This window comes from Bradyrhizobium sp. UFLA03-84 (genome assembly GCF_002289535.1).
Lineage (GTDB): Bacteria > Pseudomonadota > Alphaproteobacteria > Rhizobiales > Xanthobacteraceae > Bradyrhizobium > Bradyrhizobium viridifuturi.
On sequence record NZ_NSJY01000015.1, the window covers coordinates 114103 to 225953 of the forward strand.

The following is a 111851-nucleotide window of genomic DNA, read 5'->3' on the forward strand; positions in this document are numbered from 1 at the left end:
CGCTGATGACCGATTATCTCAGCGCGGTGCTTCTGCACATAGCGCTCGAATTCTCGTACTGCTGCGCTTGTCTGCATCACGCGGCTGGCTTCCCGACGAATTCGATCACGACGTCGCCGGCCACCTTAAGATTCCAGTTCTGGGCCTCGGTTACAGCCAGCGGCTCGCGTGGCATCTCGTCGTGAGCGGCGCCGGGATAAAGCTTCTCGACCCATCGCGGCATCGCAGCCCTGACGCGTCGTAAACCGACCGCGGCTTCGCGGTCCGCCATGCCCATGATGTTCGTCGGCAAGGCGCCGAGGGCGATCACATCGCCGCCGAGTTGTTCGTATTCCTTGAACAAGCGATCCACCTCGGCGATGGCGGCGTCGAGCTGGCCGGCCACATCAACGCGCTTACGCTTGACCAAGGCGGCCTGATGCTGTGCGAGGTTTAAGCGGGCCTGTTTCTCGACCACGACAGCTTGCTCTAACTTTAGCTGCGAGTCGCCCGCTGCAATGTCCAGATCAACAAGCGAGTTTTCAGCACCCGCTTGGTTGGTCTGTGCCTCCGCGATAGCGGCTTTCGCCTGCGCATCGCCCTGCATCGCCGCGAGAGCGTTTTCTGCCCGCCGCTTCTTCGCGCTGGAAACCATCGCGTTGGCATCGAGCTTCATCTGCGCAATCGTCGCGCACGTGTTGCGCCATCGCGATACTTCGGCAACGGCGTCGTCGACGGTGGTCTGCAGTTTGGCGGCGTCATTCATTGATGTGGTCCCTTACGCTGAAAGAATTGTGTCCCACTGCCCCGGCGCGCAGCAGAAGAATTTCACCGCTTTGCCGGCGGCAAGGGCGAACGGGGTCGTGTTTGAGTTGCCGTTGATCGAGTCCAGAATTCCGGACATCGGGGCGCTCGCCGTGGGGTTGGCGAATACGTTCATCGAATTGGAGCCGGCGTTCTTGATTGTATATTGCAGGCTGCCGCCCGCGTTCGGCAGCACGGCCGAGTCTCCGGCGGTCGCGACGGTGGTGAAGCGCGAAAATGTCCGAGTGATTGGCGTCGCGGTGGCCTGGGCACCGCCAGGATTTGCGGTCAAACCAGATTGGTAAGAACTGTCCATGTCTATCCTTCTTCGTTTGCGAGTTCGCGTTGCGCCGCCGCGAGCTGATCGCGGGCTTCGGCGACGATCCTCATTTCATCGGGATTGCCGAGTTCGGCGCGGAACGAGTGCCTCGCTATGACGGCTTCGAGGTCGGCGATGCGGGGGCGGATGGTTTCAGAAGTCATTGAATCGCCTGCGGTGGGCCGCGAGCCATTCCCGCTGCTCGCCTGCGGTCATCTCGGCGGCCTTCCGATCTGTCGGTGTCGGGCCGGGCCGCGCGCCGCGCTTCAAATCGGCGAGCAGTGCCTCTGCGGCCTCCGGTGGAAGATCCTTCGCCTGCTTCGTTAGGTGCACAGAATCGATAAAGGCTTGCACGTCTTGGGGTTTCATCGGACTACCTTCCCATGTAGTTGACTTTAATGAATCTCGCCGGCTCGGGAGCACCAACCATCAATTCCGTCAACGCCCAGACGAGCGCATCGAGGCGGTCGGGTGAAAAGCCGGCGCTGCTGCGGTCGAAGTCGCTGGTAAACGACGTGAGTTGATCTTCAAGCGCAGTGAAGGTCCCGACGTGGTGCACCTTGCGCTGCTCGTAGAGAGCGCTGACGGGCTCGGCCCTGGTGACTTTGCCGCGCGAGGCGTGCACTTTCTTGATCGATGCGTTGCGATCCTGCACCCGCAGCGTCTCTTCGGCCATCGCGCCGCCCTGGTTTGCCTCGATCACGATGCGATCGGCCTTGAATTGCCGATACGCGGTGACGGCCTTGGCCGCCCATTCGTGGGGAGCGCATCGTCCGGACAGGTCTGCAAGGACGTAGCCGTCGCCGTTCTGGCCAAGGGCCGCGACGACGATGCCGGTCTCGTCAGAGCCTTCGTTGTTCGAAACGGCGGGATCGACGGCGACGACAATGCGGCACAGATCCTCTGGCGCCTTGCTCACACGGTCACGGTCGAGCCACTCGAGCTGCCAGAGCGCGCCGGGCACATCGTTCAGTAGCTCGGCATTGAGCTCCTGACGCCCGAGGCGCGTTCCTTCATACCTCTTACGGATCGCCTCGAGGAACGGGCCAGCCAGATTCGCGGAGTTGTCGAACGTTGAACCACGAACGGTCACCACGTCCTGCCGGGCCAGCAGCTCACGTAACAGCTTGATCGGCTTCGGCGTGGTCGTGACGAGCCATCTCGGATGGCGACCGAGGCGTAGGCCGAACATAAGCATATCCCAGGCAGCGCTCGCGGAGTTCCAGGCGCCGAGTTCGTCGCACCAAGCAAGATCATGCTGCGGACCACGCAGGCGATCAGCCTCCTCGCTCGAGAATGTCGAGGCAATCGCACCATTGGGCCACGTCAAACGGCGCTTGGAGGGCTCATAGGTTGGTCTGCACCATGGAGAGGATACCGCGAGCAGGCCCGCCGGGCCCTCGACCATAACGTCGCGGGCATCGGCCGCTGTCGGAGCGACAAGCGCGATGTGCCGGGCCAGTTTGGCCTCGACGCACTCTCGCACCCACTCAGCGCCTGTGCGCGTCTTGCCAAAGCCGCGGCCGGCCATGAGCAGCCAGCCGTTCCAATCGCCGGGCGGCGGCAACTGCTCGGGCCTCGCCGTGAGGCGCCAGTTGTTCTGCAATGCGGCGGCGAGCTGCCCATAGATTGTGGGCGAATTAGGCTGCATCGACGTGCGCCTCCAGCGGCTTGGCATCGATCAGGGGCGCGCCATTTGAAACGGGCGCCGCCTTGGCTTCGAGTTGCTGCAGGCCCTCCACGACACGCGCGAGGGCCTCTGGATAGGGCTGGAGCGTCCGGATGAGCATTCCTTGAAGGTCGGCGAAGATCGGGCTGTTGACGAAGTTCGTGGTGTTGTTGATCGTGATGTTTCGGGCGGCCAACGCGCCCATTTCGCCGGTGATGCCGGCGATCTGCCGCAAGGTCTCATTCAGAGTCCGAGCGATGTTGGCTGTGCCGTTCCGGTCGTTGACCGAGGCGGCGAGCTGGAGCTGCTGGATCAACGTCGACCGGATCAGGGACAGGTAGTCGAGGACGTTCAGCCCCTCAGCGGCGGCCTTCTGGGCCAACTCCTTTAGGGGAACTTGCGCGAGATAGTCGGCCCGCTGATCATCGCTGAGATGCCCGCCGGCCTCGACGGGCCGGCAGTGCCTGTGGACGGCATCACGCGAGACGCCGTACTTGGCGGCGATGCTGTCGAGGGTCGCGCCGGCAATCCGCGTCGCTTCGATCAGAGAGCGGTGCTCATGCACACAAACGGTGCACGGCGTTCCTTTTCGCTTGGATAGGTGATGTCGACGCGCAGTCAAAGGGCAGCTCCAGAGGTACTGGATGCCGTGCCCTGACCGTCAAGATCCGATAGCGCGGATGGATGAAAAGTTCGCCCTGGGCGCCGTGGCCCCGATGACGACGCGCACAGTATGCGCAAAAACCCGTTGCGAGTCAATAACTATTCTACAAACCGATATTTCTCGCATGGATCATGCATAGATCTAGCATTCGACGCACGTTTCCCGGTCTCCGGAAGGCCCTAGGGAGGGCCAGGAAGGCGCGCTGAACGGCAATGGGGTTGCAGCGACCGGCCCGGCGAGCGCGCCTGGTGGCCTCCCCAGCTGGGTTACGGATAAGCCCGCAATCGCGCTGGCGAGGCCGCCTATGCGCTGCTATTCGGCTTCGGCCGGCTCGATCGCGGCCAACGCTACGCTGGGGCTGGCGCTCAAGGGCCATCAGATGTTTGTCGATTTTGTCCTGGGACTGGGCGCCGCGGCCTCTCTCTTTCTCGCCACAGCGGTCGTCGCCGTTGATCGCGACGCCGTGAAGCGTCACGTTGACGAGCACGACGCGACCTGATCGCATCAGATCAGGATCGAGGCGGTTGGCTGGCCTTGTCGCCAGCCGGCGCTTCGTTTGCCGCCATTGACTCAACGATCTCTAGAACACGGCGCGTGTGGCAGGATCGAGCGAACGGAATAGCCGCAGAAGGCGGAACAGCTCCGCGGCGTCGTGGGCGTGGCGCGCCTTCGTCATCAGGCGGCCTTGGGCGCGCGCTTGGCGATCTTCGCGATGGTGGCACGACTGCAGCCGGTGGCTTGTTGTATCGCGCTGTAGGACGTGCCTGCGGCCAGCATGGTGGCAATGCGCGTGTTGCGGCGCTTGTTCTCAGGGCGGCCAACATACTTGCCCTCGGCCTTCGCCTTGGCTTGGCCCTGCATCTGGCGACGGCGGCGATCTTCGTAATCCTTGCGGGCGATCGCGGCGAGCATGTCCAGCAGCATGCCGTTGATGGCATCGAACATGCGCTGAGTGAAGTCGTCGACCTTGCCCGTAGCCATGGTCCAACTTGTCGGAAGATCCAACGCGACGACTCGGACCTTACGGGTCGCTAGCTCGGCCTTGAGGCGTTCCCAGTCCACAGCGCCGAGGCGGGACAAGCGGTCGACCTGTTCGATCAGAAGCACGTCACCCGGGTGTGCATCGGCCAGCAGCCGAAACAGTTCCGGCCTCGCCAACTTGGCGCCGGACTCGTTTTCGATGTACCACGCGGCAATCTGCATGCCGCGATCGGCCGCAAATGCCTCAACCTGGGCTCGGGCACGGCTGGCATCTTGTTCGTCGGTGCTGGCGCGGAGATAAGCTCGAATGAAGCACATTGGAAACCTCGTCAGTTCACTAAGTTGGTTCCTATATTATCGGTTCACTTAGGGCTGTCAATGGATTTTGTGAACCAGTCTGAGGGCTGGTTTCGATAGAGCATACCCTATCTGAACTAGTAGGTGACGGGTCCGGCATGCATTGTTAGTACGCCAGCGTGCGCGGAGGGGGACCCATGAATCCCATAAAGCAAGTACCGACCGAGGCAGTCGTCGCGGTCGCACTGTTAGTGTTGTTCACGCTCGCGGTCGTGTACGGCGCCGTGCCGTAAAGGCTTGGGAAGAGATCCGACGGCGCGGTGAGCGAGGTCGGGCCGAAAAAGTCCAGACGCGCGCGACCCGTGCAGCGGTAGCGGGCAGCTCGCGCGACAGGCATGGACACGGCGTCGCGCACACAGGAGCGCCGGCCAAGGCGGCGAGGCCTTGATGAGTTCGTCGTGCTGTATAGGCCGCCCCTTAGGCAGGCCCGATTTTCTCTTTCAGCTTGCGCTTAATCCGCCGATTAATCAGCATTTCGGCACGACGCCTTGCCAGCTCAGGCAAGCGCGTGCGCGCGGTGTGGTTAGCTACCTCTCCGTCCATCTCAATAGTGATCTCGAAGCGATCGTCATGCCGGCGCTTCAAGGTGAATGGGACGTCCCTGTGAGTGAAGGTTGTCATAGGCGTGCTTTACGGCATTGGGCTGTACCAAACTACGAGCGCGAATATCACCAACAAGGCGACGAGAATGATCGCTTCGCTTGTGGGGATTTGCCTCATGGGCCGCCCCGTCGTCGGCAACCGGCGTCCCGCCCAAAATGGCATGTCGGCAATCGAGCCGTCACCTACCAGAAATCGCGCCGTGGGGGCCACACCGGAGTCGCCCGGAATCGCCTTCCCAGCAGTTTTGGATTACTCACCGCGCATCGAATGGGCCAGGATTTTGCTCTCCCTCCTGGTGCACGGTGCCAGCGCCGTCCGCGTGTATTTTAAGCGGGCGGCGTTGTGCTATCCGGCTGGCTCGATCCCCTTCCCTACATCGTAAAAATGAGCCTCTCGCCACATGCTGGCTGCGCGGCGGGTGAGCGCTTGCGCGAACCTCATGCGCCGACAGGCGCCCCGCCGGGGCTAGCGGTGTGAGGGGGCGACTGAGGGGTGGGTCATGCGGTGCTGCACCTGCGCTTGTCGGAGCGGCTGCGCCGGCCTTCGGCGTGCGCGCCTTCGTCGCGCAATCCTCGCGATAGATCTGGATCAATTTCTTCTTTGAAATCAATACCCGCGTCACGCTTAATTCCGTCACTTCCTATATATATTTATGTCCGGTGACGCATTTTTCCGTGACGCGCGGTATCGCCTTGAGCGCTCGGCGTCCTGAGCCTTGATGCGCGTCGTCCTTTCCTCGGGCGACAGTCCCAAGTGCGGTCGCCCACGCTTTTTGCCGGTGCTGCTCCCGGCCCGGCGCTTACGTTGGCACTCAGCGTTCTTCTCGCGTCGCAACGCCCCCCGGATCTCGTAGTTGATATCGTCGCAGGCGCCAATGAAGCGCAGCTTGAGGTTCGTGCGGTCGCGCACTGTGACATTCAGCACCGTCGCGCTCTGATCGTCGGACCAGCGTTTGTTGGAAGTGCGCGTTCCAGCGACGATCGCGTCGAGTTCGGTCGGCTTCAGCCATGGCGCCCATTTGCGACACCAGTTCCGAACCGAGCGCTCCTGATTGGTCATCGCCGCCATGAATGCATGATCGGCTCCCCATCGAAGTATTTTCAGGCCTCTGGCGCTCCTCGGCAGTGTGTCCCAGCCGCGATTGGCAAACAGCCGTTTCGCATCTTTAAGCCTGCCGCGGGCTCGCAGGATGCCGATGTTGAGGTCCGCTTGCGGCTCGGCCTCGATGATGCCAGGCCGATGCATCAGCTCGAGGTCATAGGCGGACACCGGTACCTGTTCGGCGATGTGCGTCGGCAAGTCTACGGCCAGGGGCCACGAAACTTTTTCGTTGCGCTTCAGCGCCGGTTCGCGCATAAATGATGCGTCCATGGTTCGATCTCTCTCGTAGTGTGGATGCGCCGGGTGGTGCCGGCGTGGTGATGCAGAAAAGAATTCAGCGCCCTCGGCTTCGCGGCCGGGGGCGTTGCTCGTTAGGGCCCGGAGATCCGTTCGGGGAAGTATTCAGTTGGAGGGCCGCGGCGGGGCATCGTCTCTTGTCGGGCGGTTCGGCCTCAAGATCCCTCACCGCCTCCGCAAATCGTCGGGTCGGAAATGGCCCCCTTGCCTCAACCAGTCCAATCTCAAAAAGCCCGTCATCACGTTGGACGATTTGGCCGAAAGCCGGTGAGCCACACCCGATAATAGCCTTTACCAACCAATCCCAACCATTGGTCTGGTGAGCCTGCCTAAGTCGTTGCTTCGATAGTAGGTACCCGTCCTGCCGGGATCGCCAGTTCATTTTCCCACTCCAAACTTCCCAGCAGGTTGCGATGGGTTTTGGCTCACCGGGCCACGTGAGCCAGTGGCTGTTCCCGAAACGGGCTTCGCGCCATCAACACCGTAGTCCCGTAAAATCACGACCGGGACAGGACCAAGGCAGCTGGGCCTTGGCTGGTTAGGTTAAGAACAGAACATCGTTGCTGCATCGCCGATTGCCGGGATAAACCCTAGCGTGGCGTTTGAATATTTTTGAACATTGCCTGATGGCGACACCGATTTTAGCCGCGCGAACTATTTTTCAGAAGCATCCTTGGTCATGACCGGTCCGTTGAAAAAGACTCTGAACTGGGATGTTTCAGCGGGGGACGACCCGGCGCTGGCAGTTGCCTGCGCTATCCTGTTGGCCCTCACACTCCTTGCCGCAGCACTGTTCGTCAGTGGCAGCAGCCGCCCCGGAATTGACTTTTCGTGTTTCTGGGGCGCGGGCACGATGGCGCTCGAGGGGCACGCGGCGACCGCCTATGATTGGCAGCAACTGCGTCAGCTGCTCATCCAGCTGCAGCCGATCACTCACGCCCCCTATTCTTACGATCAGACGCCGGTGCCGTATTTCTATCCGCCGGTCTTCTTCCTGGTTCTGGCGCCCCTCGCGCTGCTGCCATTCTGGATCGCGTTCGGGGTTTGGAGCGCGGCAAAGCTGCTGTGCTGGCTGCTTGTTGTTCATGCAATCCGGCCGCGTTCCGCCGCAATGCTGCTTGCGCTCGCCGCGCCGCCGGTCTTCTTTGATTTCATTGCCGGCCAAAGTGCGCTGCTCGCGGCCTCGCTGCTGGGTGGCATCCTGCTGACATTGGACAGGCGCCCGCTCCTGAGCGGCTTCCTGCTCGCGCTGCTCATCTTCAAGCCGCAATACGGCGTTCTGCTTCCTTTCGTGCTGATCGCAACGAAGCGGTGGAGCGTTTTCTTCACAGCCAGCCTCGTGGCGCCGGCCCTCATCCTGGTCACGGGCGTCATCTTCGGCTGGGATACTTTCAAGGGATTTCATGAGGCAGCAACCTTCGCGGCAACGCAGTTTCACCTCAGCGGTGCGCTGCCCTGGTATAAATTGCAAAGCAACTACGGCCTGTTTCGGTCTGCGGGCCTCGGTTACGGACCGGCGATGTCGTTGCACATCGCCATCGCGTGGGCCTGTGCGATCTGGGTGCTGATCATGTGGCGCCGCCGCGTCAGCTCCGCAGTGCAGGCCGCAAGCCTGCTTGCCGCAACGCCGCTCATTTCTCCTTATTTCGCGATCTACGACATGCCGATCCTGGCGATCGCGTTGGCCTTTCTCATGAACGCCAACATGGACGAGGGGATCGCGCCAGGCTCCAATCGTGGTGTGTTCCGGATCGGCGTCGGCATTGTATTCATCTTGGGATACGCATTCCCGCTGGTGTTGTGGCCGGTTGGCCCGTTCATGTGCGCGAGCGTGATCGCAATCATCCTGATGAGATACCGGTATCGCGCGGCGAGCGCGGCCAGCCCAGCCGCACCGCTTCGAAAGCCGGCGAGCGTTTGAGGCGCGCATCCGGGCCGCGCAGAAAACGCCATGTCGCGCGATGACGCCCTGAATCGATTCGTTCCTGCCCGTAGCGCCGCCGCCCCTCGATGAAGCCATTTTCCGGACGCCACGAAGCCGGCCGGAAACAAACCCGGCGTAGCGTCCCAATATTGGACCAAAGGGGATTCGGTCATGTGGGATTTCATCAACGAATTGTATCGGGATTTTTGCCTGGCTCGCCTGCAGGAGATGCGGAAGCTCGAGCATCACATCTGAGCGGGCGCAGAACATGGACAACGATCGGCCGCTGGCCGGAGCCATCGTCACTGCGATGGTGATCGCGGCGGTGGTCTGGGCCACTATCGGACCTCCGCCCGTGCACAAGAAGGTCAATGGCCAGCCCCAGACGGTCGCCAGACGTTAGTCCCCGTAAGACTCCGGGGCATTCGAACCTTGGCGCTGGTCGTGCAGACAGATCATGACTGGGATTGCGGGCCCAGATTGGAACAGGGCGCCGTCGGGACACGATATTTCGAGCCCGGCGGCGTAGTTTTTCAGACAGGGCAAACCTGCGCGCAGCACTCTGCGGCCGGGTGGTCGGCTGCGCTTGTGCGCGGGATGTAGTCCGCAGCTCCGCCGGATCGCGCGTGAGGGCCCGTCGCGCCGGCGCCAAGCAAGCCCCGCTTCTAAAACTCTCTTAACCACAAGCGAGGACCGCGGGCGCAATCGTGGACCGATTGCGCATCGATCGGCGTTGTACAGCACCATGCGTACAACGCGTCATTGGGTCGTGCTTGCGATCTGTGGTGCGGCAGCTCTCGCCGCGTCCATCGCATCCGCCGAGGCACAACAGGTGCAGGCCGGAACGCTCGCGTGCCGCGGCGGCCCCGATACCGGTTTCATCCTGGGCCCCGTGACCAATCTCGACTGTGTACTGCACGTCGACAGCGCGCCGGACCGCCGCTATGTCGCGGCCATTCGCGACCTCGGTGTTTTCATCGGCGATCAGGAGGTCACGCTGACCTGGAAGGTGATGGCGCCGGTGCCGTGGCTCGGCCCCGATGATCTCGCCGGCAGCTATACGCATGCCAGCGGCGCCGGCGACAATGTTCTTGCCGGCGGCACGAACGCCACGCTCGCGTTGCATCCGCTGGATGACAAGGATCCCGCTACCCTTCCGCTGAAAATCGAGAACCTGGAGATCCGTCCGACGGATCACTGATCGTGGCTCGAGCCGCGTGCCGGCGGCCAAAATGCACAACGCCGTCCGCTTGAAATATACGCGGACGGCGCTGCTCCTAGCCCCAGGAAGGTGATGCAAAATCCTGACGCCCTAAGTCTGCACGTTCTGTGCCAGGCATCATGGCCCATATGGGCTATTTAGCTGCAGAGAAACGAAGGTAGGGTAAGTGTCGAGGCGCTGGTGACGGTGCCTCACGACCAAAGTGTCAACTTGGCCTCGGCGTGGCCCACGCGCTGAGGCCTTTTCTTTTGATGTTCACGGTCTGCTCTGAAGTCGCGTCCTGTTCTTTATCATTCAGCGCACGAGTGCTTCCGTAGTTCTCCGTGCGTGAACAAAGTTCCGGCAGCGCTTGCGCGACCCGACGCATTCGGTTCGTGACATTCCGCGATGATTTGCGGCGCGCTTCGTCTCGTGATTTCCTGATCCGGAATTGCCTTCTGCAAAGTATTGTAAGCGTGCGCCGATCGCCGATACTTCAGGACCGCTATGGAAGATTCCGTCCAGATCCGTTGCACCCGCTGCAAGAATGTCTTCCGCGATCGCGCCAAGCGGCTGCAGAACGGTTACTCGCGTCAATGTCCGAGCTGCGAGATCGTCCTGTTCTTCGACGAGGACTCACACGATGCAAACATCAAGCGAGCGATGCGAACCGCGCGCCGCGCACGCAAGGAACTGCGTGAAAGCGAAGGCGTGAGCACGAGAAGGGCGGCGGGCGTTCCCCGACAATACAGCGGGCGCTCGGCATCGAACTCGCGGGGAATTGAAGACGACAGCGACGATTGAATCTGCGCGGCGGGCTATCGAACTATCCTCCGCCGCGGCCGGCATTCTCCGAGGCACGGTCGAGCCATTGGCGGGTCGCCTCGTCGCTCCAGCCAGGAACCGCGAAGCGCGCCGACGGCGTCACATCCGCAGGCGCGCGAACGGTTGCGGGTTGCCGTGGATGAGCGTGACGCCGTGGCGCCGCGTCCGCGGACGCGGTCAGCATGACCAACAGACCAAGTGGCAAAACAAAGCGCATCGCATTTGCTCCTGATCATCATCCCGATCGCGCCGAGACGGCTACCCTCCAGTGGTCGGATCAGGACCGCCGCTTTGCCTCGACGTAGCGCTTGAAATTATCCAGGATCGCCTGCCAGCCGCCGCGCTGCTGTTCGACCGAATGGGTATCCTCGCTATCGAAGCTGACCTGCACCTTGACGCTGCCGGCCTCGGGCGTGAATGCAACCTGCGCAGTGCGATCGCCGAACGAATATTCGAGCAGCTGCGGCGCCTCGACCCTGGTGTAGGTGCCGGCGAAATCGAACCCCATGCTGCCGTCCTTGGCTTCCATCCGCGACGAGAACGCGCCACCGGCGCGCAGGTCCACGGTCGCAGCAGTGGTGTGCCAATCGTCGGAAGCCGCGTTCCACTGCTTGATGTCGTCGGGCGTCGTGTAGGCACGCCAGACATCGCCGATCGGCGCGGCGACGATTGTTTCAACGGCAATCCTCATAAGCGTTCCTCGTCGTCATTGCATGAAGTGGATGCGCCCCTGGCGCCCGGCCGGGACGGCCGATTGCGGCCACTTTACTAGGGCCATCCGCGATGTTCCACAAATGCTCCGCCACTGGATAGCGCCGGCCCGGGCCGCCGGGAGCAGGATACGGCGCGGATACCGTTCAGCGAACCGGACGGTTTGTGGCCGGCACAAGAATTTCGTCAGGAATGACCGTGTATGGAGGACGGGTCCAACGCCCGGAGAGGACGTCATGCGGAACCTGAATACTGTGCTGAGCAAGCTGAACGACCGCCTGCTGCGGCTGGAGGGTGAGCTGTTCGTGCTGCGATCGATCGCGCGCGCCGCCCTCACCGCCGGCGACGAATCCGCCGTCCGCACCCGCAAACTGCTCGAGGGCGCCAAGCTCGCGCTGTCGGACGAAGCCGCGCGGCCACTGGACGCCGCGACCGAGAAATACGTCGCGGCCGCGATCGCGATGGTTGAAGAGCTGCTCGAAAATCCGCGCGAGGCGGCGCCGCTGTTCAGGGTGATCGATGGCGGCAAGCGCGACGAATAGCCCGCCATCGAGAGCTAGTTCGCGCCCTGCACGGCCCTGTCATACGCCTCGATCGTCAGCCTTGCTCTGGCGGCAACGTCGGCAGCCGTCATGCCCGGCTTGTAGAGGCTGCCGCCCAGACCGAACGCGCGAATGCCGGCCTTCACATACTCCGCGAAATTCTGGTCCGAGACGCCACCGACGGCGGCGATCATCGCATTCGCCGGCAGCACGGCGCGGATCGCCGAGATGCCGGAGGCGCCGAGCACGCTCGCCGGGAAGAATTTCAAGCCCGAAGCGCCGGCGCGCGCGGCGAGCAGCGCTTCGGTCGGCGAGAACACACCGGGCATCGTGACCATCGCATAATCGTGGGCCCGCCTCAGCACGTCGACATCGACGTTCGGCGACACCATGAGGCGCCCGCCGGCGTCATGGAGACGATCGACGTCCGAGGCTGACAGCACCGTGCCGGCGCCGATCAGGACATCGGCGGGCGCGCGCTTCGCCGCGATCTCGATCGAGCGGAACGGCTCGGGCGAGTTCAGCGGAATCTCGATCGCGGTCATGTCAGCCTCGATCAGCGCGCTCACGATGCCCAGGGCCTCGTCCGGCTTGACGCCGCGCAGGATCGCGACCAGCGGACGCTTCATCGGCGGAAACGGAATGCTCATGCCTTGATCCCTCAGTTCTTCCAGATCGCCGCCGCTGCGCCGGCGAGGCCGCGGCGAACCGCCTCCTCCGCATCCATGACGTTGAGCGGAATCGAAAGGCGTTGCAGCGCGATCTGGTAGAGACGTTGCAGGCGGCCCGATGCGATCAGCGTCACCGGCGTTGCCCGCTCCCGCTCCGCGAGGCCGGCCGCGAGCTCGGCACCGATCAACGTGCCCGAGATCGTCTCGCGCGCGGCCTGCGCGCTGCCGCCGAACAGCAGTTGCCGCGATCGCACGCGAAACAGCAGGTTGGCCGAAAATGCCGGCACAGCGAACGCCTCCATGACGGCCGAGCCGAACGCCTCGGTATCGACAGCCTCGTCCGCGCCCGCGATGGCGTGTGACAGGATGGTTTCACGCGCGATCGCGCTGAACAACTCACCGGTCATGAAGGTCGCAAAACGCTCGACCGTTCCAGCGCGCATTTGCACCCATTTGGAATGGGTGCCCGGCAGGCAAACGAGAGCCGCGCCCGGCGCGTCCAGACCGAGTGCGCCGAGCAATTGGGTTTCCTCGCCACGCATCACGTCGGGGGCCGCGGTGTTGCGCTGCGCAATCCCCGGCAGGATGCGAATGTCATGCGACTGCCCGCTCACCATAACGGCGCCCTTGAGGATGGCGGAGAGATGCGCCGGCGTGTCGACATAGCCGGCTTCGACCCAGCCCTGCCGTGCACCCGCCATGCCGCAAATTACGACAGGCAAATTGGCCGCCGCGCCCAGCGCGTCCAGATGCGATTGCAGCACGGAGGTAAAGCCGGTCCTGGCGGCCACCGTCATGCCCTCGCCGCTGCGGCGTTCACCGAACACCTGGCCGCCAGCGTTCATCAGCCAGAGCCGGAAGCTGCTGGTGCCCCAATCGACCGCGACATAGGAAGGCCCGCTCACCGCGCTCTGTTCCACGCTTTCAGTTTCCGGCACGGCAACGGCGCCGCGACTGAGACGCGATAAAGCCCTTCCTCGCGCGGCGCAAGGCGGCCCGGTGGCGTGATGTCACGAGGCTCCGTTCGCGTCGGATGCACGCGCGGCTCGGTTACCGCGCGCCCTTCAGCGTACAGGAGGTCGTGCAGGTGGTGACGTTGCCACGGTCACACTTGATGCAGGCGTTGACGCACTGATCCATGACCTTGGGATTGTACTGACTATAAAGATTGGCCGCACAGCTGTTGGTCGAGCCCGTGACCTCCGGGTCGTTCCAGCAACCGGACAGTAAAAATGCTGCGGCACTCAAAATGGCGACCTTGCGCATAAGGCCTCCTGCCACGCTCCATCCAAGTAACCTTGATGGGTTAGGTTAAAATCCGGTTTCAATTGCGACCTTACCCGGAAGCAGTATTGCTTATCCACCGGACATTTCCCCAAGGTCCGGGCCCACACCGGCAAGGCCGTCAGGCGACCCCGCCTGGCGGCTTTGTTGCCCAGCAATGCACAAGGATACCAACAAGATGGCCAGAAAGCCGCGGTGGTCGTTCAAGGAGGACCGACGACTGATGGAATTGGCGCGCTCCTCCAAGACGCTGGAGGAGGTCGTGAAGGCGACCGGCCGTTCGCCGGAGCGAATCAAGAAGATGGCGATGCGCCTCGGCCTCTCCATCAAGCCGCGTGGCGCCACCAAGAAATGATTTGAAATTCCGCTGCCGCGCGGACTCGGACGCGAGCCCCTCCGGGTCCAATCGGCGCCGCTTCGTGTGCACCGACGCGTCAGACACGAAGACTAGGGTTCCGGCGGACAATCGTCCTTGGCCCGCACCGGGATCGCCCTGACCTCCCCGTCAACCCTGGCCTCGCGCTCCGGCTCGTCCGCCCTGGTGCAGGTGGTCAGCACGAACGCCACCCTGCTGCATTGCCATCCAGGGCCCAGCCCCGCGCTGGACACCTGTTCGGGCGATGCCAGCGTGAGGGACCCATACGCTATCAAAACGGCACCCGCCGCGCCTGCGGCAGCCAGCGCCGCGCCCTTTCCGGACCACAGCTTGGATATCATGGCCTTGGTTCCCGCCGATCTCTGGGACTAGATGAGCAACCCGCCTGTCCGCGTGTGACCGGAATCACAACCGGGACCAAGCAGTTCAGCCCGAGTCTTTGGGTCGATGTGGGAGCGATATTGCACTGCCGCAAGGCAGTCAGCGCGCCGGCTCGATCACATTACAGTTGGATCGGCCCGACATCACGCAGTCCTGCATCTTGCTCGCCGCCGTCAGGTTGTGCGCAAGCCAGAGACCGACCGCGAGCATGACCGCCGCGACCAGCAGTCCGATCAACGCGCCGCGGCGGTTGCCTCCGTCTTCGGATTCGCTCATGCCGGCTCGGGTTCCCAATTGCCATCGCCCGCATCATGACCGTTTGCACGGTTGCGTGCGATCAATTCTGCAACAGTCGCACCACGAAATGCGCGCGGGCAGCCGTCGGCCCTGCAATTCCATTGCGAGCGCGCGCGACTCACGAAAAACTGCTCGTGGAAGTGGAGCGCGTGTGCGGGGCGTGCCGGTGAGCGAACAGGAAACGAACTACGATTTTCAGCGTTACAGGCAGCTCCTCTCGGAGGCTGTCGACGAGGCCAGCAGGCTGCAGCTGATCAGCCTTTTGATCGCAGAAAAAGCGCGCGACCGGCTGGAGGCCCAGCGCGCCTCGGACCGGGACGCGATGACTGCCGAGACGGTCGCCAAGGTGCTGGGTACCAAGGGTTTGGGTACCAAAGCCTTGGGCGGCGGGCGGCGCGAGCAGTTTTAGCGCGGCTGGGGTTTCGGCACCTTCTGAGAGCAAGCGGGCTCGGTGACCAACCACTCACCAAGTCGGTGGCGAAGCGGGTGCCATCGGCCGTTTGCCATCCGCTCATATCTCCCTTGCTCCACAGCCCTCCGTTCGCCACTGGCAATTTCTGCGCCGTTCACTTATTGAAGCGCCGAACCCAAACCCATCCATCACCCGAACAGAAAGCAGCAAGGCTTCCTCTATGAGTGGCTTCAAGGAACCGGGTTTTGCCGACCGCCAAAAGGCGGCCCTGCAGGCGCGGCAAAACCTCCTCAACAAGTTTCGCGCCCAGCCCGGCGCTGACGATCCCGCTGTGAAGGCACGTGCCGACGAGCGCGCGGCGATCGCCGAACGACGCACCAAGGCCAAGGAGGTCCGTGAGGCCGAGAAGGCCGAGCAGAAGCGACTGGCGGAAGAAGCTGCCGCAGCCGAGGCCGCCCGCATCGCGCGCGAGAAGGAAGAGGAAGCCGCCCGCGAGGAGGCGCTGCTCGCCGAGCAGAAGGCCAAGCGCGACGCCCGCTATGCGGCGCGCAAGGAGCGCGGCAAGAAGAAGCGCTAAAGCCTAACCAGGCCCGCCACCACGGCAGGCCTGTGAAGGATGAGCGATGCCGGCGATCAGTTCTTCTTCATGCCGTCGTCTTTCTTCATCATCGCTCCGCCATCCTTCTTCATGCCGTCGTCCTTCTTCATCATACCACTGTCCTTCTTCATGGCATCCTTGGACATCGTGTCTTCCTTCTTCATCGCGTCGTCCTTGCCCATCTTGTCCTGAGCGAAGGCGGCGGGCGCGAGCGCGAGGCTGAACGAGAGCAGCGCGGCGGAAAGGCCGAGGCGGGTCTTGGTGGTCATGATGATGATCCCTTGTGTGGTCGAATGTGAGCGCGACGACTTGCCGCTCTCTACTCGACGCGCGTGCGCCGCCCGTTGTTACCTCCAATAACAAATTCTTGAGCTGCCGCGGCGCGTACCCGCGAGGGTTGCGTGGCTGGCGCGCGGTGTGCGCCGCAACATCGGCGAGCTCCTCACCGCCAGGACTTGTCGCCACGCGTCCGCCCGCACTATCAGGGCGCCTCGAACTATCAGACTAGAGAAGTTTCACGCGAAGACCGGCTAAGCTAAAACTCCGCGCCGGCCTAACAGCCACTCAAGAAGCTCTTCAGGGGAAGAACCATGCTCACACGCCGCCACGTCCTCGCTTCCGCCCTCGCCGCACCCGCGATCCTGCGGTTGGGCATCGGGACCGCGCATGCCGCGACCACGCTGAAGATCTCGCACCAATTCCCCGGCGGCACGATCGACAAGGGCGACTTCCGCGACAGGCTGTGCCGGATGTTCGCGGCCGAGGTCGCCAAGCGCTCGGGCGGCGACCTCACCGCCGAGGTCTATCCGAACTCCTCGCTGATCAAGACCAACGCGCAGTTCTCGGCGATGCGCAAGGGCGCGCTCGACCTCAGCCTTTACCCGATGCCCTATGCTGGCGGCGAGCTGCCGGAAACCAATATCGGCCTGATGCCGGGCCTCGTCACCACCTACGACCAGGGCCTGCGGTGGAAGAAGGAGCCGGTCGGCAAGGCGCTCTCCGACTTCCTCGCCGACAAGGGCATTCTCCTGATCTCCTGGGTCTGGCAAGCCGGCGGCGTCGCCAGCCGTTCCAAGGCGATCGTGGCGCCCGAGGACGCCAAGGGCCTCAAGGTGCGCGGCGGCTCGCGCGAGATGGACATGGTGCTGCAGACCGCCGGCGCCGCGGTGCTGTCGGTACCCTCGAACGAGATTTACGCCGCGATGCAGACCGGCGCCTGCGATGCCGGCATCACCTCCTCCACCAGCCTGATCTCGTTCCGCCTCGAGGAGGTCGCGAAGTCGCTGACCTCCGGCGCCGGCGCGTCCTACTGGTTCATGCTGGAGCCGCTGATGATGTCGAAGGCGATCTTCGACAAGCTGCCGAAGAACCAGCAGGACATCATCCTCGCCGTCGGCGCCGAGCTCGAAGCGTTCGGCCGCAAAGGCGCGCAAGACGACGATGCCGAGGTGGCCAAGGTCTATGAGAAGGCCGGCGCCAAGGTCAGTGCGCTCGATGCCGCCACCGTCGGTAAGTGGCGCGACATCGCGCGCGACACCGCCTGGAAGGACTACGGCGCCAAGACCGCGATGGCAGCCAACCTGCTGAAGCTCGCAAGCGACGTCGCCGCATGATGCATGGTCCGGTCGCGGATCAGGCCGAAGCCTCGAGCCTGGCCACGGGCAATTCGCCTGTGGCTCTGCTCGGGCGCGCGCTGTCCATGTGCAACAACATCATCGTGGTGTTCGCCGCGCTCGCCTTGATCGCGGCCTGCGCGATCCTGAGCTACAGCGTGCTCGGCCGCGCCTTGTTCCACAGCCCGAACTACTGGCAGGACGAGGCCGCCGTGTTCCTTTTGGTCGGCGCCACCTTCATGACGTCGGCTTATGTGCAGAGCCAGCGCGGCCACGTCAGCATTGAGGCGTTCGTCGGCCTGCTTTCGCCGCGCGCCAACAGCATCAGGCTTTGGCTGGTCGATGTCGCGAGCTTCGCGTTCTGCACGTTCTTTGCCTGGAAGTCCTGGACGCTGGCGCACGAGGCCTATGTCGACGGCCAGGTCTCCAACTCGATGTGGTCGCCGCCGCTCGCGATCCCCTACGGACTGATGGCGCTCGGCATGACGCTGCTATGCGTGCAGCTTCTCCTGCAAATCCTGATTCCGCTGACGGGTGGCGCGCGCCGATGACCGTGTTTGGTATTGGCATCTCCTACGGGCTTGCCACCCTGTTTGCGATGTTCTCCGGCATGCCGATCGCGTTCGCGCTCGGCGCCGTCGCGGTCGTGTTCATGGCGATCTACATGCCGGCGGCCTCGCTCGATACGGTGACGCAGAACGTCTACGAGGAGATGGCCTCGATCACGCTGCTGTCGATCCCGCTGTTCATCCTGAAGGGCGCGGCGATCGGCAAATCGCGCGCCGGCCAGGATCTCTACTCGGCGCTGCACGCCTGGCTGCACCGCGTACCCGGCGGCCTCGGCGTCGCCAACGTGTTCGCCTGCGCGCTGTTCGCGGCGATGGCCGGCTCCTCGCCCGCCACCTGCTCGGCGATCGGCTCGGCCGGCATTCCGGAGATGCGCAAGCGCGGCTATTCCGGCGGCTTTGCCGCGGGGATCATCGCCGCCGGCGGCACGCTCGGCATCCTGCTGCCGCCCTCGATCACGATGATCCTGTTCGCGGTCGCCGCCGAGAAATCGCTCGGCCGGCTGTTCCTCGCCGGCATCGGCCCGGGACTGCTGCTGGTGTCGTTGTTCGGCCTCTACGCCGTGTTCCGCTTCCGCAAGGAATACGCCATGGCCAAAGCCGCCTATGACGCGACCGGCAAGGACGCCGCGATCCTGCAGCGCGACGAATTCACCATGGCCGAACGCTTCAGTGCGCTGCCGCGGGTGATCCCGTTCGTGCTGCTGCTGACCGGTGTGATGATCGCGCTGTACGGCGGCTATGCCACGCCGTCGGAAACCGCCGGCCTCGGCGGCCTGTTGGCGCTCGGGCTGATCGCCGTGATCTACAGCGTCTGGAAACCCAGCGACCTGTCGCCGATCCTGAAATCGACCATCCGCGAATCCACCATGCTGATGCTGATCATCGGCATGTCGCTGCTCTATTCCTACGTGATGAGCTATCTGCACATCTCGCAGTCGGCGGCCGAGGCGATCGTTGCGATGCACCTGCCGCGCTGGGAGCTGCTGTTTGCGATCCTCGTGATGGTGATCGTGCTCGGCTTCTTCCTGCCGCCGGTCTCGATCATCCTGATGACCGCGCCGATCATCCTGCCGCCGCTGCGCGCGGCCGAGTTCGACATCATCTGGTTCGGCGTCGTCATGACCATCGTGATGGAGATGGGCCTGATTCACCCGCCGGTCGGCCTCAACATCTTCGTCATCCGCAACGTCGCGCCCGACATCCCCTTAAGCGAGGTGATCTGGGGCACGCTGCCGTTCGTGCTGCTGATGATGTTCGCGGTGCTGATGCTCTGCTTCTTCCCGGAGATCTCGACCTGGCTGCCGAACCTGGTGATGGGGCCGGACGGCGGGCGCTAGGCACGCCCGTCAGGCCGCCTCCTGCTCCCGTACGGCCAGCGCCTGCTCGATCCGGCGCACCATCGACGCGGTCGGGCGACCCTCGCGTTGCAGCCGGCGGAGCTCGTTCCAGAGCCTGATGATTTCGCGGTCTCGCTCGGCGTCCATGGCGGCACTCTCCCGAATGCCCAATATGAACGAAACGGGAACGCACTTCAAGCCCGGGACGTCCCTCGCCGACAGCCGCTAGGGATAGCCGTCGCCCGGCGTTGCGACCTCGACCACGTCAATCTGCGACGCCGATTTGCCCCTCCGGAGCTCCTCGTAGGAGGTCTCCGCGCTCAAGCAGAACAATGTCCTGCGATCGGCGCCGCCCAGCGCACAGGCGAGTGCGCGGCGGCCCGGGACCTCGATGCGCTCAAGCTCCACGCCATTGCGATCGATGCGGACAAAGGCGTCTTCCGTGAACGAGGCGACCCAGACCGCCCCATCGCGATCGAGGCAGATGCCATCGGGATCGTTGACCCGGCCGAACCGCCCGCGGAGGCTCAACCCGCCGTCCGCCGCGATATCGTAGTCCGCGAGAGCAGCGCCATCCATTTCCGCGACGACGAGCCGGCGCTGATCGGAGGAAACGGCGATGCCGTTCGGAAACCGCAAGCCGTCGGCGACGACGCGGGCGCTGCCGTCGGGCGTGACCAGGATGATCCGGCCGACGGCGCCGCGCCCCTCCGGCGGCGGCAGATTGAAGCCGAGATCGCCGACATAGGCGCGCCCCAGCCCGTCAATGATCATGTCGTCGATCGTGCCGGTGGCAACCTCGGAGAGGTCGGCATACAGCGACAGTGCCCCACCCGAGAACCGCAGCAGCCGCTTCCTGAACATCGTCAGCACGACGATGTCGCCATCAGGCAGCACGCCGAGACCGCAGGGCGTGTCGTCCGCCACCGCAGCGTGCTCCTGCCGTTCGCCCGACGGACTGATGCTGAGCAATGTGCGCGCCATGCAGTCGACGAACCACAATCGTCCATCGTGCCAGCGCGGGCCCTCGAAATAGCGGCCGCCGTCGAGGATGGTTCTGAGGTGCACTGCCATGGCGTCCCGCTCGGTGAAATCTGATCTGTCAGCCCCCAACGGCGCGACGTGGCGATCAGGATACATCTCGGCGGAAACCGGTCAAAGGGGCGGCCCTTATGCCACATTTTACCCGCAAAACCCCGGTTCCCGCGGGTTCCACACGCCATGTTCCATATTTCGCCGCGTTTTCCCTGTTGAGTTGCGGCAGCATTAACACTCGAGAATCGAGGGTAGTGATAATCTGCGGCGGTTGTGCCGCCGTATGAAGCGTTCTGTTTGTGCCTCGTGGTTTCTCAGGGGGGACCAGGGAATGAACCGGTGCCTACGTCCGCTGGCGTGTTTCGCCACAGCCGCCGCGCTCGCGCTGCTTCCAGTCCAGGCGACCGCCAAGCCGCATCACCAGCATCAGGCCAAAAGCGGCCACGGCGACAAGAAGGCGCACGGCGCCAAGTCGAGCGGCAAGACCGCACACGAGAGCGGCTCCGGCAAGCGCCGGCATGCCAGGCACGGCTCCGACAAACGCAAATCGGCTAAGGCCAAATCGGTCCCATCCAAATCGGCTGAGTCCACCAAGGCGGCGGAGCCGGAGAAGCCCGCCGGGCCGCAATTGTCTGGCGATCTCGCCAACGTCAGGGACGCGATCCTCGCTGCGCGCCGGGGCAAGACCAACGACGCGACCGATATCCAGGCCAAGATCACCGACCCGGTCGGGCGCAAGCTCGTCGAGTGGTACCTGCTGCGCCATTCGGAGTCGAATGCGCCGTTCAGCCGCTATGCGGCATTCGTCGCGGCGAACCCGGATTGGCCAAGCGTCACGCTGCTCCGCAAACGGGCTGAAGCGCGGATGTGGCAGGAGCGCAGCGATCCGGCCACGGTGCACGGCTTCACGCTCGATCAACCGATCAGCGCCAAGGGCAAGTTCGCACTCGCCCGCACGCTGCTCACTGAGGGCGACCGCGACGGCGCCGCCCGGCTGGTGCGCGAGGCCTGGCGTTCGGAAGAATTGCTCGAACGGACCGAGAGCGACGCCTATGACGCATTCAAGGACCTGCTGACATCAGACGATCATCGCGCGCGTATGGACAAGCGGATCGGCGCCAAGGATCTCGCCGGCGCGAGGCGCGCGGCACAGCACCTCGGCAGCGACGCGTTGGCCATCGTGAAGGCTTGCGGCGCGGTCCGCGGCCAATCCAGCAAGGCCGAGGACACGCTCAACGACGTGCCGGCTGATGCCCGCGGCGACCTCGGCTACACGCTGTGCCGCATCCAATGGCTGCTCGCGAAGAACAGGATCGACGATGCGGCGCGCGTGACGATCGCGGCGGCGCCCGAGACGATGGCGCAGCAGGACACCGACCAATGGTGGCGCGAGCGCCGCATCCTCTCCCGCAAGCTGCTGGACCAGGGTGAGTACCAGGCGGCCTATGACGTGATCCGGGGCGCGGCGGCGCCGGACAATCCGTACTATCGCTCCGACATGCACTTCATGCGCGGCTGGATCGCGCTGCGCTATCTCGACGATGCCAAGACCGCGGCGGCGCATTTCGCCCACATCGACGAGGGCCAGACCAACCCGACGGTGCTGGCGCGCGCCACCTATTGGCGCGGCCGCGCCGCCGAGGCACTCGGCAACTCCGCGGCGATGCGCGCCGACTACCAGGCCGCCGCGCGCTACCCGACTGCGTATTATGGCCAACTCGCGCTGACCAAGCTCGGCCGTGACGGCGTCGAGTTGCATGCACCCTCGCCCGCTGCAAGCGCCGACAGCATGGCCGCGGACGAGCGGGTTCGTGCCGCCGACATGCTCTACGCGATCGGCGAGCCCGATATCGTGCTCTACTTCGCAGCCGACCTTGCCGAGGAGAGCGCTGACGTCGGGATGCTCGAGGCACTCGGCGAGCTCACCGGCCGCCACAACGATGCCCGCGCCATGCTGCAGATCGGCAAGATCGCGCTCGCGCGGGGCTTTGCCTTCGACCATTACGCCTTCCCGGTCATCGGCATTCCCCAGCACACCCCGATCGCGCCCGACATCGGACGCAGCATGACCTACTCGATCGCGCGTACTGAAAGCGCGTTCGATCAGCGCGACAAGTCGGCGGCCAACGCCGTCGGCCTGATGCAGGTGACGCCCGAAGCCGGCCGCGACACCGCGAAGCGTTTCGGCGTCAGCTATGACTGGAGCAGGATGGTGTCCGATCCGGTCTACAACACCCAGATGGGCGCGGCCGAATTGAGTGCGCTGCTGGCGGAGTATCGCGGCTGCCACATCATGACATTTGCCGGCTACAACGCCGGCCGCGGCCGCGTCCGCGACTGGATCAAGGCCTATGGCGACCCGCGCGATCCCAAGGTCGATCCGGTCGATTGGGTGGAGCGGATCCCGATCTCGGAGACGCGCAACTACGTGCAGCGCGTGATGGAGAATTTCGCGGTCTATCGGGCGCGTTTCGAGGACGCCGGCACGGCGATGGCGGCAAAGAGCGGCGAGCGCGTCGTGACGCAGGAGACCAACGCCGCGCCGGCGCAGTGAGCCTCGCCGGCGTGATCAGATCAGGTTGATCTTTTCGGACAGCTGATTCGTTCGGATCGCGCTAGGGGATATCCGCCGTCCTGCGAACCTCTCTCCGCGCGAAGAACCATGAGACACCTGCGATCAGACAGGCAAATCCGAGCCAGGCGATCATCGCGCGAGCTTCGCGGGGCGTGTCGATTCCGTAGCGATCGATGATGAAAACGGGCAACAGATACGCGAACGCGACCGTCCAGATGCTCCAGAGCCCAGAGCGGCCCAGAATGACGTAGACGAGACCGTCGTAAACCAACTGGAACGCTAGTGCTGCGCCCAGCATCATGAGGAACAAGCGAAGATAATCGCTCCAGTACAAGATGTGCACGCCTTCCGGGGTCGCCCAGGGCACCATCCAGCCGAGAAAGGCGACCGCAAACGCGGCGCTGGACGCAAGCCACGCAAGAACAAGGTTCCTCATGAGAAGCTTGCCTCCTGCTTCTCACTCCACCTTCACATTGGCGGCCTTGATCATCGGCCACCACTTTGCGATTTCCGCCTTCTGCCAGGCGCCGAGTGCCTCCGGCTTCAACTGGTCTTGCGGCGGCATCTGCAAGCCGAGATTTTCGAGCTGCTTCTTCACCGCGGGATCGCGCAGCGCCTGGATCGCAGCCATGTTGAGCTTGGCCACGATCTCCTTCGGCGTGCCCTTCGGCACCCAGAGGCCGGACCACAGCGTCATGTAGAAGCCGGGCAAGCCGGCCTCGTCGACCGTCGGAACTTCAGGCGCATTCGCGACGCGCTTGGAATCGGTGACGGCATAGGCGCGGATGTTGCCGGCGCGGACCTGGTTGATCGAATTCGAGGTCTGATCGACGATGATGTCGATCTGGCCGGCGACGAGGTCGTTCAGCGCCGGCCCGGTTCCGCGATACGGCACGTATTGCAGCTTGATGCCGGAGACGTTCTCGAAATAGAGCCCTGCGATATGGCTGCCGCTGCCGGCGCCGGCGGTGCCTGCGGTCGGCGGCTGAGGCCGCGACTTCAACCACTCCAAGAGCTCCTTCAGCGATTTCGCCGGCACGGCGTTCTTGCTGACGATGATCATCGGATTGCTCGGCAGCAGCACAACCGGCTCGAGATCCTCGACGAGATCGTAGCCGAGCTTGTAGATCGCGCCGTTTGCGACGTGGGTGCCGAGATGGCCGAACGAGACGGTGTAGCCGTCAGGCGCCGCGCGCACCGCGCGGCCGACGCCGATCGAACCGCCCGCCCCGGTCACGTTCTCGATCAGGACCACCTCGCCGAGCGACTGCTTCATCCGCTCGGCGAGGATGCGCGCCATGGCATCCGACGGACCGCCGGCAGCGAACGGCACGACGATGGTGATCGGGTGCGCGGGCCAGGTTTCCGCCGTAGCGCTTCCTGTGAACGCCAACATCGCCAGCACGGCCAGAACGAGCTTCCGCATCACGCTCTCCCTCAATCTTTCTTGTCGCATCATTTTTGAAGGGCCACCTTTCGACAAGATGGCCCTTCGGATGAGGCTTCAGAACTGCGAGAAGTCGATCGGCTTGTGCCGGTCGAGCGCGCGGGTCACCGGCGGCAGCGGGTATTTCAGGCCGCTGGCGCAATTGAACAGCATCACGCGGTCGGTCCTGCTGACCCGGCCGTCGGCAAGGCTCTGCTTGTAGGCAGCATAGGTCGCAGCGCCCTCGGGGCACAGCAAGAGGCCCTCCTCGCGCGCGACCTCATTGAGCGCAGCGCTGATCTTGTCGTCATCGACGGCGATTGCAAACCCCTTGCTCTCGCGCACCGCACGCAGGATGAGGAAGTCGCCGATCGCCTGCGGCACGCGGATGCCCGAGGCGATGGTGTGGGCATCCTCCCAGCGCGCCGCGTGCTCGGTGCCGGCCTCGTAGGCGCGCACCATCGGCGCGCAGCCGGAGGCCTGCACCGCGACCATCCGCGGACGCTTGGAGCCGATGAAGCCGATCTTCTCGAGCTCGTCGAACGCCTTCCACATGCCGATCAGGCCGGTGCCGCCACCGGTCGGATAGAAGATCACGTCGGGCACGTCCCAGCCGAGCTGCTCGGCGAGCTCGAGGCCCATCGTCTTCTTGCCCTCGATCCGGTACGGCTCCTTCAGGGTCGATGTATCGAACCAGCCGACCTTTGCTTTGCCCTCGCCGACGATCTTGCCGCAATCGTCGATATAGCCGTTGACGCGATAGACGGTGGCGCCCTGCAACTCGATCTCGCTGACATTCACCTCCGGCGTATCCGCCGGGCAGAAGATCGTGGTCTTGATGCCGCAGGAGGTCGCGTAGGCGGCGAGCGCCGCGCCGGCATTGCCGTTGGTCGGCATCGCCATGTGCTTGATGCCGAGCGCCTTGCCCATCGACACCGCCATCACGAGGCCCCGCGCCTTGAACGAGCCGGTCGGCAGCCGCCCCTCGTCCTTGACGATGATCTCGCCGCCGCCAAGTCGCGCCGAAAGCTTCGGCAGCCGGATCAGCGGCGTCGTGACTTCGCCGAGGCTGACGATGTCTTTGCATTTGCGCACCGGCAGCAGCTCGCGGTAGCGCCACAAATCGGCCGGACGCTCGGCCAGCGCGTCCTTCGTAAGGGCCTTCTTCACTCCGGCCAGATCGTAGCGCACCAGGAGCGGCTTGCCGGCCTTGGACAGATTGTGCACCTGGTCCGCTGCATAATGATCGCCCTCCATCGCGCATTCGAGATGGGTCACGAAGGTCGGGCGTTCGATGGTAAGGTTGTCGTTGTCTTTCACGAGGTGCTCTTTCTTTTTCTTAGGTTTTGCGAATCTGAGACCCGTCACCCCCGCGCAGAGGCTCCGCCTTTGTCGCTGGAGGTGGCCGCTTCTTCAGCGGCCCTCGAAGGGCGACAGGCCCCACTGTTCGATCCGGGCCGTGCATCCTTCGAGGCTCGCTCCGCTCGCACCTCAGGATGACAGGATTTGCCAATGCTTTGCAGCTCCTCCCGCCCGGTCTCTCAGATATTCAGCACGCGCCCGTAGGCGTCCAGCACCGCCTCCTTCATCATTTCCGACAAGGTCGGATGCGGGAACACGGTGTGCATCAACTCCTCTTCGGTGGTCTCCAGATTCATCGCCACCACATAGCCCTGGATCAGTTCGGTGACCTCGGCGCCGATCATGTGCGCGCCGAGCAGCTGCCCGGTCTTCTTGTCGAACACCACCTTGACGAGGCCCTGGTCCTCGCCGAGCGCGATCGCCTTGCCGTTGCCGACGAACGGGAAGCGGCCGACGCGGATCTCGCGGCCGCCTTCCTTGGCCTTGGCTTCGGTGAGGCCGACGGAAGCGACCTGCGGATTGCAATAGGTGCAGCCCGGGATCATCAGCTTGTCCATCGGATGCGGATGCAGGCCCTTGATCGCCTCGATGCAGATCACGCCCTCGTGCTCGGCCTTGTGTGCGAGCATCGGGGGACCTGCCACGTCGCCGATCGCGTAGATGCCGGGGATGTTGGTCTTGCCGAGGCCGTCGATCACGATGCAGCCGCGGTCGGTTTTGACGCCGAGCTTCTCCAGCCCGAGATTCTCGATGTTGCCGACCACGCCGACCGCCGAGATCACGCGCTCGAATTCCTTGGTCTGCGGCGAGCCCTTGCCGTCGTCGATGGTCGCGACCACGCTGTCGGCCTTCTTCTCCAGCTTGGTCACCTTGGTCGAGGACATGATCTTGATGCCCATCTTCTCGAACCGCTTGCGTGCCAGCCCTGCGATCTCGGCGTCCTCCACGGGAAGGATTTGCGGCAGCACCTCGACCACGGTGACGTCGGCGCCCATGGTGTGGAAGAACGAGGCGAACTCGATGCCGATCGCGCCGGAGCCGACCACCAGCAGCGATTTCGGCATCCGCTCCGGCACCATCGCCTCGAAATAGGTCCAGATCAGCTTCTTGTCGGGCTCGAGCCCAGGCAGCACGCGCGGCCGCGCGCCGGTCGCGACGATGATGTGCTTGGCCTGATAGCTGCCCTCGCCGCTGGCACCCTTCGGAGCCTCGACCGTGGACTTCTTCACCGTGATCTTGCCGGGCGCGTCGATCGTGGCATCGCCCCAGATCACCGTGACCTTGTTCTTCTTCATCAGGAAGCCGACGCCGTCATTGAGGCGCTTCGAGACGCCGCGCGAACGCTGCACCACGGCCTTCGGATCGAAACTGACATTGTCGGCCGACAGTCCGTAATCCTTGGCGTGCTGCATGTAGTGATAGATCTCCGCCGAGCGCAGCAGCGCCTTGGTCGGGATGCAACCCCAGTTCAGGCAGATGCCGCCGAGATAGGATTTCTCGACGATCGCGGTCTTGAAGCCGAGCTGCGCGGCGCGGATCGCGGTCACGTAGCCGCCGGGGCCGGAGCCGATGATGATGACGTCAAAGGATGTGTCGGCCATGGCGGCTCCCGTTCAACTCAATTTGTGACGCCGCGGGCGCGGCTTCTTGCGATCAATGACCTGACCAGCCATTCGAGCCCGATCACCACGGCCATGATGGCCAGGGCCGTCAGCACGATCGGCTGGGCAATGTTCCGCGCCAACTGTTCGCCGGCGAAGAACGCGGAGTGCAGGAAATCCAGCGCGACCGGGTTGAGCACCAGCACGGCCGACAGCAGCAGCGAGATCCAGGGCCAGCGCGTACGGGCCAAGCCGGCCATTCATCGGTACTCCTGCCATACCGCACCGAGAAATATGGTCCACACCAGCGCCAGCACACCGGCGCCGATCATCATCATCCGGAACTGGAACGTCGATATCAGGTCGCGGTTGACCGCGACGAGCAGCGCAACGGCGATGGCGGCGAGCAGAACGTACGGACCTGACATCGCGTACATGGCTGATGCCCGTCACACCATCATCATCACGGGGTTTTCGATCAGCTGCTTGAAGGCGCCGATCAACTCGGCACCGAGCGCGCCGTCGATCGCGCGGTGATCGCACGACAAGGTGACGCTCATGATGTTCGCGATCTCGATCTTGCCGCCGCGCACGACCGGGCGCTCCTCCGAGGTGCCGACCGCGAGGATCGAGGCGTGCGGCGGGTTGATCACGGCAGTGAAGTGGTTGATGCCGTACATGCCGAGGTTGGAGACCGCGGTGGTGCCGCCCTGGTATTCTTCCGGCTTCAGCTTTCGGGCGCGGGCGCGGGCGGCAAAATCCTTCATCTCGTTCGAGATGGTCGAGAGCGTCTTGGTCTCGGCCTTGCGGATGATCGGCGTGATCAGGCCGCCCGGCATCGCCACCGCGACGCCGACGTCGGAATGCTTGTGCTTGAGCATGCCGCCTTCGGTCCAGCTGACGTTGCAGTTCGGGATCTTCTGCAGCGCCACCGCCATCGCCTTGATGACGAAATCGTTGACCGAGATCTTGTAGAGCGGCTTCTTCTCCTTGTCCTTCGGCGCGGCGGCGTTGATCTCCTCGCGCGCGGCGAGCAGCTTGCCGATGTCGCAGTCGATGGTGAGATAGAAGTGCGGGACGTTCTGCACCGAAGCGGTGAGACGCTGCGCGATGGTGCGGCGCATGCCGTCATGCGGCACGATTTCGTAAGAGCCCGGCTCGAACAGCGCCAGGATCTGCTTGTCCGACATCGACGGCGCGATGCTCGGCCCCGCCGCGGCAGGTGCAGCCGCCGGCGCCTTCAGGCCCTTGCCGGACTTGGCGTCGTCGACGTCGCGCGCGATGACGCGGCCGTGCGGGCCGGTGCCGGTGATGCGGGAGAGATCGATGCCGGCTTCCTTTGCCAATCGGCGCGCCAGCGGCGACGAGAACACACGGGCGTGGCCGTTGGCTTGCGCGGCGGGCGCCGCAGCAGGCTGAGGCGCTGGCGCCGGTGCAGCGGCCGGCTGCGGCGCGGGCGCTGCTGACGGTGCGGGAGCCGCGGCAGGCGCAGCCTGCGCAGCCGGCTTCGGGGCTTCGGCGGGTTTGGCTGCCGGTGCGGCTCCGGCGCTGGCTGCCGCCTTCACGTCCTCGCCGTCGCCGGCCATGACTGCGATGACGTCGTTGACCGGCACGTCCTGCGTGCCCTCGGGCACCAATATCTTGGCGATCGTGCCTTCATCGACCGCCTCGACTTCCATCGTCGCCTTGTCGGTCTCGATCTCCGCGATCACGTCGCCGGACTTGACCTTGTCGCCCTCTTTCTTGAGCCACTTGGCGAGATTGCCCTTTTCCATCGTCGGCGACAGCGCGGGCATGAGAATATTGATCGGCATTGTCAGTGACCTTGTTGCGACCGCGGTTTGGTTTGGCCCATGTCGGTCGGCCGGGCGATTTCGGCTTCGAACATCTCGACGATGCGCGCGAGCGCTTCGTCCTCGGTGTATTCGCTCTCGCGCGAATAGGCGCGTGCGGCGTGACGGGCGATGTCGACGAGCATCAGCCCCCACATATCCGGCTCCTCGAAGGCGCGCTGGAACGCGATCGACAGGCCGCCGTCGACGACAAAGGCGCGCAGCACCTCGACGGCGTCGTCGCGGCCCATCACGTCAGGCGGCAGCGGCTGCTCCTTGGGACCGGCCATCGGCGTTACCGGTAGGACACGGCCTTGGCGGCCGCGACCACCTCGGCGACGGAGGGCAGAGCAAGCTTTTCGAGGTTCGCCGCGTAAGGCATCGGCACGTCCTTGCCGGAGACGCGCGCGACCGGCGCATCGAGATAGTCGAAAGCATGCTCCATGATGCGCGCAGCGACCTCGGAGCCGACGCCGCTCTGCTGCCAGCCCTCTTCCACCGTGACCGCGCGGCCGGTCTTCTTCACCGAGTTGATGACCGTCTCGGTGTCCATCGGACGGATGGTGCGCAGATCGATGACTTCGGCCTCGATGCCTTCCTTGGCGAGCTCGTCCGCGGCCTTCAGCGCATAGGACATGCCCATCGCCCAGGAGACGATGGTGACGTCCTTGCCGGCGCGCGCAATGCGCGCCTTGCCGATCGGCACCACGAAGTCGGGCAGCTTCGGCACCTCGCCGGTGTGGCCGTACAGCATTTCGTTCTCGAGGAAGACCACCGGGTTGGGATCGCGGATCGCGGCCTTGAGCAGGCCCTTGTAGTCAGCGGCCGAATACGGCGCGACCACCTTGAGGCCCGGGATCTGCGAGTACCAGGCGGCGTAGTCCTGGCTGTGCTGGGCCGCGACGCGCGCGGCGGCGCCGTTCGGTCCGCGGAACACGATCGAACAGCCCATCTGGCCGCCGGACATGTACAGCGTCTTGGCGGCGGAGTTGATGATCTGGTCGATCGCCTGCATGGCGAAATTCCAGGTCATGAACTCGACGATCGGCTTCAGCCCGGCCATCGCCGCGCCGACGCCGACGCCGGCAAAGCCGTGCTCGGTGATCGGCGTGTCGATCACGCGCCGCGCGCCGAACTCCTGCAACAGGCCCTGCGTCACCTTGTAGGCGCCCTGATATTCGGCGACCTCCTCGCCCATGATGAAGACGTCGCCGTCGCGGCGCATCTCCTCGGCCATCGCATCGCGCAGCGCCTCGCGGATGGTCTGCGTGACCATCTCGGTGCCGGCCGGAATTTCCGGATCGGGCAGCGCCTCGCTGACCGGCGCTGCCGGCGCCTTTGCCGCGGGCTGCGGCGCTTCCGCCTTTGCATCTCCCTTGGCTTCAGCAGCAGGCGCCTCCGAGGCCTTCGGCGCAGGAGCCGCGGGCACCTTGGCGAGGTCGGCGGCGCTTTCGCCGTCAGCCAGGATGGTCGCGATCGGCGTGTTCACCGCGACATCGGCGGTGCCTTCCGGAATCAGGATCTTGCCGAGCGTGCCCTCGTCGGTTGCCTCGACCTCCATCGTCGCCTTGTCGGTCTCGATCTCGGCGATGACGTCACCGGACTTGATGGTCTCGCCTTCCTTTTTCAGCCATTTGGCGAGGTTGCCCTTCTCCATGGTGGGCGACAGCGCAGGCATCAGCACTTGAATGGGCATATCGGCTCCCGAAATCGGTCTTGAAATTCTTCTGCGCGGGTGGGGTCAGCGGTAGATGTCGGTGTAGAGCTCGGATGCATCCGGCTCCGGATCGTGCTGCGCGAAGTCGGCGGCCTCGTTGACGATCTCGCGCACCTCGGCGTCGATCGCCTTGAGATCCTGCTCGCTCACGCCCGACGCCAGCAAGCGGTTGCGCACCTGCTCGATCGGGTCCTGGTCGTGACGAACCTTTTCGACCTCCTCACGCGTGCGGTACTTCGCGGGGTCGGACATCGAGTGGCCGCGGTAACGGTAGGTCTGCATCTCCAGGATGATCGGACCGTTGCCGCCGCGGCACCATGCGGTGGCTTCATCGGCGGCGGCCTTGACCGCGCGCACGTCCATGCCGTCGACCTGCTTGCCGGGAATGTTGAAGGAGACGCCGCGCTTCGAGAAGTCCTGCTGGGCCGAGGCGCGCGACACCGCGGTGCCCATCGCATAGCGGTTGTTCTCGATCACATAGATCACCGGCAGCTTCCACAGCTCCGCCATGTTGAAGCTTTCGTAGACCTGGCCCTGGTTGGCCGCGCCGTCGCCGAAATAGGTCACGCTGACGTTATCGTTGCCGCGATAGCGGTTGGCGAACGCAAGGCCGGTGCCGAGCGACACCTGCGCGCCCACGATTCCGTGACCGCCGTAGAAATGCTTCTCCTTGCTGAACATGTGCATGGAGCCGCCCTTGCCGCGGGAATAGCCGCCGCGGCGTCCGGTCAGTTCGGCCATCACGCCCCTGGCTTCCATGTCGCAGGCCAGCATGTGGCCGTGGTCGCGGTAGCCCGTTATGACCTCGTCGCCCTGCTTCAGCGCCATCTGCATGCCGACCACGACCGCTTCCTGGCCGATATAGAGATGGCAGAAGCCGCCGATCGCACCCATGCCGTAGAGCTGACCGGCCTTCTCCTCGAAGCGCCGGATCAGGAGCATGTCCCGCAGTGCCTTGAGCTCCTGCTCCCTGGTGAATTCCGGGGGAGAACCAGCCTTCTCCTGACCTGATTCCTTCGCGACGCTTTTCTTGGGTGCGGCCATGGCAATTCCGGGTGAGAGAAGTCGAAGAACCCTCTCTAACCCAACTCAAATCACCTTGGAAGGATTGCGTTCGCCCGATGGAATTTTGCTATGCCGCACTGCAGCGCGGCGCGACACTTTTGTGATAGCACGCGATTGTTTTTGAAATTTGAGAACGCGTCAGTTCGACTTGTTGATCCGAACCAGATCACGCGGGTTGGCGTAGTCGAGCTGGAAGCGCGCACGCTCGTCCAGCATGTCAGGATCGACCCGGTCCGACCGCAACAGCGACACCCGCTGCTCGCCCTCGGCCCGCTCCTTCTTCAGGCGCGCCAGCTCCGAGGTCAGCGCGATGATTTCCTGATCGAGTTCCTGCCGCGCGTTCAGGCCGTATTTACCGGTGTAGGCGTTGACGCCGAAATAGCCAACCATCAGCGCCGCCAGCGTATAGAGCGCTAGTCCGGTCAGAATCGATTTGAGGCGCGTGCGGGAGACCATGGCCGCGAAGATGCGGCCATGGGGTTAACGGAGTGCTAAGGCGCGACCATTTGACCGGCAAAGCGCTGCGCACTTTCCGGATCATGCGCTCAGCGGTTCTGCTTTTCGATGAAGGCCGCGAAGGCGTCGAGATACTGCTGCAGCACGCCCTTGAGCGACTCCTTGGTCAGCTCGCCCTTGTCGTCGAAAGCATCGCCGACGCCGTTGAGATAGGTTTCCGGCTGGCCGAGGATCGGACCGGAAATGCCCGGCAGAATGTTCTGCAGATGCTTCACCGCGCTGACGCCGCCGAGCGGTCCCGGCGAATTGCCGATGATGCCGATCGGCTTGCCGATGAACGAGCTCTTGCCGTAGGGCCGAGAGGCGACGTCGATCGCGTTCTTCAGCACACCCGGGATCGAGCGGTTGTACTCGGGGGTCACGAACAGCACGCCGTTCGACTTCTGCAGCTTCTCGCGGAAGGCGAGCCAGTCTGCCGGCGGCGCCGCCTCGAGGTCCTGGTTGAAGAAGGAAATGCCCTGAAGCGTCGTGACGTCGAGCTTCAGCGAAGCGGGCGCGAGCTTGGCCAGCGCATTGGCGATCTTGAGCGAGAAGCTCTCCTTGCGGATGCTGCCGACGATGGTGACGATGTTATAGGCCATAGCAAAAATTCCCTCGGGTTCGCGTGAAACTCGCCGACCTCACCTACCGGCGCCCTGAAAAAGATGCAAGTGCATGGATTGTGCAATTCCGGAAACGCATCGTTCACGAAATTGGACCGAACGGCCGGGCGCCAACCGGCCGCACGCCGTGGCGGGCGCGGCCGGAGGCCAAATCTCGACACGTTCCTCTAAACATAATGTGCGCAGATTCCACACAGCGTGCGGTCGACCGAAGGGCAGGCAATGGCAGAGCGGAGGATACGGGTTGCAATCTTGTTCGGCGGGCGATCGGCCGAGCATGACGTCTCACGGGCATCGGCGGCCAACGTGGTTCGCTCGCTCGACCCGGATCGCTATGAGGCCACGGCGATCGGCATCACGCGCGAAGGTCGCTGGATCGCGGTGGACGCAGGCAACGGCATCGGCACCGGCGGCAACTCATTGACCATTCCCCTCGACGGGCCGCAACTCGCGCTGCTGCCGGGCGGCCAGGGCCGCACGCTTGCGCTGGGCGGCGGCGCCACAGCCGTTCAGGAACTACCCGCATTCGATGTCGTCTTCCCGGTCCTGCATGGCCCCAATGGCGAGGATGGCACCGTGCAGGGCGCGCTGGAATTGTCCGACGTGGCCTATGTCGGCTCGCGCGTGATGGGCTCGGCGGCCGGAATGGACAAGGATATCGCCAAGCGCCTGTTGCGCGAGGCTGGATTGCCGATCGTTCCCTTTGCCGTGATGTCGGCCGCGGCCCCCGTCGGCTATGACGACGCGGCCAGCGCCCTCGGCTCACAGGAACTGTTCGTCAAGCCTGCCAACATGGGATCATCGGTCGGCGTGTCGAAGGCGCGCAACGCGGCGGAGTTCGAGGCGGCCTGCAGACTCGCGTTCCGCTTCGATACCAAGATCCTGATCGAGCGCTGCATCGCGCCGATCCGGGAGGTCGAGTGCTCCGTGCTGGAGGATGCCGAGGGCCGCGTGCGCGCCTCGCAGCTCGGCGAGATCGTGCCGTCCGACAAGCACGGCTTCTACTCCTACGACGCGAAATATCTCGATGCGGAGGGCGCCCTGCTGCAGGTGCCTGCCGACGTTCCGCCTGCCGTCGCCGATCGCATCAGGGAGCTCGCGATCAGGACGTTCGGCGTGCTGGGTTGCGAAGGCATGGCGCGCATCGACTTCTTCCTCCACGGCGAGCAGGCCTTCGTGAACGAGGCGAACACCCTGCCCGGCTTCACCAACATCAGCATGTATCCGCGGCTGTGGGAGGCCAGCGGCCTGCCGCAAACCGAGCTGATGGATGTCCTGATCGGCCATGCCCTGGAGCGTCACAAGCGCTCCAGGAGCCTGGCATTCGAGCGCGAGTAAAACATGATCCGGAAAAGTGCAAAGCGGTTTTCCGGAAAGATCATGCTCAAACAAGAATCCAAAGCGCGATGACGATTCAACCTAATCTCATCGCGCTTTAGTCTCCGATCGGTTACGCGCCCTTGTTCGGATTGATCAGGAATTTCTCGCCGGTCGCGCGCTTGCCGTAGACGGCGATGTTGTCGAGCTGCAGGGTTTCCTGCAACGACACCACCTTGGTGTAGTGACTGGCGAAGGTGGTCTTCAACTCGGCGACCACGCGCTGACGCAGCTTGTTGCCCGCCTCCGGACCGATCTTCATCAGGAACGGGAACAAGAGCCAGCCGCCGACGCCCCAGGCCATGCCGAAGCCGCGCGGCAGCTCGATCGAACGGTTGTCGAGGCTGCCATAAACGTAGACCTGCTTGTGCACATTCGAGCCGTAGCGGCTGTAGGCCTTGGCGGTCTTGTTGATCGCGGTCTCCATCGCGACCAGGATCTGGCCCGCGAGCTTGCCGCCGCCGATCGCATCGAAGGCGATGGTCGCACCGGTCTCGACCAGCGCGGCAGTGAGCTTGTCCATGAAATCGGGCGCGCTGGAATCGACGATGTGTTTTGCGCCGATCTTGTGCAGGATGTCGGCCTGCTCCTTGTTGCGCACGATGTTGACGAGGCCGATGCCGTCCTTGAGGCAGATCCTGTTCAGCATCTGGCCGAGGTTCGACGCCGCCGCCGTGTGCACCAGCGCCTTGTGACCCTCGCGCCGCATCGTCTCGGTCATGCCGAGCGCGGTCAGCGGATTGACGAAGCAGGATGCGCCTTCCGCCGGCGTGGTGCCCTCGGGAAGCGGCAGGCATTCGGTGACGCGCAGCGTGCGGTATTGCGCATACATTGCACCGCCGATCATCGCGACCGTCCGGCCCATCAACGCTTTCGCCGCGTCCGACGAGCCGGTCTTGATTACGACGCCGGCGCCTTCATTGCCGACCGGCATCGACTCGTCGAGCCGGGCGGCAAGACCGACCAATGCCGCTTCCGGCACGCGCGCGGTCACCACGGGCAATTCCTTGCTGCCGGAGACCTTGGCGGCGGCCATGTCGGCCGGGCCGATCAAGAGCCCGAGGTCGGACGGATTGATCGGGGTCGCCTCGACCCGGACCACGACCTCGTCGGGGCCGGGCTCGGGGGTCGGGACATTGACCAACGACAATTCCAGTTCGCCATCCTTCTTGAGCAGCGAACGCAGTTGCAGACCGCTCTTGCCGTCACTCATCCCGACCTCCCCTTTTTGCGTTTTGTTCAGTCCCGATCAGTTGGGGCGCTAGGCCAGCGCCTTCAAGGCCGCCCGGCCGGCGTATTTCGCCTGGGTACCGAGTTGCTGCTCGATGCGCAGCAGCTGGTTGTACTTGGCAGTACGGTCGGAGCGCGCCAGCGAGCCGGTCTTGATCTGCCCGCAATTGGTGGCGACCGCGAGGTCGGCGATCGTGGAGTCCTCGGTTTCGCCGGAGCGATGCGACATCACGGCGGTGTAGCCGGCCTTGTAAGCCATCTCGATCGCCGCCAGCGTCTCGGTCAGGGTGCCGATCTGGTTGACCTTGACCAGGATCGAGTTGGCGCGGCCGTGCTTGATGCCGTCGGCAAGCCGGGTGACGTTGGTGACGAACAGATCGTCGCCGACCAGCTGGCACTTGTTGCCGATCGCGTCGGTCAGTTCCTTCCAGCCGTCCATGTCGTCTTCCGACATGCCGTCCTCGATGGTGACGATCGGATAGCGGCCGACCAGATCGGCGAGATACTTCACCTGCTCCGAGCGCGAGCGGGTCTTGTTCTCGCCGCCATAGACGTAGGCGCCGTCCTTGAAGAACTCGGTGGAGGCGCAGTCGAGGCCGAGCACGACGTCGTCGCCCGCCTTGTAGCCGGCCTTGCCGATCGCGTTCATGACGAACTCGAGCGCGGCGTCGGCCGACGGCAGGTTCGGCGCAAAGCCGCCCTCGTCGCCGACATTGGTGTTGTGGCCGGCCTTCTTCAGTTCGCCGCGCAGCGTGTGGAAGATTTCCGAACCGCAGCGCAGCGCCTCTGCGAAGCTGCTGGCGCCGACCGGCAGGATCATGAATTCCTGGAAGTCGATCGGGTTGTCGGCATGCACGCCGCCATTGATGATGTTCATCATCGGCACCGGCAGCGTCCGCGCCGAGGTGCCGCCGACATAGCGATACAGCGGCATGTCGAAGGATTCCGCGGCAGCCTTGGCGCAGGCCAGCGAGACACCGAGGATGGCGTTCGCGCCGAGCCGGCTCTTGTTCGGGGTGCCATCGAGCTCGATCATGATCTGGTCGATCGCGACCTGCTCCTCGACGGCCTGGTCGCTGAGCGCCTCGAAGATCTCGCCGTTGATGGCGGCGACCGCCTTCTCGACACCCTTGCCGAGATAGCGCGACTTGTCGCCATCGCGCAGTTCCACCGCCTCATGGGCGCCGGTCGAGGCCCCCGACGGCACCGCCGCGCGACCGATCGACCCATCCTCCAGCACGACATCGACCTCGACCGTGGGGTTGCCGCGGCTATCCAGGATTTCGCGGCCGATGATGTCGACGATGTCAGTCATGAGAACCTCTTTTGGCAGTGCGGGGGGCAGATGGCGGTGCTTCTACCGCAATGCATCGAGGGGGAAAAGGCCGGGTGACGGGCGCCCCCGCATTGGATAAGAGGACGCCACGGAGACCCCCTGATGGCAAAGAAATCCACCAAATCAACCACCTCCCCCGGCCTGCAACTCGGCCGCGCGGTGGAATGGCCCGACGCACCGGAAAAGGCGCAGCTCGACCGCGTGCCCAACCCACAGGCTGGTACCGATTATCTGGTACGCTTCACCGTGCCGGAATTCTCCTCGATCTGCCCGGTGACGGGCCAACCGGATTTCGCCCATCTGGTGATCGATTACGTGCCAGGCCGCTGGCTGCTGGAATCCAAATCGCTGAAACTGTTCGCCGCGAGCTTCCGCAACCATGGCGCCTTCCATGAGGACTGCACCGTCATGATCGGCAAGCGGATCGCCGACGAGATCAAGCCGAAATGGCTACGCATCGGCGGCTACTGGTATCCGCGCGGCGGCATCCCGATCGACGTGTTCTTCCAGACCGGACGATTGCCGAAGGGTATCTGGGTTCCAGATCAGGGCGTCGCGACGTATCGCGGGCGGGGCTAGAGAAGCGGCCTACGCCTCGACATCTGGTCGCGCGGCGGCATCAGCCGGCCGGGTCTGCTTCAGAAATCTCGCGCAGATGAAGCCGAGCACGACCATCACGGCGGCGGCCGAGACCAGTGTCGTGGTCTTGCCGGCGTGTTGAAGTCCAAAACCGTAAGCGATCGGGCCGACGGTCTGGCCCATGAAAAAGAAGAACGAGTGCAGCGACAGTGCGGTGGCGCGCGCTTCCACTGAGAGCTCGCTGGCGAACACCTGCAGGCAGCCGTGGATCATGTAGAAGCCGAGGCCCATCACCAGGAGGCCCGCCATCTGCAATTTCCAGTGCGGCCCGAAGGCGACGCCGACCAGCTGGATTGCGACCAGCGTCGCACCTGCGATCATCATCCCCCTCACCCCGATCAACGGCAGCATCCGCGAGACCGTCAGCGTGTACAGCAATCCGCCGATCGCAAAGCCTGCGATCACGATACCGGCGATCGACAACGAGGTCTCGCCGAGCTCGAACAGGAACGAGGCGATGAAGGGAAACAGCCCGAGCACGCAGCAACCTTCGACGAAGACCGCCGAGTAGCAGATCCGCGCGTTCGGATTGGTGAAGATGGTGCGATAACCGTGGCGCAGCGCCTTCAGGCTGGTGCGCGGCGGACGGTTCAGCGCGGCGCCGCGGAAGCCGGCCGCAACCGCCAGCGCGACGATGATCACGAGGCCGCCGAGCACCGCGAGCACGCCGCGCCAGCCGAGGAAGTCGCCGATCAGGCCGGAGGCCGTGGCTCCAAGCAGATTGCCGGTCATCGAGCCCGCCAGCGTCCGTCCGATCGCGAGTTGCCGCTTGTCCGGGCCGACCAGATCGCTGGTCAGCGACAGCGCCACTGGAAACACGCCGCCCGAGCCGACGCCGGCGAGGATGCGGGTCACGAACAGCATCGGGAACGAGGTCGAGAGCGCGCCGAGGATGTTGGCGACGCCGAGCAGGCCGAGACAGATCGTCATCAGCCGCGCCTTGCCGAACAAATCGGCGGCGGCGCCGATCGCCGGTTGGACCGCAGCGAAGGTGAAGGCGAACACCGCCGCGAAGCTCGCCGCGGTCGCGATGCTGACGCCGAAGTCCTCCGCGACATGCGGCAGCACCGGATCGAGTGCACGCACCGACAGGCTCGCCGCGAAGGTCGCCAGCGTGATGACGTTGAGGGCCGGCGGCATGCCGCTGGTTGCGGTCATGTCGTCGTCACCCCGTCAGGCCGCGGTCTTGGCCAGCGCGTCGAACTGCATCAGCCGCCTGACGAGGGCTTCGAAGTCGCGGAGCGGCACCATGTTGGGGCCATCGGACGGCGCGTGATCCGGATCGGGATGGGTCTCAATGAACACGCCGGCGACGCCGACCGCGACCGCCGCGCGCGCCAGCACCGGCACGAATTCGCGTTCGCCGCCCGACGAGGTGCCCTTGCCACCCGGCTGCTGCACCGAATGGGTGGCATCGAAGATCACGGGCGCACCGGTGGTGCGCGCAAGGATCGGCAGCGCACGCATGTCTGACACCAGCGTGTTGTAGCCGAACGATGCACCGCGCTCGGTGACCAGCACATTTGGATTGCCTGCGCCGGTGATCTTGTTGACCACATTCGCCATGTCCCACGGCGCCAGGAACTGGCCCTTCTTGACGTTGACGACCCTGCCGGTCGCAGCCGCGGCCAGCAAGAGATCGGTCTGCCGGCACAGGAAGGCCGGAATCTGCAGCACGTCCACCGCCTGCGCCGCTTCCGCGCATTGATCCGGTTCATGCACGTCGGTCAGCACCGGCAAGCCGAGCGAGGAGCGGATCTCGGAAAAGATCGGCAGTGCCTGCTTCAGCCCGATGCCGCGCGCGGCCGAGGCGCTGGTGCGGTTCGCCTTGTCGAACGAGGTCTTGTACACCAGGCCGATCTTGAGCCGCGCCGCGATCTCCTTCAGCGCGGAAGCCACTTCAAGCGCATGCGCGCGACTCTCGAGCTGGCAGGGACCTGCGATGATCGAGATGGGCAAGGCATTGCCGAACTTGGCCGATCCGACGGCAACGATCGGCGCGGCGGCCTGCGCGGAAACCTGATTGGTCAAAATGCTGCATCCTTTCGCCGGCGACCATGCAATCCCGCGCCGGAAGGATCAAGCCATCCGGCACGATGAGGGGGTTGCGCTGACGCCGTGGGTGCGCCGTGCTATCACAATCCTGCCCGAACCGCCCCTATAGAGTGCGGCGGAACAGATTCCCAGTGTGAGGAACGACATGCGCTTTTCGCCTGTGATCGTAGCCGCGGCAGCCCTGTCGGCGATGTCGGGTGTGGCCTATGGCCAGGCCAGCAGCCAGCCCGGGGTCGTCACCGGTGGCGCCACCGGCGTCACCGTCAACGGCAAGCCGGCCGCGCGCAGCGGCGACACCACCAGCAACGGCGGCCCGCTCGTCGAAGGCGTGCCTAACGTCCTGATCAACGGCAAGCCGGCGGTGGTGATGGGCGACCGCACGCATTGCGGCGGCAAGACGACCTCGGGCAGTCACGGCGTCTTCATCAACGGCAAGCCGATGGTGACCCAAGGCGATCAGACCTCAGGCTGCCCGCAACAATAGCGCTGCGGCGTTTCGCCAGCGGCCAAAATATCGAAAACAACCCCATGCAAAGGAGCTGGCGTCTGCCGGCGTCCGACAAGGCAGCTTGACCCGTCGGGCAAATCAGGGATATATTTCCAATATTCCGAAATCGTGCACCCCCTCGCCCACCAGGCTGCCGCATATGGCGTGCGCGATCACGCTTCCCCTGAAGCGACGAAGCAATCCAACGCGCGCATATGCGGTGCCGATGGATTGCTACGCGGAGCCTGTCATCGGGCGCGCGTTCGCGCGACCCGTTGGCTCGCAACGACCGCAGTCGGCGCTACTTGACCGCTGAGAACGACGTCGGCACCAGAAGCTGGTTTTCGATGGTGAGAACGATCTGGCCGTCCTCCTCGGTCTTGGCGCGCGCGGCGATCCATTCCGGATCGGTCGCGAACGCGGTCCATTTCTTCTCGCGCTCAGCGAGCGATTCCCAGGCCAGCAGATAGGTCAGGTCCTGGTTGGATTCGCCGACCAGCGTCGTGAAGAAGCCGGCCTGCCTGATGCCGTGCTTGTCCCAGAGCTTCAGCGTGATGGTCTCGAAGCGCTTGAGCAGCGCCGGCAGCCGGCCCGGCAAGCAACGATAGACGCGGGTCTCGTAGATCATTTGCGGTCCTCCCAGATTTGCGGTGCGGGCGGTTATAGCCAGCACCTTCCGGACTGTCTTGAGGGGGCGACAACATGGCACCCCTGCTCGCACGGGGCGACCGTTTCCGCAATGTTGTTGCAATGTTACCTGCCCTAATACCGGTCGTTCGGGATCTGGATACAAGAGCACATGCGGATATTGCTGGTTGAAGATGAGGCCGAGATGGCGGCGGCGCTGGCGCAGGCGCTGAAGGGCTACGACATGGTCGTCGACCATGTGCCGACCCTTGCCGAGGCCGAGGAAGCGATTTCCGCCGACGTGCATGGCGCGGTGCTGCTCGACCGCCAGCTTCCCGACGGCGACGGCCTCACGCTGATCCCGAAGCTGCGCGCCAAGGCTGACGGCGTTCCGATCATCGTGCTGACCGCGCGCGGCGATCTCGCCGACCGCATCACCGGGCTCGACAGCGGCGCCGACGACTATCTGGCCAAGCCGTTCGCGGTCGAGGAACTGCTCGCGCGGCTACGCGCCGTGCTGCGCCGTCCCGCCGGCCTGCAGCTCGAGATCATCAAGGCCGGCCGCATGGCGTTCGATTGCAGCCATCGCGAAGCCAGCGTCAATGGCCGCCCGCTCGACCTGCCGCGGCGCGAGCTGCTGGTGCTGGAGACATTGCTGCGCCGCCTCGGCCGCACGGTGCTGCGCGCGACGCTCGAGGAAGCCGTCTACAATTTCGAGGACGAGATTCAGTCGAACGCGCTCGATGCCCATGTCTCGCGGCTGCGGCGCAAGCTCGCCGATACCGATGCCGGCGTCGAGATCCACAGCATTCGCGGCGTCGGCTACCTGCTCAAGCAGGTGTCATGAGCGAACCCGCCGATCACTATTGCCTGCGCTCGCAACTGAGCTGGCGGCTGGTCGCGCTGCAGGCGCTGCTGCTTGCGATGCTGATCGTTTGCCTGATCAGCGCATTGTGCGTCACCGGTTTCCTGATCGTGCCGCGCGATGAGGATCACGTCATTTCCATCGTGCAGAGCGCGATCGCACGCGATGGGCAGGGCAATCTGGTGTTACGCTCGACCGCCGAGCTCAAGCAGCTGCGCGAAAACACGCCCGACCTCTGGTTCCTGGTGCGCGACCGGCAGGGCCATTCGCTATCGGAAGGCACAGTGCCGCCCGAATTCGCCGGGATCGGCGGTGCACTCGACCAGATCAGCCAGGCCAGGCTCGGCTGGCAGATGTTCGAGGACGATCCGCGCAAACAGCCGGCGCGGCTGAAGCGCGTCAATTCCGATGCCGGCCCGGTGCAGGTGCTCACGGCCACGCAAGGGCCGACGTCGAGTGTCAAGACGGCACTCGCCACGACGCTGGCGTTCCTTGCCGTTGCCCTGCCCGGCCTGCTCCTGATGGCATGCGCCACCTTCATCGCAACGCCGATGGTGGTGCGGCGCGCCTTCGCCGGCCTCGACACTGCGGCCGATCAGGCGCGCCGGATCGATTTCCGCCAGCGCGGCAGCAGGCTGTCGGCCGATCACCTGCCGCTCGAGGTCGCGCCGTTGGTGACCGCCGTCAACGACGCGCTGACGCGGCTCGACGACGGTTATTCGCGCCACCAGCGCTTCGTCGCGGATGCCGCGCACGAATTGCGCACCCCGATTGCGATCCTCAACACGCGGCTGGAGTCGCTGCCGCCGGGGCCCGAGAAAACCCGCCTGCTCGAGGACTCAGCGCGGCTTGCAACGCTCGCCGAGCAGCTACTCGACATCCAGCGCTTCGACCAGTGCCGCAATCCGTTCGGGCGTGTCGACCTCGTCGCGGTCGCGCGCAGCGTTGCCGCCGATCTCGCGCCGCTCGCGATCGCGGCCGGTTACGAATTGTCGCTCGATAGCGCAGCCGATCGGGTCGAGACGCTGGGCGACCGTGCCGCGCTGGAGCGCGCGCTGACCAATCTCGTGCAGAACGCCATCCAGCATGGCGGCCGCCGCGGCACCATCACCATCCATGTCGGCAGCGCCGCGACGATCGACGTGACCGATGAAGGCGACGGCATTCCGAAGGATGAGCGCACGCGGATCTTCGATCCGTTCTACCGCCTCGCGCCGCTCGACCGCGGCGCCGGCCTTGGTCTGAACATGGTGCGCGAGATCGCAAGGCTGCATGGCGGTCACGTCTCCGTGCTCGACGGGCCGAAGGGCGGCGCGTGCTTCCGTCTCACATTACCGCCAGCGCCCTTCGCATCGTGATATCAGAGCGCTTTCCAGCAACATCGCGCAATGTTGTCGCAATGCAGGTCCCGCAAACAAGCGATCGCGCCACGCAGTCGAGTCGCGGCGCTGCGACACTTTGCTGGGAATTCCAATGGCACATGATCTCCTCTCTTTCTTCACGGCGTGGATGGCAGCCCCCGGCCGCGTCGGCGCCATCGCGCCCTCGGGCGCCGCGCTCGCCGAACTGATCACGCGCGACATCAACGCCAACACCGGCCCGGTGCTCGAGCTCGGTCCAGGAACGGGCGCCTTCACCTATCAGTTGCTGAAGCGCGGCGTGCGCCAGCAGGATCTCACGCTGATCGAATACGGCTCGGATTTCATGCGGCTGTTGCAGCTCCGCTTTCCCGGCGCGCGCGTGCTGTGGATGGACGCAGCAAGGCTGGCGTCGGAACGACTGTATGACGGCGCGCCGGTCGGCGCCGTGGTCAGCGGACTGCCGCTGCTCAACATGTCGCCGCGCAAAGTCATCTCGATCGTCGGCGGCGCATTCAGCTACATGCGTCCCGGCGGCGCGTTCTACCAATTCACCTATGGGATGCGCTGCCCGATACGGCGGCCGATCCTCGACCGGCTCGGCCTGCGCGCCACGCTGGTTGATCGCGCCATCCTCAACGTGCCGCCCGCCGCGGTCTACCGGCTGACGCGGCGACCGCAGTACAAGCTGTTGATGCGCGACGTCGCACCGGCGGCCGGCACCAACGTTTCACCGATCAAGCAGGAGCGCCAGGCGAGCGAGGACTGCGCCGCCGTGTGACGGCGCAGCTGGCAGCCGACTACATCAGCCGGCTCTGCTTCGCCGCGGCCTCGATAAACGAAGCGAAGAGCGGATGCGGTTCAAACGGCCGCGACTTCAGCTCGGGATGGAACTGGACGCCGATGAACCACGGATGGTCCTCGTACTCGACGATCTCGGGCAATACGCCGTCGGGCGACATGCCGGAGAAGCGCAGGCCGTGCTGCTCGAGGCGGTCCTTGTAAGCCGTGTTGACCTCGTAGCGATGGCGGTGCCGCTCCGAGATCTCGGTCGCGCCGCCATAGACCTGCGAGACGCGGCTGCCGCGGTTGAGCGCCGCGGGATAGGCGCCGAGCCGCATCGTGCCGCCGAGGTCGCCGCTCTGCGAGCGCTTCTCGAGCTCGTTGCCGCGCAGCCATTCGGTCATCAGGCCGACCAGCGGCTCGTCGGTCGGGCCGAACTCGGTCGAGTTGGCGTTCTCGATGCCGACCAGATTGCGCGCCGCCTCGATCACCGCCATCTGCATGCCGAAGCAGATGCCGAAATACGGCACGTCGCGCTCGCGCGCGAACTGCGCCGCGCGGATCTTGCCCTCGGCGCCGCGCTGACCGAAGCCGCCGGGCACCAGGATGCCGTTGACGTGCTCGAGGAACGGCGCCGGGTCCTCGTTTTCGAACACCTCGCTCTCGATCCAGTCGAGATTGACCTTCACCTTGTTGGCGATGCCGCCATGCGAGAGCGCCTCGATCAGCGATTTGTAGGCGTCCTTCATGCCGGTGTACTTGCCGACGATGGCAATGGTCACCGCGCCTTCCGGATTGCGGACGCGCTCATTGATCACGTGCCAGCTCTGCAGCGCCGGCGGAATCTTCGCCGTGATGCCGAACGCGGCCAGCACCTCGTCGTCGAGGCCGGCGGCGTGATAGGCCTCCGGCACCGCATAGATGTTGTCGACGTCGCGCGCCTCGATCACGGCGCTCTCGCGCACGTTACAGAACAGGCCGAGCTTGCGCCGCTCTTCCTTGGGGATTTCGCGGTCGGTGCGGCACAGCAGGATGTCCGGCTGGATGCCGATCGAACGCAGCTCCTTCACCGAGTGCTGCGTCGGCTTTGTCTTGAGTTCGCCAGCACTTGGAATGTACGGCAGAAGTGTCAGGTGAATGTAGACGGCGTGATCGCGTGGCAGCTCGTTCTTGAGCTGGCGGATCGCCTCGAAGAACGGCAGGCCTTCGATGTCGCCGACGGTGCCGCCGATCTCCACCAGCACGAAATCGTACTCGTCGTTGCCCGACAGCACGAATTCCTTGATCGCGTTGGTGACGTGCGGCACCACCTGGATGGTGGCGCCGAGATAGTCGCCGCGGCGCTCCTTGGTGATAATGTCCTGATAGATCCGCCCGGTCGTGATGTTGTCGGCCTTGGTGGCCGGACGACCGGTGAAACGCTCGTAATGGCCGAGATCGAGATCGGTCTCGGCGCCGTCGTCGGTCACGAACACTTCGCCGTGCTGATACGGCGACATCGTTCCGGGATCGAGGTTGAGATAGGGATCGAGTTTGCGAAGGCGGACCTTGTAGCCCCTAGCCTGCAGCAAAGCGCCGAGCGCCGCTGAAGCCAGACCCTTGCCGAGCGAGGAGACCACGCCGCCGGTGATGAATATGTACCGCGCCATGGGACTTTACCTTTAAGCCGCTTCCTGCGATTCGCAAAACGAATCAGCTGTTCCCGGCAAACAAATCACCGGGCTGTGGGTTACGTTAAACTGACAGCGATTTCAGAGCATTAATGGGGATTTTGGATGCAGGATGCCAGCGGTGCATCCTGCATGGCCACCCCGCTTTATTGCGACCGTGGCGCCTGCGGGCCGCTCGGAGCCTGCTGGCCCTGCTGCTCGTCGGTCTTCTTCAGCGAATCGAGGATGCCGCCGGAGGTCGGGGGCGTCAGCGGCGTGCCGCTGGCCGGCTGGGTCTGCGCGGGTGCGCCGGTGCCGATGATCGAGCTCGGCTTGCGGTCATAGCCCGCGTACCAGGACAGGAACAGGCTGGTCAGGAAAAAGCCGACCGCGAGGATCGCCGTGGTCCGCGTCAGCAAATTCGCGGTGCCGCGGCTCGACATGAAGCCGGCGCCGCCGCCCATGCCAAGGCCGCCGCCTTCGGATTTCTGCAGCAGCACGGCGCCGATCATGACGGCGACGATCATGAGATGAATAATGATAACGACAGTCTGCATCGCAAGCCTTCCGTCACAAGCCGCCAAGCGGCCAGACAAACGGCGCTATCGGCTTTGCGGTTTTCGTGAAGTCGCGCCCTGTTACACGATTGCACCGGGCATTGTCACCCCCGAGATAGTCGCATCGGCTGACATCACAAGCGATGCTGATCGCACTCCGCCGCATCTTGATCGGAACCAGCCAATTCTATTATAATAGACATATGGATACTTTGGTAGACGATCTGAGCCAACGCCTGGCGCAGCGGATCAGGCTCGAACGCGACGGCCGGGGCTGGTCGCTGGCCGAGCTTGCCGAACGCGCCGGCGTCTCGAAGGCGACCATCAGCAAGATCGAGCGCGCCGAGGTCAGCCCGACCGCGGTCGTGCTGGTGCGCCTCGCTTCGGCCTTCGACCTCACGCTGGCCGGCCTGATGCTGCGCGCCGAGGGCGAGGGCGAACGGCTGTCGCGCGCTGCCACGCAGCCGGTCTGGCGCGATCCCGAAACCGGCTATCTGCGCCGCCAGGTGTTCAGCCGCCCCGATCATCCGGTCGAACTGGTGCGGGTCGAACTGCCGCCGAAACAATCGGTGACCCTGCCCGCTTCGTCCTATGCCCATATCCGCCAACTGGTCTGGGTGCTGAATGGCAGCCTCGTCATCACCGAAGGCGGCGCGCGCCATGCGCTCGGACCCGGCGATTGCCTCGGCTTCGGCTCGCCGGCGGAAACCACCTTCGCCAATGAGACCAACACCGGCTGCATCTATGTGGTCGCCCTTGCCCGGAGCTGATGCATGCCGCACATCGCCATCAAGCCGCTCGCCGATGAACCCGGGATTCGCGGGGCGCTCACCGAATTGTTGATCGAGACCGTGGCCAGCGGCGGCTCCGTGAGCTTCATGCATCCGCTATCGTCCGAAGACGCCGACGCCTTCTGGCAGGATTCGCTGGGCGCTGCGGCGCGCGGCGAGCGATTCGTGCTCGGCGCGTTCGCCGGCGATGATCTGATCGCCACGGTAACGCTGCTGCTCAAGCTGCCGCCGAACCAGCCGCACCGCGCCGAGATCGCCAAGATGATGACGCGCGTCGCCCACCGCGGTCGCGGCGTCGCCACCGCATTGCTGCGCGCCGCCGAAACGCTTGCGATCGAGCACGGACGCACACTGCTGGTGCTCGACACCGCCGTCGACGACGGCGCCGCGCCGCTCTACGAAAAGCAGGGTTTCCAGCTCACCGGCATCATCCCGGAATACGCGCTGAAGCCGCATGGCGGCCTCACCGGGACGATGATCTATTGGAAGCGGATCGGCGCCGCCCTGGCCGCCTAGTCCACGAGCCGCCATTGCGAGGTGCGAAGCGACCAAGCAATCCATCGATCCGCGCACGCGGTGACATGGATTGCTTCGCTACGCTCGCAATGACGTGGATGGAGTGTCGGCCACCTAACAGCCCGCGGCGATCGCGAGGAAGTCCGAGGCCTTTAGGCTGGCGCCGCCGACCAGCGCGCCGTTGACGTTGGCGACGGCCATCAGCTCAGCGGCGTTCGACGGCTTGACCGAGCCGCCATACAGGATCCTGATCTTGTTTCCCTCGCCCTTGAAGCGATCGGTGAGCTGACCCCGGATAAACCTGTGAACTTCCTCGACATCTCCGGCGGTCGGGGTCAGGCCGGTGCCGATCGCCCAGACCGGCTCATAGGCGACCACCAGGTTGGCCGCGGTCGAGCCGTCGGGCAGCGAGCCCGCCAGTTGGCTGCCGCAGACGTCGAGCGTCTTGCCGGCGTCGCGCTGCTCGCGCGTCTCGCCGATGCAGACGATCGCGGTCAGTCCGGCGCGCCAGACCGCCTCCGCCTTCTGCCGAATCAAGGCGTCGGTCTCGCCACGGTCGGCGCGCCGCTCCGAATGGCCGACGATGATGGCGACCGCGCCGAGATCCTTGAACATTTCCGCCGAGAGGTCGCCGGTGTGGGCCCCCGACGCCTTCGGATGGCAATCCTGGGCGCCGACGGCGACCTTAGAGCCGCGCGCCTTGTCGGCGAACGCCCCGACCAATGTCGCGGGCGGACAGACCAGCAGATCGGCCTTCCCGGCGACGTCGCCGGCGCCGGCCAGCATCGCGTCGAACTCGGCAAAAGAGGATTTCAGGCCGTTCATTTTCCAGTTGCCGGCGATCAGCGGCCGGATGGCATCGGTCATGTCGGATTTCCCATCGATCAAGCGTCGTCATGCGCTACCAGAGCCGGGCGGCGACTTCCAGAGCGCGGCTTCGCGTCCACCGTGCGACGCTTCCGCCCGCGCGCCCGAGGTTGCGGGGGGACACGAGCCACTTTATAAGCGTTTTCAATTCGGTGACGCCCTGCTGCCGGACAAAAAGTCCCGACTTTTGGTCCCATTTGGGCACGATCCGGTTCCCCTCCTACAAAACAAGTTGGACCCATGCTTCGAGGAATGCGGAAAGCCTCATCAAACTGGCTCGGCAAGACGATTATGGCCGTGGTGATGGGCGTTTTGATCGTCAGTTTCGGAATTTGGGGCATTGCCGACATCTTCAAGGGGTTTGGCCAGTCGACCTTCGCCAAGGTGGGCGGGACCGAGATTTCGGCCGAGCAGTTCCGCCAGATCTATACTGACCGCCTGCAGCAGCTTGGCCGCCAGTTCGGCCGTCCGCTGACGCCGGAGCAGGCCCGTGCCTTCGGGATCGACCGCCAGGTGCTGCAACAGACGCTGGCGGAGGCCGCGCTCGATGAAGAAGCGCGCCGCACCGGCCTCAACCAATCCGATGCCGAGGTGCTGCGCACGATCTACAACGATCCGAACTTCAAGGGCCTCAACGGCCAGTTCGATCCGCAGCGCTTCCAGTCCGTGATCCGCAACTTCGGCTACACCGAGGGGCGCTATATCGCCGAGCAGCGCCGCGTCGGCCTGCGCCGGCAGATCGCCGGCACCATCTCGTCCGGGATCGAGCCGACCAAATCGATGGTCGAGGCGCTGACCCGTTTCCAGAACGAGCAGCGCTCGATCGACTACGTCACGCTCGGTGCCGCGCAGGCCGGCACCATCGATCCGCCTTCGCCCGAGGCGCTCGCCGCCTATTTCGAGGACCACAAGGTCCAGTTCCGCGCGCCCGAATACCGCAAGATCTCCTTCGTCGCGATCACGCCGGAGGAAATCGGCAAGTGGGAAACCGTGTCCGACGAGGATGCCAAGAAGCTGTTCGAGGAGCGCAAGGACCGGCTCAGCACACCCGAGAAGCGCGAGGTCTCGCAGATCGTGTTTCCGGACGCCGGCGAGGCCCAGGCTGCCCGCGCGCGCATCACGTCAGGCACCTCATTCGACGACATCGCCAAGGAGCGCAAGCTCAGCCCGGCCGATGTCAATCTCGGCCTGGTCGCGAAGTCGGCGATCCTCGATCCGGCCGTCGGCGATGCCGCCTTCTCTCTTCCCTCCGGTGAAGTCAGCCAGCCGGTCCAGGGCCGCTTCGGCATCGCGCTGGTCAAGGTCGGCAAGATCGAGCCCGGCGTGACCCCGACCTATGAAAGCATGGCGCAGCAGGTGAAGAACGAAATCGCCTCCGAGCGCGCCCGCACCAAGGTCGCCGAGCTGCGCGACAAGATGGAAGACGAGCGCGGCGGCGGCTCCAGCGTGATCGACGCGGCGCAGAAGCTGAAGCTGAACGCCGTCACGATCGATGCGGTCGACCGCTCGGGGCGCCTGCCGAACGGCCAAGTCGCGTCGAACATCCCACGCGGCCTCGACGTGGTGTCGCAGGCCTTCAACAGCGACGTCGGCGTCGACAACGACCCGATCTCGTTCAACAACGGCTATGTCTGGTACGACGTGCTCGGCATCACGCCCTCGCGCGAGCGTCCCCTCGACGAGGTCCGCGACCAGGTCGAGGCGAAATGGCGCGAAGACCAGATCTCCGCCAAGCTGCGCGCCAAGGCGACCGAGATGGTCCAGAAGCTCGACAGCGGCGCCAAGCTCGCCGACGAGGCGGCCGCTGCCGGCGTCAAGGTCGAGACCGCCGCGAACTTCAACCGCGAGGCCTCCCTGCCCGGCGTGCCCGCCGGCGTGGTCGCGGCCGCGTTCCGCACCGCCAAGGATGGCGACGGGCAGACGTCGGCCGCCGGCGGCAGCCAGTGGGTCGTCTTCCGCGTCACCAATGTGACGGTCCCGCCGGTCGACTTCGCCTCCGACGCGGCCAAGCAGCTGACCGAAGCGCTGCGGCGCTCGATGAGCGACGAGCAGGTCGCGCAATATGTCAGCAAGATCGAGACCGACATCGGCGTGAGCGTCAACCAGGCGGCCTTCGCACAGGTGACAGGCGCAAATAATTGAGCATGATCGGGACAGCGCGGCGACGCGCTGGCCGCAGATCAAGCTCCAACAACAGACCCTGAGCCCGCGAATGGACGACCTGAAATCGATCATCGGAAAAGTCGCCACCGGCGCCACGCTGACGCGTGAAGAAGCAGCGTCCGCCTTCGACAGCATGATGTCGGGCGATGCGACGCCCTCGCAGATGGGCGGGCTGTTGATGGCGCTGCGGGTGCGCGGCGAGACCGTCGAGGAGATCACCGGCGCGGTGAGCGCGATGCGCGGCAAGATGCTGGCGGTGAAGGCTCCGGCCGAAGCCGTCGACATCGTCGGCACCGGCGGCGACGGCTCCGGATCGGTCAACGTCTCGACCTGCGCGGCCTTCATCGTGGCCGGCGCCGGCGTGCCCGTCGCCAAGCACGGCAACCGCGCGCTGTCGTCGCGTTCGGGTGCTGCGGACGTGCTGGCCTCGCTCGGGGTCAAGCTCGATCTGACGCCGGCGCAGGTCGGACGCTGCGTCGCAGAGGCCGGCATCGGCTTCATGTTCGCGCCCGCGCATCATCCGGCGATGAAGAATGTCGGCCCGACCCGGGTCGAGCTCGCCACCCGCACCATCTTCAACCTGCTCGGACCGCTGTCGAACCCGGCCGGCGTCAAGCGGCAGATGGTCGGCGTGTTCTCGCGGCAGTGGGTGCAGCCGTTGGCGCAGGTGCTGAAGAATCTCGGCTCGGACAAGGTCTGGGTCGTGCACGGCTCCGATGGCCTCGACGAGATCACCCTCACCGGCCCGACCTTCGTGGCGACGCTCGAGAACGGCGAGATCAGGACGTCAGAGGTGACGCCGGAAGACGCCGGCCTCGGCCGCGTCGACGGCGAGGCACTGAAGGGCGGCGATGCCGACGCCAATGCGATCGCGCTCTCCAGCGTGCTGCAGGGCAAGCCGAGCGCCTATCGCGACGTTGCCTTGCTCAACGCCGCCGCCGCGCTGATCGTGGCCGGCCGCGCCAAGGACCTGAAGGAAGGGGTTGCGATCGGCGTCCAGTCGCTCGACAGCGGCGCGGCCGCGGCGCGGCTCAAGCATCTGATCGCGGTGTCCAACGGCTGAGAACGAAAGTCATGTCCGACATCCTGACCAAGATCGAGGCCTACAAGCGCGAGGAGATCGCCGCCGCCAAGCGCGCGCGCCCGCTCGTCGACGTCGAGGCGCAGGCGAAATCGGCCTCGGCGCCGCGCGGCTTCGTCCGCGCCCTCAGGGACAAGCACGCACGCGGCGACTATGCGCTGATCGCGGAGGTGAAGAAGGCCTCGCCCTCCAAGGGGCTGATCCGGGCCGATTTCGACCCGCCCGTGCTCGCAAAGGCCTACGAGGCCGGCGGCGCGGCGTGCCTGTCGGTGCTGACGGATGCGCCCTCGTTCCAGGGCCATCTCGACTTCATGGTCGCGGCCCGCGCGGCGACCGACCTGCCGGTGCTGCGCAAGGACTTCATGTTCGACACCTACCAGGTGGCGGAAGCGCGCGCCCACGGCGCCGACTGCATTCTGATCATCATGGCCGCGCTCGACGACGCGGCGGCCAGGGAGATCGAGGACGCAGCACTCGGCTACGGCATGGACGTGCTGATCGAGATCCACGACCGCGCCGAGCTCGACCGTGCGCTGAAACTTCGCTCGCCGATGATCGGCGTCAACAACCGCAATCTGCGCACCTTCGAGACCACGCTCGCGACCAGCGAGGCGTTGGCGCCGCTGATCCCGCGCGACCGCCTGATGGTCGGCGAGAGCGGCATCTTCACGCCCGACGATCTCGCCCGCCTCGAGCGCGTCGGGATGTCGACCTTCCTGGTCGGCGAGAGCCTGATGCGCCAGCAGGACGTCGCTGCGGCGACCCGCGCCCTGCTGACGCGGCAAGCCACCCCGCGCGCCACCGCAACGCGCTGACGCGATGGCGCGGAAGTCCAAAGCAAAGACCCAAGCCGAGCCGTCGGGCGCCGCGGCCCTCACCCATATCGATGCCAAGGGTGACGCGCGCATGGTCGATGTCTCGGCCAAGCCGGCGACCGAACGGACCGCGGTCGCCGAAGGCCGCGTTCTGATGAGCAAGGCAACGCTGGCGCTGATCGAGTCGGGGCAAGCCAAGAAGGGCGACGTGCTGGCGACCGCGCGGATCGCCGGGATCATGGCGGCCAAGCGGACCTCCGAGTTGATCCCGCTCTGCCATCCGCTGGCGCTGACCAAGGTCACGATCGATATCGCAACCGACGCCAAGCTGCCCGGCTGCATCGTCCGCGCCAGCGTCAAGGTGACCGGGCCGACGGGCGTCGAGATGGAGGCGCTGACCGCGGTTTCGGTCGCCTGCCTGACGATCTACGACATGATCAAGGCAGTCGAGCGCGGCGTGCGCATCGAAGGCATTCATCTGATCGAGAAGATCGGCGGCAAGTCCGGGCACTATCGCGCCGGCGCGTGATCGGCCGTGCGCTCGACGATTTGGCGAGCCGCCGATCGAATTGAACGGGCCCGGAAGGGACCTGGTTCACCCCGCCCCGTAGACACGTTTCAGCGCTTCGACCAAATGGTCGAACATTGATCTCATGGGCGGGCTCTTGCGCAAGTCCCGATGCATCGTGACCCAAACGTCGAGGCTCGGCGAAAACTCCTTGGGTAGCAGATGCACGAGTTGGGTGTCCTCTCGCACAACCGCCCGCTGGCAGATTCCAATTCCGAATCCCGCCCTGATGGCCGCCAACTGAAGCAGGGTGTTGTCGGCCCGCAGCGTAAAGTCCTCCCGCTTCAATTGCAGGCCGAGACGATACAGGGCTCGCACAGCAGGGGTCTCGTGATCAAAGCCCACCAGGCAATGCCGTTTCAGCTCGCGTAAATCGGCGGGCTTGCCGTGCTTTTCCAGGTAGTTCACGTGAGCATGGAATCCCAGCCGAGCCTGGCCGACCTTGCGCGCGACGAGATCGGCCTGTGTCGGCCTCATCATGCGAATGGCGATATCGCAGTCCCGCCGCAACAGGTCTTCCAGCCGGTCCGAAGCGGAGATCTCGACGGCCAATCCCGGCTGGCTCCGCTCCAACTCAGTGAGAATTGCCGGAAGAATCTCCGTCGCAACGATCTCGGAGGCCGCGAGGCGGACCACTGCGCGGGGCTGGCCCGCTTTGCTCGAAATCGCTCTCAACAATGTTTCGGAGGCGGTGGCCATGGCCAAGGCGTGCGGTTGCGCAACGATGGACGCCGCGGTCGGCTTCAGGCCATCCTGGGCGCGCGTGAAGAGCGGCATGCCGAGAGTGGCCTCCAGCTCACGGATGTGCCGGCCGACGGTCGGCTGGGTGAGATTGAGGGAGCGCGCCGCGCCCGAGAGGCTCCCCTCGCGCAGCACCGCCAGAAACGACCTGTACAGCTCCCAGCTTGGATTTTTCTCCATGCATCTTTGTATACCTACTGAAGAACCTTCGACAATTCCGTTCATCGGGATGAGCGCGTATCTGGGGTCCACCCAACGCCTCAACGAGAGCCCAGATGCGTATCCATGCTATCCAGACAGGAACGGTCAAAATCAAAACCGCCCAGGTCAAAGGCCGAGGCCACGGCCTCATCGACATATTCCTCGATCCGAACTGGACCGACTGGGTGCCGACATTCGCATGGGCGATCGAGCATCCGGAAGGCGTCATTGTCGTCGACAGCGGCCAGGGGACGCATCTGCTGGCGCATTCGCGCGAGCTCAATCCCTATGTGAGGTGGGAAGTCGGTTTCCAGATCGAGCGCGAGCAAGAGATGGGGCCGCAGCTCCGGGCCTTGGGGATCGGTCCTCGCGATGTCAAAAAAGTCGTGCTCACTCATCTTCATATGGATCACGACGGAGGCCTGGCGCACTTCCCCGATAGCGAAATCATCGTCCCAGCCGGCGAGCTCGCGCAGGCGCGCGGATTGCTGGGGCGCGTGCGAGGGTACCTTCCCCATCGTTGGCCCGCCTGGTTCGACCCAACACCGATCGAACTGCTTGCGCAACAATTCGGCTCGTTCACGCGCAGCCGGCCGCTGACAATGGCGGGCGACATCGTTGCGGTGGCGACGCCTGGACACACACCGAACCACATGTCCGTCGTTGTTCAGGATGGCGACACCGCAATTTTCCTCGCCGGCGACACCTCCTACAATCAGGCGCTGATGCTTTCAGGCACCGTCGACGGGGTGAGCGCCGGTGCCGACATCGCAAAAGCCACACTTGATGCCATCAAGGCCTTTGCGCAAAGCCGGCCCACAATCTATCTGCCGACGCATGATCCGGAATCGGGTCTCCGCCTCGTCAACCGGCAGCTTGCCGTATCGGCCAGCTAGTCGAACGGCGAGCGAGAAGCGCCAGCGCCCATCCATCCAGGCAACCATTCGTTAACCAATCTCGCTAACCGGCGCTCCATTTCGTTTGGATACGACTTTCGCGGGCCGGAGGTGCGCGAAAGCTACTTCCGGGTGAAACGCCTGGAAGCGATAGCGACACATGAATCCAAACGGCAGCGCCTCGTTCAACATCACCTCGGTGATCGGCAGCGGTCCGATCCGCTGGCTGATCCTCGGCGGCGCCGTGCTGATGGCTGCGATCGCGATCGGCGCCACCTTGATGGCCGGGAATTTCCGCGAGCGCGCCCTGCACAACAGCGAGCGCGAGCTCGAGAACACCGTGCTGCTGCTGGCGCGGCATTTCGACCAGCAGCTCGACGATCTCGAAGTGGTGCAGCGCGACCTGATCGCCTTCATGCGCGACAACGGGATCGCGACCGTTGAAAACTACAGGCGCCGGATGTCGTCCGCCGACATCCATGCGATGTTGAAGTCCAAGATGGACGCGCTGTCCAATGTCGGCAGCCTCAACGTGTTCGACGCCGACGGCGCGCTGATCAACAGCTCGGGCGCCTGGCCGCTGCCGCAGGTCAGCATCGCCGACCGCAACTATTTCCAGATCTTCAAGTCGAGCCCCTACTCGTCCGACATGCAGGTCGCGCCGGTGATCAGCCGCGTCAACGGCGGCTGGACCACCGTCATCGTCCGCAAGGTCACCGGCCCGCACGGCGAATTCCTCGGCGTGGTCGGCCGCGGCATCGAGCCGGCGACGTTCGAGAAATTCTTCTCTACCGTCGCGCTCGGCGAAGGCGCCGCGATCTCGATGCACCATCGCGACGGCACGCTGCTGGCCCGCTATCCCCATGTCGAGGAGATGATCGGGAAGAATTTCCGCACTGGCCCGGCCAGCCAGCAGCAGGTGTTCGAGCTGCCTGCGACCACCGCGCGGATGGCCAGCCCGGTCGACGGCAAGGACCGCCTGGTGTCATCGCGGGCGCTGACCAAGTTCCCGATCGTGGTGGTCGCCACGACCACCACCGAAGCGGCGCTGGCCAATTGGCGCGAGCAGATCGGCATCCTGATCGCGGTGACCGCCGCATCCGTGCTGGCGATCGCGATCCTGCTGACGCTGGTGGTGCGCAAGCTGATCCAGCAGCATCGCGCCCAGCAGCAGCGCCTGACGCTGGAGAAGCTGCGGCTCGATACCGCCGTCAACAACATGACGCAGGGGCTGCTGCTGTTCGATGCCGCGCAGCGCCTCGTGATCTGCAACAAGCGCTATATCGAGATGTACGGCCTGTCGGCCGACGTCATCAAGCCAGGCTGCAGCTTCCGCGACGTCATCGTACATCGCTATTTGACCGGCTCGTTCCAGGGCGACGTCGAACGCTACGTCAACCTCGTGCTGCGCGACGTTGGCGTCCGCAACACGATGGTGATCGCGACGCCGGACGGGCGCTCGATCCAGGTCGTCAACGAGCCGCTGGCCGATGGCGGCTGGCTTGCGACCCATGAGGATGTCACCGAGCGCCGCCGCGCCGAGGAGCGCATCACGCATCTTGCCCACTACGACGCGCTGACCGACCTGCCGAACCGCGCGCTGTTCCACGAGGAGATCAAGCGCGAGCTGACGCACGTCACGCCCGACAGCCAGCTCGCGGTGCTCTATATCGACATCGACGAATTCAAGGGCGTCAACGACTCGCTCGGCCACATGGTCGGCGATGAGCTGCTCAAATCCGTCGCGCGGACGCTGAGCGGCGTAATCGGCGACGGCGATTTCGTGGCCCGGCTCGGCGGCGACGAATTCGCGATCGTGCAGACCGACGTGAAGAGCGAGCTGGAGGTTACCGACCTCGTCGCGCGCATCTACGAGGTGATCCGCTCGCCCTATCAATGCCTCGGCCATCAGGTCACGACCGACGCCAGCATCGGCATCGCGCTGGCGCCGAGGGATGGCGCCGATCTCGACCAGATCATGAAGAACGCCGACCTCGCAATGTATGCGGCGAAATCGGCCGGCCGGCGCGTCGCGCGCTTCTTCGAGCCGGCGATGGATGCCGACGCCCGTGCCCGCCGCGAGCTCGAGATGGAGCTGCGGCGGACCATCGCCGCGGGCCACGGGCTCGAAGTGCATTACCAGCCCTGCGTCGACCTGCGCAGCAACGAGATCACCGGCTGCGAGGCGCTGGTGCGCTGGCGCCATCCGGTGCGCGGCATGATCTCGCCGGCCGACTTCGTGCCGATCGCCGAGGAGACCGGCCTGATCAACCAGCTCGGCGAATGGGTGCTGATGACGGCCTGCAAGGAGGCCGTGAACTGGCCCGATCACATCAGGCTCGCGGTCAACGTTTCGCCGGTCCAGTTCCGCAGCGGCACGCTGGCGCTCAAGGTGATCGCAGCGCTCGCAGCGTCCGGCCTGTCAGCCGGCCGGCTCGAGCTCGAGATCACCGAAGCCGTGCTGATCCGCGACGACGAGACCGCGCTCGCCGCGCTGCACCAGCTCCGTGCCATCGGCATCCGGATCGCACTCGACGATTTCGGCACCGGCTATTCGTCGCTGAGCTATCTCAAGCGCTTCCCGTTCGACAAGATCAAGATCGACCGCTGCTTCGTCACCGACATCGCCGACCCGCAAGGCTCGGCCGGCATCGTCGAGGCCGTCGTCAACATCGCCGCCGAGCGCAACATGACCACGACGGCGGAAGGCGTCGAGACCACGCAGCAGCAGCAATTGCTGCGCGAGCTCGGCTGTTCGGAGATGCAGGGCTATCTGTTCAGCGCACCGAAGCCGGCCGCCCAGATCCGCGAGCTGCTGGCCGGGCATCGCCGCGGCCCTGCCGCGGGGTCCAGCCAGCCTGGCAGGCGCAAGCCGGTCGCTCGCATGGCCTGATAGCCCGGATTAAGCTCAACCCGGGCTACCCGCACCAGCGCCTAGTTCGGAACCGGCCGCTTCTGCGCGGCCTTGGTGTCCGCGTTCTTGGCGTCGGCGTTGACAGTGACGCCGCGCAGCTGCTTGAAGGCCGCCGCCAGCGCCTTGTCGTTCTTCTCGTCCGGCGGCACGTAGGACTGCGAGCCGGTCTGCTCGGCGCCCTCGGCGGCGAGATGGCCGCGCATCGAGGCCTCGCCCTTGAGTTCGGAGCGGGTCTTGAACTCGTCCGGCACGTCCTGCAGCACCTCGATGTCGGGCTTGATGCCGAGCGCCTGGATCGAATGGCCTGATGGCGTGAAGTAGCGCGCCGTGGTCAGCGCCAGCGCGCCGTTGCCGGCGCCGAGCGGAATGATGGTCTGCACCGAGCCCTTGCCGAACGAACGGGTGCCGATCAGGGTCGCGCGCTTGTGGTCGTGCAGCGCGCCGGCCACGATCTCCGAGGCCGAAGCCGAACCGCCGTTGATCAGCACCACGAGCGGCTTGCCCTTGGTCATATCGCCGCCATGGGCGGTGAAGCGCTGGGTCTCTTCCGGATTGCGGCCGCGGGTCGAGACCACCTCGCCCCGCTGCATCAGCGTCGAGGTCACCGACACCGCCTGGTCGAGCAGGCCGCCCGGATTGTTGCGGAGATCGACGACATAGCCGGCGAGCTTGTCCTGCGGGACTTCCTTCTGGATCTCGCCGATCGCCTTGCGCAGGCCCTCGGTGGTCTGCTCGTTGAACGAGGTGATGCGGATATAGCCGATGTCGCCGCCCTCGACGTGATACTTCACCGGGCGGACGCGGATGATCTCACGGGTGATCGAGAGCTCGATCGGCTTGTCGGCGTCCTTGCGGACGATCTTCAGGCGGATCGAGCTGTTTGGCGCGCCCTTCATCTTGTTGACGGCCTGGTCGAGCGTCAGGCCCTGGATCTGCTCATCGTCGATCGAGGTGATCACATCGCCCGACATGATGCCGGCACGCGAGGCCGGCGTGTCGTCGATCGGGGCCACCACCTTGACGAAGCCGTCCTCCATGGTGACCTCGATGCCGAGCCCGCCGAACTCGCCATGCGTGGTCTCCTGCATCTCCGCCCAGCCCTTCTCGTTCATGTAGCGGGAATGCGGATCGAGCGAGGAGATCATGCCGTTGATCGCGCCCTCGACCAGTTTGGAGTCCTCAGGCTTCTCGACGTAGTCGGTCTTGACCTTCTCGAACACCTCGCCGAACAGGTTGAGCTGCGAATAGGTGTTGTCGGAATGCGCGGCGGCATTGGCGACGGCGAACAGATGCGCCCCCTGCGGCGAGGCCACGAGCAGGGTGAGACACGCACCCGCAACCGTCCCGAGGAAGAAGCCAACATGTTTGCGCATTGTCCGTGATCCCTTCGCTAGCGGCCGGCAACGTTTCGCAACATACGGCCCACCTCACCCCGACGCGGGGCACCACACAACGGATTTTTGGTCGGATCAAGGCCGCCTTGCCACCGGACCATTACGGTCCTGTCACGATGCCCTGGTCAGTGCCAAATCAACAACTTAGTCAGCACCAAATCAGTCTGATGTCAGCTCCCGGTCGGCCTCTGGCCCAGGCTCCCGCAACCCGTTCTGCCAGGTCGACGGCCGGGTCCCGAATCCGCGCTTGGCCCGGGTACCCAGCCAATAGCCAAACTGCGGAGGAACATTGCGAAATGGCCCTTCAACCCCGAGTTTCAATGCCGCATCCATCGGCCAGTTGGGGTTATTGAGGATTTCCCGGCCGATCGCGATCAAATCTGCTTGTTTGTCACGCAGGATCTGCTCGGCCTGGTCACCATGGATGATCAGGCCGACCGCCATGGTCATGATATCGGCATGGGCGCGGACATATTCCGCCAGCGGCACCTGATAGTTGTATTTGATCTCCTTGCCGAGAATCGGCGCCATCTCGCTGATTCCGCCCGACGAGCAGTCGATCACGTCGACCCCCTTGGCCTTCAGGATGCTGGCCAGCCGGGCGCTCTGCTCCGGACCCCAGCCGGCATTGTCCTCGACCGACAGGCGCACGAACAGCGGCTTGTGATCCGGCCAGTGCGCGCGCACGGCCTCGGTCACCTCGATCAGGAAGCGCATCCGGTTGGCTTCCGAGCCGCCATACTGGTCGCTGCGCTGGTTGGAACGCTCGGAGAGGAATTCGTGCACGAGATAGCCATGGGCACCGTGCAGTTCGAGCACGTCGAAGCCTGCCTCGTCGGCGCGCCGTGCCGCCTGCCCCCAGGCCGCGACGAGGTCCTTCACCTCCTGCGTCTCAAGCGCCCGAGGCACGGGCCAGCGCTCGCTGTGGGCCATCGCGCTCGGTGCCACCGGTGTCCAGGCATCCCAATCCTCGATTTCGGCGCTCCGTTCGAGTGGACGATCGCCCTCCCAGGGGCGGCTTGCACGCGCCTTGCGGCCGGAATGGCCGAGCTGGATGCCGGCGACCGCGTTCTGCTGCTTGATGAAGCCCGCGACACGGCTGAGCGGCGCGATGAACTTGTCGTCCCAGATGCCGAGATCGCCGATCGTTCCGCAGCCGCGGCGCTCGACCTTGGTCGATTCGACGATCACGAGACCGGCACCGCCGGCGGCGAACTTGCCGGCATTCATCAGATGCCAGTCGGTCGGGAAGCCCTTCTCGGCCGAATACTGATGCATCGGCGGCACCACGATGCGGTTCTTCAGCGTGACGCCGCGGATGGTCATCGGCGAAAACAGCAGCATGTCGGACATCGCTTCCTCGCAGAACGTCGTTACCCGGCGCGCCGGACCGATCTTGGCTTTCAGAGCGACGATATACGCGCCGCGCGATGGCCGATAGAGGCACCGCCGGGACCTTGCACGCGGGAGTGGCATTCCTCAAACCGGTTCGCTACGCTGCGGAACCTTCCCTCCCGGCTGTGACAATGGCCACAAACCGCACAAATCCCGGCCTCTTCGAGATACCCCATGCGGCGGTCTACACGCTGATGACGCTGACCGTTCTGGCATCGGGGTTCTGCTTCATCCAGGCCGGCGGCGCATCGGCGCCGGCGGTGCTGCTGTTCCGCTATGGCGGAATGTACACGGCCGCATTGGCACGGCACGAATATTGGCGGCTGTTCGCCTACGGCTTCCTGCACGTCAGCTTTATTCATCTCGCCACCAACATGCTGTGTCTCGTGCTGTGGGGCGGGCATCTCGAGCGTCGGGTCGGGCCGGCCTACTTCGTCATCATCTATTTCTGCGCGATGGTGTTCGGTGCCATCGTCGGCAATGCGACCCACGCCACACCCTATCTCACGGTCGGCGCCTCCGGCGCCACCTCGGGCATTCTCGGCGCTTTGCTCTGCCTGTGGATCCTCGGCAAGCTCGATGTCCGCTTCGACTTCTTCGCCATCAACATCGGGCTGAACATTGCGCTCGCGATCAGCAATTCGCGAATCGACTGGGGCGTGCATCTCGGCGGCTTCGCCGCGGGCCTGATTGTTTGCGCGCTGCTCGACCTCGTCGAGAAGCTCAACGCGCATCTGCTGCGCTGCCGGTTTCCGGAGGCCGTGAAGGTCAATCTCGCGCTGCTCGCCGGCGTGGCGGCGTTCTTTGTGTGGGCCGCCTGGGCGCAGAACCTGGCGCCGAGCTTACCGGGATGGATCGTCGCCGCAGGCTTTGTCGTCGCATGTTGCGCCGTGATCAAGCTGGTCGATCTCGCGCTGTCGATCAGGAAGGGCCTCGCTGCCGTCATCATTGCGCTGGCCTGCGCCAACGCGGGCTCTGTGGCGCTCGGCGGCCGGGCGCTGGCGGCAATGTCGGTCTGCGTTGCGCGCCGACCAGGCGGTCCCGCGCCGCTCGACAACCTGCTCGACGCATTCTGCGGCAATCCCGTGCTGGTGACCGCACTGGTCGCCATTGGCGCCGCCGCGCTGACGCTGCTGCTCTGCTCAAAGGAAATCCACCGCGGGATCGAGGACGTCGGCTTCGTCGGCAGCTCGCTGCGCGCCGAGCGCAATCGCCGTCACGGGCTCTGAATGGCGCGACCGCGCTGCCCGAACCGGCCGCGCTGGCCTGAAAGCGTCGCTGATTCGCGCCGCTCCGATCCTACTGCGCGGGTTTCCGGTTCGCCGACACGTCCGTCGGGCAGCTCGTTCCGCAGGCAATCGCTTTCTTCTGGTCGCCGATACGCCACATCAGCAGCGCGACCAGGACAATGATGGTGACGGTGAGCTTGGCCAATGTGTCGTGATTCAATGTCAGCTCCGAACAGCGATCGGCACAGCCTGGGAAATCAGCTGCAAGCAGAATGTGGCGCCGAGAGACCGGTGCCGGGATCGTCTACCAAGCCCGCATGCCATTCGGGTTAATCGACGTCATCATGATACGGCGCGAGGCGCCGCATGCAACCTTTCCGGTCCGCATGGCAGCACGGCACCGCCGTGGCCGGCTGGAACCTTCGCCGCTGTGTGCCGTTCAGTGGCCGTGCTCTGAATCATTGCCCCAGAGGCACACAACACCTCCTGCGGCCCCAGTCGTCATGCTGGGGCCGTAAATGTTCGAGTTCCACGCATTTGGGAACATGATGGACGGAGTTGTGCACCGATCGTGCGGGAACCGCGCATCAATGTGGGCGCCGGTCCCTAGCCCAAATGGGCTACGCGCGCATGACCTACGTCAGATCCGCGCGAGGCTGGCCGCGCCCGCGACGATCGCATCGTTGAAACTCGTGTCCCAGAATTTTCCGACCTCGGTGCGCTGATCGAGCACACCGAGCTTGAGGAAGGTGTCGGCGACCTTCTGGTGTGTCTCCGGCACGTCAGGCGTCACGCCGGCGAGCGAGAAGTCGTCGCTGCGACGGGCGAACTGATCGAGAATGTCCTGCAATGGCAGATGAGTTTCGGCCACCTGCGCCTCGGCATAGACCGGAAAATTCTTGTTGGCGAACGCATAGGCGCGCTGGATCCGCAGCAACAGGTCGCTCACCGCCGCATGGCGCAGCGGCTCGTCGACCGCCCTGGGATTGGCGTAGATCGGGAAATTGCCCGAGAGATAGCCGACGCCGGTCTTGAGCAGGCGCGCGCCCTGCCTGGCGATGGCGAGCTGCCCATTGTAGCCATAGATCGCCCAGGCATCGAGCTTGCCGGAGGCGAACGCCGTGTAACCGTCCGACGGCGTCAGGTTGATGGCCTCGATATCGCCGAACCATCCGGGACGACTTCCTGGCTCGCCACAGCCGGCACCAGCACGTCGCTTCGCTCATGCGCGCTTCCGTGACGAGCGTGTGCAATTTTAGGCAATTCCTTGGCAGGATGTTCGGCAGCCACAAGCTAAGTCCGGACGCTACGAAACGGGTTCGCGGCAATGGCAACTACCGACTGGTCCGATCTGACACTCGCTCAAGCTATTTCGAGCTATCAGGAACGTCACCCGGCGGAATGGCGCGCCTATGTTCAGTCCGAAAGCGAGCGCGGCTTTATCTCCAACTCCATGCACGACCACATCATCTCGCACCTTGAAGAGCTGTTGCCGGGACTTCAGCGAAGAGACTACCGCGACGGCGCGGTCGCGTTCCGTTTTGCCAGCGAGCGCGCGCTGCATTTTTCGATGTGGCAACCGGAGAACCGGTCTCGGCGGTTCGACGATTACTGGGCCTACGTTCGAGAGGTCGCACCACAGCTCGGTGGTGTACGGTCCAACGGGTCGGTCGATTGGTCCGCTGAACAGATCGCCCAGCTGATTGTCCATCTTCAGGAGAAGCAGCCGCAGTTCTGGACCAACATGCGCGACGTCTACGACAAGCTCGGCTTCTCAGACTCCCGCATGAGTCTCGAATTGCGGAATCAGGTTGCAGCCAGATTCCCGGTGCCGGAAGACATCGACTACTCCTTCAATGCTTGGCGCGCCGTCGTCGCCGAAGCCAACCGGCTCTATCAGTTTGAGATGATGAAGCCTGAGAACAAGGAGCTGTCGGAGCGATTGTGGCACGCGCGGCGTGACGATCCGGCCGCTCTTACGTTTGACGAATGGCGAGACACAGTTATTGCGGAACGGCCCGGGCTTGACGCGTTGAGCTTCGTGACCGACCGAAGGAGGCTCCTCGTCGATTCGGTAGAGCGGATGGCCGCCGAATATGCGCCCTATCAGGACGATGTGGACGAGCTGATGTCCGACGACGTCCCCCCCGGAGAAGCGACCTATCTGGGCGCTCTCGTCGAGATGACGCGCCATTGCTTACCAGCTGGCGGCCAAGGCGTGTCGACGGACGCGGATACCGTGGACACTTTGGCGATGTCCGCCAACGAACAGGCAGCTCTTGCTCTGACGCAGTACGGGCTGATGGAGCCAGTCACCGGGACACTGGCAAGGTGGACGCCTGCCGGAAAGAGATTTCTGGCGGAACGCATCACCTACTGGAGACACAGGAACGATGCTGCCGAGGCTCATGACCTCCTCCCGGATCTAGCTCAAAAGACGTATGTGATCCGGATGCCCGTTCCCCAATCGAGGTTCGAAGCGACCTTCATCGATTGGACTAATCAGATCGCCGTGGCGCTGTCCATTGTTGCGCTCGCCTACCTTGTCTTCCTTGCTAGACTTGATCTACTCGGCAAGCCGTGACTGCTACGGTCGAAGCCTTCGCCGCGCCCTACGTGGCTACTTTCCAACTTCATACACATCAGGATCGTAGCTCGAGCTCGGATTCTTGAACGCAATCCGCAGCGCCGGCGACATCGGGACGTTGTAGTTGATGCCCTTTGGCGGGGTCGGCTGCTCCAGCCACTTCTTGTACATCACCTCGATCTCGGGGCTCTTGTAGAGCTCCGCGGTGGCGCGGTCGGCGAGCGCCTTGAACGGCGCGTCTTCCCGGCGCAGCATGATGCCGAACGGCTCCGCCTTCGAGAAGGCCTCATCGCTGATCATGTAGAGCGCGGGCTCCTTCGACCGCGCAATCGCGACCGCCAGCTGGACGTCATCGAGCGCATAGGCTTGGGCGCGATCGGTCTCCAGCATCAGGAACGCCTCGGCCTGGTCCTTGGCCGGGAGTACGTTGATGCCGAGCTTGCGGTCGGTATTGACCTTGATCAACTGCGTGAGGTTCACCGAGCCGGCAACGGCGGTGACCGACTTGCCCTTGAGGTCATCGATCGAATTAATGCCGGCCGATTTCTTGGCGGCAAAGCGCGTTGCGCTCAGGAAGTGCGTGTTGGTGAAGGTCACCTGCTTCTGGCGATCCGCGCTGTTGGTGGTCGCCGAGCAGTGCAGGTCGATTGTGCCGTTGACCATCAGGGGGATACGGTTCGACGAGGTGACGGGAAGGTAATCGACCGCGATGTCGGGCATGCCGAGGTCCTTCTTCACGGCATCGACGATCCTGATGCAGATATCGAGCGCAAAGCCGATCGGGCGCTGGCTGTCGTCGAGATAGCTGAAGGGAACGGACGCCTCCTGAAAGCCGAGCGTGACCTTCCTGGTCTCCTTGATCTTCAGCAGCGTGCCCGACAACTCCTCGGCCGCCACGGGGCTCGCGGCGAGCGTGAGAGCGAAGAGGACGGCGGGCAAACGCATCGGCGGCTCCTGTGCGGTGATCAGGCGGCGTTGATAACCCACGCACAGGCCCGGCGATAGACGACGCCGTGTCTAACAGCTATCGCGCTTTGCTATAGTCCGCCGGCCGTTCGCCGAATGCTGTCGCCGGCAGGGCTAGCGCTGCGCCCCGCCCTCGAGCAGGCGATCGCCGACCAGATGGACCGCGCCGCGGGTCCAGGAATAATCGGCGCCCATCCGCAGGCCGCTGTCGCCACGGGAGACGACCGTGCCGCTGCGGGCGTCGCGCACCTGGAAGCCGACCGTGTATTCGGTCCGGCTGACCCGCCTGATCACGCCGATCAGCGATTGATCGGCACCGAGTTCCTTCGCAATCGCGGCCTCGCAGCCGTTGCAGTCGCGCAGTGCGCGCGCCTTGACGGGCTCGGCCGTCGCGCCGGCGGTGTCGACCAGGCGATAGCGGCCCGACTGCGCGAGCCGGTCACGCACGCCCTTCGTTACGTCGGCGAGATAAGCGGCATCGGAGTCGGCAAGACCGGCCGCTGACGCCGCGGAGTTATCCTCGAGCTCGAACGCGAATACCGCAAGCCCGAGCGGCGCCGCGGCCGTTGCCTGCGCCGGGGGCAGCGCGGCCGCGAGGGCAGCGCGCACCTCGCGCGACACGAACATCCGCGCGTGGTCCCACGCCTCGTCATTGTCGCCGCGAAACGTGTAGAGCTTTTCGTACAGGACACGGCTCGCGCCGACATCGATGACCGCGACCTTGGCCCATTGGATCAGCGTACTCATCTTCTGCACGCCGCCGACCACCTTGATCTGCGCCTCGCCTGCCGGTGCCGCCGACGGGACCAGTCGATAGCGCGGCTCCGCGGCCACATCGGCGCGCAGCGCGGTCATGAATGCATCGAGCCGCTTCTGGTGCGCGGCGGTCTGATCGACCACCTCGCCCGAGGTGTCGACATAGCTGAAGTCGTCGATGCTGACGCCGAGCGGGGATGCCTGCGCGGCGGCTTCGGCGCGAACCGGACAAGGTCCGGCCAGGAGGCCGATCAACGCGAGGGCGTGCAAAACAAGGCGGGACTGGCGCATGAACTGGGCCCTTCGGGTGCTTGTGCGGGCTGGTCGACCGCAGATCTAGGGCAACCGCCTCGGCACCGCAGCGGAGCGTCTCCCGGCCGGTGCCGGGAAAATTTCACGACCGCGGTCCGCACCCACCGCGGCGCTTCTCGACACGTTCATTCTGCCGTTTAATGCGCATCACGGCCCTGCCCCGCAACGGGCGACGAAGGCCGCCTGCGACTGCGAGGATACGCCGATGCGGAATTGGTCCGGAAGCGATCTGAAGCTGCGGCTGACCTTGCGTGTGGCCGCTGTTGCCACACTCTGCTTTGCCGTGATCTCCGGCTACTTCCTGTTCGACTCCGACCGCGCAGTGCGCGCCAGGATCGCGGCCGTTGCCGAGGTCGCCGCAAGGACGCTGGAGCTGCAGCAGAACAAGATCCAGTGGCTGAACAATCCGCACGCCGAATTCCCCGATCTCGACAGCGTGGCCGCCTCGGTCATGGCGCCCGGCCTGTGCCTCGCATTTCGCAGCAAGGGCGGCGAGATCAGCCAGCGCTTCTGCGGCGGCGCGCAAACCGATACGGCCGCGCCGCCGCTTGCCTTCGCGGCTCTCTATCGCCGTCTGTTCGATCCCGGCCGGGAGGCCGTGCGCCCGGTGGTTGCGCGCGGCCATACGATCGGCGAGGCCGTGGTCTGGGTCGATCCGGCCGTGCTGACCGCCGAGGCCTGGCACGATGCCGGCCGGCAGATGGCGGTGCTCATGATCGCGCTGCCGCTGCTCTGCGCGCTTGTTTATGCGGCGCTGGCGCGTGCGCTGCGTCCGACGCTTTTGATCCGCAACGGGCTGGCGCGGATCGCCGCAGGCGACCTCGCCGCGCGCCTGCCGCCGTTCGATCTCGCCGAATTGTCGGCGATCGGCGACGTCTTCAACCAGCTCGCCGAGCGCCTCGCCGCCGCGCTGTCCGACCGCAACGCGCTGACGCAAAAGCTGATCCTGGTGCAGGACGACGAGCGCCGGCATCTCGCGCGCGAACTGCATGACGAGTTCGGGCAGTCATTGGCTGCGATCCGCGCGCTTGCCGCTTCCGCACGCCTGACCGCGATCCAGGATTGCCCGCCTCTGCTCGCCGAATGCGACGGCATCGCGCGAACCGCGGCCGATATGATGGAGACGTTGCGCGGCGCCCTGTTCAGATTGCGCCCGCCCGATGTCGACGAACTCGGTCTCGCCGCGAGCCTGGAGGGCCTGATCGCCGGCTGGAACGGCCGAAGCCGCGGGCAGCCGCGGTTCGAGATCGCCCTATCGGGATCGTTCGCGCGCCTTCCCGCTTCCATCAGCGCCAATCTCTACCGCATCGTGCAGGAGGCGCTCACCAATGCTGCCAAGCACGCCGGCGCCACGCGCGTGGTGCTGCGGCTCGAGATGCGCGAGGCGGCTTCCGGCAGCGACGGCGAAATCGCGCTCGCTATCGACGATGATGGCCGGCCCGGCGATCCCCAAGCCGATCTGCAGGCCAAGTCCGGCATGGGCCTGCTCGGCATGCGCGAGCGGGTCGCGGCGCTGGGCGGGCGGCTGAGCTTCGAGGCCGCGCAGCCCCATGGCGCATCGCTCCGCGTTGTCGTTCCCCTCGCTGCCGGCGCAGCGGCAGCGGCGGTGGAACGCGCGGCATGAGCAACGCGGCGCGAACCATCATGCTGGTCGACGACCACGCCGTGGTTCGGGAGGGCTACCGGGCGATGCTGCAGAAGCAGCCGGGCCTCCGTGTCGTCGCCGAGGCTTCCGACGGCGTCGAGGCCTACCGCCTCTACAAGGAGACCGGGCCCGACCTCGTGATCATGGACCTGTCGATGCCCGGCATCGGCGGCATCGAGGCGATCCGCCGCCTCAAGCAATGGGACAAGCGCGCAAAGATCCTGGTCTTCACCATGCACCAGAACGCGGCCTTTGCGGCGCAGGCGATCCGCGCCGGCGCGAGCGGCTACGTCACCAAGACCAGCCCGCCGGAGACGCTGGTGCATGCCGTGATGGATGCGCTGTCGGGCAAGATCGCGATCAGTCCGGACATCGACCACGAGCTTGCGCTCAGCCGCCTCGCCGGCGAACGTGCCGCCGCCGACCTCCTGACCGCGCGGGAATTCGAAGTGCTACGCATGCTGCTCGCGGAAAAGACCACCGACGAAATCGCCGAGGCACTTCATCTCAGCCCCAAGACGGTGGCGAACCTGCACTCCCTGATCAAGGACAAGCTCGGCGTTGGCACGGACATCGAACTGGTCCGCCTCGCGCTGCGGCAGGGCATCCTGACGCAACTCGATCTGCGCGAACAATGAGACCGCATCGGGCGCCACTTGGCGATGCAGTCCGGCGCTCATCGAGATCGGCGCTCCAAAGAAAGGACCCCAGCGAGGGGGTCGCCGGGGCCAGAGCAACTCAGTCACATCATCCTAGACCCTTTCGCAGCGCATAGCCCCGCTCCTTCGGATGACCGGAGTCGTACGGGGCCAAAACCGTGAACCCTGGTCCGCTTTCGTCCGTATCCGTACTGGTCAGGATTTTGCCATTCCTCCTGGGGCTAGAACCAACGCCGCCCGCCGTATTTCAATGCGGGCGGCGTTGCTCGTTTCCGGACTGAAGTGCCGGCCAGTTTCATCGAAGTTCCCGGGCAGGAACCGGAACGGACCCTCATCGATGTGAGTTGGACAGAATGATTTTCGAGGAAGGAGCGTCGTCGCCGTGACCCGGAAAACCTTGCAGGCACGTTCTGAGCAGGCGCTCGTCGTCATTATTCTCAGCACCGGCGCACTCATCGCCTATCTCGGTCTGGCGCTATCCAGGATGTGAGCGGTCTGCGCTCGGCATGCCGAAAGCTGGTAACGCCAGCCACTGAGTTGCCTGACGGCGCAAGCCTCCCGCAGCACGATATTTCGATTTATCCGAAATTTAGTTCAGTATCGTCTGTCGCGAGAATGCGGATATGTGGCTCGCGCGAAAACACACACTCGCCGTCGTCCCGGCGAAAGCCGGGACCCATAACCCCAAATGTAAATTGCGACGCCATGTCGGAACGACGAGTCCCTTCAATAACATCTGCTGCGGCGTATGGGTCCCGGCTTTCGCCGGGACGACGCGTGGAGGGATTCTTGCCCCACCTCATCCTTCGCTGCCATCGCCCGGCTCAAGCACCGCTGCCTCTGGAATACTGGATCACCCGCTTTCGCGGGTGATGCCCCCGCATGAGATGGACCGAGCTCGGACCAACCTCAGCATTCCGGTCGCATGCCTGCCGCACAAATCGGGGACATTGCCGCCTGCCCGCAATTCTCGTACACGGTTTCATGCAATGACCTCGCAACTCTCCCCCGATACCGTGGACGTGCTGCTGTTCGATATCGGCCGCGTCGTGCTCGACATCGACCTCGACAAGGTGATGGCGCACTGGGCGCAGCATGCCGGCTGCGCGCCGGCCGACCTCGCCAGCCGCTTCGTCGTCGACGACAGCTTCAAGCATCACGAGATCGGCCGGATCGACGACGCGGCGTTCTTCGAAAACCTGCGCCAGTCGCTCGGCATCGGCCTCAGCGACGCGCAATTCCTCGAGGGCTGGAATTCGATCTTCGCCGGCGAGATGCCGGGCATCGCGCCGCTGCTCGCGGCCGCCGCGAAGCGGATGCCGCTCTACGCGTTCTCCAACACCAATCCGGCCCACATCGCGCATTTCTCGGTCGCCCATGCCGAGCTGCTCGGCCATTTCCGCAAGGTGTTCCTGTCCTCGACGATCGGCTTTCGCAAACCCGACGCCGAGGCTTACGATCATGTGGTAAAAGCCATCGGCGTGCCGGCGTCGCGGATCCTGTTCTTCGACGACCTGACTGCAAATATCGAGGGTGCGCGGGCGCGCGGCCTTCATGCCATCCACGTGACATCGACGGATGACGTGGCAAGGGCGCTGACTGCACTTGGAATTGACTCCCGGGAATGAACCCTGGAATTGAGGAGCTCTGAGCGTGGCCCTGATGCCGGTTGCCGATGCCCTGTCCGCCGTTCTCGCCGGCGCCGAGCCGCTGCCGCAGGAGATGGTCGCGCTCGATGCCGCCTACCATCGCACACTGGCGGGTGACCTCGCAGCACTCCGCTCCCAGCCGCCGCAGCCGATGTCGGCGATGGACGGCTATGCGGTGCGGGCCGCCGACGCGGCCGATCTGAAGGCCCGGCTCAAGGTGATCGGCGAAGTCGCCGCCGGCCGGCCGTTCGAGCGGACGGTCGGGACCGGCGAGGCGGTGCGGATCTTCACCGGCGGCGTGATCCCCGACGGCGCCGACGCCGTCATCATCCAGGAGGACACCAGGGTCGACGGCGACCACATTGCGATAACCGAGGCGGCTGCCGCCGGACGGCACATCCGCGCCGCGGGCGTCGACTTCCGCGAGGGCGACGTGCTGCTCACCGCCGGCAGCCGGCTGTCGGATCGTGCCCTGTCGCTCGCCGCGGCCATGAACTATCCGGAGCTCGCGGTGCGCCGCCGGCCGAAGGTCGCGGTGCTGGCGACCGGCGACGAGCTGGTGATGCCCGGCTCAAGGCCCGGTCCCGGCCAGATCGTCTATTCCAACGGCTACGCGCTGCGGGCGCTGGCGCGGGCGGAAGGCGCCGAGACCGTCGATCTCGGGGTTGCCGCCGACACCGTGGAGGCGACCACGGCCGGCATCCGCCGGGCGCGCGAGAGCGGTGCCGACATCCTGATCACGACAGGCGGCGCCTCGGTCGGCGACCATGATCTGGTCAAGCAGTCGCTGGAGGCCGAGGGCGTCAAGATGGCGTTCTGGCGGATCGCGATGCGGCCCGGCAAGCCGATGATGCACGGCCGGTTGGGAGCGATGCGGGTGATCGGCCTGCCCGGCAATCCGGTGTCCTCCTACGTCTGCGCCTTCCTGTTTCTGGTGCCGTTGATTCGGGCGCTGAGCGGCCGAAAAGTGATTCATCATGTCCGCGCGAGCGCCCTGCTCGGCCGCGACCTCGCCGCCAACGACCAGCGCGAGGACTATCTGCGCGCGCGTCTCGAAGAGCGCGAAGACGGCGCGCTGATCGCAACGCCCGTGATGCAGCAGGACTCGTCGCTGCTCGGGAATCTCGCTGCGGCACGGGCACTTCTCGTGCGTCCGCCGTTTGCGCCCGCTGCGCCCAAAGGCAGCGAATGCGAGATCCTGACGCTGCCGGAGTGAGGCCTGCGCGGCCCGCTCATGGTGCGTTGCTTGATACGTTCACCTGAAATTAAGTGGTTGCGGAACACATATCGAACATATAGTGTCCGTTCATGATTTGTTTCGAGTACTGGTGTCTACAAACGGGAAGCCGCCGGGGAGCGCTTGCAACAAGCAGCATGCTCCTGAGGTCAGGCCCGGCCTGCAGGCCCCACTGAAGAGTCTCGGAATCGAACGACGCTATCAACCGGGGGGAATACTCGAGATGCTCACGCGCAAACAGTACGAACTTCTGCGTTTCATCAATGAACGTCTGAAAGAGGCCGGCGTGCCGCCGTCCTTCGATGAAATGAAGGACGCACTCGACCTGCGCTCGAAGTCCGGTATCCACCGCCTGATCACCGCCCTGGAGGAGCGCGGCTTCATCCGCCGCCTGCCCAACCGCGCCCGCGCCATCGAAGTCATCAAGCTGCCCGAGCTCTCCGCCGGCGGCGGCAACGGTCGCCGCGGCTTCACGCCAAGCGTCATCGAAGGCACCCTCGGCAAGCGCACCAGCACGCCCCCGGTCGCCGAGGACGACGGCAACCGTCCGGTCGCCGTCCCCGTGATGGGCCGGATCGCCGCCGGTACGCCGATCGAGGCGCTGCAGACCCGTAGCCACACCATCAGCGTGCCGCCCGACATGCTCGGCGCCGGCGAGCACTATGCGCTGGAAGTGCGCGGCGACTCGATGGTCGACGCCGGCATCCTCGACGGCGACATGGCGCTGATCCAGCGCAACGACGTCGCCAACACCGGCGACATCGTGGTGGCGCTGATCGACGAGGAGGAAGCCACTCTAAAGCGCTTCCGCCGCCGCGGCGCGTCGATCGCGCTGGAGCCGGCCAACACTGCCTATGAAGTGCGCATCCTGCCGCCGAACCGGGTTCGCATCCAGGGCAAGCTGATCGGCCTCTACCGCAAGTACTGAGTGCAAATACTTGCGGCGGCGAGGAACGAGCAACACATCGGATCGTTCCTTGAAGGATAGCGTAACGTGCGGCCTGCCCGATGCGCTCCGATACCTCTCGCGCAGCGTCGCGTGTTTGTGATCGGAGCGTTCGCGGACCAGTCGTACAATCGCCCAGAAACGAGCAGAGACTCGTTCGCTATCGTCCACTCTGGTAGAGGCCCTATGCCTCAAGGAGAGGCACGGGTCGCTACCTCGAAATGAGGAGCCATCCGATGTGTGACTATAGTCTGCACGCCGTGGCATCGCGCCCCGCCATTGTCGGAGAGACGCTGATCACGACGACCTTCCGCGGCACGTCGACCCGCGGCTTTGCTTCGGAGAACGATCCGACCGTCGCGGTTTGCATGCTGCCGGGCACCGAGCTCGCTTTCGCCGAGAACGTTCGCTACGACAGCCGCTGGATCTGGACCAAGACGATGAACTTCCGCGTCGGCGTGTTCAACGAAGTCGAGCCCGACGTTCCCGATCGCCATCACGACGCGGTCGAATTCCCCGACGGCAGCCATGTGCTGGTGACCCAGCTCGTCGAGGGGCAGCGCGTCAGCGTGCTGCAACTGCCGGCGCTGCATCCGCAGGTCGAGCAGAAGCCGAAGGTTGTGGAGCGGCGGCCCTCCGCATTCGCGTCGCTGTTTTTGGGTTGAACGCATCGTCGCCGCGGAATGAACCATCCGGCGGCGGATGACCTAAGCGATTTCGAGCGACCCCGGACGCCGGGTTCCGGGGCGCACAAGGAGATTTGCGTCGGCGGGCGGCTTGCCGCATGATCGTGCACGGAGGACGTGCACTCACGGAAACCGGCGCAGTGGTCGATAAGGTCACATGGCAAAAGGCTGGACGCGTCACGGAACCGGGCCGCTACATGTTCCGGTTCGGCTGGCTGACGGTCACGGCTGACGACCTGAAGGTCTGGGAGCGGTTTCCCGAGGCGGTGTTCACCCTCGTCAAGAAGCCCGACGGCGGCCCCGACTCCGACGAATACCATCTCGGCCTGTTCGAGCTGCCCTCCGGCACCTCGCTCGATCCCGGCTAATCCTCACCTTGCAGATCTGCCTCGGACGGCGTCGCGTCGACGGCGGGCCGTGGCGTTGTGGCGGGCGGGCGCAGCGTGGTTTCGGCCTCCCCGTCGCCGGGAACTGCCGGCGACCACGGCCGGTCGACCCCGCCCGGCTTGACCGCATCGATGGCATAGCCGTCCCGGATCCGCCGCAGCATCAGGGCGCCGTGACGCCGCAGCCGCTCGGCGTCGATCACGGAGGCGGCGCAGCCCCGCGGCGCCGGCCGCGCGGTCACGATCAGCGCCGCGCGCTCGCAATCGTCGGCCAGGGCCTCCGGCCGGGTCGCCAGCGCGACGAAGGCGCCGACGGGCCCTTGCGTCACGCAGCCGCTCGGATCGCAGGAGACGCCCTCGCCGAGCGAGGCATCGCTGGGCGCCCGCGCATCGGCATCCGCAGCTAGCCATTCCTTCACGAGAAAGGCATCCTTGGCGCTGTGCATCAGATGCAGTTGCCCGTCGCTGCCGCGCACGGCGACATTGCGGCCATCGGCTGAGACCAGCACGTCCGGCTGCGGCACCCGAACCGCCCAGACCGAGGCGATCACCAGCAGCGCGGCCCCCGACCAGCGCAGCGGCGAACGCAACAAGCCGAGCAGGATCAGACCGGCGCTCGCCAGGATCATCGGCCCGACGCCGAACGCCGCCATCCGGCCGACCGCGCCGGGCAGCGCTGCGACCCATTGCGTCACCAGGATCATCCAGTCGATGCCGAACCCCATGATCGCCCAGAACACGCCGTCGAAGCCGAACGGCATCGCAAGCAATCCGAGCAGGCCCGCCGGCATCACCACGGCCGACACCACCGGCATCGCCGCAAGGTTCGCGAGCAGCCCATAGGGCGTCACGCGATGGAAATGGAACGCGGCGTAGGGCGTCGTCGCGAGCCCAGCGACCAGCGAAGCCAACATCAGCACCATGAGCTCCCGTCCGCCCCACAGCGCAAGGCGCGCGGTCACCGAATGATCGGGCGACGCCAGCAGGTTCGGCAGCCCGATCTGCACCATCGCCACCAGCCCGAGCGTTGCGGCAAACGACATCTGGAAGCTCGGATGCACCAGCGCTTCCGGCGCGATCGCGAGCACGATCAGCGCCGCCACCGCCAGTGTGCGGAAGGTGACGGCGCGGCGGTCGACCATCACCGCGATCAGCACCACGGCCGTCATGAAGAACGATCGCTGCGTCGCGACCTCGGCGCCCGACAGCAGGAGATAGAACGCCGCGGCAACCAGCGCGGCTGCTGCCGCCCATTTCTTGATCGGATATCCGGCAGTCAGCGCCGGAAACAGCGCCAGCAGCGCGCGGATCGTGAAGAACACCACGCCCGCGACCACAGCCATGTGGTAGCCGGAGATCGACAGCACATGGCCGAGCCCCGAGATGAACATCGCATCGTTGACCGGCGTCGTGATCGCATCGCGCCGGCCGGTGAGCAGCGCCGTTGCGATCGCGCGCTGATCGCCGTCGAGCGTGGTCCGGATGCGGGCGTCGATGGCATCGCGCAGGCCCTGCATGAAGGCGGCGTAGCGTAGCGCAAGGCCACCGGCTGCCGGCGGCTCCCTGGTCTTGACCGCCCCCATCACGAAGCCGGAGGCGCCGATGCCCTGGAAATACAGGTCGCGGCCGAAATCGTAGGAGCCCGGACGCTGCGGCCCGAGCGGCGGCATCAGCCGCGCCTTCAGTTCGACGAAGCTGCCGACTTCTGGCGCGGTGCCCTTCTTCACCGAGAGCCGCACGCGCTCGAGCTTCGTATTGTCTCGCGGGCTCTCCATCGAGACCACCCGCAACACGAAGCGATCGGTCTTCTCTCTGACGTCGCGCGTCTCGACGAAGCCGGTCAGCGCCACAGAGAACATCGGGCGCGCCAGCACGCCATGGGCGATCCGCGCCGTCTTCCAGGTCGCGGTCGCAAAGCCCGCGGCAACCGCAGCCAGCATCACGATGGCGGGAAATACCCTGTGCCGCCGCAGCAGCAGTGCCAGCAGGCAGAGCACCATGGCGATTGCCGCCGCGACCGACAGCACCGGTTCGTGCTCGGCCGCGAAATAGAATGCGATGCCGGTGCCGAATGCCACCGGCACCCACGGCAACAGCCGACCGGCGCCCGCCTCCGCGCGCACCCATTGCCGCAGTGTCTCGACGAAAGGCCGCCAGAGGCTGGCGCGCACCGGGAGATAGCCGCCGGCAGGAACGGCGGCACGCGGCGGCCACGTCCCCGCGTAGCCGCGTTTGCCGCCCGGCGTCGTACCCTGCTCCGCCATTCCGCTTGCGATCCCTGCCGGAAAGCAGGCTAGCGGATGCCGCAGCCACCCGACTAGCGGAACGGAACCGAAACACGCAACCGAAGGCTGTGACCTCCGGGGATCACCGGACGCCGGCGAGCGCCTAGATCAGCGGCGTCTGCGACGAAACGTGGTGACAGGCAATCTTCCAGTCGCCGTCCTCGCGCGCGATCACCCAGGTGATCTTGACGACGAGCGCGGGCGCATCGCCGTCGAGAAAAAAGGACGCAATGCCCGCCATGTTGACGAGATCGGCATTCACCCGCGCGGTCCTGATTTCACTGAACTGAACGCGGGGCGCGTGCCAGCGCGGCAGGCCTTCGGCGTAAGCTTTGACGCCGTCGCGGCCGCGATACAGCGTCGGGTTCGAGCCGAAGAAGAACGCGCTCTTCGAGTAGAGCGCGGAGAGCGCATCGGCATCGAGCCTGCTGAAACCCGCCGACCATTTTGCAATGATCGCGGAGACGATATCGTCGGCTTCCTCAGGCATCGATCGCCTCCCTCCTGGCGTCCGTCTCAGCTCTGGCCTTTGCCGCCGACTTCCTTGGCGAAGGTGTCGCGCAGACCGATAGTGCGGTTGAACACCAGCTTGTCGGACGTCGAATCCGCATCGCGGACGAAATAGCCCTGCCGTTCGAACTGCATCGGATCGGGCGAATTGCTCTCGGCGATTGCAGGCTCGACCCGCGCATCGCTGAGCACTTCCAGCGACTGCGGGTTGAGGTCGGCGGCAAAATCGGCGGCGTTCGGGCTCGGGTTGGCGAACAGCTGATTGTAAATCCGGATCTCCGCCGGCTTCGACTGCGCTGCGGGCAGCCAGTGCATCGTCGCCTTCACCTTGCGGCCGTCGGGCGCGTTGCCGCCCTTGGTCAGGGGATCGTAGGTCGCGCGCAGCTCCGTGATCTCGCCGGCGTCGTTCTTGATCACGCCCGTGCACTTGATGAAATAGGCATAGCGCAGCCGCACCTCGTTGCCGGGCGAGAGGCGGAAGAATTTCTTCGGCGGGTTCTCCATGAAGTCGTCGCGCTCGATGTAGAGCTCGCGGCCGAAAGCGATCTTGCGGGTGCCGGCCTCCGGATTGTCGGGGTGGTTGATCGCCTCGATCTCCTCGACCTGGCCTTCCGGATAGTTCTCGATCACGACCTTGAGCGGCCGCAGCACCGCCATGCGGCGCTGCGATGTGCGATTCAGCTCCTCGCGGATGCAGAATTCCAGCATGCCGACATCGACCACGCTGTTGGCCTTGGCGACGCCGATGCGCTTGATGAATTCGCGGACCGCGGCCGGCGGCACGCCGCGCCGCTTCAGGCCGGCGACGGTCGGCATGCGCGGATCGTCCCAGCCCGAGACATGCCCATCACGGACGAGCTGCGTCAGCACGCGCTTGGACAACAGCGTGTAGGTCAGGTTCAGCCGCGCCATTTCGTACTGGCGCGGCTTCGAGGGCACCGGCAGCTTGTCGAGCAGCCACTCATAGAGCGGGCGGTGATCCTCGAACTCCAGCGTGCAGATCGAATGGGTGATGCCCTCGATCGCGTCCGACTGGCCGTGCGCGTAGTCGTAGCTCGGATAGATCGACCACTTGTCGCCGGTGCGCGGATGGTGAGCGTGCAGGATGCGGTACAGCACGGGGTCGCGCAAATTGATGTTGCCGGCCGCCATGTCGATCTTGGCGCGCAGCACGCGGGCGCCGTTCGGAAACTCGCCGGCCTTCATACGGCGGAACAGGTCGAGATTCTCCTCGACCGAACGATCGCGGAACGGCGAGTTCTTGCCGGGCTCGGTCAGCGTGCCGCGGGACGTCCGGATCTCCTCCTGCGACTGGTCGTCGACATAGGCATAGCCCGCCTTGATCAGGCCCTCGGCCCAATCGTACAGGCGCTCGAAATAGTCGGACGCGTAGAAGAGATTCTTGCCCCAATCGTAGCCGAGCCAATGGACGTCGGCCTGGATCGAGTCGATGTACTCCTGCTCTTCCTTGGTCGGATTGGTGTCGTCGAAGCGCAAATTGCACTGGCCGCCGAACTCCTGCGCAATGCCGAAATTCAGCGCGATCGACTTGGCGTGACCGATATGCAGGTAGCCGTTCGGCTCCGGCGGGAAGCGGGTCACGATCCGGTTGTGCTTGTGGGAGGAGAGATCGGCCTGGACGATGTCGCGGATGAAGTCGCGCCCTGCCTCTGCCGTCGTGTCAGTCGTCATCAAAGGGTTCCCTGGAGGATTAGGCTCAACCTTCTGCCAAATTCGTGCCGTCTGGCCAAGCCTGGTTTCGGGCCCGGTTTCAGGTCTGGTTAGGCGGGCAAAAGGTCAACCGAGGCTTTAGTTATGTCCGGTTCCTGCTATACACCACCGCCCGTTCCAGCATACGCCTCGCTTGATCATGACCAATCCCGTCGTTACCCGCTTCGCCCCCTCACCGACCGGCTTCCTCCATATCGGAGGTGCCCGCACCGCGCTGTTCAACTGGCTCTATGCCAGGAAGCTCGGCGGCAAGATGCTGCTCCGGATCGAGGACACCGACCGCGAACGCTCCACCAAGGAGGCGATCGACGCCATCCTGGACGGCCTGAAATGGCTCGAGCTCGATTGGGACGGCGACGTCATCTACCAGTTCAGCCGCGCCGCCCGCCATCGCGAGGTCGCCGAGGGCCTGCTCGCCGCCGGCCGGGCCTATTACTGCTACGCCACGCCCGAGGAGCTGACCGCGATGCGCGAGAAGGCGCGCGCCGAGGGCCGCACCCGCCTCTATGACGGCATGTGGCGCGACCGCGATCCGGCCACTGCACCCTCGGACGTCAAGCCGACCATCCGCCTGAGAGCGCCGCAGACCGGCGAGACCGTGATCGAGGACCAGGTCCAGGGCCGCGTGGTCTGGCAGAACGAGAACCTCGACGACCTCGTCCTGCTGCGCGGCGACGGCACCCCGACCTACATGCTCGCCGTCGTGGTCGACGACCACGACATGGGCGTCACCCATATCATCCGCGGCGACGACCATTTGATCAACGCGGCGCGCCAGAAGCAGATCTACGACGCGCTGGAGTGGGAGCTGCCGAGCATGTCCCACATTCCGCTGATCCATGGTCCCGACGGCTCGAAACTGTCGAAGCGTCATGGCGCGCTCGGCGTCGATGCCTATCGCGCGCTCGGCTATCTGCCGGCCGCCCTGCGCAACTACCTGGTCCGGCTCGGCTGGAGCCACGGCGACCAGGAGATCTTCTCGACCCAGGAGATGATCGACGCGTTCGATCTCCCGGGCATCGGCCGCTCGGCGGCGCGGTTCGATTTCGCCAAGCTGGAGAGCCTCAACGGTCACTATATCCGGCAGAGCGACGATCAATCCCTCGTGACCCAGTTCGAGAGCGTGCTGGACTATGTTCCCGATGGTGCCGCGCTGAAGGCCAAGCTCAACGACAGCACCCGCGCGCAATTGCTGCGGGCGATGCCGAGCCTGAAGGAGCGCGCCAAGACACTGCTCGAACTGATCGCGGGCGCCTACTTCATTTTCGCCGATCGGCCGCTTGAGCTCGATCCGAAAGCCGTGGCGCTACTGACGCCGGAAACGCGCGCATTGATCGGCCGCCTGCGCACCGCGCTGGAAGCGGTGAATGACTGGACGGCGGAGACCACGGAAACCGCGATGCGGAATTTCGCCGAGCAGAACAATCTGAAGCTCGGCGCCGTGGCCCAGCCGCTGCGGGTGGCACTGACCGGACGCACGACGTCGCCGGGCATCTTCGACGTGCTGGCTGTGCTGGGACGCCAGGAGTGTCTGGCCCGCCTCGCCGATCAGGCGGTGTGATCCTGCATGGACCCCCTCCAGGGTCCATCTTGCAGCGCACATTGCAATGAGCTACCCATCCCCGGACGCTTTCTCCACAAGCCGTTCCGCCCCGCCATGGGCCGCAATTTAGCGACTGGGCAAGGTCGGTTTTCGCAACGAATTCATCGGGGATATCACGATGGACGCAAAATCCAGCAAGACAGCCACACTCACCATTGGCAACAAGAACTACGATTTCCCGATCCTGAGCGGCACGGTTGGGCCTGATGTCATCGACATCGGCAAGCTCTACGGCCAGGCTGGGGTGTTCACCTACGACCCCGGCTTCACCTCGACTGGCAGCTGCCAGTCGAAGATCACCTACATCGACGGCGACGCCGGTATCCTCGAATACCGCGGCTATCCGATCGAGCAGCTCGCCGAGCATGGCGACTTCCTCGAGACCTGCTACCTGCTGCTCTACGGGGAGCTTCCGACCCCGGCGCAGAAGAAGGACTTCGACCACCGCGTGATCCATCACACGATGGTGCATGAGCAGATGGCCCGCTTCTTCCAGGGCTTCCGCCGCGACGCGCATCCGATGGCGATCATGGTGGCGGCCGTCGGCGCGCTCGCCGCGTTCTACCACGACTCCACCGACATCAACGATCCGAAGCAGCGCATGATCGCCTCCATGCGGATGATCGCGAAGGTGCCGACGCTGGCGGCGATGGCCTACAAATACACCATCGGCCAGCCCTTCGTGTATCCGAAGAACTCGCTCTCCTTCGCCGAGAACTTCCTGCAGATGTGCTTCGCGGTGCCATGCGAGGACTACAAGATCAATCCGGTGCTCGCCGACGCGCTCGACAAGATCTTCATCCTGCATGCCGATCACGAGCAGAATGCGTCGACCTCGACGGTCCGTATCGCCGGCTCCTCCGGCGCCAACCCGTTCGCCTGCATCGCGGCCGGCATCGCCTGCCTGTGGGGCCCGGCCCACGGCGGCGCCAACGAAGCGGCGCTCGCCATGCTGTCGTCGATCGGAACAGTCGACAAGATTCCCGAATTCATCGCCAAGGTGAAGGACAAGAACAGCGAAGTCCGCCTGATGGGCTTCGGTCATCGCGTCTACAAGAACTATGATCCGCGCGCCAAGATCATGCAGAAGATGTGTCACGCGGTGCTGGCCGAGACCGGGCATGGCGATGACCCGATGCTGAAGGTTGCGCTCGAGCTCGAGAAGATCGCGCTCAGCGATCCCTACTTCATCGACCGCAAGCTCTACCCGAACGTCGACTTCTATTCGGGCATCACGCTGAAGGCGATGGGCTTCCCGACCTCGATGTTCACCGTGCTGTTCGCGGTCGCACGCACCGTCGGCTGGATCAGCCAGTGGAGCGAGATGATCGAGGATCCGCAGCAGAAGATCGGCCGTCCGCGCCAGCTCTACACCGGCGTGGCGCGCCGCGACTATGTGACGATCGACAAGCGCAAGTAAGCTTCGTTCGAAAGACTGTCCGAGACGGCGCCATCATTCCCGATGGCGCCGTTTTCGTTTGCCGCGCGCGACTTCGGTCGCGAGTGCATCGAGGCGCGGCAGCCAGAACGCCCTGAAGCGGTCGAGCCAGTCGTCGACCTCGCGCAGCCGCCGCGGCTCCACGGCATAGATGCGGCGGGTGCCGTCGGCGCGCACCGATGCGAAACCGGCATCGCGCAGGATCCGCAGCTGCTGCGAGACCGCCGACTGGGTGATGCCGAATTCGCGCTGCACGACGGCGACGACGTCGCCCGAACTGTGCTCGCCGGTCGCCAGCAGCTCCAGGATGCGCCGGCGGACGGGATCGCCGAGGACGTCGAAGGCGTGCACGGTTGCTAGCCTCCACCCGGCTCGGGCTCGCCGCAATAGAACGCCGCCGTGTTGGCCTCGGCCCGGCGCGCGGCGGCCTCGTCCGTGCCCGCCTTGATCGAGGCCCTGCACCAGTCGGCGCTGCTGCGGCGGATGAACTCCCTGCCGTCCTCGGAGCCGGGCCACGCCTCCGCGGCGGCACGATCAAACTGCGCACCGGGACCCGCGGCGATGTAGAGCGCGAGCCCGATCAAGGCGAGGTCCCAGCCGACGCCGACCGCACCCGGTCCGTAGCGATCCCAGAAGTCGCCCTCGATCAGCGAGAGATGTTCGAGTTCCAGGCGCGTGCCGCCGGCGCTGTCGTCAGCCAGGGTGACGGTGAGCCAGCTGACGGTGCCCATGGCCTCCCAGGTCACGGCAAGCCGGCACGGCGGCTCACACGTCGTGATTTCGCCGCCGGCCTGGCCCTGGAACTGATAGCGGCCGCCGAACTTCAGATCGCCCGAGATCGGCAGAAACCAGCGCGGAATGCGCTCGGGATTGGTCAGTGCGTCCCAGAGATCGGCGATGTCGGTATCGTAGCTGCGCGTGGCAATCACCGCCCGCGCCGGCTTGCCATCGCGCTCCCGGACGGCGACTTCGCGAACCACGGCTCCGACATAGGCGACAGGATCGATCTTCATGGGGGCTCCGCATAAATATTAGACTGCGCTAATATTAGCGCAGTCTAAATATCCGAGGCAAGCGGAACCGTTGCGGCCGGATGTCGCCGCCGAACCAAGACTTGATCGATTGCTAGCTGGAACGCCGGCCCAGTTCCGCCAGCACGATGTCGGCGGCGCGGACGCTCGGCGGCTGGTCGCCGGTCGACATCTTGCCGTCCATCGTCGCGAACGCGACGAGCTGCCGCAGACGCTCGGGCGAATCCTTGATCACGTCGACCAGCGCATGCGCGAGCTTGTCTGGCGTGCAGTTCTCCTGCAGGAACTCGGGGATGATATCGCTGCCGATCACGAGGTTGGCGAGGATCACCGACGACACCCGGATCGCACGGCGCAGGATGAACGCCTCGGCGGCGCCGACGCGATAGGCCGTCACCATCGGAATCCCAGACAGCGCGAGCTCCAGCGTCACCGTGCCCGACTTCGCGAGCGCGGCGCGGGCGACGCGAAATGCGGCGCGCTTCTCGGCCTCGCCGATCGCGAGCCGCGGCGCCACCGGCCACGAGGCGACGCCTTCGCGCACCATCGCCTCGAGATGCGGCATGGTGGGAAGCACGAGCTCGAACTGGATTTGCTGGCTGAGCTGGCCGAGCGCGGCGCCGAACAGCGCCAGGTGATGCCTGATCTCGCTGCGCCGGCTTCCGGGCAGAACCAGCAGGACCGGCGGCTGCGCGTCGCGCCGCTTCTGCTCCTCCTCGTTCGGCCGCAGCGAGGCGAGTTGCTCGGTCAGGGGATGGCCGACATAGCTGCATGGCGGTCCCTGCAGCTTGCGATACTCCTCGGGCTCGAACGGCAGCAGCGCCAACACGTGATCGACATAGCTTCGCATCGCGCGCGCCCTGCCCGGCCGCCAGGCCCAGACCGACGGCGACACGTAATCGACGATCGGAATGTCCGGATTGCGTGCACGGACCCGGCGGGCGACGCGATGGGTAAAGTCGGGGCTGTCGATGATGACCAGCATGTCCGGTGCATCGGCAAGCACTGCATCGGCGGTGCGGCGGATCAATTGCAGGATCTTCGGCAATTGCTTGACGACGGCGGCAAAGCCCATGATCGAGAGCTCCTCGATCGGAAACAGCGGCGCGATGCCCTCACTCGTCATCTGCCGGCCGCCGACGCCGGCAAATTGCACGGTATCGCCGAGGCGCTGGCGCAGCACCTGCATCAGCGCCGCGCCGAGGCGGTCACCGGACTCCTCGGTCGCGATAAGGAAGATCCTGCGGCCGGTGCTGGGATTGCGCGCCTGCATCAGCCCGCCAACCCGATGACGAACAACCCTTTGGCGTCGGCGGCCTCGATCAGGGCCTGCGGCTCGGCGGCGAGCGTATTGCCGGCGATCACGGCAATCCCGGCGATCCCCGCCGCCGCCGCGCCCTCGACCGTTCGCGGACCGATGGTCGGCAGATCGAAACGCAGATCCTGCTTGCTCTTCGGCGCCTTCACCAGCACGCCGCGGCCGGCCTTGGCGCGGATCCGTCCCTCGGCGCGCAGCCGCGCCACGCGCGCGAGCAGCCCGTCGGTGCCCTCGATGTCCTCCACCGCAACCACGTGGCCGTCGATCACCACGGCCGCCTGGCCGATGTCGAACGGTCCGAGCGCATCGAGCACGCCGCGGCCGCGCGCGATATCGGCGAGCGCTGCGCTGTCCGGCGTCGCGCGCGTCACGGCGCCTTCCGGCATCAGGAGATCCGGCGCGACATCCTTGATCCCGACCATGCGAAAGCCCTGCTGCTCGAGGATGCGGCCGACACTCGACAGCAGATGATCGTCGCCGCCGCGAAACGCGCGCACGACGTGGCCAAGCAGGCGCAGCGTGCCCCAGTCGAGCCGGATCTCCGACAGCGCCGGACGCACCAGGGTGCCGATGAAGATCAGGTCGCGGCAGCCTTCATCGCGAAACAACCGGGTCGCCCGCCCGAGCTGGCCGACCGAGATCCAGCGGTGGCGAAACTTCTGCAAGCGCGCCGGGTCGCAGGCGCCGCGCAGCGCGAACAGCACCGGCGTGATGCCGCGCGCGACGAGCTGATCGGCGACCGCGAACGGCATGGCACCGCCGCCGGCGATCACGCCGACCGGCGAGGAAAGCGAGGGAGCCGCTGACGTCATGCTGGCGGCCATCCCATGCTCAATTGGTGTCGGCGGGAAGACAGAGCGGCCGCAGCTTGCCACCCTCGATGAAGGTGAGGATCTCCGCGATCGCGGGATCCTCGCTCGCCAGCGGCTGCACCGACGCCAGCCGCTCGGCGAAGATGCCGGGGCCGTGGAACAGCTTCTGATAGAACGCACGCACGGTCGCGAGCCGCGCCTTGGTGAACTGGCGTCGTCGCATGCCGATGATGTTGAGGCCTTCGAGAACCGCGTACTGGCCGTTGGCGAGTCCGAACGGGATGATGTCGCCGCGCACGCCGCAGACGCCGCCGATCATCACCTGCGAGCCGACCCGGGTGAACTGGTGCACCGCCGAGAGGCCGCCGATATAGACGAAGTCGCCGATTTCGCAGTGGCCGCCGAGCGTCGCCGACGTCGCGAAGATCACGCCATTGCCGACCATGCAGTCATGGCCGACATGGCTGTTGTTCATGAAGAAGCCGCGATCGCCGACGCGGGTGAGCCCGCCGCCCTTGACCGTGCCGACGTTCATCGTCACGCCCTCGCGGATCGTGCAGGCTTCGCCGACTTCGAGACGGGTCGGCTCGCCGCGATAGCTGAGATCCTGCGGCGGCCCGCCGAGCGCGGCAAACGGCGAGATGACGCAGCCGGCGCCAATCTTCGTGTGCCCACTCACGGTGACATGCGCGATCAGCTTGCAGTTCTCTCCGAGCACGACATTGGGGCCGATGATGCAGTACGGACCGATCTCGGTGCCGGCCCCGATCACAGCGCCATCCGCAATCCGCGCAGTGGGGTCGATCATGCTCATGAAGTTTCGATCCGGAATTCGTTAATGGCGCCAAGGCGCTATGGTGTCGATTTGGGCGGTCGTTAGCGCGACTTTGACCGCCCTGTCCAGTGACGTATCATGACGGCCTGTTGCAAACGAGAAGGTCGCAATCGAGCCATGGTCCGGGCCGCCGCGCTGATCCTCAGCCTGTTCTCTGCGCCGATCGGCCCGGAGACCGTCGACCTCGGCAACAGCACGACCGTCGATCTCTCGCGCTTCGACTGCCGCGACATCAATCGCAGCACGATCGTCCAGCGGGTCTGCTACAGCGCCGGCGAGCGGACACTGCTGGTCGCCGTCAGGGGCAAGTACCAGCACTATTGCGGCGTGCATGCCGAAACCTACGACGCGCTGATGATCGCACCATCGATGGGCGTCTTCCTCAACCGCGTCCTGCGGATCGCCGGCGCGGACGGCCGGTATGCTTGCAGGACGTCGTGACGGCGGCGACCTGAAGTTCAGTCCGTCAGCATCGCGCCAACATCGGCCTCGGCGACCACCTGACCGTTGACCATGGCGTCACCGTGAAACCACCACATCGTCTTGCGGCGGCCGAGCGAGCGCATGTGGTACTCGATGGTGTCGCCCGGCATCACCGGCTTCCTGAACTTGCACTTGTCGATGGTGAGGAAATACACCGCGCGCGGCTTCTCGGTGCCCTCGACCGACTTGATGCCGATCACGCCGGCGGTCTGCGCCATTGCCTCGATCATCATGACGCCGGGATACACCGGCCGCTCCGGGAAATGCCCCTGGAACGGCGGCTCGTTGAAGGTGACGTTCTTGATGCCGATGCCGCTGTAGTCGGTGCGGATCTTGATCACGCGGTCGATCAGCAACATCGGAAAGCGATGCGGGAGCGTCTTCAGGATATCGTTGATATCCACCAGCTCGAATTTGACCGGTGCCTCCTCCATCACTCCTGTTCCTTGCCTTTGGCTTCGTTGTCGCGCACCAGGCGCTCCACTGCGATAATTTCCCTGAACCACTGCTTGGTCGGCTTGGCGAAATGCCCGCCCCAGCGGCCGTTGGCCGGGATGTCATCCTTGACCGCACTCATCGCCGTCACCTGGGCGCCGTCGCCGATCTTGAGGTGGTTGTTGATGCCCACCTTGGCGCCGAGCGCGACATTGTCGCCGATCGTCAGACTGCCGGCGAGCCCGATCTGGGCCGCAAGCAGGCAGTGCCGGCCGATGGTGACATTGTGGCCGATCTGGACCTGATTGTCGATTTTGGTGCCCTCGCCGATCACGGTGTCGCGCAGGGAACCGCGGTCGATAGTCGAGGCAGCGCCGACCTCGACATTGTTCTGGATCACCACGCGGCCGGTCTGCGGCACCTTCACGTGCCCTGCCGGGCCGAAGAAGATGAAGCCGTAGCCGTCCTGGCCGATGTTGCAGCCGGGATGGATCAGCACGTTGTTGCCGATCAGGGCGAACTGAATGGTGGTCTTGGCGCCGACATTGCAGTCGCGGCCAATCTTGACGTCGGCGCCGATCACCGCGCCGGCACCGATGATGGTGCCCGAGCCGATCTCGACCCGCGGCCCGATCACGACCAGCGGATCGACGATGACACCGTCCTCGAGGCGCGCGGTGGGATCGATGATCGCCGACGGGGCGATGCCCTCGGTATCGAACCAGGATTGCGGCCGAAGCGCATCGGCGTGCCATTCGCGGGCAAGCTCGACGAACACCTGGAACGGCTTTGCGGCGCGCAGCACGGCGGTGCCCTTCGGCACCTGCGCCTCGAAGCGCGGGCTGACCAGGCAGGCACCGGCCTTGGTCGCCGCAAGCTGGTCGGCGTATTTGAGATTGTCGAAGAACGCAAGATGCATCGGACCGGCCTCGTCGAGCGAGGCCAGCCCCCTGATCTGATGCGCGCCCCTTTCGGGGTCGACCAGTTGCGCCTTCGTCAGCGCGGCAATCTCAGCCAGCGATGACGAAGGAGGACTCTTGAAGAAATTCGGCTGCGCCATTCCATCCGTCGCAGTCCGGTCGAGTGGCGGGGTTAGAAAGTCGTACCGCCACCAAACCGGAATTCTTGCACGCGGTCATACGCACCCTTGGTCAGCGGGATCGCGTAGTCGAAGCGCAGCGGACCAAACGGCGACTGCCAGATCAGGCCAACACCGACCGACGTACGGACCACCTTGCTGTCGTCATAGCTCAGACCAAGGCAGGTGCCCGGAGACGGCGGGTTGTTGGTCGGCTTGATACAGCCGGGCTGGTTGACTTCGCCCGTCGCCGCCCACGAGGTCGGGCCCTTGTAATCGTACAGCCCGCCGGCGTCGGCATAGACCGCGCCCTTGAGCCCGACTTCCTTCGGCAGGAACCAGAACGGCATCTGCAGTTCCGCCGACACGCCCCAGTACTTGGTGCCGCCGATGGCGTCCATGGTGCCGTACGGGTTGATGTCACGCGGACCGATACCGTTCGGCGCGAAGCCGCGGACCAGGTTCGGGCCCATCTGGAAGTGATCCAGCATACGGAGTTCGTCGCTGCCGAGCTTGTTCAGGATGCCGCCCTGCGCGTGGATCACGCCGACGATGTCGGAGACCAGCGGGGTGTAGTACTTCGCATCGATCGCGGACTTGATGTAGCTGACGTCGCCACCGACGCCGGCGAAGTCCTGCTTGAAGTCGACGATCAGACCATCGGTCGGGTTCTTGTTGTTGTCGAGCGTGTTGTAGTTGAGCGTGTAGCCCAGCGCCGACGTCAGCGTCTTGCCACCCGCCAGCTCCTTGCGGACCGGCAACGAGGCTTCGCCATCAGAGAAGCAGCCAAGACCATTGGTCGAAACAAGGCTGATCCCGTTCAGGTTCGCGTAGGCCGGGCTCGGATTGAACGCCGGATTGGGCGTTACACCGTCAGAGAGGAACGGATTGTTGTTACAGTTGTTCAGCGTCGACGGCAGGGTGATTTCCTGCTGATAGACCGAGTAGCGCAGCTGCAACGACAGATCTTCCCGCAGGCTGAAGCCGAGCCGCGGGCTGAAGCCCAGCGTCTTGGTGCCGTAGGCGATGTAGCTGTTGGACAGCTGCTGGCGCTGGTAGAAATCGAGGCCGAGCGCGACGCGGTAGTCGAGCAGATAGGGCTCGACGAACGACAGCGAGTAGCCGCGGGCGTACTGGCCGTAGGTCACCGAGGCCTTCGCGAACAGGCCGCGGCCGAGCAGGTTTCGCTCGGAGACGCTGACTTCGGCAAGCGCGCCGTCGGTGGTCGAATAGCCGCCCGACACCGAGAAGTCGCCGGTCGACTTCTCCTCGAGATCGACGATCAGGATGACGCGATCGCTGGAGGATCCGGGCTCGGTGGTGATCTTCACGGTCTTGAAGAAGTCGAGGTTCTTCAGCCGGCGCTCGGCACGGTCGACCAGCGCACGGTTGTAGGCGTCGCCTTCGGAGATATCGAACTCGCGGCGGATCACGTAGTCGCGCGTGCGGCTGTTGCCGCGGATGTTGATGCGCTCGATATAGGTGCGCGGACCTTCATCGATCGCGAAGGTGATCGACACCGTGTGATTGTCGAAATTGCGATCGCCGCGCGGCCGGACCACCGCGAACGCGTAGCCGCGGCGGGACGCCTCGATCTGCATTTCCTCGACCGACTTCTCCAGCGCCTCGGCGTTGTAGAGCGAGCCGACATTGACGCGCGAATAGGAGCGCAGCGCGTTGGGATCGAGCGTGTTGATCGACGAGGTGAAGTTGACGGATGCGACGCGGTACTGCTGGCCCTCTTCGATCTTGAAGGTGACCAGGAAGCCCTTCTTGTCGGGATCGTATTCGGTCAACGCGGCCACGACCTGGACGTCGGCATAGCCGTTCTTGAGGTAGAAGCGGCGCAGCAGGTCACGGTCGGCTTCGACCCGGTCGGGGTCGTAGACGTCGTTGCCGCCGAGGAAGCTCAGCAGGTTCGATTCGCGGGTCTTGATGACGTCGCGCAGGCGGGACGCCGAATAGGCATTGTTGCCGATGAACTCGATCGACCGCACACCGGTCTTGACGCCTTCATTGACCTCGAAGATCAGGTCGACGCGGTTGTTCGGCTGCTCGATGATCTGCGGATTGACCCGCACGTCGTAGCGGCCGGAGCGACGGTAGATTTCGGCAATGCGCAGAGCATCCGACTGCACCATCGGACGCGAGAAGGTGCCGCGCGGCTTGGACTGGACTTCGGCGGTGAGCTGCTCGTCCTTGACCTTCTTGTTGCCTTCGAAGGCAACGCGGCCAATCACCGGGTTCTCGACCACGACCACGACGAGGCGCCCGCCCCGCTGATCGATATGGACATCCTGAAACAGGCCGGTCTCGATCAGCGCCTTCAGACCGTCGTCGATCTGGGCCTGACCCAGCCGACCGCCCGGCCCGGGATGGAAATAGGAGCGGATGGTTTCGAGCTCGACGCGGCGGTTCCCCTCCACCGTGATCGAATCAACCGTCTGCGCATACGCAGGCGCAGACACAGCTACGGCCGACAGAGTGGCCGCCACCGGCGCGGCGAACATGACCAAGGCGGCGAACAGCCCCCCCCTCACTCGCATTCCAAACATCATGCGCAACGCGCCCTTATCTTAGCTTTGCCAGATCGTTCCCCAACGACCCGACAGATTCCCAACCTGCCGCTCAGCTTGTAGCCAAATTTGCCAAGGGGGCAAACTTACTAGAGCTGAACATTTCCATTTTCGTTCCAAGACGTTGCCCATTGGCAACGTCACAGAAAAGCCCCGTTTCAGGACCCAGCGATCCTGAGGATGTCGTTATACGTCGCAAACACCATCAACATCAGAACCAAACCCAGACCGATTCGGAAACCCACCTCCTGCGTCCGCTCCGAAAGCGGCCGTCCACGGAGCGCCTCCGCGCTGTAGAAAAGCAGGTGTCCGCCATCCAGAAGCGGGATCGGAAACAGGTTCAGCAGACCGATCGAGACCGACAGGATGGCGCAAAGATTGACCACGAACTGGAACCCGGCGCTCGCGGCCTGACCTGAAAGCTTCGCGATTCCAATGACTCCGCTCACCTCGGCCGGATTGCCGGTTCCGACGAACAGCGACCCCAGGAACTTGAACGTGCTGGCGATAATGTACCAGACCTGCTCGACGCCGATCTTCATGGCCTCAAAGAAGCCGACGGGCGTGCTGGATGCTTCGCCGACCTGAGCCTTGTGCTCGATCCCGAGCACGCCGATCTTGTGTGCATTGCCGAAGGGATCCTTGACCTCCTTCAGCGCCGGCGTCGCCTTGAGCGAGACGACCGCGCCATCCCGCTTCACCTTGAATCCAAGCTCTGAACCGGCGCTCGATGCTACGATCCGCTGCATGTCCGCGAAGCTCTGAATGGCGCTGCCGTCGATATCCACGACGACGTCGCCGACCTTGAAGCCAGCATTCGCGGCAACGCTCTCGGCGACCAGGCCGTCAACCCGGGCAATCGTGCTCGGCTTGCCGTAGTAGAGCGCCATGCCCGCGAAAATCAGGGCGCCAAGAATGAAGTTTGCGACCGGTCCGGCCGCGACGATGGCGGTGCGCTTGCCGACGGACTTATGGTGGAAGCTGCCCTCGCGCTCTTCCGCCGTCATGGCGTTGAGCGTCTCCGTCGACGGCGTCGATGCCTCGCTGTCGTCACCGAAGAACTTGACGTAGCCGCCGAGCGGAATCGCCGAGATCTTCCAGCGCGTGCCGTGCCGGTCGTTGAACCCGGCAAGCTCCGGCCCAAAGCCCAGCGAGAAGGTCAGCACCTTCACGCCGGCCCAGCGCGCGACCAGGAAATGGCCGAGCTCGTGGAAGAAAACGACGATGGTCAGGACGAAGAGAAACGGAACGATATAGCCGAGCAGCCCATGGCTTAGCGCATTGATACTATGAAGAAAATACTCGGGCATCCGAAATCCCCTCGACAAGAGCGATTAGGCTCCGTCCCCAACCCTCTAGGTTGCCTTTAAGGCAATTTGAGGCAATAGGGCGGCAGCTTTATTTCGCGCGATATGGTCAACGGAAATCGCATCATCCGCCGAGTGCAGTGGTGGCTGATTCCCCGACCTGATCCAATCATTCATCGTCGCCTCGACCAGCCGGGCGATGGCACCGAAATTGATCTTGCCAGCGATAAACGCGGCGACCGCAATCTCGTTCGCGGCATTGTAGACCGTCGTCGCGCCGCGCCCCATCCGCAGCGCCTCGTAGGCCAGCCGCAGTCCCGGGAAGCGCTCGAAATCCGGCGCCTCGAACGTGAGCTGTCCGATCTTGGCGAGATCCAGCTTGGCTGACGGGCCGACGACACGGTCAGGCCAGCCGAGGCAATGCGCGATCGGGATCCGCATGTCGGGCGTGCCGAGCTGGGCCACCACTGAGCGATCCGAGAATTCGACCATGCCGTGGATGATCGACTGCGGGTGCACCAACACGTCGATCTCGTCAGGCGCCAGGGCGAACAAATACGACGCCTCGATCACCTCGAGGCCCTTGTTCATCATCGAGGCGGAATCGATCGTGATCTTCTGCCCCATGCTCCAGTTCGGATGCTTCAGCGCCTGTTCCAGCGTCGCCTGCTCGATGTCGGCGGGAGCCCAGGTGCGGAACGGCCCGCCGGATGCGGTGATGATCACTCGCGTCAGTTCCTCGCGGTTACCGGAAGCCAGCGCCTGGAACAGCGCATTGTGCTCGGAGTCCGCCGGCAGGATGCAGGCGCCGGCCTTCTTGGCCCGCTCCATAAAGATGTCCCCGGCGCAAACCAGGCACTCCTTGTTGGCGAGCGCGACGGTGGCGCCGCGATCGACCGCGGCAAGCGCCGGCTTCAGCCCGGCAGCGCCGCTGACCGCCGCCATCACCCAATCCGCGGGCCGCGCGGCAGCCTCGATGATGGCGCTCTCCCCGGCCCCGCATTCGGTCCGGGTTCCAGCCAACGCGGCCTTGAGCTCGGAAAGCTTCGCCGGATCGGCGATGGCGGCGAACCGTGCGCCGAATTCCTTGGCGAGCTTGGCCAGACCCTCGACATTGCTGTTCGCGGTCAACGCCTCGACCCGGTAACGGTCGCGCGCGCCACGCAGCAGATCCATCGTGCTGTCGCCGATCGAGCCGGTGGCACCGAGGACGGTCACGGTCCGTGCGGCCGATGCCGCCACGGCCTTGTTGTTACGCAACGGAACTGCGCTCATCTCATCACCAAACCATAAGACCGCGTCCGACGCCATCGGCGCCACCACGGAGAAAGCCGAAAATCGCCGCCACAATGACGGCCGCGACAAATCCGTCCAGGCGGTCCAGAAGGCCGCCATGGCCGGGAATGATGTGGCTCGAATCCTTCACCCCGAACCGCCGCTTCACCGCGGATTCGAAGAGATCGCCGAGTTGCGAGACCACCGACAACACGGCTCCGAGTAGCAGCAGCGACCCGACCGTGCCGATCTCGAAGGCGGCAAAGCAGGCCGCAACCAGCAGGCTCGCAACGAAGCCGCCGGCCGCGCCGGCCCACGTCTTCTTCGGGCTGACCCGCACCCAGAGCTTCGGCCCGCCGATGCTGCGGCCCGCGAAATAGCCGCCGATATCGGTGACCCACACCACCAGCAACACGAACATCAGCGCGGCGAAACCCTTCGCCGGATCGAGCCGCAGCACGACCGAGGCGATCTCGGCCGCTGCTGCGTAAAGCAAACCCGCAATGGCCCAGCTGCGCCGCGCGCCCGAGGTCAGCGCGACGGCGACCACACCGACCGCGAGCATGTCCAGGGCCGCATCGATGCGGCCGGCCATCAGGCAAAGTCCGATAAGCAGCAGCGCGACGGCGCCCGGCATCACGAAACGGAGCTCGCGTCCGAACCCGGTGACGAGAAGCCATTCCGCAAACAATCCGATCGCCGCCAGCGTCACCAGCAGCGACCAGGCGACGCCGCCGAGATAGGCCAGTGCGATCGCAACCGGCGCCAGCACCAGCGCCGCAACCACGCGCATCACGAGGTTGCGCGACCCCTGCTCGTTTGCTGCCGTGGACGGCTGCTCGCTTGCTGCCGCCGACGCGGCTTCACCCTCGGTCACGAGCCGGTTTTCGCAGCGAGGCCGCCGAACCGGCGCTCGCGCTTGCCATATTCCGCAATCGCGCCTTCGAGCGCCGCCTTGTCAAAATCCGGCCAGTGGATCGGCACGAACACGAGCTCGCTATAGGCGGCCTGCCACATCAGGAAGTTCGACAGACGCTGCTCGCCGCTGGTGCGGATGATCAGATCAGGGTCCGGAATATCGGGCGCATCGAGATATTGCCCGAGCGTGTCGGCATCGATCGAGTCGGCGTCGCGCTTGCCGTCGGAGACCTCGCGCGCAAGGCGCCGTGCCGCGGCGGCGATCTCCGCGCGCGAGCCGTAGTTGAATGCGACAACGAGGTTGAGCTTGTCGTTGTTCCTCGTCAGCTCCTCGGCCTCGTTGAGCAGCGCGCAGATTTCGGGATCGAGCCCGTCGCGCTCGCCGATCACGCGCACCCGCACCCCGTCGCGATGCAGCGTCGCCAGGTCGTTGCGGATGAAGCGGCGCAGCAGGCCGAACAGATCACCGATCTCGCTGGCCGGCCGCGACCAGTTTTCCGAGCTGAACGAGAAGATCGTGAGATAGACGATGCCGAGCTCATGGGCCGCACGCACCACGCGGCGCAGCGCCTCGACGCCGCGGCGATGGCCCTCGACGCGCGGCAGGCCGCGCGATGCGGCCCAGCGCCCGTTGCCGTCCATGATGATCGCCACATGCAACGGACTGCCGGAGCGATCCGGTCCGTCAGTTGCTGGGGCGGCGGCGTTCGACATCGGCTGTTCCTGTACCGTCTCAGACCGTCAGGATTTCCTTTTCCTTGGCGGCAAGCAGCTGGTCGATTTCGACGATCATGCCGTCCGTCGCCTTCTGCACCTCGTTCGACAGGCGCTCCTGATCGTCCTCGGAGATCTCGTGATTCTTCTCGAGCTTCTTGATCACGTCGAGGCCGTCGCGGCGCACATGGCGCACGGCGACCTTGGCTGCTTCGGCGTATTTGTGCGCGACCTTGACGAGCTCCTTGCGGCGCTCCTCGTTGAGTTCCGGAATCCGCAGCCGCAACACCTGACCTTCGGTCGCCGGCGACAGGCCGAGGTTGGAATCGACGATCGCCTTTTCGACCGCCTTCACCATCGTCTTGTCCCAGACCTGCACCGAGAGCAGGCGCGGCTCGGGCACGCTGATGGTCGCAACCTGGTTGAGCGGCATATGCGAGCCGTAAGCCTCGACCTGGACCGGCTCCAGCATGGAGGCCGCAGCGCGGCCGGTACGCAGACCGCCGAGCTCGTGCTTGAGCGATTGTGTGGCGCCCTGCATGCGGCGCTTCACGTCGTTGATGTCAAAACCTGGTGCGGCCATGACGTTCTCCCTTTCACTAGAAACCGGCTGTCGACGCCCTCGGGTCCAAAATCTGGACCCGGAGGCGTGGCAATCAGCCGGCGACGACCGTGCCGTGTCCGGACCCGCGCAGAATCGCACCGATCGAACCGGGCTCCGCGATCGAGAACACGATGATAGGCAGCGACGTCTCGCGGGCAAGCGCGAAAGCAGTCGCGTCCATGACCTTGTAGCCGCCCTCGATCGCCTGCGAATGGGTCAGGCGGTCAAACCGCTTGGCTTTTGGGTCCTTCTTCGGATCGGCGTTGTAGACGCCGTCGACATTGGTGGCTTTCAGCACCGCTTGCGCGCCGATCTCGGCCGCGCGCAGCACGGCGGTGGTATCGGTGGTGAAGAACGGATTGCCGGTTCCACCGCCGAGCAGGACGATGCGTCCCTCGGCGAGATATTTGTGCGTCGCACTACGGGTAAACAGCTCGGAAATCTCCGGCATCACGAATGCCGACAAGGTGCGCGCCGGAGTCCCCTTGCGCTCGATCGCCGCCTCCAGCGCGAGGCAGTTCATCATGGTCGCAAGCATGCCCATGGTGTCGCCGGTCGGCCGCGACACGCCGCGCGAGGACACCTCGACGCCGCGGACGATGTTGCCGCCGCCGATCACGACCGCGACCTCGATGCCAAGCTTGCGGGCCGCGATCAAATCGTCGGCGACGCGGTCGACCGTCGGTTGATCGATACCGAACCCGTGGGAGCCGGCCAGATATTCGCCGGACAGCTTGATCACCACGCGACGATAGATCGGCTCAGCCATGATGCGATCGCTTTCTTATCCCGCGCAGGCCGGCCTCCGGCGCAAAGCGCCGGACGCCCGGTGTCAGCGGTTACTTCTTGCCGCTGGCGGCCGCGACTTCGGCGGCGAAGTCGCTTTCCTGCTTCTCGATTCCCTCACCGAGAGCATAGTTCACAAAGCCAGCGATTTTGATCGGCCCGCCGACCTTACCCTCAGCTTCCTTCACCGCCTGGGCAACCGACTTGCCGCTGTCGTGGATGAAGGCCTGATCGAGCAGGCAGACCTCCTTGTAGTAGGTCTTCAGGCCGGAATCGACGATCTTCTCGATGACGTTCTCCGGCTTGCCCTGCTGGCGGTACTTGTCGGCCAGCACGTCCTTCTCGCGCTTGACGGTCTCCGGATCGAGCCCGGCCGGATCGAGCGCCAGCGGCTTGGCCGCCGCGACATGCATGGCAAGCTGGCGGCCGAGCACCGCGAGCTCGTCGGTCTTGCCGGCGGACTCCAGCGCCACGATCACGCCGATCTTGCCGGCGCCCTCGATGACGGCGTTGTGGACATAGCTCGACACCACGCCCTTGCTCACCTCGAGCGAAGCGGCGCGGCGCAGCGACATGTTCTCGCCGATGGTCGCGATCGCGTCCGAGATCGCCCGCTCCACGGTGAACTCGCCAACCTTGGCGGCCTTGATGGCCTCGACGTCGGAGCCGTGCTTCAGCGCGACCTGGGCGATCATCTTGACCAGGCCCTGGAACTGCTCGTTGCGCGCGACGAAGTCGGTCTCCGAATTGACCTCGACCAGCACGCCCTTGGTGCCGGAGGTCAGCGCGCCGATCAGGCCCTCGGCTGCGACGCGGCCGGCCTTCTTCGCGGCCTTGGAGAGGCCCTTCTTGCGCAGCCAATCCTGCGCCGCCGTCATGTCGCCGTCGGTCTCGGTCAGCGCCGCCTTGCAATCCATCATGCCCGCGCCGGTCGACTCGCGGAGTTCCTTGACCATCGCTGCAGAGATCGTTGCCATCGTTCCATGTCCTTCTTGCCTGTACAGAAACCGCGGCGCCCGATGGCGCCGCTGTCAGCGACAGGAAAATCGTTGTTCGTGGAATAGAAGCGGCGGCCGGGCAGACCCCGGCCACGCCGCGTAACTGTTATTCCGCTTCGGCGAGCGTCTTGGCCTGGGCAACCCAGGCGTCGGCACGGCTCGGCAGACCGACTTCTTCGCCGATCTTGTGCGCGGTGTCGTGATCGAGCTCGGCGAGCTGCCAGTAGTGGAAGATGCCGAGGTCGTTGAGCTTCTTCTCGATCGCACCGGACACGCCGGTGAGCTTCTTGAGGTTGTCGGCGGTGCCGCGCGGACCAGCGAGGCCCTGGAAGCCGGACGGCGCCGCCGCCGGAAGGTCTTCCTGGATCGGAGCGGCCGACGCACCGATGTCGATTCCGGAATCGCCCTGGGCGCGCGAGATGCCGTCGATGGCGGCGCGCGCCACGAGATCGCAATACAGCGAGATCGCGCGGCCGGCGTCGTCATTGCCCGGCACCACATAGGTGATGCCCTTCGGGTCCGAATTGGTGTCGACGATCGCGGCGACCGGGATGTTGAGCCGCTGGGCTTCCTGGATCGCGATGTCTTCCTTGTTGGTGTCGATCACGAAGATCATGTCGGGAAGACCGCCCATGTCCTTGATGCCGCCGAGCGAACGGTCGAGCTTGTCGCGCTCGCGCTGCAGCGTCAGCCGCTCCTTCTTGGTGTAGGAGTTGGCTTCGCCCGACGACAGCACGTCGTCGAGATGGCGCAGGCGCTTGATCGAGGCCGAGATCGTCTTCCAGTTGGTCAGCGTGCCGCCGAGCCAGCGCGAGTTGACGAAGTACTGGGCCGAACGCTTGGCCGCATCGGCAACGCCGTCCTGCGCCGAGCGCTTGGTGCCGACGAACAGGATGCGGCCGCCCTTGGCGACGGTATCGCTGACCGCCTGCAGGGCACGGTGCAGCATCGGCACGGTCTGCGCGAGGTCGATGATGTGGATGTTGTTGCGGGCGCCGAAGATGTAATCCTGCATCTTCGGATTCCAGCGGTGGGCCTGGTGGCCAAAGTGAACGCCAGCTTCAAGCAACTGACGCATAGAAAAATCGGGTAGCGACATAGTGATAATTCTCCGGTTGGTTCCTCCGGAAACGTGTGAGCAGACGAGCCTTATGGCCCGGCTGCCACCGGACGGCCTTTTGAGCCATGTTTCCGTGTGAGATGGCGCGCTATATAGCCTGATTTGCGCCAGAAGCAAGGAAATACGGCCCTTTTCGCCGCCGCTTTGGCCGCTCCGAGCGCGCAATTGGCCCATTTTGGCCCAGAATACCCCGATCTGACCGGTATTCCCTCGCCTGCGACCGCCGCGGGATCGCCTACTGGACCAACTGTAGGTCGGCCAGCGTCGTGCGCGCGGCCGCCTCGTCCAATGCGAAAAAATCGGCCGGCCCCGGATTCGCAGCGTTCGCGGTCGCGGCGGATGCGACAAACCCACCGACCAATCCCCCCACCATGGACACCCCGGCCACCGAATCGTGCCGTTCGCTCGACCGGATCAGGAAGAAGTAGGTGCGGCCGGCCTCGGTCGCGAAGCTGTGCGTGGTATCGCCCGGAAACATCAGCTCGCTTGCGATCAGCTGATGCCGGCCAGCGGGCCGGTCGGCGAACGCATAGCTGCCGACGATCACCTTGCCGATCGGCTCGCCGTCGAGCTTCACGTCGCAGGCGCAGATCGCCATGCTCAGTCCCTTGCGCTTTTCCTGCAGCACGACGATGCGGGAATGCCCCGGCTTCGGCGGCCCGAACCTCTGCGAGACCGCCGCATAATCGGTCCCAACGCCATCACTCACGCAGCCCGACAACAACAAAGCACCGGCCAGCACGGCCGCTCCACGCCCAATCATCCCGCCCCCAACGATTCCCAGCGGGGCGACCATAAAGAAAAACACGGTGTGGTTGCAAGGCCGCGCCGGATCGCGCCGGCCGCTTTCCGCGGCTGCAGATCGCCGCTACAGCGTCTGCACGTCGACGACGCCGGCGACGGCCTTGATCGCGCCGGCAATCTGCGGCGAAACCTTGTAGCGGCCGGGCAGCTTCATCTCCACCTCGGTTTCGAGGTCCAGCATCATCACCAGCGAGACGTCACCGTCGGCTGCACCCGCTGGCGGCGCAGCTGCCGGCGCGGGCTTGACCGCCGGCGTCGGCTTTGCAGCGCTACCCGGCGCGGGCGCGGCCTCCGGCATGTTGAGCCGGCGCGCGATCGACTCCAACGGCTTGGTGTCGCGCACGAAGATGCGCAGGCCCTTTTGCGTCTTGGCCGCAGCATGGTCCAGCGGCTCGGCGTGCAGCACCCGCGCCCGCACGTCCTCGCCCTGCAGCTCGGCGCCGAGTTGCAGCAGTACGGCCGCGCCCGGCTCCAGCACATCGCGGTACTGCGCGAGGCCCTCGGAGAACAGCACCGCCTCGAAATGGCCGGTCGGATCCGACAGGCCCATGATACCCATCTTGTTGCCGGTCTTGGTGCGCCGCTCCATGCGCGACACCACGGTTGCCGCGACCTTGCCCGCGGTGGCGCCGGTCTTCACCGCACGCGAGAATTCCGCCCAGGACTGCACGCGCAGCCGCTTCAGCGCGGTCGCGTAGTCGTCGAGCGGATGACCGGACAGGAAGAAGCCGATCGCATCATATTCGCGCCGCAGCCGGTCCGCCGGCAGCCACGGCTCGACCTGCGGCAGCATGATGCTGGGCGCGTCCGGCGCGCTGCCGAACATATCGTTCTGGCCCGACGTGGCCGCCTCGTGGCTGCGCTGGCAGGCGGCGAGGATTGAATCGGCGCCGGCAAAGACGCGAGCCCGGTTCGGGTCGAGCGTGTCGAAGGCACCGGCCGCCGCGAGGCTTTCGATGATCCTCTTGTTGACCGCGCGCGGGCTGACCCGCGCCGCGAAATCGGCGAGCGAGGTGAAGGCGCCCTTCTTGTTGCGCTCCTCGATGATCTGCTCGACGGCCTGGATGCCGACGCCCTTCAGCGCGGCGAGTGCGTAATAGATCGTGTTGCCGCTGACCTCGAAGGTCGCACCAGAGCGGTTGATGTTGGGCGCCTCGACCTTGATGCCGAGCCGCTGCGCCTCGGAACGAAATTCCGAGAGCTTGTCGGTGTTGTTGAGTTCGAGCGTCATCGACGCCGCAAGGAACTCGACCGCGTAATGCGCCTTCATGTAGGCGGTGTGGTACGACACCAGCGCATAGGCCGCCGCGTGGCTCTTGTTGAAGCCGTAGTCGGCGAATTTGGCGAGCAGCTCGAAGATCGTCTCGGCCTGGCCCTTGCCCACGCCGTTCTTCATCGCGCCGGCGACGAAGATGTCGCGCTGCTTGTCCATCTCGGCGCGGATCTTCTTGCCCATCGCGCGGCGCAGCAGGTCGGCCTGACCTAGCGAATAGCCGGCCATCTGCTGCGCGATCTGCATCACCTGTTCCTGGTAGATGATGACGCCGAAGGTCTCCTTCAGGATCGGCTCCAGGATCGGATGCAGATATTCCGATTCCTCGTCGCCGTGCTTGCGCGCGCAATAGGTCGGGATGTTCGCCATCGGGCCCGGGCGATACAGCGCCACCAGCGCGATGATGTCCTCGAAACGGTCCGGCCGCATGTCGATCAGCGCGCGCCGCATGCCCTGGCTTTCCACCTGGAACACGCCGACCACATCGCCCCGCGCCAGCATCTGGTAGCTCGCCGCATCGTCGATCGGCAGCGTCGCGAGGTCGACATGGACGTCGCGCTGCTTCAGCAGCTTGACCGCGACGTCGAGCACCGTCAGCGTCTTCAGGCCGAGGAAGTCGAACTTCACAAGGCCCGCCGGCTCGACCCATTTCATGTTGAACTGGGTGACCGGCATGTCGGATTTCGGATCGCGATACATCGGCACCAGCTCGCTCAGCGGCCGGTCGCCGATCACGATACCCGCGGCGTGGGTCGAGGCGTGACGCGTCAGACCTTCGAGGCGCTGCGCGATGTCGAAGGCGCGCGCCACCACCGGATCCTCGTCGCGGAACGCCTGCAGCTTGGGCTCGCCCTCGATCGCCTGCGCCAGCGTCACGGGAGCTGCGGGATTCTGCGGCACCAGCTTGGTCAGCTTGTCGACCTGCCCGTACGGCATCTGCAGCACGCGCCCGACGTCGCGCAGCACGCCGCGCGCCTGCAACGTACCGAAGGTGATGATCTGCGCCACCTGGTCGCGGCCGTAGCGCTCCTGGACGTACTGGATCACCTCGCCGCGGCGGTCCTGGCAGAAGTCGATGTCGAAGTCCGGCATCGAGACGCGTTCCGGATTGAGGAAGCGCTCGAACAGCAGCGCGAAGCGCATCGGATCGAGGTCGGTGATGGTCAGCACCCAGGCGACCAGCGAGCCCGCGCCCGAGCCGCGGCCCGGTCCGACCGGAATGCCCTGCGCCTTCGCCCATTTGATGAAGTCGGACACGATCAGGAAGTAGCCCGCGTATTTCATGCGGGTGATGACGTCTAGCTCGAACGCCAATCGCTTGCTGTAGTCCTCCTCCGTCATGCGCGGCGAGAGACCGTGCACCCGCAGGCGGTTGGCAAGCCCCTCTTCGGCCTGCCGCTTCAGCTCGGCGGCTTCGTCGGCGGCGGCATCGGCGCTCGCCGCACCACCGACGGTGAAGAACGGCAGGATCGGCTTGCGGGTCTTCGGCCGGAACGAGCAGCGCTCGGCGATCTCCACCGTCGAGGCCAGCGCCTCCGGAATATCGGCGAACAGCACCGCCATTTCGGCGCGGGTCTTGAAGCGGTGATCCGGGGTCAATTGCTCGCGGTTGGTCTCGGCGATCAGATGGCCGCCGGCGATGCACAGCAGCGCGTCATGCGATTCGTAGTCGTCACTGCTGGCGAAATACGGCTCGTTGGTCGCGACCAGCGGCAGGCCCTTCGCATAGGCGAGATCGATCAGGCCACCCTCGGTGCGACGCTCCTTGTCGATGCCGTGGCGTTGCAATTCGATGTAGAGGCGGTCGCCGAACAGGCTGGCCAGGCGCTCGCAGCGGGTGGTCGCGAGCGCCGCCTGCTCGGCACGCAGCGCCAGCGCGATCGGCCCGTCGGGGCCGCCGGTCAGCGCGATCAGGTCTTCTGCGTTGTCGGTGAGCCAGTCGAACTTGACGTGCGGGGTCTGGTTGACGGGGGTTTCAAGGAACGCCCGCGAGTTCAACCGCATCAGGTTCTGGTAGCCGCGATCGCGTGCCGCGAGCAGCACGATTCGCGTAGGACCCGTCGTTGCCAGGATGCTCCGCGTGTTCGGATCGACGTCGCCGAAATCCACCGCAACCTCACAGCCGACGATCGGCTGGATGCCGTAGCCGGCCATCTTGTCGGAGAATTCCAGCGCCCCGAACATGTTGTCGGTATCGGTGAGCGCCAGCGCCGGCTGGCGGTCGGCCTTGGCGAGTTCGCCGAGCTTGGCGATCTTGATCGAGCCCTTCAGCAGCGAATAGGCGGAATGAACGTGAAGATGAACGAATCCGGCATTCGGCATGGCTGCTCGGGGAATCTCTTGCGACAGGGATGGAGCGAGCGCCAGGGCCGGAACTCGGAAGCGTCAGACCCGACTCGCAGTCCCCATCGTGGAGCCTTCCCCCTGCCAAGTCCACGCCGAACGCGGCGTGGTGGCAGCTCCTCCCGCTTTTCCCCAGGCGGGCATGAGCGGGGTGACCAGGGGCGAGCTATGTCCCTGACCCTGCGGGCACATCTTTAGAACTGGGTGATCAGCTGGGCCCAAACCGCGATCATCCCGACGAACAGCGTGATCGATGCCAGCGCTGCAGCTTCCTGTACGAAAATCTTCAACATGGCCGCTCTCCCTGAACTGGAACGTATGCAGAACATTGTTCCTTTTTTGTTCCAGGAGTCAAGCAAGGTGCACTGGGTCAGTTTGAAGACGGCCCCCGAAACGATTCGCTTGGTTAATCATGGCGGGAGCTGTCACCCACTCCACGGGTTCTCTTAGAACCCGCCTCAGTTGGCGGCCATTCTGTTCTTATTTTCCAGCAACCACCCTGTGAATCTCTTTGATCCACTCCAGCGCGTCATGCTCGCTGTCGAAGCCAGAGATGCTGTCCACTTCGCCGCCGCGCCACAAGACACTGACGGAGTGTCCCTTGCCGGATGGCATATTGACGGACAACGAACTGGTACTCGGGAGTGAAGTTCGCCAGTCCCATTGCTCGAGCATCACAACCAGGTCTTCCATCTCCCACAGTTTGTCAGTCACGCCAGCGGCCATCGCGGGCGTAACCTTGAGCGTCTGATGGATGCGCATGAAATTGTAGTACATCGTGTGCAGCGCAATCGCTGCGGCGTGGTTCTCGACCTTCTTTGAGAAGGCGTTCGCTTGTCTCCGACAAATTCAGAAACAAAAAGCTCCCCGCGTCAGGTCCGTGTAAGTCAGCGCAGTTAAGCGTCGCAACGCGCTGAGTTCTCAGCTCAGCGAAAAGCATGCCCTTGCTTGGGAGCCTCATCCGTTGGAAGCAGCGGGTGAGGCTTTTTTCGTTTGTCCCAATCTGCCGCGTCGGGTTGGCGCAGATGCACTTCCGGTGAGGTCACTCATCCGCACAGCCTGCGGTTATCCTGGCGATTCCACCCAGCCAACAAAAAACCCCGGGCCGAAGCCCGGGGTTTTCGATGCCGCTTGGATCAAGCGAGCGATCAGTATCAGTACTTGGCGATGATCGGGCCACCGAACTTGTAGTTCAGACGGCCGAGGACCATGTCGGTGTCGCCACCGGTGTGGAAGCCAGCAACGGCAACACCAGCCGGGGTGACGAAGGTCGCGCCGTGGGTGTCTTCGAAGATGTGGTTGTATTCCACGCCGAGCGACCAGCCCTGCGAGAAGGCGAATTCGAGGCCAACGCCGACCGTCGGGCTCCAACGGGTGTCGTAGCCGGTCGAGGACGCCAGGGCGCCGCCCGGTGCCAGGAACTCGTAGTTGCGATCGGTGACCGCAGCACCGCCCTTGGCGTACAGCAGGACGTTGTTCCAGGCGTAGCCGATCTGACCGGTGAACAGGCCGAACGCGTCCGTCTTCGAGCGAACGGTGCCGCCCGGGACGAGCAGGTTGCCGGTGCTGCCGGAGAAGTCAGCCCAGTTGCCCTGAGCTTCCAGACCCCAGACCCAGCCGCCGGTCTGCCAGCGGTAGCCGATCTGGCCACCGACGGTGCCGCCGTTGGCATCGTAGCTGCCGACGCCGCCGACACCATCGACCGAACGGTTGTCGTGGCTCTGGCCCCAACCACCGTTGATACCGATGTAGAAGCCGGTCCAATCATAAACAGCGGCAACCATGGGCGGCGGAGCCTTGGTGTAAGGGCGAGCCGCGAGGTCAGCCGCGGAAGCAGCCGTCGCGCTGAGCGCAATCATGCTGGCGGTGACAAGCAAAATCTTCTTCATTTTTCCCGTTCCAACTTTTCTACAGGCCCCCAAGGCCGCGAGACACCGTCATAGCAGCCCACGACGGAATTGCTGTAACTTCGCTGCAACAGGCAGGGTCAAACGACTTCGCTCAAATTTGAAGTTAATACTGTATTACAGGCACTTCTTGGAACTTTTGCCACATAGCCGCCGCAGAAATTTCACAATTCAAATCTGCATGCGCAGCAGCGCGCAAGATCGTGTTGACCGGAACCGGCTTGTCCGATTTGGATCGTCGCCGAAATCGAATCTGCGCAGCGAAGGAAATGCACATGCGGACGATGATTCTGGCTGCTGCGGCGTCTGTGGTCGCATTCGCAACCCTCGGCACCGCGCCTGCGCATGCGGTCGGTGTGCGCTACCCGTTCTGTATCCAAGGCGACCGCTATCCCGGCCTGAGCAACTGCTCCTACCCGTCCTATGAAGCGTGCCTGGCCACGGCCTCGGGCATCGGGCAGAACTGTATCGCGAATCCCTATTATGCCGGCGACAACGACCCGCGCTCCTATCTGCACATCCCGCCACGCGATCGTCGCGACGGCAATTTCTTCGATCTGTTCTTCACTGACCGCTGATGCGGCCGAGATCAGCGCGGCAATGTGAGTTGATGCATCAACAATGCCGGTGCCTATTCGTGCATGTGCGCGGTGAGCGTCGCTGACGCCTGATTGATTGGAGATTCCGATGCGCAGCCTGATTCCGGCGCTATTCCCGGCACTTTTGGCTTTGGGTACCGTCGCCAGCGCACCAGCTAACGCCCAGAAGTACGACACGACCTCGCCGGTCTGCAAAACCAACTACCGATGGGGCGGTGAGGATACCGACTGCGGCTACACCTCGCTGGCGCAGTGCCAGGCATCGGCGTCCGGCCTTGCCGCGATGTGCATCAACAACCCCTATTATGCCGGGCCGCCGAGCGGCAGCCGCCCGCGCGAACCTGGCCGCGCGCGGCGCTCCGGATATTGAGGATGATAGCCTTCCCGCCTCGATTAATCGGGGCGAAAAAAATCTTTGAATTCATTGCCTTGACGCGAGTTCTTCACGCAAGCCGCTAGCCACCTCACGTGAAGACGGCTTTATTCGAGCTCGACGACCTGTCCGTTCGACAGCGAGACTCGGCGATCCATCCGCGCGGCGAGCTCCATGTTGTGGGTCGCGATCAGCATCGCGACTCGGGTCGCCTTCACCAATTGCATCAGCGCGTTGAAGACGTGATCAGCGGTTGCCGGATCCAGATTCCCGGTCGGCTCGTCCGCAAACAGCACCCGCGGCGCGTTGGCGACCGCGCGCGCGATCGCCACGCGCTGCTGTTCGCCGCCCGAGAGCTCGGCCGGACGATGCGTGATGCGGTCGCCAAGCCCGAGATAAGCGAGGATCTCGGTCGCCCGCTTCACGGTTTCGGAGCGCTTCAGGCCACGAATCATCTGCGGCAGCATCACGTTCTCGAGCGCCGAGAACTCCGGCAGCAGCCGGTGCGACTGATAGACGAAGCCGATATCGGAGCGGCGAATCTGCGTGCGGTCGACGTCGGACATCTGCGAGGTCGGCGTACCCGCGACATAGACCTCGCCGTCATCGGGGCTCTCGAGCAGGCCCGCAATGTGCAGCAGCGTCGACTTGCCGGATCCCGACGGCGCCACCAGCGCCACCGACTGACCAGGCCACAGCGCCAGCTTGGCGCCGTTCAGAACCGTCAGCGTCGCCTCGCCCTGCCTGTATTCCCGCTTGATATCATGAAGATAGACGACCGGTACGTCTTCCGCCCCCTCCGCCATGTGGGCTCCTTATTCGTACCGGAGCGCTTCGACCGGGTCGAGGCGCGCGGCGCGCCACGACGGGTAGAGCGTCGCAAGGAAAGATAGCGTCAACGCCATGATCACGACGGCGAGCGTCTCGCCGAAATCGACCTCAGCCGGAAGCTTGGAGAGGAAATACAGTTCGGGCGAGAACAGCTCGGTGTTGGTGAGCCATGACAGGAACTGCCTGATCGATTCGATGTTCAGGCAGATCAGCATGCCGACCGCAAAGCCGGTCAGCGTTCCGACCACGCCGATCGAGGCGCCGGTGATCAGGAATATCCGCATGATCGAGCCTTGCGAGGCGCCCATGGTGCGCAGGATCGCGATGTCCTGGCCCTTGTCCTTCACCAGCATGATCAATCCGGAGACGATGTTGAGCGCCGCGACCAGCACGATCATGGTCAAGATCAGGAACATCACGTTGCGTTCGACCTGCAGCGCGTTGAAGAACGTCGAATTGCGCTGCCGCCAGTCGACCAGGAAGACCGGCCGACCGGCCGCCTCCGTCACCAGCTTGCGGTAGGTGTCGATCTTGTCCGGATTGGTGGTGAACACCTCGATCGAGGACACGTCGTTGTTGCGGTTGAAATAGGCCTGCGCTTCGGCGAGCGGCATGAACACGAAGGTCGAGTCGTATTCCGACATGCCGATCTCGAATACCGCGGTGATCTTGTACGGCTTGATGCGCGGCGTGGTGCCCATCGGCGTCACCGCGCCCTTCGGCGAGACCAGCGTGATCATATCGCCGGCATGCAGCGAGAGCTGGTCGGCGAGCCGGCGGCCGATCGCGACCCCCTGCCCCTCGTCAAAACCCTCGAGCGTGCCCTGCTTGATGTTCTTGGCGATCGAGGTGAGGTTGTTGAGATCGTCGGCGCGGATGCCGCGGATGAAGACGCCGGCGGCGTTGAACGGCGACGATCCGAGCCCCTGCCCATCCACGACCGGCGCGGCCAGCCGGATGCCCTGAACCTGGCTGATACGGTCGGCGACGTCTTTCCAGTCGGTCAGCGGCGATTCCAGCGGCTGCACCAGAAGGTGGCCGTTGAGGCCAAGGATCTTGTCGAGCAATTCCTTGCGGAAGCCGTTCATGACGGCCATCACCACGATCAGCGTGGCAACGCCGAGCATGATGCCGAGGAACGAAAAGCCGGCAATGACCGAAATGAACCCTTCCTTGCGGCGCGCGCGCAGATAGCGTCCGGACAGCAGCCATTCGAATGGCGCAAAAGGCGGGGTACGGACTGGCTCGCTCATGGTCTCATCCATCTCTCGATAATCCCATGATTCGGGCCAAATGTGGCCGGATTACCCCGCCGAACACGCGGCGTGAATAAACTTTAACCCGCGAGCTTCGCGACCACGTCGGCCGGGCTCAAGTTCTCGCGTGAACCGTCGCTGCGGCGCTTCACCTCGACCTTGCCCTCCGCAAGCCCCTTCGGCCCGACGAGAATCTGCCAGGGGATGCCGATCAGATCGGCCGCGGCGAACTTGGCACCGGCGCGCTGATCGGTGTCGTCGTAGAGCACGTCGACGCCCTTTGCCGCGAGTTCGCGATAGAGCTGCTCGCAGGCGCCATCGACCGCGGCATCGCCCTGCTTGAGGTTGAGGATCGCGGCGCGGAACGGCGCGACCGCCTCGGGCCATTTGATACCGGCGTCGTCGTGGCAGGCCTCGATGATCGCGCCGACCAGACGCGACACGCCGACACCGTAAGAGCCGCCATGGATCGGCACGTCGACGCCATCGGGACCGGCCACCATCGCCTTCATGGTGTCGGAATATTTGGTGCCGAAATAGAAGATCTGGCCGACCTCGATGCCGCGGGTGTTGAGCCGCTTTGCCTCGGGCACTTCCTGTTCGAAGCGCGCAGCCTCGTGAACGTCTTCGGTCGCGGCATAGACCGAGGTCCACTGCTTGATGATCGGCGTGAGATCGCCGTCATAATCGACGTCCTCACCGGGCACCGGCAGGTCCAGCACATCGCGGTTGATGAAGACGCCGGACTCGCCGGTCTCCGCCAGCACGATGAACTCGTGGCTGAGGTCGCCGCCGATCGGGCCGGTCTCGGCCCGCATCGGGATCGCCTTCAGGCCCATCCGTGCGAAGGTGCGCAGATAGGCCACGAACATCTTGTTGTAGGAGCGCCGTGCGCCGGCCTCGTCGAGGTCGAACGAATAGGCGTCCTTCATCAGGAATTCGCGGCCGCGCATCACGCCGAAGCGCGGACGCTGCTCGTCGCGGAACTTCCACTGGATGTGATAGAGGTTGAGCGGCAGGTTCTTGTAGGACTTGACGTAGGAGCGGAAGATCTCCGTGATCATTTCCTCGTTGGTCGGCCCGTACAGGAGCTCGCGCTTGTGGCGATCGAGGATGCGCAGCATCTCCGGGCCGTAGGCGTCGTAACGGCCGCTCTCACGCCAGAGATCGGCAAGCTGCAGGGTCGGCATCAGCAGTTCGAGCGCACCGGCGCGGTCCTGCTCCTCGCGAACGATCTGCTCGATCTTCTTCAGCACCCGGAAGCCGAGCGGCAGCCAGGCATAGATGCCGGCGGCCTCCTGCCGCATCATGCCCGCGCGCAGCATCAGCCGGTGCGAGACGATCTCCGCCTCTTTCGGGTTTTCTTTGAGGATGGGCAGGAAAAACCGCGACAATCGCATGGCGTTACTCGGGAATCAGTGATGCTTCGGAAGAGAGCTGCAGTGAAACCGGATCGGATGTGAAAACACAAGGCCGCTTCAGGTCAAGAACCCTTCAAATCAGGCGAATTTCGGCCCTTGCAGCGAATTGCGTCCCGCCGAGGTGTCCGGCGCACGGATCGAGCGTTTACCTGACCTCGAAATCGTCTTCCAGCGTCACTTTCTTGAAATCGGTCACCAGGGCGTCGATCTGCATGTGCCAGCGGCCCGGGACCGGCAACGGCACCTTCTTCACGTGCCAATAGCCGTCTGGGCCGAGTGCGGCGCTGCGTTCCAACGGCTCGATGCCGCGATCCGGCAAACTCAGCGTCAGCGTCGCCTCCTTGGCCGCAAACGGGCTGGCGTCGCCATTCATCAACTGCAGCACGAAATCGTTCTGCCCGACCTTGCCCGGCGCGATCAGCACCTGGAACATCGCTGCATCGGTGTGGATGTGGACGGCGAGCGGAACATCGTCCGACATTGCCAGCACGCGGGGCGGCGGCGTGAAGCGCCACAGCGCGACGAGGCCGAGAATGGCGATCATGAGCACGAACTCGAGCGCGATCGAGCGTTGCAGCGGCCGTGTCCGATGAAACTCCCGCTCGATCGCCGGCGTGAACACCAACCGATTCAGCGCAGCGAGCCCCAGCAGGACCGCGACAAGCACCAGCTTTGCGACCAGCACGTTGCCGTACTCAGTGTCGATCAACGCGCCAAGACTTTCGAGCTGGATGACGGCAAGCGCGAGGCCCGACAGCGCGATCAACGCGACGACCGGCACCGCCAGCATGGAAAAGCGCCGGAGCACCCGCAGCAGCGAGTCCTTGCGCTGCCAGGCAAGCACCGCCAGCGGCGCGAGTGCGCCCATCCAGAATGCCAGGCCGACGCCATGGATGAACAGCGCGGTTCGCGTCAGCCATTGCGGAGACGCGGTGGCGGCATGGCCACTGACCGCAAACGACAGCCCGACGCAGATCATTGCGACCGCGGTGCGGATAAAGGCCGCGCCGAACGAAGGGCTTCGCCAGGCAATCGCCGCGATCAGCAGCGCGGCGATCGCGAGCAGCAGGGCCGGAAACAGGCTGGTGCCGGCGGCGCTGGCCCACGCCGCCCATGTCAGGAGGCCCGTGATCGGCAGGTTCAGCAGGTCGACGCCCTGCAAGCCGAGTGAGGCGATCGCGCCAACGAGGCCGATCCTCAGCGACCACATGATCAGCCGTTCGCCGGCCGGGCCGTGCCCGATCCAGGCGGCAAAGAACACGCCGCCGACGCCGGCAAACAGCCCGAGATAGAGCGCGAGCCGCGCCAGCCAGATCAGCGCATGGAGCAGGCCGTCGCCAGACGGCGCCGCCGAGCCGGTGACGACGCCGATCGAGAACAAGAGCGAGCCCGCGACCGGGTGGCCGTCCTGCGACACCACGCGATAGCTGACCACCTGCGTGCCCTGCGGCAGGCCGGCCGGCAGCGTCACCACCACCGATTCATCGACAGCGCGGATCGCGACATCGCGCGGCTTGCCCGTAGCGTCGAGCAGGCTGACCGCCGTCGGCGCCACCGCTTCGTTGAAGCGGAGCACCACCGTCTTTGGTGCTTCCGTCACCACACTGCCGTCCGCCGGCTCGGCGCCGATCAGGACGGCATGGGCATGGGCCGTGGTCGCAAGACACAGCGCCAGGAAAAGTGCCAAGAACAGCGCCGGGAGCAGCGCAGCGAGGCTCGCGACAACATGCCCTGCGAGCAGCCGCACGGCTTACGGCTTCGGCAGCAGCTTGACGCCGGGCGCCGGCGTCTTGCTGCCATGGTCGTGCCCGCCGCCGCCCTGCCCCTCTGCCGGGATGTCGATCCAGCGACTGACACCCTGCTCACATTCCTGCACGACCGGGAAGTAGAGCACGGTGTTCGGCTTCAGCGTATCGGTGAGAAACGTCTGCATCACGAACTCGTCGTAGTTCTTGTCGGCGAGCTTACCACCGCTCCAGGCAACTTCCTTGACGCCCTCGGAAAGTTTTGCGCCGTGATAGTCGTATTCGGCGGCGTATTTGCCGGTGACCGTATCGAGCGTCCAACCGGGCTTCGGCATCGGCTTCACCCCGATCACGCCTTCCGGAATCTGCACGCGGATCTTGATCGTCGCCGATCCTGCGCAGCCGTGCGGCACGGCGAATACCGCCTTGTAGTACGAGCCGACCGTCGCCTGCTTTCCTTCAAGCGTGATATGCGCGATCGCTGGCGACGCTGCGAGCAGCGCCACCGTTGCAATGAGGAGCGTGTGTGATCGCATGACGCCCTCACATCTTCTTCATGTCCATGTGACCGGAATGGTCGCCATGGCCGGAGTGATCGCCGGCGGTCGGCGCCTGCGCACCGACGGCCTGCACGTCAAGCGAGACCGAGACCTTGCCGGCCTTCTCGAATTCGAGCGTGACCGGAACCTTGTCGCCCTGCTTCAACGGGTGCTTCAGGTCGAACATCATCAGGTGATATCCGCCGGGTGCGAGCTTCACCGTCTTGCCGGGCTCGATGGTCAGTCCCTTGTCGAGCGCACGCATCTTCATCACGCCATTGTCCATCGACATCTCGTGTACTTCGAGCTTGCCCGCGACGTCGCCCGAGCCGGAGATCAGCCGGTCAGGCGTCGTCCCCTTGTTCTCGATTGTGAGATAGCCGCCGCCGATCTTGGCACCGTTCGGCGTCGCGCGCGTCCACGCCTGCGTGATCACGAGGTCGCCGGCCTTGACGTCCTCGGCCGCGGCAGGCGCGATCAGGGTGAGCGCGAAGATTGCAGCAAGCTCAGCCAGTGTTTTTCTCATGTCGAATCTCCTTTGTGTTGTTGCCGACGGCCCGCCAGCTCAGAAGGTGTATTTCCCGGCCAGGACGAACGTCCTGCCCGGGAAGGGATGGAACAGGAAGTACTGCTCGTTGAAGATGTTATCGATGCCGAAATCGAACGCGAAGTTCGCCGTCGCGTTGTAATGGATCTTCATGTCCACGACGAAGAAATTGTCGAACGCGCCATAAACGTGGGAGACGATGTCGGTGTTGTCGAGGGTCGAATACTGCTTGCCGCTGTAGCGCGCTGCGACGGTATAGGCCCAGCTTTCGTTCGGCCGGTAGGTCATGCCGATCTTGGCGCGCCAATCCGGCACATAGGGAACGCGCTTGCCCACCACGGTTGTCGGCAGGTTGGTCAGCGGATTGACGCCGGCCCAGCTCGCGTCGGCGAGGATCTTGGAATCGACATAGGTGACGCTGCCGAACAGTTGCAGGCCGGTCACGAAGACGTTGTCCTTTTCGGCCGACAGCTCGACGCCCTGCATCCGGATTGCGTCGACATTGCTGACGACGGTGGTCGGCGTCTGCGCCCCCGAGACCGGATTGGTCACGAGATTGGTCTGCGAGATGATCGCATTGTTGGTTCGCTCGGAAAACAGCGTCAGGCGGACCCGCCCGTCGGTCCACTTGCGCTCGATGTTCAATTCGCCGGTGAAGTCCTGCTCCGGCTTGAGGAACGGATTGGCGAAAGTCGCTACGCCGCCGATCGTGATGTTCTGATAGAGCTCGGTCACCGTCGGATAGCG

General features: G+C 64.8%; 115 protein-coding genes and 1 pseudogene (2 of these 116 only partly in view). 42 read left to right on the forward strand and 74 right to left on the reverse strand.

Annotation, left to right across the window (positions count from 1 at the left end):
* The 3 genes in view from CK489_RS29155 to CK489_RS29165 are tightly spaced (at most 12 nt apart) and all read right to left on the reverse strand, a layout consistent with a single transcriptional unit that may run on beyond the window.
* Nucleotides 1-80, reverse strand: partial view of a hypothetical protein gene (locus CK489_RS29155; RefSeq protein WP_143278262.1) — the 5' end (the start) only. 187 nt of this gene lie to the left of the window's left edge; only the first 80 of its 267 coding nucleotides appear in the window; the start codon lies at nt 78-80; the stop codon falls past the left edge of the window.
* Nucleotides 77-745 carry a hypothetical protein gene (locus CK489_RS29160; protein ID WP_095734782.1) on the reverse strand — a complete coding sequence of 223 codons (669 nt, stop codon included), beginning with the start codon at nt 743-745 and terminating at the stop codon, nt 77-79. Before CK489_RS29160 ends, CK489_RS29155 begins: the two co-directional genes overlap by 4 nt.
* Nucleotides 746-757: 12 nt before the next feature.
* On the reverse strand, nt 758-1099 hold the full coding sequence (locus tag CK489_RS29165; RefSeq protein WP_143278263.1) for a hypothetical protein: 342 nt from the start codon (nt 1097-1099) through the stop codon (nt 758-760).
* A gap of 29 nt (nt 1100-1128) precedes the next feature.
* Between CK489_RS29165 and CK489_RS41505 the strand changes: the two genes are divergently transcribed.
* The gene (locus tag CK489_RS41505; protein WP_158226520.1) at nt 1129-1269 is read left to right on the forward strand and encodes a hypothetical protein; all 141 of its coding nucleotides are present in this window, start codon (nt 1129-1131) and stop codon (nt 1267-1269) included.
* Here CK489_RS41505 and CK489_RS29170 read toward each other — a convergent pair.
* Genes CK489_RS29170 through CK489_RS29180 form a run of 3 tightly spaced genes read right to left on the reverse strand, consistent with a single transcriptional unit; the run spans nt 1256 to nt 3393 of the window.
* Entirely contained in the window at nt 1256-1471 is a 216-nt protein-coding gene (locus CK489_RS29170) for a hypothetical protein (RefSeq protein ID WP_095734784.1), read from the reverse strand. The genes CK489_RS41505 and CK489_RS29170 overlap by 14 nt on opposite strands.
* Nucleotides 1472-1475: 4 nt before the next feature.
* The gene (locus CK489_RS29175) at nt 1476-2753 is read right to left on the reverse strand and encodes a DNA-packaging protein (RefSeq protein WP_095734785.1); all 1278 of its coding nucleotides are present in this window, start codon (nt 2751-2753) and stop codon (nt 1476-1478) included.
* Nucleotides 2743-3393, reverse strand: a complete 651-nt coding sequence (locus tag CK489_RS29180) for a hypothetical protein (protein ID WP_143278264.1) — start codon at nt 3391-3393, stop codon at nt 2743-2745. The genes CK489_RS29175 and CK489_RS29180 overlap by 11 nt, the downstream gene beginning before the upstream one ends.
* Nucleotides 3394-3739: 346 nt before the next feature.
* Between CK489_RS29180 and CK489_RS29185 the strand changes: the two genes are divergently transcribed.
* Nucleotides 3740-3934, forward strand: coding sequence for a hypothetical protein (locus CK489_RS29185; protein ID WP_095734787.1), 195 nt, complete (start codon nt 3740-3742; stop codon nt 3932-3934).
* A gap of 176 nt (nt 3935-4110) precedes the next feature.
* Here the strand turns inward: CK489_RS29185 and CK489_RS29190 are convergent, their stop codons facing one another.
* The 3 genes from CK489_RS29190 to CK489_RS29205 form a co-directional block, all read right to left on the reverse strand.
* Nucleotides 4111-4734: a recombinase family protein gene (locus tag CK489_RS29190; RefSeq protein ID WP_095734788.1), complete on the reverse strand. Its 624-nt coding sequence runs from the start codon at nt 4732-4734 to the stop codon at nt 4111-4113.
* A gap of 456 nt (nt 4735-5190) precedes the next feature.
* Nucleotides 5191-5394: a hypothetical protein gene (locus tag CK489_RS29195; protein ID WP_095734789.1), complete on the reverse strand. Its 204-nt coding sequence runs from the start codon at nt 5392-5394 to the stop codon at nt 5191-5193.
* A 615-nt stretch (nt 5395-6009) separates the two neighbouring features.
* Nucleotides 6010-6747 carry a hypothetical protein gene (locus CK489_RS29205; protein ID WP_095734791.1) on the reverse strand — a complete coding sequence of 246 codons (738 nt, stop codon included), beginning with the start codon at nt 6745-6747 and terminating at the stop codon, nt 6010-6012.
* A 706-nt stretch (nt 6748-7453) separates the two neighbouring features.
* On the opposite strand from CK489_RS29205, the gene CK489_RS29210 reads away from it, so the two are divergent.
* From CK489_RS29210 to CK489_RS29220, 4 genes are all read left to right on the forward strand, one after another.
* On the forward strand, nt 7454-8695 hold the full coding sequence (locus CK489_RS29210) for a glycosyltransferase family 87 protein (protein ID WP_245350539.1): 1242 nt from the start codon (nt 7454-7456) through the stop codon (nt 8693-8695).
* 271 nt (nt 8696-8966) lie between these two features.
* Complete coding sequence (locus tag CK489_RS42680; RefSeq protein ID WP_283807315.1) at nt 8967-9101, forward strand: hypothetical protein; 135 nt, start codon at nt 8967-8969, stop codon at nt 9099-9101.
* A 330-nt stretch (nt 9102-9431) separates the two neighbouring features.
* Nucleotides 9432-9899 carry a DUF992 domain-containing protein gene (locus CK489_RS29215; protein ID WP_244485941.1) on the forward strand — a complete coding sequence of 156 codons (468 nt, stop codon included), beginning with the start codon at nt 9432-9434 and terminating at the stop codon, nt 9897-9899.
* A gap of 507 nt (nt 9900-10406) precedes the next feature.
* Nucleotides 10407-10703 (forward strand): OapC/ArvC family zinc-ribbon domain-containing protein, encoded by a 297-nt coding sequence (locus CK489_RS29220; RefSeq protein ID WP_050626447.1) that lies wholly within the window; start codon nt 10407-10409, stop codon nt 10701-10703.
* Nucleotides 10704-11001: 298 nt separating this feature from the next.
* Here the strand turns inward: CK489_RS29220 and CK489_RS29230 are convergent, their stop codons facing one another.
* A complete protein-coding gene (locus tag CK489_RS29230) occupies nt 11002-11415 on the reverse strand; it encodes an SRPBCC family protein (RefSeq protein WP_050626445.1) in 414 nt (137 codons plus the stop codon).
* A 256-nt stretch (nt 11416-11671) separates the two neighbouring features.
* On the opposite strand from CK489_RS29230, the gene CK489_RS29235 reads away from it, so the two are divergent.
* Nucleotides 11672-11977: a hypothetical protein gene (locus tag CK489_RS29235; RefSeq protein WP_095734793.1), complete on the forward strand. Its 306-nt coding sequence runs from the start codon at nt 11672-11674 to the stop codon at nt 11975-11977.
* A gap of 14 nt (nt 11978-11991) precedes the next feature.
* On the opposite strand, the gene CK489_RS29240 is transcribed toward CK489_RS29235, so the two are convergent.
* From CK489_RS29240 to CK489_RS29250, 3 genes are all read right to left on the reverse strand, one after another.
* Nucleotides 11992-12627 carry a 2-dehydro-3-deoxy-6-phosphogalactonate aldolase gene (locus tag CK489_RS29240; RefSeq protein ID WP_095734794.1) on the reverse strand — a complete coding sequence of 212 codons (636 nt, stop codon included), beginning with the start codon at nt 12625-12627 and terminating at the stop codon, nt 11992-11994.
* An 11-nt stretch (nt 12628-12638) separates the two neighbouring features.
* Nucleotides 12639-13553: a 2-dehydro-3-deoxygalactonokinase gene (locus CK489_RS29245; protein ID WP_095734874.1), complete on the reverse strand. Its 915-nt coding sequence runs from the start codon at nt 13551-13553 to the stop codon at nt 12639-12641.
* A gap of 145 nt (nt 13554-13698) precedes the next feature.
* Nucleotides 13699-13914: a hypothetical protein gene (locus tag CK489_RS29250; RefSeq protein WP_050626442.1), complete on the reverse strand. Its 216-nt coding sequence runs from the start codon at nt 13912-13914 to the stop codon at nt 13699-13701.
* A 196-nt stretch (nt 13915-14110) separates the two neighbouring features.
* Here CK489_RS29250 and CK489_RS29255 point away from each other — a divergent pair, with 196 nt between their 5' ends.
* Nucleotides 14111-14287 carry a hypothetical protein gene (locus CK489_RS29255; protein ID WP_021079279.1) on the forward strand — a complete coding sequence of 59 codons (177 nt, stop codon included), beginning with the start codon at nt 14111-14113 and terminating at the stop codon, nt 14285-14287.
* Between the two features lie 501 nt (nt 14288-14788).
* Here the strand turns inward: CK489_RS29255 and CK489_RS41900 are convergent.
* Nucleotides 14789-14965 carry a hypothetical protein gene (locus tag CK489_RS41900; protein ID WP_167350129.1) on the reverse strand — a complete coding sequence of 59 codons (177 nt, stop codon included), beginning with the start codon at nt 14963-14965 and terminating at the stop codon, nt 14789-14791.
* A gap of 187 nt (nt 14966-15152) precedes the next feature.
* Between CK489_RS41900 and CK489_RS29265 the strand changes: the two genes are divergently transcribed.
* Both CK489_RS29265 and CK489_RS29270 read left to right on the forward strand, forming a co-directional pair.
* Nucleotides 15153-15395 carry a hypothetical protein gene (locus CK489_RS29265; RefSeq protein WP_050626533.1) on the forward strand — a complete coding sequence of 81 codons (243 nt, stop codon included), beginning with the start codon at nt 15153-15155 and terminating at the stop codon, nt 15393-15395.
* Between the two features lie 223 nt (nt 15396-15618).
* Nucleotides 15619-15975 (forward strand): DUF6481 family protein, encoded by a 357-nt coding sequence (locus CK489_RS29270; protein WP_095734796.1) that lies wholly within the window; start codon nt 15619-15621, stop codon nt 15973-15975.
* 56 nt (nt 15976-16031) lie between these two features.
* Here CK489_RS29270 and CK489_RS29275 read toward each other — a convergent pair whose 3' ends face one another.
* Nucleotides 16032-16265 carry a pentapeptide MXKDX repeat protein gene (locus CK489_RS29275; protein WP_095734797.1) on the reverse strand — a complete coding sequence of 78 codons (234 nt, stop codon included), beginning with the start codon at nt 16263-16265 and terminating at the stop codon, nt 16032-16034.
* Between the two features lie 321 nt (nt 16266-16586).
* On the opposite strand from CK489_RS29275, the gene CK489_RS29280 reads away from it, so the two are divergent.
* Genes CK489_RS29280 through CK489_RS29290 form a run of 3 tightly spaced genes read left to right on the forward strand, consistent with a single transcriptional unit; the run spans nt 16587 to nt 19515 of the window.
* Nucleotides 16587-17609 (forward strand): TRAP transporter substrate-binding protein, encoded by a 1023-nt coding sequence (locus CK489_RS29280; RefSeq protein WP_050626438.1) that lies wholly within the window; start codon nt 16587-16589, stop codon nt 17607-17609.
* Nucleotides 17606-18160, forward strand: a complete 555-nt coding sequence (locus CK489_RS29285) for a TRAP transporter small permease (RefSeq protein ID WP_050626437.1) — start codon at nt 17606-17608, stop codon at nt 18158-18160. The genes CK489_RS29280 and CK489_RS29285 overlap by 4 nt, the downstream gene beginning before the upstream one ends.
* Nucleotides 18157-19515: a TRAP transporter large permease gene (locus CK489_RS29290; protein WP_095734798.1), complete on the forward strand. Its 1359-nt coding sequence runs from the start codon at nt 18157-18159 to the stop codon at nt 19513-19515. The genes CK489_RS29285 and CK489_RS29290 overlap by 4 nt, the downstream gene beginning before the upstream one ends.
* Nucleotides 19516-19524: 9 nt before the next feature.
* Here CK489_RS29290 and CK489_RS41510 read toward each other — a convergent pair whose 3' ends face one another.
* Complete coding sequence (locus CK489_RS41510; RefSeq protein WP_158226521.1) at nt 19525-19662, reverse strand: hypothetical protein; 138 nt, start codon at nt 19660-19662, stop codon at nt 19525-19527.
* A gap of 78 nt (nt 19663-19740) precedes the next feature.
* Entirely contained in the window at nt 19741-20589 is an 849-nt protein-coding gene (locus CK489_RS29295) for an SMP-30/gluconolactonase/LRE family protein (RefSeq protein ID WP_095734799.1), read from the reverse strand.
* Nucleotides 20590-20881: 292 nt separating this feature from the next.
* Between CK489_RS29295 and CK489_RS29300 the strand changes: the two genes are divergently transcribed.
* Entirely contained in the window at nt 20882-23104 is a 2223-nt protein-coding gene (locus CK489_RS29300) for a lytic transglycosylase domain-containing protein (RefSeq protein WP_095734800.1), read from the forward strand.
* A gap of 61 nt (nt 23105-23165) precedes the next feature.
* On the opposite strand, the gene CK489_RS29305 is transcribed toward CK489_RS29300, so the two are convergent.
* The 12 genes from CK489_RS29305 to CK489_RS29355 all read right to left on the reverse strand — a co-directional run bounded on the left by CK489_RS29305 (nt 23166) and on the right by CK489_RS29355 (nt 33225).
* Nucleotides 23166-23561, reverse strand: a complete 396-nt coding sequence (locus tag CK489_RS29305) for a hypothetical protein (protein ID WP_095734801.1) — start codon at nt 23559-23561, stop codon at nt 23166-23168.
* 21 nt (nt 23562-23582) lie between these two features.
* On the reverse strand, nt 23583-24551 hold the full coding sequence (locus CK489_RS29310) for a tripartite tricarboxylate transporter substrate binding protein BugD (RefSeq protein ID WP_095734802.1): 969 nt from the start codon (nt 24549-24551) through the stop codon (nt 23583-23585).
* 78 nt (nt 24552-24629) lie between these two features.
* Nucleotides 24630-25871: a threonine synthase gene (locus CK489_RS29315; protein WP_050626431.1), complete on the reverse strand. Its 1242-nt coding sequence runs from the start codon at nt 25869-25871 to the stop codon at nt 24630-24632.
* A 221-nt stretch (nt 25872-26092) separates the two neighbouring features.
* Nucleotides 26093-27514 (reverse strand): dihydrolipoyl dehydrogenase, encoded by a 1422-nt coding sequence (lpdA, locus tag CK489_RS29320; protein ID WP_050626430.1) that lies wholly within the window; start codon nt 27512-27514, stop codon nt 26093-26095.
* 17 nt (nt 27515-27531) lie between these two features.
* Nucleotides 27532-27774, reverse strand: coding sequence for a hypothetical protein (locus CK489_RS29325; RefSeq protein ID WP_095734803.1), 243 nt, complete (start codon nt 27772-27774; stop codon nt 27532-27534).
* Complete coding sequence (locus tag CK489_RS41905; protein WP_198961064.1) at nt 27775-27951, reverse strand: hypothetical protein; 177 nt, start codon at nt 27949-27951, stop codon at nt 27775-27777.
* A 12-nt stretch (nt 27952-27963) separates the two neighbouring features.
* Complete coding sequence (locus CK489_RS29330; RefSeq protein WP_095734804.1) at nt 27964-29328, reverse strand: pyruvate dehydrogenase complex dihydrolipoamide acetyltransferase; 1365 nt, start codon at nt 29326-29328, stop codon at nt 27964-27966.
* A 2-nt stretch (nt 29329-29330) separates the two neighbouring features.
* Complete coding sequence (locus CK489_RS29335; RefSeq protein WP_021079261.1) at nt 29331-29636, reverse strand: DUF5076 domain-containing protein; 306 nt, start codon at nt 29634-29636, stop codon at nt 29331-29333.
* A gap of 5 nt (nt 29637-29641) precedes the next feature.
* Nucleotides 29642-31042: a pyruvate dehydrogenase complex E1 component subunit beta gene (locus tag CK489_RS29340; protein WP_095734805.1), complete on the reverse strand. Its 1401-nt coding sequence runs from the start codon at nt 31040-31042 to the stop codon at nt 29642-29644.
* A gap of 45 nt (nt 31043-31087) precedes the next feature.
* Nucleotides 31088-32107: a pyruvate dehydrogenase (acetyl-transferring) E1 component subunit alpha gene (gene pdhA / locus CK489_RS29345; protein WP_050626427.1), complete on the reverse strand. Its 1020-nt coding sequence runs from the start codon at nt 32105-32107 to the stop codon at nt 31088-31090.
* A gap of 159 nt (nt 32108-32266) precedes the next feature.
* Nucleotides 32267-32584 (reverse strand): FtsB family cell division protein, encoded by a 318-nt coding sequence (locus CK489_RS29350; protein ID WP_021079258.1) that lies wholly within the window; start codon nt 32582-32584, stop codon nt 32267-32269.
* 89 nt (nt 32585-32673) lie between these two features.
* Nucleotides 32674-33225, reverse strand: a complete 552-nt coding sequence (locus CK489_RS29355; RefSeq protein WP_095734806.1) for an NADPH-dependent FMN reductase — start codon at nt 33223-33225, stop codon at nt 32674-32676.
* A 243-nt stretch (nt 33226-33468) separates the two neighbouring features.
* On the opposite strand from CK489_RS29355, the gene CK489_RS29360 reads away from it, so the two are divergent.
* Nucleotides 33469-34584, forward strand: coding sequence for a D-alanine--D-alanine ligase family protein (locus CK489_RS29360; protein WP_095734807.1), 1116 nt, complete (start codon nt 33469-33471; stop codon nt 34582-34584).
* A gap of 112 nt (nt 34585-34696) precedes the next feature.
* Here CK489_RS29360 and CK489_RS29365 read toward each other — a convergent pair whose 3' ends face one another.
* Both CK489_RS29365 and eno read right to left on the reverse strand, forming a co-directional pair.
* Nucleotides 34697-35836, reverse strand: coding sequence for a zinc-binding dehydrogenase (locus CK489_RS29365; protein WP_050626424.1), 1140 nt, complete (start codon nt 35834-35836; stop codon nt 34697-34699).
* Nucleotides 35837-35884: 48 nt separating this feature from the next.
* Nucleotides 35885-37168: a phosphopyruvate hydratase gene (eno, locus tag CK489_RS29370; protein WP_095734808.1), complete on the reverse strand. Its 1284-nt coding sequence runs from the start codon at nt 37166-37168 to the stop codon at nt 35885-35887.
* Between the two features lie 123 nt (nt 37169-37291).
* Here eno and queF point away from each other — a divergent pair, with 123 nt between their 5' ends.
* The gene (gene queF / locus CK489_RS29375) at nt 37292-37768 is read left to right on the forward strand and encodes a preQ(1) synthase (RefSeq protein ID WP_095734809.1); all 477 of its coding nucleotides are present in this window, start codon (nt 37292-37294) and stop codon (nt 37766-37768) included.
* 9 nt (nt 37769-37777) lie between these two features.
* Here the strand turns inward: queF and CK489_RS29380 are convergent, their stop codons facing one another.
* Together CK489_RS29380 and kdsA are read right to left on the reverse strand one after the other, a co-directional pair.
* Nucleotides 37778-38986 carry an MFS transporter gene (locus CK489_RS29380; RefSeq protein WP_095734810.1) on the reverse strand — a complete coding sequence of 403 codons (1209 nt, stop codon included), beginning with the start codon at nt 38984-38986 and terminating at the stop codon, nt 37778-37780.
* A 15-nt stretch (nt 38987-39001) separates the two neighbouring features.
* Nucleotides 39002-39859, reverse strand: coding sequence for a 3-deoxy-8-phosphooctulonate synthase (gene kdsA / locus CK489_RS29385; protein ID WP_095734811.1), 858 nt, complete (start codon nt 39857-39859; stop codon nt 39002-39004).
* Nucleotides 39860-40028: 169 nt separating this feature from the next.
* Here kdsA and CK489_RS29390 point away from each other — a divergent pair, with 169 nt between their 5' ends.
* Nucleotides 40029-40367, forward strand: a complete 339-nt coding sequence (locus CK489_RS29390) for a PAAR domain-containing protein (RefSeq protein WP_050626419.1) — start codon at nt 40029-40031, stop codon at nt 40365-40367.
* A gap of 304 nt (nt 40368-40671) precedes the next feature.
* Here the strand turns inward: CK489_RS29390 and CK489_RS29395 are convergent, their stop codons facing one another.
* A complete protein-coding gene (locus tag CK489_RS29395) occupies nt 40672-40998 on the reverse strand; it encodes an NIPSNAP family protein (protein ID WP_095734812.1) in 327 nt (108 codons plus the stop codon).
* A 171-nt stretch (nt 40999-41169) separates the two neighbouring features.
* Here CK489_RS29395 and CK489_RS29400 point away from each other — a divergent pair, with 171 nt between their 5' ends.
* From CK489_RS29400 to CK489_RS29410, 3 genes are all read left to right on the forward strand, one after another.
* Nucleotides 41170-41844 (forward strand): response regulator, encoded by a 675-nt coding sequence (locus tag CK489_RS29400; RefSeq protein WP_095734813.1) that lies wholly within the window; start codon nt 41170-41172, stop codon nt 41842-41844.
* A complete protein-coding gene (locus CK489_RS29405; RefSeq protein ID WP_050626417.1) occupies nt 41841-43220 on the forward strand; it encodes a sensor histidine kinase in 1380 nt (459 codons plus the stop codon). The genes CK489_RS29400 and CK489_RS29405 overlap by 4 nt, the downstream gene beginning before the upstream one ends.
* 115 nt (nt 43221-43335) lie before the next feature.
* Nucleotides 43336-44001, forward strand: a complete 666-nt coding sequence (locus CK489_RS29410) for a class I SAM-dependent methyltransferase (protein WP_198961065.1) — start codon at nt 43336-43338, stop codon at nt 43999-44001.
* Between the two features lie 19 nt (nt 44002-44020).
* Here the strand turns inward: CK489_RS29410 and pyrG are convergent, their stop codons facing one another.
* Together pyrG and secG are read right to left on the reverse strand one after the other, a co-directional pair.
* Nucleotides 44021-45652 (reverse strand): CTP synthase, encoded by a 1632-nt coding sequence (gene pyrG / locus CK489_RS29415; protein WP_050626415.1) that lies wholly within the window; start codon nt 45650-45652, stop codon nt 44021-44023.
* A 167-nt stretch (nt 45653-45819) separates the two neighbouring features.
* Complete coding sequence (gene secG / locus CK489_RS29420) at nt 45820-46209, reverse strand: preprotein translocase subunit SecG (protein WP_050626414.1); 390 nt, start codon at nt 46207-46209, stop codon at nt 45820-45822.
* Nucleotides 46210-46412: 203 nt separating this feature from the next.
* Here secG and CK489_RS29425 point away from each other — a divergent pair, with 203 nt between their 5' ends.
* A complete protein-coding gene (locus tag CK489_RS29425) occupies nt 46413-46979 on the forward strand; it encodes a helix-turn-helix domain-containing protein (RefSeq protein ID WP_095734876.1) in 567 nt (188 codons plus the stop codon).
* 3 nt (nt 46980-46982) lie between these two features.
* Nucleotides 46983-47516 carry a GNAT family N-acetyltransferase gene (locus CK489_RS29430; protein WP_095734814.1) on the forward strand — a complete coding sequence of 178 codons (534 nt, stop codon included), beginning with the start codon at nt 46983-46985 and terminating at the stop codon, nt 47514-47516.
* Nucleotides 47517-47630: 114 nt separating this feature from the next.
* Here CK489_RS29430 and tpiA read toward each other — a convergent pair whose 3' ends face one another.
* On the reverse strand, nt 47631-48383 hold the full coding sequence (tpiA, locus tag CK489_RS29435; RefSeq protein ID WP_095734815.1) for a triose-phosphate isomerase: 753 nt from the start codon (nt 48381-48383) through the stop codon (nt 47631-47633).
* A 240-nt stretch (nt 48384-48623) separates the two neighbouring features.
* On the opposite strand from tpiA, the gene CK489_RS29440 reads away from it, so the two are divergent.
* The 4 genes from CK489_RS29440 to moaC all read left to right on the forward strand — a co-directional run bounded on the left by CK489_RS29440 (nt 48624) and on the right by moaC (nt 52971).
* Complete coding sequence (locus CK489_RS29440; RefSeq protein ID WP_050626412.1) at nt 48624-50525, forward strand: peptidylprolyl isomerase; 1902 nt, start codon at nt 48624-48626, stop codon at nt 50523-50525.
* A 70-nt stretch (nt 50526-50595) separates the two neighbouring features.
* Nucleotides 50596-51609, forward strand: coding sequence for an anthranilate phosphoribosyltransferase (trpD, locus tag CK489_RS29445; RefSeq protein ID WP_095734816.1), 1014 nt, complete (start codon nt 50596-50598; stop codon nt 51607-51609).
* An 11-nt stretch (nt 51610-51620) separates the two neighbouring features.
* Nucleotides 51621-52442 (forward strand): indole-3-glycerol phosphate synthase TrpC, encoded by an 822-nt coding sequence (gene trpC, locus CK489_RS29450; protein WP_095734817.1) that lies wholly within the window; start codon nt 51621-51623, stop codon nt 52440-52442.
* Between the two features lie 4 nt (nt 52443-52446).
* Nucleotides 52447-52971: a cyclic pyranopterin monophosphate synthase MoaC gene (gene moaC / locus CK489_RS29455; protein WP_050626410.1), complete on the forward strand. Its 525-nt coding sequence runs from the start codon at nt 52447-52449 to the stop codon at nt 52969-52971.
* Nucleotides 52972-53037: 66 nt separating this feature from the next.
* Here moaC and CK489_RS29460 read toward each other — a convergent pair whose 3' ends face one another.
* The gene (locus CK489_RS29460) at nt 53038-53931 is read right to left on the reverse strand and encodes a LysR family transcriptional regulator (protein ID WP_095734818.1); all 894 of its coding nucleotides are present in this window, start codon (nt 53929-53931) and stop codon (nt 53038-53040) included.
* Nucleotides 53932-54026: 95 nt separating this feature from the next.
* Between CK489_RS29460 and CK489_RS29465 the strand changes: the two genes are divergently transcribed.
* Together CK489_RS29465 and CK489_RS29470 are read left to right on the forward strand one after the other, a co-directional pair.
* Nucleotides 54027-54848 (forward strand): N-acyl homoserine lactonase family protein, encoded by an 822-nt coding sequence (locus tag CK489_RS29465; protein WP_095734819.1) that lies wholly within the window; start codon nt 54027-54029, stop codon nt 54846-54848.
* A gap of 160 nt (nt 54849-55008) precedes the next feature.
* Nucleotides 55009-57741, forward strand: coding sequence for a bifunctional diguanylate cyclase/phosphodiesterase (locus CK489_RS29470; RefSeq protein ID WP_095734820.1), 2733 nt, complete (start codon nt 55009-55011; stop codon nt 57739-57741).
* Between the two features lie 41 nt (nt 57742-57782).
* Here CK489_RS29470 and CK489_RS29475 read toward each other — a convergent pair whose 3' ends face one another.
* Together CK489_RS29475 and CK489_RS29480 are read right to left on the reverse strand one after the other, a co-directional pair.
* Nucleotides 57783-59135 (reverse strand): S41 family peptidase, encoded by a 1353-nt coding sequence (locus tag CK489_RS29475; protein WP_050626406.1) that lies wholly within the window; start codon nt 59133-59135, stop codon nt 57783-57785.
* A gap of 180 nt (nt 59136-59315) precedes the next feature.
* Complete coding sequence (locus CK489_RS29480; protein ID WP_245350540.1) at nt 59316-60509, reverse strand: NADH:flavin oxidoreductase/NADH oxidase; 1194 nt, start codon at nt 60507-60509, stop codon at nt 59316-59318.
* A gap of 173 nt (nt 60510-60682) precedes the next feature.
* Between CK489_RS29480 and CK489_RS29485 the strand changes: the two genes are divergently transcribed.
* Complete coding sequence (locus CK489_RS29485; protein ID WP_095734822.1) at nt 60683-61780, forward strand: rhomboid family intramembrane serine protease; 1098 nt, start codon at nt 60683-60685, stop codon at nt 61778-61780.
* A gap of 70 nt (nt 61781-61850) precedes the next feature.
* Here the strand turns inward: CK489_RS29485 and CK489_RS41515 are convergent, their stop codons facing one another.
* A complete protein-coding gene (locus CK489_RS41515) occupies nt 61851-62000 on the reverse strand; it encodes a hypothetical protein (RefSeq protein WP_157860863.1) in 150 nt (49 codons plus the stop codon).
* Between the two features lie 420 nt (nt 62001-62420).
* Entirely contained in the window at nt 62421-62729 is a 309-nt protein-coding gene (locus CK489_RS42400) for a type 2 periplasmic-binding domain-containing protein (RefSeq protein WP_245350541.1), read from the reverse strand.
* Between the two features lie 378 nt (nt 62730-63107).
* On the opposite strand from CK489_RS42400, the gene CK489_RS29495 reads away from it, so the two are divergent.
* Nucleotides 63108-64364, forward strand: coding sequence for a hypothetical protein (locus CK489_RS29495; RefSeq protein ID WP_095734823.1), 1257 nt, complete (start codon nt 63108-63110; stop codon nt 64362-64364).
* 36 nt (nt 64365-64400) lie between these two features.
* On the opposite strand, the gene CK489_RS29500 is transcribed toward CK489_RS29495, so the two are convergent.
* Nucleotides 64401-65312 carry an amino acid ABC transporter substrate-binding protein gene (locus CK489_RS29500; protein WP_050626531.1) on the reverse strand — a complete coding sequence of 304 codons (912 nt, stop codon included), beginning with the start codon at nt 65310-65312 and terminating at the stop codon, nt 64401-64403.
* A gap of 135 nt (nt 65313-65447) precedes the next feature.
* The gene (locus tag CK489_RS29505) at nt 65448-66380 is read right to left on the reverse strand and encodes a DUF3280 domain-containing protein (RefSeq protein ID WP_095734824.1); all 933 of its coding nucleotides are present in this window, start codon (nt 66378-66380) and stop codon (nt 65448-65450) included.
* 226 nt (nt 66381-66606) lie between these two features.
* Here CK489_RS29505 and CK489_RS29510 point away from each other — a divergent pair, with 226 nt between their 5' ends.
* The 7 genes from CK489_RS29510 (at nt 66607) to CK489_RS29540 (ending at nt 73591) form a co-directional block, all read left to right on the forward strand.
* Complete coding sequence (locus CK489_RS29510) at nt 66607-68025, forward strand: sensor histidine kinase (protein ID WP_095734825.1); 1419 nt, start codon at nt 66607-66609, stop codon at nt 68023-68025.
* A complete protein-coding gene (locus CK489_RS29515; RefSeq protein ID WP_095734826.1) occupies nt 68022-68684 on the forward strand; it encodes a response regulator in 663 nt (220 codons plus the stop codon). The genes CK489_RS29510 and CK489_RS29515 overlap by 4 nt, the downstream gene beginning before the upstream one ends.
* Nucleotides 68685-69694: 1010 nt before the next feature.
* Nucleotides 69695-70333 carry an HAD family hydrolase gene (locus tag CK489_RS29520; RefSeq protein WP_095734827.1) on the forward strand — a complete coding sequence of 213 codons (639 nt, stop codon included), beginning with the start codon at nt 69695-69697 and terminating at the stop codon, nt 70331-70333.
* Between the two features lie 25 nt (nt 70334-70358).
* A complete protein-coding gene (locus tag CK489_RS29525; RefSeq protein ID WP_095734828.1) occupies nt 70359-71570 on the forward strand; it encodes a molybdopterin molybdotransferase MoeA in 1212 nt (403 codons plus the stop codon).
* Between the two features lie 244 nt (nt 71571-71814).
* Nucleotides 71815-72519 carry a transcriptional repressor LexA gene (gene lexA, locus CK489_RS29530; RefSeq protein WP_050626399.1) on the forward strand — a complete coding sequence of 235 codons (705 nt, stop codon included), beginning with the start codon at nt 71815-71817 and terminating at the stop codon, nt 72517-72519.
* 254 nt (nt 72520-72773) lie between these two features.
* Nucleotides 72774-73202, forward strand: coding sequence for a hypothetical protein (locus CK489_RS29535; protein ID WP_095734829.1), 429 nt, complete (start codon nt 72774-72776; stop codon nt 73200-73202).
* Between the two features lie 161 nt (nt 73203-73363).
* On the forward strand, nt 73364-73591 hold the full coding sequence (locus CK489_RS29540; RefSeq protein ID WP_095734877.1) for a hypothetical protein: 228 nt from the start codon (nt 73364-73366) through the stop codon (nt 73589-73591).
* On the opposite strand, the gene CK489_RS29545 is transcribed toward CK489_RS29540, so the two are convergent.
* The 3 genes from CK489_RS29545 to CK489_RS29555 form a co-directional block, all read right to left on the reverse strand.
* Nucleotides 73588-75873 carry a ComEC/Rec2 family competence protein gene (locus CK489_RS29545; protein ID WP_095734830.1) on the reverse strand — a complete coding sequence of 762 codons (2286 nt, stop codon included), beginning with the start codon at nt 75871-75873 and terminating at the stop codon, nt 73588-73590. The genes CK489_RS29540 and CK489_RS29545 overlap by 4 nt on opposite strands.
* 124 nt (nt 75874-75997) lie before the next feature.
* Nucleotides 75998-76384, reverse strand: a complete 387-nt coding sequence (locus CK489_RS29550; RefSeq protein WP_095734831.1) for a YybH family protein — start codon at nt 76382-76384, stop codon at nt 75998-76000.
* 26 nt (nt 76385-76410) lie between these two features.
* A complete protein-coding gene (locus tag CK489_RS29555; protein WP_095734832.1) occupies nt 76411-78096 on the reverse strand; it encodes a glutamine--tRNA ligase/YqeY domain fusion protein in 1686 nt (561 codons plus the stop codon).
* A gap of 178 nt (nt 78097-78274) precedes the next feature.
* On the opposite strand from CK489_RS29555, the gene gltX reads away from it, so the two are divergent.
* Both gltX and gltA read left to right on the forward strand, forming a co-directional pair.
* Nucleotides 78275-79696: a glutamate--tRNA ligase gene (gene gltX / locus CK489_RS29560; RefSeq protein ID WP_095734878.1), complete on the forward strand. Its 1422-nt coding sequence runs from the start codon at nt 78275-78277 to the stop codon at nt 79694-79696.
* 160 nt (nt 79697-79856) lie between these two features.
* Nucleotides 79857-81158, forward strand: coding sequence for a citrate synthase (gltA, locus tag CK489_RS29565; protein ID WP_050626394.1), 1302 nt, complete (start codon nt 79857-79859; stop codon nt 81156-81158).
* 33 nt (nt 81159-81191) lie between these two features.
* On the opposite strand, the gene CK489_RS29570 is transcribed toward gltA, so the two are convergent.
* The 5 genes from CK489_RS29570 to lpxA form a co-directional block, all read right to left on the reverse strand.
* The gene (locus CK489_RS29570; RefSeq protein ID WP_050626393.1) at nt 81192-81527 is read right to left on the reverse strand and encodes an ArsR/SmtB family transcription factor; all 336 of its coding nucleotides are present in this window, start codon (nt 81525-81527) and stop codon (nt 81192-81194) included.
* 5 nt (nt 81528-81532) lie between these two features.
* A complete protein-coding gene (locus tag CK489_RS29575) occupies nt 81533-82189 on the reverse strand; it encodes an SRPBCC family protein (RefSeq protein WP_095734833.1) in 657 nt (218 codons plus the stop codon).
* A 112-nt stretch (nt 82190-82301) separates the two neighbouring features.
* Entirely contained in the window at nt 82302-83480 is a 1179-nt protein-coding gene (lpxB, locus tag CK489_RS29580) for a lipid-A-disaccharide synthase (protein ID WP_050626391.1), read from the reverse strand.
* Nucleotides 83480-84337, reverse strand: a complete 858-nt coding sequence (locus tag CK489_RS29585; protein WP_050626529.1) for an LpxI family protein — start codon at nt 84335-84337, stop codon at nt 83480-83482. The genes lpxB and CK489_RS29585 overlap by 1 nt, the downstream gene beginning before the upstream one ends.
* 19 nt (nt 84338-84356) lie before the next feature.
* Nucleotides 84357-85151, reverse strand: coding sequence for an acyl-ACP--UDP-N-acetylglucosamine O-acyltransferase (gene lpxA / locus CK489_RS29590; RefSeq protein ID WP_095734834.1), 795 nt, complete (start codon nt 85149-85151; stop codon nt 84357-84359).
* A 138-nt stretch (nt 85152-85289) separates the two neighbouring features.
* Between lpxA and CK489_RS29595 the strand changes: the two genes are divergently transcribed.
* Nucleotides 85290-85613 (forward strand): KTSC domain-containing protein, encoded by a 324-nt coding sequence (locus CK489_RS29595; protein WP_095734835.1) that lies wholly within the window; start codon nt 85290-85292, stop codon nt 85611-85613.
* A gap of 17 nt (nt 85614-85630) precedes the next feature.
* Here CK489_RS29595 and fabZ read toward each other — a convergent pair whose 3' ends face one another.
* The 15 genes and pseudogenes from fabZ to CK489_RS29670 form a co-directional block, all read right to left on the reverse strand.
* Entirely contained in the window at nt 85631-86089 is a 459-nt protein-coding gene (gene fabZ, locus CK489_RS29600) for a 3-hydroxyacyl-ACP dehydratase FabZ (RefSeq protein ID WP_050626388.1), read from the reverse strand.
* Nucleotides 86089-87150, reverse strand: a complete 1062-nt coding sequence (gene lpxD / locus CK489_RS29605) for a UDP-3-O-(3-hydroxymyristoyl)glucosamine N-acyltransferase (RefSeq protein ID WP_095734836.1) — start codon at nt 87148-87150, stop codon at nt 86089-86091. The genes fabZ and lpxD overlap by 1 nt, the downstream gene beginning before the upstream one ends.
* 32 nt (nt 87151-87182) lie before the next feature.
* Nucleotides 87183-89726, reverse strand: coding sequence for an outer membrane protein assembly factor BamA (gene bamA / locus CK489_RS29610; protein WP_095734837.1), 2544 nt, complete (start codon nt 89724-89726; stop codon nt 87183-87185).
* Nucleotides 89727-89902: 176 nt separating this feature from the next.
* A complete protein-coding gene (rseP, locus tag CK489_RS29615) occupies nt 89903-91054 on the reverse strand; it encodes an RIP metalloprotease RseP (protein ID WP_095734838.1) in 1152 nt (383 codons plus the stop codon).
* Between the two features lie 45 nt (nt 91055-91099).
* Nucleotides 91100-92326, reverse strand: coding sequence for a 1-deoxy-D-xylulose-5-phosphate reductoisomerase (gene dxr / locus CK489_RS29620; RefSeq protein ID WP_095734879.1), 1227 nt, complete (start codon nt 92324-92326; stop codon nt 91100-91102).
* Nucleotides 92327-92330: 4 nt separating this feature from the next.
* Nucleotides 92331-93203, reverse strand: coding sequence for a phosphatidate cytidylyltransferase (locus CK489_RS29625; RefSeq protein WP_502694152.1), 873 nt, complete (start codon nt 93201-93203; stop codon nt 92331-92333).
* The gene (locus CK489_RS29630) at nt 93200-93958 is read right to left on the reverse strand and encodes an isoprenyl transferase (protein WP_095734839.1); all 759 of its coding nucleotides are present in this window, start codon (nt 93956-93958) and stop codon (nt 93200-93202) included. Before CK489_RS29630 ends, CK489_RS29625 begins: the two co-directional genes overlap by 4 nt.
* Before the next feature lie 19 nt (nt 93959-93977).
* A complete protein-coding gene (gene frr / locus CK489_RS29635; protein WP_024583513.1) occupies nt 93978-94541 on the reverse strand; it encodes a ribosome recycling factor in 564 nt (187 codons plus the stop codon).
* 73 nt (nt 94542-94614) lie between these two features.
* The gene (gene pyrH, locus CK489_RS29640) at nt 94615-95331 is read right to left on the reverse strand and encodes a UMP kinase (protein WP_021079205.1); all 717 of its coding nucleotides are present in this window, start codon (nt 95329-95331) and stop codon (nt 94615-94617) included.
* Between the two features lie 70 nt (nt 95332-95401).
* Entirely contained in the window at nt 95402-96325 is a 924-nt protein-coding gene (tsf, locus tag CK489_RS29645) for a translation elongation factor Ts (RefSeq protein ID WP_095734840.1), read from the reverse strand.
* Between the two features lie 127 nt (nt 96326-96452).
* A complete protein-coding gene (locus CK489_RS29650) occupies nt 96453-97445 on the reverse strand; it encodes a 30S ribosomal protein S2 (protein ID WP_021079203.1) in 993 nt (330 codons plus the stop codon).
* Between the two features lie 256 nt (nt 97446-97701).
* Nucleotides 97702-98208 carry a DUF2846 domain-containing protein gene (locus tag CK489_RS29655; RefSeq protein WP_245350542.1) on the reverse strand — a complete coding sequence of 169 codons (507 nt, stop codon included), beginning with the start codon at nt 98206-98208 and terminating at the stop codon, nt 97702-97704.
* Between the two features lie 126 nt (nt 98209-98334).
* Entirely contained in the window at nt 98335-101865 is a 3531-nt protein-coding gene (gene dnaE, locus CK489_RS29660) for a DNA polymerase III subunit alpha (protein ID WP_095734842.1), read from the reverse strand.
* Between the two features lie 687 nt (nt 101866-102552).
* Nucleotides 102553-102726: pseudogene (locus CK489_RS42955) on the reverse strand (IS1 family transposase); the annotation flags it as partial.
* Nucleotides 102727-103040: 314 nt separating this feature from the next.
* Entirely contained in the window at nt 103041-103775 is a 735-nt protein-coding gene (locus CK489_RS29670) for an outer membrane protein (protein ID WP_095734843.1), read from the reverse strand.
* Nucleotides 103776-104068: 293 nt separating this feature from the next.
* On the opposite strand from CK489_RS29670, the gene CK489_RS29675 reads away from it, so the two are divergent.
* Together CK489_RS29675 and CK489_RS29680 are read left to right on the forward strand one after the other, a co-directional pair.
* Entirely contained in the window at nt 104069-104371 is a 303-nt protein-coding gene (locus tag CK489_RS29675) for a DUF3551 domain-containing protein (protein ID WP_245350543.1), read from the forward strand.
* 109 nt (nt 104372-104480) lie between these two features.
* Complete coding sequence (locus CK489_RS29680; protein ID WP_050626377.1) at nt 104481-104762, forward strand: DUF3551 domain-containing protein; 282 nt, start codon at nt 104481-104483, stop codon at nt 104760-104762.
* A 110-nt stretch (nt 104763-104872) separates the two neighbouring features.
* Here the strand turns inward: CK489_RS29680 and CK489_RS29685 are convergent, their stop codons facing one another.
* The 7 genes from CK489_RS29685 to CK489_RS29715 all read right to left on the reverse strand — a co-directional run.
* A complete protein-coding gene (locus tag CK489_RS29685) occupies nt 104873-105571 on the reverse strand; it encodes an ABC transporter ATP-binding protein (RefSeq protein WP_050423854.1) in 699 nt (232 codons plus the stop codon).
* A 9-nt stretch (nt 105572-105580) separates the two neighbouring features.
* Nucleotides 105581-106861, reverse strand: coding sequence for a lipoprotein-releasing ABC transporter permease subunit (locus tag CK489_RS29690; RefSeq protein WP_021079195.1), 1281 nt, complete (start codon nt 106859-106861; stop codon nt 105581-105583).
* 71 nt (nt 106862-106932) lie between these two features.
* A complete protein-coding gene (gene proS / locus CK489_RS29695) occupies nt 106933-108252 on the reverse strand; it encodes a proline--tRNA ligase (protein WP_095734845.1) in 1320 nt (439 codons plus the stop codon).
* A 166-nt stretch (nt 108253-108418) separates the two neighbouring features.
* The gene (locus CK489_RS29700) at nt 108419-110020 is read right to left on the reverse strand and encodes a copper resistance CopC/CopD family protein (protein WP_245350544.1); all 1602 of its coding nucleotides are present in this window, start codon (nt 110018-110020) and stop codon (nt 108419-108421) included.
* A gap of 3 nt (nt 110021-110023) precedes the next feature.
* On the reverse strand, nt 110024-110554 hold the full coding sequence (locus CK489_RS29705) for a YcnI family copper-binding membrane protein (protein WP_095734846.1): 531 nt from the start codon (nt 110552-110554) through the stop codon (nt 110024-110026).
* 7 nt (nt 110555-110561) lie between these two features.
* A complete protein-coding gene (locus tag CK489_RS29710; protein ID WP_095734847.1) occupies nt 110562-111083 on the reverse strand; it encodes a copper chaperone PCu(A)C in 522 nt (173 codons plus the stop codon).
* A 39-nt stretch (nt 111084-111122) separates the two neighbouring features.
* Nucleotides 111123-111851: the 3' portion of a TonB-dependent receptor gene (locus tag CK489_RS29715; protein ID WP_245350545.1), read on the reverse strand. The gene runs 1683 nt beyond the window's last position; the window shows 729 of its 2412 coding nt (coding positions 1684-2412); its start codon lies off the right edge, out of view; its stop codon occupies nt 111123-111125.

Excerpts from the sequence above, each read along its gene's own strand:
- CK489_RS29305 (WP_095734801.1), bottom strand. The coding sequence starts at position 23,561 with ATGAGGAACCTTGTTCTTGCGTGGCTTGCGTCCAGCGCCGCGTTTGCG.
- CK489_RS29280 (WP_050626438.1), top strand. The coding sequence starts at position 16,587 with ATGCTCACACGCCGCCACGTCCTCGCTTCCGCCCTCGCCGCACCCGCG.
- CK489_RS29175 (WP_095734785.1), bottom strand. The coding sequence starts at position 2,753 with ATGCAGCCTAATTCGCCCACAATCTATGGGCAGCTCGCCGCCGCATTG.
- CK489_RS29300 (WP_095734800.1), top strand. The coding sequence starts at position 20,882 with ATGAACCGGTGCCTACGTCCGCTGGCGTGTTTCGCCACAGCCGCCGCG.
- CK489_RS29355 (WP_095734806.1), bottom strand. The coding sequence starts at position 33,225 with ATGGCCTATAACATCGTCACCATCGTCGGCAGCATCCGCAAGGAGAGC.
- CK489_RS29330 (WP_095734804.1), bottom strand. The coding sequence starts at position 29,328 with ATGCCGATCAATATTCTCATGCCCGCGCTGTCGCCGACGATGGAAAAG.
- bamA (WP_095734837.1), bottom strand. The coding sequence starts at position 89,726 with ATGATGTTTGGAATGCGAGTGAGGGGGGGGCTGTTCGCCGCCTTGGTC.
- CK489_RS29480 (WP_245350540.1), bottom strand. The coding sequence starts at position 60,509 with ATGTCCGACATGCTGCTGTTTTCGCCGATGACCATCCGCGGCGTCACG.
- CK489_RS29285 (WP_050626437.1), top strand. The coding sequence starts at position 17,606 with ATGATGCATGGTCCGGTCGCGGATCAGGCCGAAGCCTCGAGCCTGGCC.
- CK489_RS42680 (WP_283807315.1), top strand. The coding sequence starts at position 8,967 with ATGGACAACGATCGGCCGCTGGCCGGAGCCATCGTCACTGCGATGGTG.
- CK489_RS29585 (WP_050626529.1), bottom strand. The coding sequence starts at position 84,337 with ATGACGTCAGCGGCTCCCTCGCTTTCCTCGCCGGTCGGCGTGATCGCC.
- CK489_RS29510 (WP_095734825.1), top strand. The coding sequence starts at position 66,607 with ATGCGGAATTGGTCCGGAAGCGATCTGAAGCTGCGGCTGACCTTGCGT.
- dnaE (WP_095734842.1), bottom strand. The coding sequence starts at position 101,865 with ATGCCGAATGCCGGATTCGTTCATCTTCACGTTCATTCCGCCTATTCG.
- CK489_RS29550 (WP_095734831.1), bottom strand. The coding sequence starts at position 76,384 with ATGCCTGAGGAAGCCGACGATATCGTCTCCGCGATCATTGCAAAATGG.
- CK489_RS41905 (WP_198961064.1), bottom strand. The coding sequence starts at position 27,951 with ATGTACGCGATGTCAGGTCCGTACGTTCTGCTCGCCGCCATCGCCGTT.
- CK489_RS29465 (WP_095734819.1), top strand. The coding sequence starts at position 54,027 with ATGCGTATCCATGCTATCCAGACAGGAACGGTCAAAATCAAAACCGCC.
- CK489_RS29240 (WP_095734794.1), bottom strand. The coding sequence starts at position 12,627 with ATGAGCATTCCGTTTCCGCCGATGAAGCGTCCGCTGGTCGCGATCCTG.
- CK489_RS29705 (WP_095734846.1), bottom strand. The coding sequence starts at position 110,554 with ATGCGATCACACACGCTCCTCATTGCAACGGTGGCGCTGCTCGCAGCG.
- CK489_RS29350 (WP_021079258.1), bottom strand. The coding sequence starts at position 32,584 with ATGGTCTCCCGCACGCGCCTCAAATCGATTCTGACCGGACTAGCGCTC.
- dxr (WP_095734879.1), bottom strand. The coding sequence starts at position 92,326 with ATGAGCGCAGTTCCGTTGCGTAACAACAAGGCCGTGGCGGCATCGGCC.
- CK489_RS29270 (WP_095734796.1), top strand. The coding sequence starts at position 15,619 with ATGAGTGGCTTCAAGGAACCGGGTTTTGCCGACCGCCAAAAGGCGGCC.
- CK489_RS29470 (WP_095734820.1), top strand. The coding sequence starts at position 55,009 with ATGAATCCAAACGGCAGCGCCTCGTTCAACATCACCTCGGTGATCGGC.
- CK489_RS29170 (WP_095734784.1), bottom strand. The coding sequence starts at position 1,471 with ATGAAACCCCAAGACGTGCAAGCCTTTATCGATTCTGTGCACCTAACG.
- CK489_RS29545 (WP_095734830.1), bottom strand. The coding sequence starts at position 75,873 with ATGGCGGAGCAGGGTACGACGCCGGGCGGCAAACGCGGCTACGCGGGG.
- secG (WP_050626414.1), bottom strand. The coding sequence starts at position 46,209 with ATGCAGACTGTCGTTATCATTATTCATCTCATGATCGTCGCCGTCATG.
- CK489_RS29360 (WP_095734807.1), top strand. The coding sequence starts at position 33,469 with ATGGCAGAGCGGAGGATACGGGTTGCAATCTTGTTCGGCGGGCGATCG.
- CK489_RS29235 (WP_095734793.1), top strand. The coding sequence starts at position 11,672 with ATGCGGAACCTGAATACTGTGCTGAGCAAGCTGAACGACCGCCTGCTG.
- pyrH (WP_021079205.1), bottom strand. The coding sequence starts at position 95,331 with ATGGCTGAGCCGATCTATCGTCGCGTGGTGATCAAGCTGTCCGGCGAA.
- CK489_RS29650 (WP_021079203.1), bottom strand. The coding sequence starts at position 97,445 with ATGTCGCTACCCGATTTTTCTATGCGTCAGTTGCTTGAAGCTGGCGTT.
- queF (WP_095734809.1), top strand. The coding sequence starts at position 37,292 with ATGGCAAAGAAATCCACCAAATCAACCACCTCCCCCGGCCTGCAACTC.
- CK489_RS29395 (WP_095734812.1), bottom strand. The coding sequence starts at position 40,998 with ATGATCTACGAGACCCGCGTCTATCGTTGCTTGCCGGGCCGGCTGCCG.
- lpxD (WP_095734836.1), bottom strand. The coding sequence starts at position 87,150 with ATGGCGCAGCCGAATTTCTTCAAGAGTCCTCCTTCGTCATCGCTGGCT.
- CK489_RS29575 (WP_095734833.1), bottom strand. The coding sequence starts at position 82,189 with ATGAAGATCGATCCTGTCGCCTATGTCGGAGCCGTGGTTCGCGAAGTC.
- CK489_RS29685 (WP_050423854.1), bottom strand. The coding sequence starts at position 105,571 with ATGGCGGAGGGGGCGGAAGACGTACCGGTCGTCTATCTTCATGATATC.
- CK489_RS29495 (WP_095734823.1), top strand. The coding sequence starts at position 63,108 with ATGGCAACTACCGACTGGTCCGATCTGACACTCGCTCAAGCTATTTCG.
- CK489_RS29505 (WP_095734824.1), bottom strand. The coding sequence starts at position 66,380 with ATGCGCCAGTCCCGCCTTGTTTTGCACGCCCTCGCGTTGATCGGCCTC.
- CK489_RS29290 (WP_095734798.1), top strand. The coding sequence starts at position 18,157 with ATGACCGTGTTTGGTATTGGCATCTCCTACGGGCTTGCCACCCTGTTT.
- pyrG (WP_050626415.1), bottom strand. The coding sequence starts at position 45,652 with ATGGCGCGGTACATATTCATCACCGGCGGCGTGGTCTCCTCGCTCGGC.
- CK489_RS29710 (WP_095734847.1), bottom strand. The coding sequence starts at position 111,083 with ATGAGAAAAACACTGGCTGAGCTTGCTGCAATCTTCGCGCTCACCCTG.
- CK489_RS29520 (WP_095734827.1), top strand. The coding sequence starts at position 69,695 with ATGACCTCGCAACTCTCCCCCGATACCGTGGACGTGCTGCTGTTCGAT.
- CK489_RS29390 (WP_050626419.1), top strand. The coding sequence starts at position 40,029 with ATGCGCTTTTCGCCTGTGATCGTAGCCGCGGCAGCCCTGTCGGCGATG.
- CK489_RS29275 (WP_095734797.1), bottom strand. The coding sequence starts at position 16,265 with ATGACCACCAAGACCCGCCTCGGCCTTTCCGCCGCGCTGCTCTCGTTC.
- CK489_RS29405 (WP_050626417.1), top strand. The coding sequence starts at position 41,841 with ATGAGCGAACCCGCCGATCACTATTGCCTGCGCTCGCAACTGAGCTGG.
- CK489_RS29230 (WP_050626445.1), bottom strand. The coding sequence starts at position 11,415 with ATGAGGATTGCCGTTGAAACAATCGTCGCCGCGCCGATCGGCGATGTC.
- CK489_RS29195 (WP_095734789.1), bottom strand. The coding sequence starts at position 5,394 with ATGACAACCTTCACTCACAGGGACGTCCCATTCACCTTGAAGCGCCGG.
- CK489_RS29165 (WP_143278263.1), bottom strand. The coding sequence starts at position 1,099 with ATGGACAGTTCTTACCAATCTGGTTTGACCGCAAATCCTGGCGGTGCC.
- CK489_RS29190 (WP_095734788.1), bottom strand. The coding sequence starts at position 4,734 with ATGTGCTTCATTCGAGCTTATCTCCGCGCCAGCACCGACGAACAAGAT.
- CK489_RS29690 (WP_021079195.1), bottom strand. The coding sequence starts at position 106,861 with ATGGATGAGACCATGAGCGAGCCAGTCCGTACCCCGCCTTTTGCGCCA.
- CK489_RS29670 (WP_095734843.1), bottom strand. The coding sequence starts at position 103,775 with ATGAAGAAGATTTTGCTTGTCACCGCCAGCATGATTGCGCTCAGCGCG.
- CK489_RS29680 (WP_050626377.1), top strand. The coding sequence starts at position 104,481 with ATGCGCAGCCTGATTCCGGCGCTATTCCCGGCACTTTTGGCTTTGGGT.
- CK489_RS29595 (WP_095734835.1), top strand. The coding sequence starts at position 85,290 with ATGGTCCGGGCCGCCGCGCTGATCCTCAGCCTGTTCTCTGCGCCGATC.
- eno (WP_095734808.1), bottom strand. The coding sequence starts at position 37,168 with ATGACTGACATCGTCGACATCATCGGCCGCGAAATCCTGGATAGCCGC.
- CK489_RS29430 (WP_095734814.1), top strand. The coding sequence starts at position 46,983 with ATGCCGCACATCGCCATCAAGCCGCTCGCCGATGAACCCGGGATTCGC.
- CK489_RS29515 (WP_095734826.1), top strand. The coding sequence starts at position 68,022 with ATGAGCAACGCGGCGCGAACCATCATGCTGGTCGACGACCACGCCGTG.
- tpiA (WP_095734815.1), bottom strand. The coding sequence starts at position 48,383 with ATGACCGATGCCATCCGGCCGCTGATCGCCGGCAACTGGAAAATGAAC.
- tsf (WP_095734840.1), bottom strand. The coding sequence starts at position 96,325 with ATGGCAACGATCTCTGCAGCGATGGTCAAGGAACTCCGCGAGTCGACC.
- lpxB (WP_050626391.1), bottom strand. The coding sequence starts at position 83,480 with ATGCAGGCGCGCAATCCCAGCACCGGCCGCAGGATCTTCCTTATCGCG.
- CK489_RS29295 (WP_095734799.1), bottom strand. The coding sequence starts at position 20,589 with ATGGCAGTGCACCTCAGAACCATCCTCGACGGCGGCCGCTATTTCGAG.
- CK489_RS29335 (WP_021079261.1), bottom strand. The coding sequence starts at position 29,636 with ATGGCCGGTCCCAAGGAGCAGCCGCTGCCGCCTGACGTGATGGGCCGC.
- CK489_RS29440 (WP_050626412.1), top strand. The coding sequence starts at position 48,624 with ATGCTTCGAGGAATGCGGAAAGCCTCATCAAACTGGCTCGGCAAGACG.
- CK489_RS29220 (WP_050626447.1), top strand. The coding sequence starts at position 10,407 with ATGGAAGATTCCGTCCAGATCCGTTGCACCCGCTGCAAGAATGTCTTC.
- CK489_RS29205 (WP_095734791.1), bottom strand. The coding sequence starts at position 6,747 with ATGGACGCATCATTTATGCGCGAACCGGCGCTGAAGCGCAACGAAAAA.
- trpD (WP_095734816.1), top strand. The coding sequence starts at position 50,596 with ATGGACGACCTGAAATCGATCATCGGAAAAGTCGCCACCGGCGCCACG.
- frr (WP_024583513.1), bottom strand. The coding sequence starts at position 94,541 with ATGGCCGCACCAGGTTTTGACATCAACGACGTGAAGCGCCGCATGCAG.
- CK489_RS29210 (WP_245350539.1), top strand. The coding sequence starts at position 7,454 with ATGACCGGTCCGTTGAAAAAGACTCTGAACTGGGATGTTTCAGCGGGG.
- CK489_RS29250 (WP_050626442.1), bottom strand. The coding sequence starts at position 13,914 with ATGCGCAAGGTCGCCATTTTGAGTGCCGCAGCATTTTTACTGTCCGGT.
- gltA (WP_050626394.1), top strand. The coding sequence starts at position 79,857 with ATGGACGCAAAATCCAGCAAGACAGCCACACTCACCATTGGCAACAAG.
- lpxA (WP_095734834.1), bottom strand. The coding sequence starts at position 85,151 with ATGAGCATGATCGACCCCACTGCGCGGATTGCGGATGGCGCTGTGATC.
- CK489_RS41900 (WP_167350129.1), bottom strand. The coding sequence starts at position 14,965 with ATGAGCGAATCCGAAGACGGAGGCAACCGCCGCGGCGCGTTGATCGGA.
- CK489_RS29555 (WP_095734832.1), bottom strand. The coding sequence starts at position 78,096 with ATGACGACTGACACGACGGCAGAGGCAGGGCGCGACTTCATCCGCGAC.
- trpC (WP_095734817.1), top strand. The coding sequence starts at position 51,621 with ATGTCCGACATCCTGACCAAGATCGAGGCCTACAAGCGCGAGGAGATC.
- CK489_RS29310 (WP_095734802.1), bottom strand. The coding sequence starts at position 24,551 with ATGCGGAAGCTCGTTCTGGCCGTGCTGGCGATGTTGGCGTTCACAGGA.
- lpdA (WP_050626430.1), bottom strand. The coding sequence starts at position 27,514 with ATGGCCGACACATCCTTTGACGTCATCATCATCGGCTCCGGCCCCGGC.
- proS (WP_095734845.1), bottom strand. The coding sequence starts at position 108,252 with ATGCGATTGTCGCGGTTTTTCCTGCCCATCCTCAAAGAAAACCCGAAA.
- CK489_RS29475 (WP_050626406.1), bottom strand. The coding sequence starts at position 59,135 with ATGCGCAAACATGTTGGCTTCTTCCTCGGGACGGTTGCGGGTGCGTGT.
- CK489_RS29185 (WP_095734787.1), top strand. The coding sequence starts at position 3,740 with ATGCGCTGCTATTCGGCTTCGGCCGGCTCGATCGCGGCCAACGCTACG.
- CK489_RS29380 (WP_095734810.1), bottom strand. The coding sequence starts at position 38,986 with ATGACCGCAACCAGCGGCATGCCGCCGGCCCTCAACGTCATCACGCTG.
- CK489_RS41510 (WP_158226521.1), bottom strand. The coding sequence starts at position 19,662 with ATGGACGCCGAGCGAGACCGCGAAATCATCAGGCTCTGGAACGAGCTC.
- CK489_RS29325 (WP_095734803.1), bottom strand. The coding sequence starts at position 27,774 with ATGGCCGGCTTGGCCCGTACGCGCTGGCCCTGGATCTCGCTGCTGCTG.
- CK489_RS29255 (WP_021079279.1), top strand. The coding sequence starts at position 14,111 with ATGGCCAGAAAGCCGCGGTGGTCGTTCAAGGAGGACCGACGACTGATG.
- CK489_RS29500 (WP_050626531.1), bottom strand. The coding sequence starts at position 65,312 with ATGCGTTTGCCCGCCGTCCTCTTCGCTCTCACGCTCGCCGCGAGCCCC.
- CK489_RS29410 (WP_198961065.1), top strand. The coding sequence starts at position 43,336 with ATGGCACATGATCTCCTCTCTTTCTTCACGGCGTGGATGGCAGCCCCC.
- CK489_RS29485 (WP_095734822.1), top strand. The coding sequence starts at position 60,683 with ATGGCCACAAACCGCACAAATCCCGGCCTCTTCGAGATACCCCATGCG.
- CK489_RS29365 (WP_050626424.1), bottom strand. The coding sequence starts at position 35,836 with ATGAGTGACGGCAAGAGCGGTCTGCAACTGCGTTCGCTGCTCAAGAAG.
- CK489_RS29535 (WP_095734829.1), top strand. The coding sequence starts at position 72,774 with ATGTGTGACTATAGTCTGCACGCCGTGGCATCGCGCCCCGCCATTGTC.
- CK489_RS29675 (WP_245350543.1), top strand. The coding sequence starts at position 104,069 with ATGCGGACGATGATTCTGGCTGCTGCGGCGTCTGTGGTCGCATTCGCA.
- CK489_RS29460 (WP_095734818.1), bottom strand. The coding sequence starts at position 53,931 with ATGGAGAAAAATCCAAGCTGGGAGCTGTACAGGTCGTTTCTGGCGGTG.
- pdhA (WP_050626427.1), bottom strand. The coding sequence starts at position 32,107 with ATGGCCGCACCCAAGAAAAGCGTCGCGAAGGAATCAGGTCAGGAGAAG.
- moaC (WP_050626410.1), top strand. The coding sequence starts at position 52,447 with ATGGCGCGGAAGTCCAAAGCAAAGACCCAAGCCGAGCCGTCGGGCGCC.
- gltX (WP_095734878.1), top strand. The coding sequence starts at position 78,275 with ATGACCAATCCCGTCGTTACCCGCTTCGCCCCCTCACCGACCGGCTTC.
- CK489_RS29160 (WP_095734782.1), bottom strand. The coding sequence starts at position 745 with ATGAATGACGCCGCCAAACTGCAGACCACCGTCGACGACGCCGTTGCC.
- CK489_RS29630 (WP_095734839.1), bottom strand. The coding sequence starts at position 93,958 with ATGTCGAACGCCGCCGCCCCAGCAACTGACGGACCGGATCGCTCCGGC.
- lexA (WP_050626399.1), top strand. The coding sequence starts at position 71,815 with ATGCTCACGCGCAAACAGTACGAACTTCTGCGTTTCATCAATGAACGT.
- CK489_RS29400 (WP_095734813.1), top strand. The coding sequence starts at position 41,170 with ATGCGGATATTGCTGGTTGAAGATGAGGCCGAGATGGCGGCGGCGCTG.
- fabZ (WP_050626388.1), bottom strand. The coding sequence starts at position 86,089 with ATGGAGGAGGCACCGGTCAAATTCGAGCTGGTGGATATCAACGATATC.
- CK489_RS29340 (WP_095734805.1), bottom strand. The coding sequence starts at position 31,042 with ATGCCCATTCAAGTGCTGATGCCTGCGCTGTCGCCCACCATGGAGAAG.
- rseP (WP_095734838.1), bottom strand. The coding sequence starts at position 91,054 with ATGCCCGAGTATTTTCTTCATAGTATCAATGCGCTAAGCCATGGGCTG.
- CK489_RS29425 (WP_095734876.1), top strand. The coding sequence starts at position 46,413 with ATGGATACTTTGGTAGACGATCTGAGCCAACGCCTGGCGCAGCGGATC.